Below are 113020 nucleotides of genomic sequence, written 5' to 3' on the forward strand. Positions count from 1 at the left end.
CGCGGCGGCGATGGCGGCTTCTTCGCTGATATCGTCACCGGCCAGGATGCAGCCGTTCTGGGCGCCCTTCTCACGCAGGATACGGGTAAGGCGACGGGTGTCGATGCCGGCGATGGCTACCACATTGTTGGCCTTGAGGTACTCCGGCAGCGACTGGGTGTTACGCCAGTTGCTGGCCAGCAGCGGCAGGTCACGGATGACCAGGCCGGCGGACCATACACGGTTCGACTCGGCGTCTTCCGGGGTGGTACCGGTGTTGCCGATGTGCGGGTAGGTCAGGGTGACGATTTGCTGCGCATAGGAAGGGTCTGTAAGGATTTCCTGGTAGCCGGTCATAGCGGTGTTGAAAACCACTTCACCAACGGTCTGACCGTCGGCACCGATTGCCTCACCGCGAAAAATACTGCCGTCGGCAAGGGCGAGTATGGCTGGCTTTGTCAAGAAGACCTCCCGTAAATCAAGCATGAAGGGGCGATCGCAGGTTGCAAAAAAGCGGAGTGACGTATGGACACGTCACCCCGCTTTCATGTGCTGAATTCAATTCGCTGCGCGCTTTTAGTGGACACACTAAAGCTGTAGCTTACAGAAAAGTGCGTTTTCGGTCTACCGCAGATGTGCCTCTAAAACACAAGAATGCGACAGGCCAGTAGCCGCAATGTGGGAGCGGGCTCACCACAAGGTGAACCCGACACCGCCTGCAACTCAATGCAGCTCAAGCACATCCTGCATGTCATACAGCCCGGCTTCACGCCCATCGAGCCAAAGGGCCGCACGCACGGCCCCCTTGGCAAAGGTCATGCGGCTTGAAGCCTTGTGGGTGATTTCAAGGCGCTCACCCTCGGCAGCGAACAGCACGGTGTGGTCACCCACCACATCACCGGCACGCACGGTGGCAAAACCGATGGTCTTGCGGTCGCGGGCGCCCGTCTGGCCCTCACGGCCGTACACCGCCACTTCCTGCAGATCACGGCCCAGCGCACTGGCAACCACTTCGCCCATGCGCAGCGCAGTGCCCGACGGCGCATCCACCTTGTGCCGGTGGTGCGCCTCGATGATCTCGATGTCCACGTCGTCACCCAGCACGCGCGCGGCGATGTCCAGCAGCTTGAGGCTGAGGTTTACGCCGACGCTGAAGTTGGCCGCGAAGACGATGGGGATGTCCTTGCCCGCCTCGGCCAGCAGGTGCTTTTCTTCCACCGTGAAGCCGGTGGTACCAATCACCATCGCCTTGCCGTGCTTGCGGCAGAACGCGAGGTTTTTCAGGGTCACCGAAGGGTGAGTGAAGTCGATCAGCACATCGAAGTCGTCGGCAACCTTGGCCAGGTCGTCAGACAGCAGCACGCCAATGCGGCCCAGGGCCGCCAGCTCGCCTGCATCGGCCCCGACCAGGGAGCTGTCAGGGCGGTCGATGGCTGCCGTCAGCCCGGCACCTGCGGTTTGCTGCACCGCTTCGACCAGGGTCTTGCCCATACGCCCTGCCGCGCCCATCACTGCAATACGTCGCATAGCCTTTTCCTTGTCAGAGATCGCCGAAGAAGCGCTTCACGCCATCGAACCAACCGCTGGCCTTGGGCGAATGGGAGCTGTCACCTTCCAGCGAGTCACGCAATTCTTCGAGCAGTTCGCGCTGACGGCGGCTGAGGTTGACCGGCGTTTCCACCGCCACACGGCACAGCAGGTCACCGGCACCACCCCCGCGCACGGGCGCCACGCCCTTGCCGCGCAGGCGGAACTGCTTGCCGGTCTGGGTGCCCTCGGGAATGCGCAACTTGACCCGGCCATCGAGCGTTGGCACTTCCAGCTCACCACCCAGGGAGGCATCGGTGAAGCTGATAGGCACTTCGCAGTACAGGTGCTTGCCGTCGCGCTGGAAGATTTCGTGCTCGCGCACGTTGATGACCACGTACAGGTCACCGGTTGGCCCGCCGTGGCTACCGGCCTCGCCTTCACCCGACAGGCGAATGCGGTCACCGGTATCGACACCCGCCGGCACCTTGACCGACAGCGTCTTGTATTCTTCGACCCGGCCTTCGCCATGGCAGGCGTTGCACGGGTCGGTGATGATCTTGCCCTGGCCGTGGCAGCGCGGGCACGTCTGCTGCACCGAGAAGAACCCCTGCTGCATGCGCACCTGGCCAATACCGCCACAGGTCGGGCAGGTGGACGGCGTAGAGCCCTTCTTGGCACCCGTGCCATCGCACGGCTGGCAGTTGACCAGGGTGGGTACACGGATGCTCACCGTGGTGCCACGCACGGCTTCTTCCAAGTTCAGCTCGAGGGTATAGCGCAGGTCGCTGCCGCGCTGGGCACCACCGCGGCCGCCGCCGCGGCCACCGCCGAAGAAGTCGCTGAACACGTCACCGAAGATATCGGAGAAGTTGGCGCCGCCGAACCCTGCACCGCCGCCACCCATGCTTGGGTCAACACCGGCGTGGCCATACTGGTCGAACGCCGCACGCTTGCTGGCATCGGACAGTACTTCGTAGGCCTCGTTGGCTTCCTTGAATTTGTCTTCCGATTCCTTGTCACCGGGGTTGCGGTCCGGGTGGTACTTCATCGCCAGACGGCGGTAAGCCTTCTTGAGGTCGCCATCGGTGGCGCCGCGCTCGACACCCAGCACCTCATAATAATCACGCTTGGACATAGGTCATTTGCACCTTGTTGGGCGTTCGGCATCTGCGCCGCGCCGTCAGCACCTGCACGGCCCCAAGGGCTGACAGATGCTGTAAAAATTCTCGAATTCCAGATACGCCAACGCGGGAGCAAGCCCCCGCGCGGCGACATCCTACCAGCTCACCACCAAGCGGCGGTGGGCTGGCCGACAACATGCAGGGTTTACTGCTTGTTGTTGTCTTTCACCTCTTCGAACTCGGCATCCACCACGTCATCGTGCTTGGCTTCCGGCTCGGCCTGCTGCGCGCCACCCTGAGGCTGTTCAGCCGACTGCTCGGCGTACATCTTCTGGGCAACCGGAGCAGAGACCTTGGACAGCTCTTCGACCTTGGCGTCGATCGCGGCCTTGTCGTCGCCTTTGACGGCGGCTTCCAGGGCAACGACAGCCGCTTCGATGGCCGTTTTCTCGTCGGCGGTAACCTTGTCACCGGCATCGGCGACCATCTTGCGGGTCGAGTGCACCAGCGCGTCACCCTGGTTACGGGCAGCGGCCAGCTCTTCGAACTTGCGGTCTTCCTCGGCGTTGGCCTCGGCGTCACGCACCATGCGCTCGATTTCTTCGTCCGACAGGCCCGAGTTGGCCTTGATGACGATGGACTGCGACTTGCCGGTAGCCTTGTCCTTCGCGCTGACGTGCAGGATGCCGTTGGCGTCGATGTCGAAGGTCACTTCGATTTGCGGCACACCACGTGGCGCTGGCGGAATGTCAGCCAAGTCGAACTTGCCCAGCGACTTGTTCTGCGTGGCTTGCTTGCGCTCACCCTGCAGCACGTGAATGGTCACAGCGCCCTGGTTGTCGTCGGCGGTGGAGAACACCTGCGACTTCTTGGTCGGGATGGTGGTGTTCTTCTCGATCAGCGAGGTCATCACGCCGCCCATGGTTTCGATACCCAGGGTCAGCGGGCTGACGTCCAGCAGCAGCACGTCCTTGACGTCACCGGCCAGTACCGCACCCTGGATGGCAGCCCCCATGGCCACGGCTTCGTCCGGGTTGACGTCCTTGCGCGCTTCCTTGCCGAAGAAGTCGGCAACGGCTTTTTGCACCATCGGCATACGGGTCTGGCCACCAACCAGGATCACGTCGTCGATCTTGCTGGCGTCGATGCCGGCGTCTTTCAGGGCGATGCGGCAAGGCTCGATGGTACGGTTGACCAGGTCTTCGACCAGCGACTCCAGCTTGGCGCGGGAGATCTTCACGTTCAGGTGCTTGGGACCGGTGGCATCTGCAGTGATGTACGGCAGGTTGACGTCGGTCGACTGGGCGGAAGACAGCTCGATCTTGGCTTTTTCAGCCGCCTCTTTCAGGCGCTGCAGGGCCAGCGGATCGTTCTTCAGGTCCATGCCGGACTCTTTCTTGAACTCGTCGACGAGGTAGTCGATCAGGCGCATGTCGAAGTCTTCGCCACCCAGGAAGGTGTCACCGTTGGTGGCCAGCACTTCGAACTGGTGCTCGCCGTCGACTTCGGCAATTTCGATGACCGATACGTCGAAGGTACCACCACCCAGGTCGTAGACGATCACGGTGTGGTCGCCCTTGGCCTTGTCCATGCCGTACGCCAGTGCAGCGGCAGTCGGTTCGTTGATGATGCGCTTAACATCCAGACCGGCGATGCGGCCGGCGTCTTTGGTGGCCTGACGCTGGCTGTCGTTGAAATAGGCCGGCACGGTGATGACCGCTTCGGTAACGGTCTCACCGAGGTAGTCTTCGGCGGTCTTCTTCATTTTTTTCAGCACTTCGGCGCTGATCTGCGGCGGCGCCATGTCCTTGCCGCTGGCCTGCACCCAGGCGTCACCGTTGCCGGCCTTGACGATCTTGTAAGGCACCAGCTTGATGTCTTTCTGCACGACGTCTTCTTCGAAGCGACGGCCGATCAGGCGCTTCACTGCGAACAGGGTGTTGTGCGGGTTGGTCACAGCCTGGCGCTTGGCCGACTGACCGACCAGGATTTCGCCGTCGTTGGCGTAGGCAACGATCGATGGGGTGGTACGTGCACCCTCGGCGTTCTCGATGACCTTGACGTTACCGTTTTCCAGTACGGAGACGCACGAGTTGGTGGTCCCCAGGTCGATACCGATGATTTTACCCATGTTGATTCTCCCGAAACTTGAATTTGGTAGCAGCGACTACTTTGGCCAACTGCGGTAATACTTGAAGGCTTGACACCTAGATGGGGATGCCCGGACGGATTTCAAGCCTTTTCGTCGATAGACGGTTGCGCCGCGCTCGGCGCCTTGCTGACCACCACCATGGCAGGGCGCAGCAGGCGGCCGTTCAGCAGGTAACCTTTCTGGAACACGTTCAGCACACTGTTGGGCTCGACATCGCCGCTTTCCTGCATGGCCATTGCCTGATGATGCTCAGGGTTGAATGGCTGGCCATGCGGGTCGACCGCTTCGAGGTTGTAGCGCTTGAGGGTGTCCTGGAACATCTTTAGCGTCAGCTCGACGCCCTCGCGGATCTGCTTGACGTGCTCGTCTTCGGCGCTGGAGTGAGCCAGGGCCAGCTCCAGGCTGTCGATGACCGGCAACAGGTCGCTGGAGAACTTTTCCAACGCGAACTTGTGGGCTTTTTCCACGTCCTGCTCGGCGCGCCGGCGGATATTCTGCAGTTCGGCAACCGAGCGCAGCGATTGGTCCTTGGCTGCAGCCAGCTGCTCCTCGAGCTCCAGAACACGGGCGTCGGCAGCGTTGCCTGCACCGGTTTCCTCGACGTTAAGGTCTTTCTCGTTCAGCTGCTCATCAGCCATGGGGTCTCTCCTGCGCAATTTTGGGGACTGCGAGCCAGGCTCGCCGGTGATGTCGCCTATATGGGGCCGGAAAAAACAGCTTCAAGGGCCAGGCGGCGTTTTTGCCTAACGGGCAAAATCTGCCGAAGGGCATTGGCAGACCCAAAAAAACTACTGTATAAATAACCAGACATGACTTTCGGGAGCTGCCCTCATGCTGGTGCACCTGTCCATTCACAACTACGCCATCGTCGAACACCTTGACCTGGAAATCGCCCGCGGCATGTCCGTGATCACGGGTGAAACCGGTGCGGGCAAGTCGATCATGCTCGATGCCCTGGGCCTGGCCCTGGGCGACCGCGCCGACAGTGGCGTGGTGCGCCCTGGCACCGACAAGGCAGACATCCTCGCCACCTTCGATTTGGTGGACATCCCCGAGGCCCACACCTGGCTGGCCGACCGCGACCTGGCCACCGACGGCCTCTGCATCCTGCGCCGGGTCATCACCGCCGAAGGCCGCAGCCGTGGCTACATCAACGGCACGCCCTGCCCGCTCGGCGACCTCAAGGCACTGGGCGAGCTGCTCATCGACATCCACAGCCAGCACGAGCACCAGTCGCTTTTGAAGGCCGACACCCATCGCCGGCTGCTGGACGAGTATGCCGGCGCCGTCGACCTGGCCCGTCAGGTTCAACTGGCCGCCAAACGCTGGAACCAGACGCGCCTGGAGCTGGAGCGGCTGTCCAACTCCGGCGACGAGCAGCGTGCCCGGCACCAGCTGCTCAGTTACCAGCTCGAAGAGCTGGACAACCTGGGCCTGGGCGAAAACGAGCTGGAGCACTTGGAGCAGGAGCACAAGAACCTGACCAGCGCCGAAGCCCTGTTCGGCATCTGCCGCCAGGTCATCGAGCAGTGCAGTGAGAGTGACTCGGGCAACGTACTCGGCGCCCTCACCTCCAGCCTCAACCGGCTGGGTGCTGCCAGCAATGCCCCCAAGGCGTTGACAGAGGCTGCCAACCTGATCGCCAGCGCGCAGATACAGGTAGAGGAAGCCGTAGGCGAGCTCAACCGCTTCCTGGACAACTTCGACGCCGACCCCATGCGCCTGCAGGCGCTGGAAGAGCGCCTGGACACCATCTACACCCTCGCGCGCAAGCACCGGGTTCACCCCACCGAATTGCCACACCTGCAACAGCAGTTGATGGAAGAGCTCGAGGGCCTGAATGCCAGCGATGAGTCGGTCGAGCGCCTGGGTGATGAGCTCGCTGCGTTTGCCCAGCACTATAAAGAGAAGGCGCATGAGCTGAGCGGGCTACGGCAGCATGCCGCCAAGCAGTTGGCGGTGGCGGTCGAGCAGGAAATTCAGCGCCTGGGCATGCCGGGTGGGCGTTTCTGCATCGAGCTCACGCCCAATGAGGGCAGCGAGCTGTCGCCACACGGGCTGGAGCAGATCGAACTGCTGGTCAGCGCCAACCCCGGGCAACCGCTCAAGGGCTTGGCCAAGGTTGCCTCTGGCGGTGAACTGTCCCGAATCAGCCTGGCGATACAGGTGATCACCGCCCAGACCTCGCGTATCCCCACGTTGGTGTTCGACGAAGTTGACGTCGGCATCGGCGGGCCTACCGCAGAAATCGTCGGCCAGTTGCTGCGTCGGCTGGGCGAACGCGGCCAGGTCCTCACCGTCACGCACCTGCCCCAGGTTGCGGCGCAAGGCCATCATCACCTGTTCGTGCACAAGGTGCGCCACAGCGACACTACCCATACCGCCGTGGCCAGCCTCGGCAAGCGCGAACGGGTCGAGGAAGTGGCGCGCATGCTGGGCGGCATCGACCTGACCAAAGAGTCCCTGGCCCATGCGCGCAAGATGGTGGTGAGCGGTAAGGCCTGATCCGCCGCTCCCTATCATGAGCGCAGCCATAAAGCACAAAGGCGACCCTAAGGCCGCCTTTGTCGTCTGCACGCTAAGAATCGTTACTTTTTCTTACGCACATACAGGACCAGATTGTGGTCCACCAGCTCGTAACCATGCTCGGCAACGATTTCACGCTGGCGCTTCTCGATTTCGGCATCCATGAACTCGATGACCTCGCTGGTCTCCACGTTGACCATATGGTCGTGGTGACCGCCATCTGCCAGTTCAAACACCGCATGACCGCCGTCGAAGTTGTGGCGAACCACCAGACCTGCTGCTTCGAACTGGGTCAGAACACGGTAGACAGTGGCAAGGCCTACGTCTTCGCCCGCTTCCATCAGGGCCTTGTATACGTCCTCGGCACTCATGTGGCGCTGCTCGGCAGAGTCGAGCATCTGGAGGATCTTGACTCGAGGCAGGGTCACCTTGAGACCGGCTTTGCGCAATTCGCTATTTTCAACCATGGTCAGCTTTCTCGCCGATGCTGCTTCGCAGCTTCTCTTAATACGGGTATGATCGGGGTTTACGTTGTCCAGCCAAGATAGTGGAAGTCGCCCACCGATGCAAAACACCAAGCTCTTGCTAACCAGCCTCACCTTCGTGGGACTGCTCGCACTCGCCGGTTGCTCGTTTCCCGGGGTTTACAAAATCGACATCCAGCAGGGCAATGTCGTCACGCAGGACATGATAGACCAATTGCGTCCGGGAATGACCCGACGGCAAGTGCGGTTTATCATGGGCAACCCCCTGATCCAGGATACCTTCCACACCAACCGGTGGGATTACCTCTACAGCCTTCAGCCCGGTGGCGGTCAACGCCAGCAGGAACGCATGAGCGTGTTCTTCAACGAGAACGACCAATTGGTCAACCTGTCCGGCGACTTCATGCCAGGTGTCAGCCGCGACCAGGAAATTCTCGGGGGCAGCAGCAACACCACTGTCAGCCCTGGCGAACAAGGTCAGCAGCCGGCCACCCAGCCTGCAGAAACCCCGGCCAAGCCAGGCTCGGTCGAAGAGTCCATCCAGCGCGAAATCGATACCATCGAAACCACGCCAGTGCCGACCCCGGCCCCGCTCGAAACCCGCTAAGGGCTCGCAGCCACAAAAAAGCCCGGACACTGTCCGGGCTTTTTAATGCCTGACGAACCGTCAGCCGTACAACTGCTTGGCCCGCTGGCAAAACGCGTCCACCAAGGTGTTGGCGGCCTGATTGAACAACGGGCCCAACGTGGCGCGCACGATCGGCCCTGCATAGTCGAACGACAGGTCCAGGCTGATCTTGCAGGCTTTTTCGCCCAAGGCCTTGAACACCCACACACCATGCAACTGGGTGAACGGCCCCTCCTCCAGGTTCATCTCGATGGACTGCCCAGGCACCAGCACATTGCGCGTGACAAAGTGCTGGCTGATACCACCCTTGGCCACTTCGAGCTTGGCACGCATGTGGGTTTCGCTGGCTTCGAGCACCGTCGAATCGGAACACCAAGGCAGGAATTCCGGGTAGCTGGCCACATCGTTTACCAGGTCGTACAGCGCCTGGGCGGGGTATGGCAGCAGGGCGGAGCGTTGAATATGGGTAGTCATCCAGGCGTCACTTCCAAGGCTGGGTGGCGGTGCTTGAGCAGCATGCCGAAAACAGGTTCTGTACCTATGACAGTGTTTGCATTGTCCGGTATTCATTCCAGTGGCTCAAGCACACTGAAATCCCATGGCGGATCACCCACGGACTTGCCTATAATGCGGCCCCTATGGCTAAGCAAAAAAAACATCCGACCGGGACCATCGCGCAAAACAAGAAAGCGCGACACGATTACTTCATCGAACACAAGTTCGAGGCCGGGCTGGTCCTGTCCGGCTGGGAAGTAAAAAGCCTGCGGGCCGGCAAGGCACACCTGACCGACAGCTACGTGCTGCTCAAGGACGGTGAAGCCTGGCTGTTCGGCAGCCACATCACCCCGCTGACCACCGCCAGCACCCACGTCATTGCCGACCCTATTCGCTCGCGCAAGCTGCTGCTCAACAAGCGAGAACTGGAGCGCGTCGAAGCCGCCGTGGCGCAAAAGGGTTACACCTGCGTGGCGCTGGCGCTGTACTGGAGCAAGCACCTGATCAAGTGCGAAATCGCACTGGGCAAGGGCAAGAAGGAATACGACAAGCGCGATACGGTGCGCGAACGTGATTCCAACCGCGAGCTGCAGCGCGCCGTGCGGAACAAGGGCAAGGAAGACTAGCCCTACCCGCCCATTCGCGGGTAACCGCGAATGCACGAGCCGCAGCGTGGCCTAGCGCCCACTGCGCCGCTCGGCCCTGGCCACCCGCTGGGCTTCCTGATGCGCCTCTTCCAGCACTTCCTGCACATACAGAATGTGCCGGCTGGACACCTCACGCGCATCGTCCGCCCTGCCTTCGACAATCGCCCGGTACAACTCGCGGTGCTGACTGATCAGCATGTCGCGGGTTTCGCTACGTTGCTGGTACATGCCGCCGATATTGGTGACCACATTGCGCTTGAGCAAATCGAACAGCCCACGGATGGTGTGCAGCAGCACCGCGTTATGGCTGGCCTCGGCAATGGCCAGGTGAAAGCGCGCATCGGCTGCGCCCTCCTCGGCGCGGGTGACTTCACCCACCCGCGTGTAGCAATCCTGCAGCACATCGAACGCCGCCTTCAGCCGCTCACGGTCAGGCTCGGTGGCGCGCTGGGCCGCATAGTAGGCGCATGACGCTTCCAGCGTATGCCGGAACTCCAGCAGGTCGCGCTGGGCTTCAGGGCTGTGTTCAAGCAACTGCAGCAGCGGGTCGCTGAAGGTAGACCCCAAGGTTTCGGCCACGTAGTTACCACCGCCCTGCCGGCTGATCAGCAGCCCTTTGGCCACCAGCTTCTGGATCGCTTCACGCAGTGACGGGCGCGATACACCGAACTGCTCGGCCAGGGCGCGCTCGGCTGGCAACCGCTGCCCCGAGGTCAGCGTACCTTCCAGAATCATCCCTTCCAACCGATCGACGATGTCGTCGGACAGGCGCCGCTGGCGGACCTGATCAAAAACCATCACATGCTCTCCACAAACCCCGGCAGAAATCCGGGGCCCCTATTCTCGCCGATCCACACCGGGCAAACACCCACCAACAGCGGTTTTCTGCGCCGGATCAACAGCCCGCTCATCGGCACTCGACCAAAGTTTTGCATCGGACAAATTGACACACCCCTGAGCACGCTTTTAACCTAGCGACCAGCCGTTGTAAATTGGTATTACCAATTAACCAAGGCCAGTGCAAAACCAACAACAATTAGGGGCCACCCCATATGCAAACCTGGCAACAAATCTACAGCCCGCTGGGCAGTCTTGGCTTGTCCGCACTGGCGGCGGTCATCCCGATCGTATTCTTCTTCCTTGCCCTGGCCGTTTTCCGCCTCAAAGGCCACGTGGCCGGCAGCATCACACTCGCACTGTCGATCCTGGTGGCGATCTTCGCCTTCCACATGCCCGTCGACATGGCCCTGGCTGCTGCGGGCTATGGCTTCCTCTACGGCCTCTGGCCGATTGCCTGGATCATCGTTGCCGCGGTGTTCCTGTACAAACTCACGGTCAAGAGCGGCCAGTTCGAAGTGATCCGCAGCTCGGTGCTGTCGATCACCGACGACCAGCGCCTGCAGGTGCTGCTGATCGGCTTCTGCTTCGGGGCCTTTCTCGAGGGCGCGGCGGGCTTCGGCGCACCGGTGGCCATCACGGCCGCCCTGCTGGTGGGCCTGGGTTTCAACCCGCTGTACGCCGCCGGCCTGTGCCTGATCGCCAACACCGCACCCGTAGCGTTCGGCGCCCTGGGTATCCCGATTATCGTGGCCGGGCAGGTCACCGGCATCGACGCCTTCCATATCGGCGCCATGACCGGCCGCCAACTGCCACTGCTGTCGCTGTTCGTACCGTTCTGGCTGGTGTTCATGATGGATGGCCTGCGCGGCGTCAAGGAAACCTGGCCTGCCGCCCTGGTGGCCGGCCTGAGCTTCGCCGTTACCCAGTACTTCACCTCCAACTTCATTGGCCCCGAACTGCCGGACATCACCTCGGCCCTGGCCAGCCTGATCGCCCTGACCCTGTTCCTGAAGGTATGGCAACCCAAACGCGCAATGGTCCAGGCAGATGGCAGCGTTGGCGCTGCCGTGGTGCAGTCCACCGGCAGCCAGCCAAGCCCTTACAGCCTGGGCGAAATCTTCAAGGCCTGGTCGCCGTTCCTGATCCTTACCGTGCTGGTCACGATCTGGACCCTGAAGCCGTTCAAGGCGGCGTTCGCACCGGGCGGCGCGATGTACAACTTCGTATTCAACTTCGCCATCCCGCACCTTGACCAGCTGGTGATCAAGACCGCGCCCATCGTGGCAGCCGCCACGCCCATGCCAGCGGTGTTCAAGCTCGACCCGATTTCGGCCACCGGCACGGCGATCTTCCTGTCTGCGCTGATCTCCATGGCGGTATTGAAGATCAACCTGAGAACTGGTCTTACCACTTTCAAGGAAACCTTGTGGGAGCTGCGCTGGCCGATCCTGTCCATCGGCATGGTGCTGGCCTTCGCCTTCGTCACCAACTATTCGGGCATGTCGTCGACCATGGCCCTGGTACTGGCCGGTACTGGCGCAGCGTTCCCGTTCTTCTCGCCGTTCCTGGGCTGGCTGGGCGTCTTCCTGACCGGCTCGGACACCTCGTCCAATGCCCTGTTCAGCTCGCTGCAGGCCACCACCGCGCACCAGATCGGGGTCAACGACACGCTGCTGGTGGCCGCCAACACCAGCGGCGGCGTGACCGGCAAGATGATCTCGCCACAGTCCATCGCCGTGGCCTGCGCCGCCACCGGCCTGGTAGGCAAGGAGTCCGACCTGTTCCGCTTCACCGTCAAGCACAGCCTGTTCTTCGCCACTATCGTCGGCCTGATCACCCTGGTGCAGGCCTACTGGCTGACCGGCATGCTGGTTCATCACTAAAGTGAAAGGGGCCGGGCGCCTGGTGCGCCCGGCAAACCTCACAAGCCACGCTGCGAGAGCCCATGATCATTTCTGCCTCTACCGACTACCGCGCCGCCGCGCAACGCAAGCTGCCGCCGTTTCTGTTCCACTATGCCGACGGCGGCGCCTACGCCGAGCACACCCTGCGCCACAACGTTTCGGACCTGGCCAGCATTGCTTTGCGTCAACGCGTGCTGAAGAACATGTCCGAACTCAGCCTGCAAACCGAGCTGTTCGGTGAAACCCTGAGCATGCCCGTGGCCTTGGCCCCGGTCGGGCTCACCGGCATGTACGCTCGCCGTGGCGAAGTGCAGGCTGCCCGCGCCGCAGCGGCCCACGGCATTCCGTTCACGATGTCCACGGTGTCGGTGTGCCCGATCGAAGAAGTGGCCCCGGCCATCGACCGGCCCATGTGGTTCCAGCTGTATGTACTCAAGGACCGTGGCTTCATGCGCAACGCCCTGGAGCGTGCCAAGGCCGCTGGCGTGCGCACCTTGGTGTTCACCGTCGACATGCCCACCCCCGGCGCCCGCTACCGCGATGCCCATTCGGGCATGAGCGGCAGAAACGGCCCGCTGCGCCGCGTGCTGCAAGCCATGACCCACCCCGAATGGGCATGGGACGTCGGCGTGATGGGCCGCCCGCACGACCTGGGCAACATCTCTGCCTACCGTGGCAACCCAACAGGTCTGGCCGACTACATCGGCTGGCTGGCCAACAACTTCGACCCGTCCATTTCCTGGCGTGACCTGGAATGGATCCGCGAATTCTGGGACGGCCCGATGATCATCAAGGGCATCCTGGACGCCGACGATGCGCGCGACGCAGTCAAGTTCGGTGCCGATGGCATCGTGGTCTCCAACCACGGCGGCCGCCAGCTTGATGGCGTGCTGTCCAGCGCCCGTGCGCTGCCGGCCATCGCCGACGCCGTGAAAGGTGACCTGAAGATCCTGGCCGATTCGGGCATCCGCAGTGGCCTGGACGTGGTGCGCATGATCGCCCTGGGCGCCGACACCGTGCTGATCGGCCGCGCCTTCCTTTATGCACTGGCCGTGCACGGCCAGGCCGGGGTGAAGAACCTGCTGGAGCTGTTCGAGAAGGAAATGCGCGTCGCCATGGTGCTGACCGGTACCAAGTCCATCAGCGAGATCACCCGCGACTCGCTGGTGCGCGAACTGGGCGCCTGAGCGCCTGCCGACACACCGCCTGAATACCGGGGCACGCGGCGCACCCGATGCCGCGGCCCCGCGAGGAGACTGCATGAGCCTGCCCGCTGCGTTTCTGCGAGATGCCGAGCGCCTGATACCGGCCGAGCGCCGTTTCGACGACCCCACCGCCACCCTGGCCTTCGGCACCGATGCCAGCTTCTACCGCCTGATCCCCAAACTGGTGGTACGGGTGGAGTCCGAGGACGAAGTGGTGGGCCTCATGCGGTTGGCCCAGCGCGACCGCGTGCCGGTCACCTTCCGCGCCGCCGGCACCAGCCTGTCGGGCCAGGCCATCAGCGACTCGGTGCTGATCGTGCTGGGCGACAACTGGAATGGCCGCGAAATCCGTGGCCACGGCGAGCAGATCCGCCTGCAGCCCGGTGTAATCGGTGCCCAGGCTAATGCCTGGCTGGCGCCGTTCGGCCGCAAGATCGGCCCCGACCCGGCTTCGATCAATGCCTGCAAGATCGGCGGCATCGTCGCCAACAACGCCAGTGGCATGTGCTGCGGCACGGCTCAGAACACCTACCACACCCTGGCCGGCCTGCGCCTGGTGCTGGCCGACGGCACGCGCCTGGACAGCGAAGACCCCGCCAGCATCGCTGCCTTCGAGCAAAGCCACGCACCGCTGCTGGAGGCACTCGCCCGCCTGGGCCGGGAAACCCGCGCCAACACAGCGCTGGCCGAGCGCATCCGCCACAAATACCGGCTGAAGAACACCACCGGCCTGTCACTCAATGCACTGGTGGATTACGACCAGCCGCTGGACATCCTGCAGCACCTGCTGGTGGGGTCTGAAGGCACCTTGGGCTTCATCAGTGCGGTCACCTACGACACCGTGCCCGACCACCCGCACAAAGCCAGCGCCCTGCTGGTGTTCCCCAGTGTCGAGAGCTGCTGCCGCGCTGTGCCTATTCTCAAGCGCCAGCCAGTATCGGCCGTGGAGTTGCTCGACCGCCGCAGCCTGCGCTCGGTGCAGGGCATGCCTGGCATGCCGCTGTGGGTAAAGGGCCTGTCAGCCAACGCCTGCGCCCTGCTGATCGAGTCCCGTGCCGCCAGCCAGAGCCTGCTGCATGAACAACTGCAGCAGGTGATGGCTTCGATCGCCGAGTTCCCCCTGGAGCAGCAGGTGAACTTCAGTGAAGACCCGGCGGTGTACAACCAGCTGTGGAAAATCCGCAAGGACACCTTCCCCGCCGTCGGCGCCGTGCGCCAGACCGGCACTACCGTGATCATCGAAGACGTGACGTTCCCCGTCGAGCAGCTCGCAGAAGGCGTTAACCGGCTGATCCAGCTGTTCGACAAGCACTGTTACGACGAAGCGATCATTTTTGGCCATGCCCTGGAAGGCAACCTGCACTTCGTCTTCACCCAGGGCTTCAACAGTGCCGAAGAAGTGGCCCGCTACCAGGCGTTCATGGACGACGTGGCGCAACTGGTGGCGGTGGAGTTTGGCGGCTCGCTCAAGGCCGAGCACGGCACTGGCCGCAACATGGCGCCCTTCGTCGAGCTGGAATGGGGCCAGGACGCCTACCAGCTGATGTGGCAGCTCAAGCGCCTGCTGGACCCAAACGGCATCCTCAACCCCGACGTGGTGCTGAGTGAAGACCCAAGCATCCACCTGAAAAACCTCAAGCCGCTACCTGCCGCCGACCCGATCGTCGACAAGTGCATCGAGTGTGGCTTCTGCGAGCCGGTGTGCCCCTCCAAAGGCCTGACCCTCAGCCCGCGCCAGCGCATCGTGATGTGGCGGGACATCCAGGCCAGGCAACGCGCAGGGCTGGATACCCGCCAACTGCGCGAAACCTTCCAGTACCAGGGCATCGACACCTGCGCGGCCACCGGCCTGTGCGCCCAGCGCTGCCCGGTGGGCATCAACACCGGTGAGCTGGTGAAGAAACTGCGCAGCCAGGCCGCAGACCACCGCAAGGCCGCCGACTGGCTGGCCGAGCATTTTCACACTGCCCTGAGCGGCGCCCGCCTTACCCTGCTTGCCGCCAACACTGCGCGCAAGCTGCTGGGCGCCCCCCGCCTGCGCCGCCTGAGCGCTTCGCTGAGCAAAGCCAGCCAGGGCCGTTTGCCGCAATGGACCCCGGCCATGCCGCAGCCCTTGCGCGCGTTCAGCCTGGGCCCGGCCAGCAACGACGCCCGCCCACGGGTGGTGTACCTGGCCGCGTGTGTTTCACGGGTGATGGGCCCGGCCTTCGCCGACCAGGAGCAAACCCCGCTGCTGGACAAGACCCGCGCCCTGCTGGAAAAGGCCGGCTACCAGGTGGTGTTCCCCGACAATGCCGACAGCCTGTGCTGCGGCCAGCCGTTTGCGTCCAAAGGCTACCCGGAACAGGCCGAACACAAGCGCCAGGAATTGATCAACGCCCTGCTGCACGCCAGCCGTGGCGGCCTGGACCCGATCTACTGCGACACCAGCCCCTGCACCTTGCGCCTGGTGCAGGACCTGGGGGAATCACGCCTGGACCTGTACGACCCGGTGCGCTTCATCCGCACGCACCTGGTAGACCGCCTGGCGTTCACCCCCCAGGACGCGCCCGTGGCCGTGCATGTCACCTGCAGTACCCAGCACTTGGGCGAGAGCCAGGCACTGATCGACCTGGCCCGGCTTTGCAGCAAACAGGTGGTGATACCAGAAGGCATTCATTGCTGTGGTTTTGCCGGCGACAAGGGCTTCACCACACCTGAACTCAATGCCCACTCCCTGCGCAGCCTCAAGGACGCCGTGCAGTATTGCGGTGAAGGCATTTCCACCAGCCGCACCTGCGAGATCGGGCTATCGACCCACAGCGGCATCGATTACCACAGCCTGGTTTATCTGGTGGACCGGGTGACTCAGGCGCGGTAGGGCCTGTGCAGAGCAGGGATTGTGGGGCCGCCTGGCGGCCCCTCGCCGGCAGCCGGTTCAGCCATACACCGGGTGACGACGGCACAAGGCAACCACCTGTTCACGCACATGGTGGCCCACCTCTTCACTGCGGCCGCTCTCCAAGGCATCCAGCACATCGCACAACCAGCCAGCCACCTGCTCGCAAGCCTCGACGTCGAAACCACGGGTAGTCACCGCCGGGGTGCCGATACGCAAACCGGAGGTCACGAACGGCGAGCGCGGGTCGTTGGGTACCGAGTTCTTGTTGGCAGTGATATAGGCACTGCTCAGGGCCGCATCGGCTTCCTTGCCGGTGTAGGGCTTGGCAGACAGGTCGATCAGCATCATGTGGTTATCGGTGCCGCCCGACACAATCTTGTACCCCCGCGCCTGCAGCACCTTGGCCATGGCGCGCGCATTGGTCACCACCTTGGCCTGGTAGGTGCTGAACTCAGGCGACAGTGCCTCTTTGAATGCCACCGCCTTGGCGGCGATCTGGTGCATCAGGGGGCCGCCCTGGACGCCCGGGAACACCGCAGAGTCGAGCTTTTTGTGGAAGGCTTCATCCTGGCCTTTGGACAGGATCAAGCCACCCCGTGGCCCGCGCAGGGTCTTGTGGGTGGTGCTGGTGACCACGTGGGCATGGGGCAGCGGGTCCGGGTATTCACCGGCAGCCACCAGGCCGGCAACGTGGGCCATGTCCACCCAGAAAATCGCCCCGACCTTGTCAGCGATGGTGCGCATGCGCGCCCAGTCCTTGTAACGCGAATAGGCCGAGAAACCGCCGATCAGCATCTTGGGGCGGGTGCGCAGTGCGATGCGCTCCATCTCGTCGTAGTCCAGCAGCCCGGTTTCAGGGTCCAGGCCGTAGGGCACGATGTTGTAGTGGCGGCCGGAAAAGTTGGCCGGGTTGCCGTGGGTAAGGTGGCCGCCCTGGGCCAGGTTCATGCCCATCACCGTGTCACCCGGGCTGATCAACGCCAGGAACACCGCCGCATTGGCCTGGGCGCCAGCGTGGGGTTGCACGTTGGCGTAATCACACTTGAACAGGGCCTTGACCCGGTCGATGGCCAGTTGCTCGGCCACATCGACGTATTCGCAACCGCTGTAGTAGCGCTTGCCGGGGTAGCCTTCGGCGTACTTGTTGGTCAGCACCGTGCTCTGGATCTGCATCACCAGGGGGCTGGCGTAGTTTTCCGAGGCGATCAGCTCGATATGGTCTTCCTGGCGATGCACTTCATTGTGAATGGCTTTGTTCAGTTCGGGGTCGAACGCGTTGAGGGTAAGCGAAGCGTCGTACATGTGCGTAGGTCCTTTACGGGTATTCAGGCTTGAGGGGACAACAAGCGCGCCATGCGCGCGGCGATATCGTCGATCTGTGCGTCGTCGCAGATCAGGGGCGGCAACAGGCGCACGGTGTTGCCCCGCGTCACGGTGATCAGCATGCGTTGCTCGTCACGGGCTTTGTTGACCAGGTCGGCACAGGGGTGGTCGAGTTCGATCCCGACCATCAGGCCCAACCCACGAATGGACACCACCTGGGGGTGGCTGCCCAGGGCCAGCTTCAACGCGGCCAGCAGGCGCCGGCCCGAAGCGGCGGCACGTTGCGGCAGGTGGTCGCGCTGCATGATGTCGAGCACGGTGCAGCCCACCCGGCATGCCAGCGGGTTGCCCCCGAAGGTGGAGGCGTGGTGGCCCGGCGAGAACAACTCCGCCGCCTTGCCACGTGCCAGGCAGGCGCCAATGGGGAAGCCGTTGCCCAAGGCCTTGGCCAGGGTGATGACGTCTGGCTCGATACCCGCGTGCTGGAAGCCAAACCAGGTGCCGGTGCGGCCCAGGCCGGTCTGCACTTCATCGATCATCATCAGCCAGTCGTGCTCGTCACACACCTGGCGCAGGGCCTGCAGGTAGCCCAAGGAGGCCGCGTGCACGCCCCCTTCACCCTGCACCGGCTCGACCAGTACCGCCACCACATTGGGCGACTGCGCCGCTACCTGGCGCACGGCGTCGATGTCGTCGTAAGGCACACGGATGAAGCCCGGCATCAAGGGCTCGAAGCCACGCTGCACAGCCGGGTTACCGGTGGCGGCCAGCGTGGCCAGGGTACGCCCGTGAAAACTGTTTTCCATCACCAGCACCTGGGGTTGCGCCACTTGGCGGGCGTTGCCGTGCAGGCGCGCCAGCTTCAGCGCCGCTTCGTTGGCTTCCGCGCCAGAGTTGCAGAAGAAGGCCCGCTGCATGCCCGAGAGCCGGCACAACCGCTCGCCCAGCTGTTCCTGCCACGGAATGCGGAACATGTTGGTGGTGTGCAGCAGCACGCCGGCCTGCTCGGCGATGGCCGCCGCGATTTCCGGGTTGGCATGCCCCAGGCTGGTCACCGCCACACCGGCGATGGCATCCAGGTATTCCACGCCCTCCGAGTCCCACAACAAGGCGCCCTGGCCACGGCTGAAGGCAACCGGCTGCCGGGCAGAGGTATTCATGAGGTAAGCAAGTGCAGCGGACATTGCGGGTTTTCCTTAACAGGGGGATCAATGGCTGGCGGTGGCCGCTACCGTGTCATCTACAAGCGGGCGTGCATCGGCGGTCGGCCAGTAATACGCATCGGGCATGGCGCGCGCGCCGAAGATCGCCTGGCCAACCCGGACCACCGTCGCGCCCTCCTCGATGGCGACTTCGAAGTCCCCTGACATGCCCATCGACAGCTCCTGCAGCGACACACCTGCCGGGGCGCTTGACAGCAGCCGGTCGCGCAACTCCCGCAGACGCACGAAGCAGGGCCGCACGCGGGTAACTTCGGCAGAAAACAGCGCCAGGGTCATCAGGCCGCGCACCCGCAAGGTGGGGAAGGCGGGCAGCGCCTGTAAAAACGCTGCCACGTCGCCCGGTACCAGGCCGTACTTGCTGGCCTCACCCGAGGTGTTCACCTGCACGAACACGTCCATTTCCCGGCCTTCGATACGCAGGCGACGGTCCAGCGCCTCGGCCACGCGCAGGCTGTCCAGAGCCTGGAACTCGCTGGCAAAACGCGCCACCTGCTTGGCCTTGTTGGTCTGCAGATGGCCAATCACCGACCATTGCAGGTCTTGCAGGTCGGCCATGGCTTCCCACTTGCGCTGCGCCTCCTGCACCTTGTTTTCGCCCAGCAGCCGGCAGCCAGCGGCATATGCCAGGCGCAGGTGGGCTTCATCGAAGGTCTTGCTGACCGGCAACAAGCGCACGCTGGCGGGGTCGCGGCCAACCCGCTGGCACGCTTGGGCAATGCGTTGCTGCACCGCTGCCAGGTTGCGGCGGAAGTCTTCCACGCTGTTGGCCTGTGGGTAACGGCCGTGGCGCCCATGCAGGGTCGTGAGGTCTTCGGCGTACGGGGTCATCAATGGGTTGCTCCTTTGCTGGGGACTGCAACGTGCTCTGGCTGGGCGACAGGGGTTTTGCCCCGCCGTGGCAGCTTGCCGTTGAGCACGGCGTAGGCCACCAGGCCGATCACCAGGCCCCAGAAGGCGCCGCCAATCCCGAGCAGGGTGATGTTGGCCGCGCAGGCCAGAAAGGTGATCAGGGACGCTTCGCGGGCTTTCACATCGGCCATGGCATTGGCCAGGCTCCCGCCGATGGTGCCCAGCAGTGCCAGCCCCGCCAGGGTGGTGATGAAGGTGGCCGGGAACGCCATGAACACCGCTGCCAGCGTGACACCGAAAATACCCACCAGAATGTAGAAGATGCCGGCGGCTACCCCTGCGATCCAACGCTTGGACGGGTCCTCGGAGGCTTCCTTGCCCGTGCAGATGGCCGCCGTGATGGCTGCGATATTGAACGCGTGCGAGCCGAACGGCGCCATCAGCAGCGAGCCCAGCCCCGTCACGCCAAGGATCGGGTTGGCACTGGTGTTGAACCCATCATTGCGCAACACCAGCATGCCCGGCATGTACTGCCCGGTGAGGGTGATCAGGAACAGCGGCAACGCCACGCTCAACAGCGCATTGAGCGAAAACTCGGGCCGGGTGAACACCGGCGTCGCAAACTCCAGTGCCAGGCCAGAAAAATCCACCCGCGCCTGCATCACCAGGAACACAAGCCCCAACACCAGGATGCCGACCACCGCATAGCGCGCACTGAAGCGTTTGAACACGATGTAGGCGCCGATCAGCACACCGACCAGTACCGGGTCGACGCTCATGCTGGCAAACGCACCGATACCGAACTGCAGCAGGATGCCACCCAGCAAGCCAGCCGCTACTCCCGGGGGGATCAACCGCACGGCCTTTTCGAAGTAACCCGATACACCCAGCACCACGAACGCGGCTGCCGAAATCATGTACGCCCCCACCGCCTGCGCATAAGGCGTGGTCGCCAGGGCAACGATCAGAAAGGCTGCTGCGGGGGTCGACCAGGCGGTGATGATCGGCTCACGGCTCACCCAGCTGAGGAACAGCCCGGTCACCCCCACCCCGATCGACACCGACCACACCCACGATGCCGTCAGCTCGGGGCTTAGCCCGGCTACCTTAGCGGCCTGGAAGACCAAGATGAAGGTGCCCCCATAATTGACGATCACCGAGATGAGCCCGGCGACGACCGGGTGCAGCAGGTCCCGCAGGCGCAGGGACGAGAGAGGTTGAGTAGATGACATAGGTCTTGGCTCCTTGCTAGACGATGTATCCGGCCACGCTGGGCGGTTATTTATAGCCATTGATTGGCAGGCTTTACCCCTACACTTCAAAGCGGCAGACCAGACCACTTTTTGCGTGCATCAACCCTGACGGCGTGCAAACGCCTGCATGAACGCGCACAAGGCAGCCACCGCGTCCACCGACACGGCGTTGTACAGGCTGGCGCGCAGGCCACCCACGCTGGCGTGGCCTTTGAGGCCATGCAGGCCGGCCTCCTCGGCCTGGCGCAGAAAGGCCGCCTCCAGCACCGGGTCGGCCAGGCGGAACGGCACGTTGTTGATGGAGCGATACGGCACCTGCACCGGGTTGCGGTAGAACCCTTCACTGGCATCGATCACGCTGTACAGCATGCTCGCCTTGGTCTGGTTGCGCTGATGCAGGGCGTGCAAGCCGCCGCTGCGCTTGATCCACTTGAGGGTCAGGCCGGTGAGGTACCACGGGTAGGTGGCCGGGGTATTGAGCATCGAGCGCGCATCGCTGATACGCGCATAGTTGAGAATGTCCGGGGTAAACGCATGGGCACGCTGCAGCAGCGCCGGGTCAACGATCACCACTGTCAGCCCGGCCACCCCCATGTTCTTCTGGGCTGCGGCATACACCAGCCCGTGCCTGGCGATGTCGATGGGCTTGGACAGCAGGCTGGAACAGGCATCGCACACCAGCGGCGCGGCGCTCGCCGGCGGGTCGCTGAACTGCACGCCATGCACGGTCTCGTTTTCGGTGTAGTGCAGGTAGGCGGCGTTGGCATTGAGCTGCCAGTGTGCGGGCTGGGGAATGTGGTCGAAGCCGCTGGCCTTGGCACTGGCAACCACGCGCACGTCGCAGTAGCGCTGCGCCGCCTCGATGGCCTTGCCCGACCACAGGCCGGTGTGCACGTAGTCTGCCGTGCCCCTTTCACCTGCCAGGTTCATCGGCACCTGCGCAAATTGCAGCGAGGCGCCGCCCTGCAGGAACAGCACGCGGTAGGCGGCCGGCACCTCGAGCAGTTCGCGCAGGTCCTGCTCGGCCTCTTCTGCCACGGCAGTGAACAGCGGCGAGCGGTGGCTGATTTCCATCACCGACATGCCGGTGCCGGCAAAGTCGAAAAACTCGTCGTGCGCCTGGGTGAGCACTTCCAGCGGCACGGCCGTGGGCCCTGCACTGAAGTTGTGTGATCGTGCCATGTCGAAGGGGCTCCTGTGCAAGCGGTGACCAGGCCGGGCCTGGAGTGGCGAGGGCCAGAGTCTACGGGTAGACTGGCCTGCCACTACCGGCCAGTTCAAGGATATAGAGCAGACCACATGGCAAAGACCTTCGAGCTGGAAACGCTGAAGATGCGGCTGAACGACGCCGAGTTTCAGCTGCTGGACCTGCATCAACGCATCCAGCGGGCCTTGCGTGCGCTGATTCTGGACGGGGCCCTCAGCCCAGGCTTGAAGCTGCCGTCTACACGCGTGCTGTCCAAATCCCTGGGCTGTGCCCGCGACACCGTCGAAAACGCCTACGTACAGCTGCACCGGGACGGCTTCGTGGTGCGCCGTGAAGGCGCTGGCAGCTACGTCTGCGACACCTTGGGCATGGAACTGCGCGGTGCCAACCCACGCCGCCTGAAGGCGCAGGAGGTTCGGCGCAGCGTCACCGACCACGGCGCAGGCCTCAGCCAGCGCGGGCGGATGATCCTCGACACCGGTGGCGTGCGTGACCAGCAAGTGATCAAGGCCTTTGCCACCGGCCTGCCAGAAACCCGCAGCTTTCCCACCGACGTGTGGGAGCGCTTGCAACGCCAGGTGGTCAAGGACTACCGCGCCAGCGTGCTGCTGCACGGCGACCCTCAAGGGGCCGAGCCCCTGCGCAAGGCCATTGCCACCTACCTGAACCTTGAGCGCGGCGCCAAGTGCTCGCCCGACCAGGTGCTGGTGCTCAGCAGCACCCGCCAGGCGTTGTACCTGTGCGCACAGTTGCTGGTGGACGCTGGCAAGCCGATCCTGCTGGAAAACCCCGGCTACTATGGCGCACGCAAGGCGTTCCAGATTGCCGAAACCAGGGTGCTGCCCATCGACGTGGACGAACGGGGTATCCGCACCGACCTGCTGCACGACGACCGCAGCGGTGCCAGTTGCGTGTACGTCACACCTTCGCACCAGTACCCCACCGGCGCGACGTTGCCGCTGGAGCGGCGCCTTGAGCTGATCAACTGGGCGGCGCAGAAAGGCAAGTGGATCATCGAAGATGACTACGACAGCGAGTTCCACTACGACGGGCAACCCACAGCCTGCGTGCAGGGCCTGGACAAGTACCAGCGCACGCTTTACATCGGCACCTTCAGCAAGACCCTCTACCCCGGCCTGCGCATGGGCTACATGGTGCTGCCCAACGAGCTGGTCAAACCCTTTGCCTACGCACGCAGCATGATGGACGGCCACACCCCGCAGACACTGCAGCTGACCTTGGCGCGCTTCATGGAGGACGGCCATTACAACGCCCATGTGCGGGCCATGCGCAAGCTGTATGCCGGGCGTCGGTCGATCATGTTCGACGCCATCGGCAAGTACCTCAGTGCAGTGGTCACAGCCGAGCTGCCGCCAGGCGGGCTGCAGATCCCCTGCCTGCTCAAGGCCGGCTGGTCCGAGGAAAAGACCATCCGCCAGGCCGCCACTGCCGGTGTTCAGCTGTCCGGCCTCAGCGGCCTGTACGTGGGCGAGCCGAAGCAGCAGGGCTGGCTGCTGGGCTATTCCTCACTGACCGCCTACGAGATCGAAGCCGCCATGTTGCGCCTGGCCAACGCCCTGAAAATCTGACTGGCGTGCTCAGTAGGGCAACCTGAAGCGCCGTGTCAGGTCGCCGATGCCTTCACGAATGGCGTGTTCGGTGCGGATGTCCAGCGAGCCACTGCGCACGCCGCCCAGCATGGCCAGGATCATGTCGCCGATTTCGCGAAACTCGTCAACGCCCATGCCGCGTGACGTGCACGCAGCGCTGCCCAGGCGAATGCCGGAGGTAACCCTGGGCGTGCCGGCATCGCCGGGCACCACGTTGCGGTTCACGGTAATGCCGATGGCCTCCAGCGCAGCCTCGGCCACGTTGCCCGCCAGGCCCCACGGCCGCAGGTCGACCACCCCCAGGTGGGTATCCGTGCCGCCTGACACCACCAAAAGCCCGCCCTCGGCCAGGCGCCCGCACAGGGCCTGGGCATTGGCCACCACGGCATGGGCATAGGGGCCGAAGCCCGGCTGCAACGCCTCGCCCAGCGCCACCGCCTTGGCCGCCACTGTATGCATCTGGGCCGCCCCCTGCAAACCCGGGAACACCGCTGCATCGATCTTGCGCGCCAGGGCCTGATCGCTGCACAGAATCATGCCGCCACGGGGCCCGCGCAAGGTGGCGTGGGTGCTCAGGGTGGTCACATGGGCATGGGGCACAGGCGACGGGTAGGCGCCACCGGCAACCAGCCCGGCCACGTGGGCGATGTCGGCCATCAGGTACGCCCCCACGTCGTCGGCAATGGCGCGAAACCGCGCAAAGTCCAGCGCCCGTGAATACGCCGCGGCGCCCGCGATGATCAGGCGCGGGCAGTGCTCCCGGGCAATCTGCTCCACTTCATCCATGTCGACCCTGTGGGTAACCGGGCTCACCCCGTAGCTGATGGCATTGAACCAGCGCCCGGAAACATTGAATGCGGCGCCGTGGGACAAATGGCCGCCGGCCTTGAGGTCCAGGCCCAGTATCTTGTCTTCCGGCGCCAGCAATGCCAGGAATACAGCCTGGTTGGCCTGGCTGCCCGAATGGGGTTGCAGGTTGGCGTGGGCGCAATCGAACAACAGCCTGGCCCGCTTGATGGCCAGGGTTTCAATGGCGTCGGCATTGCCGCAACTGGCGTAGTAGCGCCGCCCGGGGTAACCCTCGGCATACTTGTTGGTGAGCACCGAACCCTGGGCCTCCAGCACCGCGCGGCTGACCACGTTCTCGGCGGCGATCAGCTCGATGGAATGCAACTGGCGCTGACGCTCGGCATCAATGGCCTGCCAGACTTCACCGTCCACCTGGGGCAGCGCAGCACCACTGACGCCGGGCAGTGCCAAGCCCTCCCGATAAGCGAAACGCGGCATGCTCACTCCTTGTGTAAAACGCCCAAAAACTCGCCGCCCTACCCTAGCGGCTTAGGGTGCCTGCGCCCCTACCAGTTCGGGCCGGTGTTGCAGACCACCGCCGAGGGTACTGCTGCCACACGTCTAGCCAGGGGCTGGCGCGGGCGCCATGCGGCCAGCTCAAGTGGTCTGGTTTGGGTCGCAGTAATGGACTACCGCGCAAGACCGTTGCCTCTTTAAGCTCTGCGCCGATTTTGCCCTGCTTACCACACAGGTTTCGCCATGACGCTTCGTATCGGGTTATTACCTCAAGTCGCCGCTGCTCACTTCGTCACCCGCGAAGCCATCACTGGCAAAGGCCACTTCAGCGCAGGCCGCCCACAAGCCAACGACCTGAAGCGGCTGGGTAACCCAGACAGCGTGGTGATCTGTGGCAGCCATGGCTTTGCCCTGGGGATGCGTGAGCACCTGCAAGCCGAGCTGCCTGCCAGCCGGCTGCTGATCGAATCGTTCAGCGCACCGGTAGCACCCGTGGCGGCTACACCGGGTAGCGAGGCCAACGACACCCTGCGCCTTCACCTGAAGCACACCGGCCAGGTGCTGGAGCCGCCTGCCGGCAAAAGCTTGCTGGAGATGCTGGAGACCAGCGGCATCGAGGTGCGCAGCGTCTGCCGGGCGGGCATCTGCGGCCATTGCCGGCTGAAGGTGTCGGAAGGGGAATACACCCTGGAGCCCGATTTCTGCCTGACCGACAAGGACAAGGATGAAGGCTGGGCGCTGGCCTGCTGCACCTTCCCCACGTCCGGCACCCTCAAGGTCGACCTCAACGCCTCGGCCTAGACTGCAACCGCCGCTCCCTCAACCACAGGATTTTCCATGAAGACTGCAATTGCACTGCGCCACATCCATTTCGAAGACGTTGGCACCCTGGATACGGTGCTGGCCGACGCAGGCTACGCCCTCACCTATCTGGACCCAACCGTCGATACCCTCGACGGCGAGCAGATAGTGAAGGCCGACCTGCTGATCGTGCTCGGCGGCCCTATCGGGGCCTACGACGAACAGCTCTACCCGTTCCTGCATGACGAGCTGAGACTGGTACGCCAGCGCATCGAGTGCGGCAAGCCCATGCTCGGCATCTGCCTGGGTGCGCAGTTGATCGCCCGCGCCATGCACGCCAAGGTGTACCCCATGGGCGTCAAGGAAATCGGTTTCTCGCCGTTGACCCTGACTGCAGCCGGCCAGGATTCTCCCCTCGCCGCCCTGCAGGGCACCCCCGTGCTGCACTGGCATGGTGACCAGTTCGACGTGCCCGAAGGCGCGCAGTTGCTGGCCAGCACCCCGGTTGGCGCACACCAGGCGTTTGCCGTGGGCAATACCATTCTGGGCCTGCAGTTCCACCTGGAGGCCGATACCACCCGCATCGACCAGTGGCTGGTGGGGCACGCCAGTGAGCTGGGCCAGGCCGGCATCGACCCGGTTGCGCTGCGCGCGGCCGCGAAGGGCCTGGAAGGCCGCCTGAGCCTTGCTGCAGGCCGCGTGATGCAGGCGTGGCTGAGCAACCTGCCTACCCGCTGAAACCCATTACAAAAAACCGTCAAGGATGAGGCGCTGAAGATGATCGTCGTACTGTTCGAATTGCAGGCATTGCCAGGCCAGGGTGAAACCTACGTAGACCTGGTCAACAAGCTCACCCCGTTGCTGCAGCCTATGGAAGGTTTTATTTCGGTGGAGTGCTTCCAGAGCACACTGAACCCCAAGAAGGTGATGTCGGTGACCACCTGGCGCGATGAAGAAGCCGTGGTGCAATGGCGCAACGTCACCGCCCACCTGTCGGCCCAACGCGCCGGCCGCGACAAGATCTTCGACGACTACCGCGTGCGCGTCACGTCGGTGATCCGCGATTACGGCCTGCGCGATCGCGAGCAGGCACCCTACAACGTCGTCGTCGACGGCGAACGTGCCTCGGCCTGCCCGGTGGTTTGAATGGCTGGTGGGTAAGGAGCGTGCAGGTAGGACGGTCGCTTCCTTTGGCCACTCAAGCACCCCGCCAACAGGATTGAACTGTTGGCGAATGGCCACAGTCCACTTTTACAGGCCCACCTACCAGAGGCCACAGAGGAGACTCCCATGAAAGGTACCGCGCTTTCGGCCCTGTTCGCGGCCGCTACCCTGCTGGCCTCGCCAGTCTTCGCAGAAGACCTGTGCGCCATCAACCTGCAAAAGATCAATGACAGCATGGCAACCGCCGGCGCCACCTCTGAAGGCCTGGACAAGGCCGTCACCGAGCGTGTCGACGAAGCCAAGCAAGCCCAGGCTTCCGGTAATACCAAGAAATGCATCGAGATCACCAGTAAAGTGGTTGAACGCCTGAACAAAACCGACAAAGGCAGCGGCTCGAGCAGCGGCGGCGCCTGATGCACCGTGCGGGTGACCGGTCTGGTGGTCGACGGCGCCCGCGCAATGCCGTATACTCGATTCCACGTGCCGTAAGGTACGTTAGCTAGAGCTAGTGTGGGGCCGATTAGGATTCGACGCCGGTAGCGAAACTCTAGGTGCATGCCGAGTTGGTAACAGAACTCGTAAATCCACTGTTGCAACTTTCTATAGTTGCCAATGACGAAAACTACGAGGGCTACGCTCTCGCTGCGTAAGCAGCTGAGCCCGCTCTCCTGGTAGCTTCGGCTCCAGCAATCATCAGGGGATGCCTGTAAACCCGAAGTGATTGTCATACAGAACAGGATCGTCGTGTAGCACGTTGGGGGCAAAGCGACTAAAACTTACCCAACTCGTCCAAAGCACCCTGCCCGTCGGGCGGCTGCGGATTAACTCAATAGACACGGCTAAGCATGTAGTACCGACAGCGGAGTACTGGCGGACGGGGGTTCAAATCCCCCCGGCTCCACCAAATTCCAAAAAAAGAAGACGCCCTCGGGCGTCTTTTTTTGTGCCTGGCGATTGGGCTTGCCGAAGCAGAAAAATCAGATTTTGGCCCTTTCGTGTAGGCCGTTTCCCAAAGATACTCCGCCAAGCTGATCTGGGCAGCGCATTATCTCTGCGCGCTGGGCAAGGCGCTGCTGGATGATGCTGAATTGGGCATGATGCAGCGCGCTCCCGGTAATCCGTGATCGAACGCTGATAGCGTTGGGGCTGCGTTGCAGCCCATCGCGACCTGCGGTCGCTCCTACGGAGGCGGTTGCAGGGCTGCCACCGTAGGAGCTAGCGCAGCTCGCGATGGGGTGCGGAGCGCCCCCGGCGATCTATGACCAAACGCCGACGGTGCTATCGGTCGCTCCTGCCCATCAACCCCGCAAATGCCTTATCAAGCACCTGCCCGGCATCCGCCAGCTTCTGCCGCCGCTGCTGCATCCACGCTTGGTCATCCTGCAAGCGCTGCCTGGCCTCAGCCAGCATACGCCGCACTTCCTCCGGCTGCGGGCCGCCGGTGCCTTTACGGCTCTGCACCATCGCGCGGGGCGACAGGCTGGCGCGGAAATCCGCTTCGCTCAGGGGCAGTGTGTTGTCCTTCCACTGGTGTTTGTCCGCCGCCTGGGTATACAGCGCCTGCGCGTCCGCGTAGGCAAAGTTCTTGGGCAGCGTGCCGTCGGCACGGGCCTTCTCGACGATCAGCGAAGCAAAGCTGTGGCCGATGCGGAACGGCACATGGTGCTTGCGCTCCAGAGTGTCGGCCAACTCCATCGAGGTGGTCCAGTCAGCATCCAGCTCCTCTTCAGCCCGGGCTGCATTGATTTTCAGCGCATCCAGCACCTGGTCCAGGCGCTTGAACATTTCGCCGCTGGAGGTGAACAGCCCCAGGTCGTCAAACGCGGCCTTGTAATCGGTCATGCCGGTGGTGACGTTGTGCGCGCGCACGGTGGTGGCATTGGCCAGCCCGACCACATCGGACGCCGCCTCCCGGGTGCGCATCAGGAGGCCGGGGTTGCGCTTTTGCGGCATGGCACTGCTGGTGTAGGTCGAGGCCTCATCCAGCAAGATCCACGGCCGGGTCTGGTGATACTGGGTGTGGATATCGCCAATGAACGCGCCGATACGAATCGCCGAGGATGACACCAGACCAGAGGCTTCCAACGGAATGTCATAGGTGGACACCTGGCTGGCGTCCAGCGAGTTCTCCCGCACACCGTCAAAGCCCAGCAGCGCTGCCAGCCGCTCACGGTTGATCGGGTAACCGGAGTTGGCCAGCACCGCAGTGCCCAAGGGGCTCAGGTTCAGCCGTGCGTACAACTCATGCAGGCGCTGCGCATCGCGTTCGAACGACGCCTCGTAGGCCAGCAGGTAGTGGGCGTAGCTGATCGGCATGGCTTGCACGCCATTGGTATAAGCCGGCACCAGGGTATCGATGTGCTCAGCAGCGAGCTTGAGCAAACGCTGGCGCGTGGCGTTCAGGGCATCGCCGAAGGCGAGCATGTGGGTGCGCAGTAAGGCCAGGCGGTAGGTGGCATACATGTCCTGGCGGCTGCGGCCGGAATGAATCAGCGAAGCCTCAGGGCCCACCTTGTCGGTGAGGATCTGCTCCAGTTGCAGGACGTCGCTTGGGCGCTTGCCATCGGGCTGCTCGCCTTGCTCGATGGCATAACGCACGCCACCGGCTATGGAGGCAGCTTGCTCGGCGGTGACGATGCCGGCCTCTTTGAGCATTACCAGCGAGGCCTTGTTGATGCGGTTGAGGTAATCGAACTGGCTTTCGCCCTTGCGCCCCTTCGGGGGAGCCTTTTCTACAAAAGCCCCGATCTTGCGCGCCTGCTCGGCGCATTCGGCAGTGGTCTTGCACGGGGCGTCTGCCGTGTTGGCGGCGTAGACGGACGGGAAGGAGAGCCATGCACAGGCAATGGCGACGCTAAGCAGTGTTCTTGTTGTTTTCATGAGGGCTCTGCTGAAGGTGGAGATTGCCTGATGCTAACGGCCAACTCCGGTGCTTGAAAGCAATACTGCCGGCGCAAAGGGCATCGTGGCCTATGGAGATGAACCGTCACTGTTTGCACTTCAAGGGATTAAATCCTACTGTGGCGCGACGTTTAGGATATGGACAATATGGATATGGCCCACCTCTTCCCTTCATTCGGCGCATGCCGCTTCGATTCCCAAGGCGAAAAACGGCTTGCCGAGCGCCTCGAAAAAAAACTCTCTGATGACTGGCTATGCTGGTTCAACGTGCCCGTGGGGCCCAAAGGGCTGCAACCGGACTTCGTACTGTTGAACCCGAAACTGGGGCTGCTGGTGCTTGAGGTAAAAGACTGGAAATTGAGTTCACTGATCTCATTAACCGTCAACGACGTCAAAAAGCTTGATGACGGCCAGGAGAAAACCGTCATCAACCCTATGGCCCAAGCGCGCAAGAATGCCTTTGAAACGGTACAAGCGCTTGAAAAAGACCCTGCACTTACCCAAGGGCCCGACGCCTACAGACCCGGCAAACTGATGATGCCGTACAGTTGGGGCGTAGTGCTCACCGAGATCACACGCAAGGAATTCAACACCAAAGCCCTGGGCACAGCCATGGAGAGCGTGCGGGTCATCTGCAAGGACGAGATGTATGAAACTACAGACAGCGCAGAATTCCAGCAGCGTGTTTGCGCCATGTTCGTTCATCAGTTCCCCGTCCACCTGCACGACGAACAGATCGACCGGGTTCGCTATCACCTGTTTCCAGAAATACGCCTGAACCCGGCGCGCGCACAGTTCGGATTATTCAACGAGCAGGACGCGCCCCTGCCCAGCCTTATGAAAGTGATGGACCTGCAGCAGGAACAGCTGGCTCGGTCGATGGGGAATGGCCATCGGGTCATCCACGGTGTCGCAGGCAGTGGCAAGACCATGGTGCTGGTTTATCGCAGCCTGTATCTCGCGCGGTCATGCAGCAAGCCGGTGCTGGTGCTGTGCTACAACAAAACCCTGGCGGGGCGCCTGAATCAGGTACTGCAACAACACCGTGCAGACGATAAGGTGGTTGCCATCAGCTTCCACGCCTGGTGCCACAAACTGCTGACAACGGCACAACTTCCAATCCCCGACCTCAAAGGGTCGAAGTTCGTACAGGCACTGGAAGAAGACGTCTTGCGCCATATGCAAAACGGCACGCTTGCTGCTGAGCAATACGCCGCCATCCTGATTGACGAAGGGCATGACTTCAAACCCGAGTGGTTCCAGCTGGTCATCCATCAGCTTGAGCGCGAGCGCGAAGACCTGCTGGTGCTGTACGACGACGCACAGGCCATCTATCGCGGCAAGGCAAAGCTCACTTCAAAAATGGCCTTCAGCTTCGCCAGTGTGGGCATCAAGGCTTCTGGGCGCACCACCGTGCTACGCATTAACTATCGCAATACACTGGAAGTGCTGTCCGTGGCGCATGCTTTTTCCAAAGAGTTGCTGAACGCGCGCGATGCCGAAGACGATCAGGTCCCGGTGCTGGCACCTCAAAGCGCAGGGCGGCGAGGTGACATGCCACAGTTGCTCAACCAGCCAGGGCTAATGCAGGAAGCCCAATGCCTGGTCGGGCGGTTGCAGTCGGAGCATGAAAACGGCAGGGCCTGGGAAGACATGGCGATCATCTATCGACATAACGCACAGGCCACGTGGATTGAAGAGGCGCTCACATCCGCAGGCATTCCTTTTACCACTGCACGAAGCGTCTCAAAGCGCAAAACGCTCTATGCGCACGATTCGGTAAAGGTAGTCAGCATGCACTCCAGCAAGGGCCTGGAGTTTGGTTTTGTGATGATTCCTCGCCTACACGAGATGCCGGCGCAAGGTGAAGACGAAGTCGACGAGATGCGGCTGCTTTATGTGGCCATGACGCGGGCCGTGGACCGGCTGGTGATGAGCCATCAAACCCACTCCGGCTTTACTGAACGCCTTGAAGAGGCGATCAATCAGGTAAAAGCCAACCTCTGACACTCACCCGCCCTGGCGTAACAACCTGGGGCCGTAAGAAGGTTTTGAAATGGACGTCACTGCAATTCTCAGTCAGCACTGGGCCACCCTGGCCTGGCTGGCTTTGGTCTTTATTCTGTTGCTGATCGTGAAAACTCCAGCCGCCAAGGGTTATCTTGGGGAGTTATTTGTGCGCTACGTTACGTGGTTGCAACTGGATGAAAAAACCTACCGCCGTGTGCACAACGTCACGCTGAGTACTCCCGACGGCACCACGCAGATTGATCACGTCTTCGTCTCGGTTTACGGCATTTTTGTGCTTGAGACAAAGAACATGCGCGGCTGGATTTTCGGCACAGCGCAGCAACCGCAGTGGACGCAGAAAATCTACAAAAAAACCTTTAAATTTCAAAACCCATTGCGGCAGAACTACAAACACCTCAAGGCACTTGAAGCGATGCTGGCCATTCCTTTCCAGCATATTCACTCAGTCATCACGTTTGTCGGAGAAAGCACATTCAAGACTGAAATGCCGGCGAACGTCACCCGTGGCAGTGATTTCATCCGATATATCAAATCCTTTAAGGTGCCCGTTTTCAGTGGGGAAGAGGTTGATGCCTTGCTCCAGACGCTGCAGAGCGGTAGGCGTGCACCCACCCTCGCCACTCACCGTGAACATGTGCAACACCTCCAACGGCGAAACGATCCACCTCGCGCCAAGGACGTAACTTAATAGTCTGCAGCAGCGGCCTATTTCACGCCTTGCTAACCGCCTGCCGCACCTTGCCCAGCAACTCGCTCATCTTGAAGGGCTTGAGCAACATGTCCATGCCATCCCCCAGAAACGCCTGACGGTCCAGCGCGGCGTCGGCGTAACCGGTCATGAACAGCACGGGCAACTCAGGCCGGTAGCCTCGGGCAAGGTCTGCCAGTTCACGCCCGTTCAGGGTGGGCAGGCCGACATCCGTCAGCATCAGGTCCAGGTGGGCATCGGACTGCAAATGGGCCAAGGCCTCCTCGATGCTGGCGGCCAGCGTGCAACGGTAGCCCGCATCCCCCAGCGCCTCGGCCACCGACAGGCGCACGGCCGTCATATCTTCGACAATCAGCACATGTTCACCACTGCCCGGCTGGTCCTGGGCAGCCTCACGCTGCACATGCACGGCCGCCTGTACACTGGCGGGCAACATCAAGGTGACCTCGGTGCCCTGCCCCACCGCGCTGCTCAGCACCACGTGGCCACCGGATTGCCTGGCGAAGCCGTAAATGGTCGACAGCCCCAGGCCGGTGCCCTGGCCCAGCGGCTTGGTGGTGAAGAACGGGTCGAAGACCTTTTCCAGCAGTTCGGCGTCGATACCGGTGCCGTTGTCCCGCACACTAACCGCCACATACGGGCCGTCCACCAGGTTAGGGTTGCCCTGGGACCAGCGGGCACAGGTGTCGACCCAGATGTGCCCGCCCTTGGGCAGCGCGTCACGGGCGTTGATGACCAGATTGAGCACGGCGCTTTCCAGCTGCACCGGGTCAACCAGGGCAATTGCAGGCTGGTTGGAAAGGTTGAGCGTGAGGGTGATGCGCTCGCCGATCGTGCGGGTAATCAATTCTTCCAGCGAACGTACGTGGCGATTGACGTCTATTGGCCGCGTGTCGAGCGGCTGCTGACGGGCGAAAGCCAGCAGACGATGGGTGAGCGACGCAGCACTGGTAGCCGAACTCAGCGCTGCCTCGGCATAGCGGGTTACCCTTTCAGGCCGGTTCTCGGCCACGCGTTTGCAGATCAGTTCAAGGCTGGTGATGATGCCGGTCAGCAGGTTGTTGAAGTCGTGGGCGATACCGCCGGTAAGGCTGCCCAAGGCGTCCATCTTTTGCAGCTGCAGCAATTGCGCCTCGGTACGCTCGCGCACTGCCACCTCACGTGCGAGCTGGCTGGTGGCATCGTCCAGCTGGGCCAGGTGCGAACGCTCACGGTGGCGGTGTTCGGTGATGTCCTCGACGAACACCAGGCACAGCCCCGGCGCCTGGTAGGGCGACAGCTGCCATTCGGTCTCGCGCACATGGCCGTGCAACTGCATGCTCAAGGTGCCTTTCCAGCGTTCGCCGGCCAGCAGGTGTTCACGCAGGCTGGCCAGGGCCGCCTCCTGCCCGTCGGCAAAGCACTCGCGCAGTTGCACCGGGTCGTGGTTGTCCTGGGTGAGGTGAATGAACGCCTGGTTGCACTCGTGCACTTTCAGGTCGGCGTCCATTACCGCGATAGGCGCCGACACGCCGGTGAATATCTCGCGAAAGCGTGCCTCGCTCTGGCGCAGGGCACGTTCGGCATCGCGTACCCGCAGCAGGGTACGCAAGGTGGCCAGCAGCACGTCCGGGTCTACCGGATGGGTGAGGTAGGCATCGGCACCCGCATTCAGCCCGGTAATGATGTCGCCGCTCTGAATGGACGCCGCAGACACATGAATCACAGGCAACAAGGCGGTGCGCACGTCCTGGCGCAGCAGCCGGACAATGTCGAAGCCGCTCATGTCCGGCAGGTTCACATCCAGAATCAGCGCATCGATGTGGCGTTCGCGAATCAACGCCAGCCCTTGTACACCTGTGCCCGCCTCGAGTACCTCATAGCCGTGCACCGCCAGGCGCCTGCGCAGTGCGTAGCGGGTGGCAACGTTGTCATCGACGATCAGCAGGCGCACATCAGCACTCATCCAGGTTCTCCTGGGCCAAAGCCAGCGGGATAACCACAGAGAAGCACGAGCCTTTGCCCGGCTCACTGTGCACACTCACCTGACCGCCCAGCAGCATTGCAAAGCGTTTGCACAACGACAGGCCCAAGCCGGTGCCGCGCAGGCGTTTCTGCAGCGGCGAATCGAGCTGGGCGAAGTCTTCGAACAGCGTGTCCAGCAACTCCGGCGCGATACCAATGCCGGTATCGGTCACGGAAAAGCACACACTGCCTTCGCCGTGCAGGCTCGCTGAAACCCGTACCTCACCGCGGGAGGTAAATTTCAATGCGTTGGAAATGAAATTGCGCAAAATCTGGGCAAGTTTCTTGTCGTCGGTATACAGCTGCGGCAGGCCCGCCGGCTCTTCGAATATAAGGTCCACCGCCGACCCATCGACAATGGGCCGGAACATCCCACGCAGAGCGGCAAACAGGTCGAACATGTCGAACCACGCGGGCGAGATGGTGATGCGACCCGCCTCGATCTTGGCCAGGTCCAGCAAGTCGTCGACCATGTCGGACAGCTCACGCGTGGCGTTGCTGATGAAGGCCACCTGACGGTGCTGCTCTGCCGACAGCGGCCCGTCCAGTTCGTCGGTCAGCAGGCCGGTGATGCTCAGGATGGAACCCAGCGGCGTGCGAAACTCATGGCTCATGTAGGCCAGAAAGCGGCTTTTCAGGTCAGAGGCCTGGCGCAGTTGCTCGGCTTGGGTGTCTAGCTCGGCATACAGCGCCAGCACGCCCTGGTTGGTTTCATCCAGCTCGCTACGCAGCGCGTCGTTTTCGGCCTGCAGCCGGGCGACCAGGGTTGGGTCAGACATGCACAGCCTCCAGGTCGATCACCAGCACGGTCACATCATCCCGGCCACGGCAGAAGTCGCGGTGCAGCACAGCCGCGATCACCGCCGGGTGGCGATGCACCAGGCCAGGGTAATCCTGAAGGTTCCAACGGGACTGCAGGCCGTCGCTGTACATGATCAACACATTTCCGTTCAGATCAGCGTAGTCGAATACTTGGGTTTTTCTGAATTGCCCGCCCACGATCCCGGGCAGCGACGCCAGGCCGCGTTGCTGCGTACCGGCTACCAGGCATGCACCGATATTGCCGATACCCGTGAAGGCAAGGCGGTTGGACGCGCCGTTGTATTGAGCCACCGCCACGGCGCCACCCCGAGTACCGGACATGGCCTGGTGCAGGGCCTGCAGCTGTTGCAACGGCTCGGCAAAAGGCGCGCTGGCGAACACCGTAGCGCCGGTCAGGGCCGCCGCCTCGGCTTCACGGCCGTGGCCCAGGCCGTCGATCACCAGCGCACTGACCTGCTGGCCATCGACGGCCAGGTACCAGGTGTCGCCACAGGCCGGGTCGCCATGCAGCGCATGCTGGGTTGCCCCCCAGCGCTGGTCGGCAGCCACGTCGTGCTTGCCATACAGACGGGCAAGCACCACCGCCCCGCGTGTATCGGCATGCACATCGAACACTTGAGCCAGGCGCGCAACAGCGCCCATGCCGATACCTTGGGTGCCTGCAGACGAGTAGCCGTCGGCCAGGCACGCCTGGGCGTCGAAGCCCTGGGCGCGGTCCACGGTGAGCACTTCAATACCGTAGCGGCCACCTTCACGCGGCAACACCCGCAGGTGCAGCTCGCCGTGGCCTGCATGTTTGAGCACGTTGCTGCACAGCTCGGTGGTTACCAATGCAACGCGCCCGGCGTCCTGTTCATCGAAGCCGTGGTCCTCGCCCAGTTTCTGCGCAATGCGCCGGGCATGGCCGACATCACTCGGGTCGGCCAATGGCACCACCCGCGTCACAGTGGCAGCGATGCTCAAGCCCATCGAGTGATCGTCACGCGCGTGCCCTGGCCAGGGGCTGTGTCCAGCTCGAACTCGTCGACCAAACGCCTGGCGCCGGTCAGGCCAAGGCCCAGGCCGCCCCCGGATGTCCAGCCATCGGTCAACGCCAGGTTGATGTCGGGGATCCCCGGGCCTTCATCGCGGAACAGCAGACGCAGGCCGGTGCGCCCATAGTTGTCCAGAATCTGCCAGTCCATGTCGCCACCGCCGCCATACACCACGGTGTTGCGCGCCAGTTCGCTGACAGCAGTCACCAGCTTGGTCAGGTCGACCAGGCGCATGCCGCACTCCCCGGCCAGCTTGCGCGCCAGCTGGCGTGCGAGCACCACATCCTGTTCGATACGCACCGGCAGGCTGCCGCTGTCGCGCACGTTCATGTGCGCTCCAGACGTTGACGCAGCACCTGCATGCCGCGCTCCACGTTCAACGCCGTGCTGACGCCCGGTAGGGTCAGCCCCAGTTCCACCAGCGTGATGGCAACCGCCGGCTGCATGCCCACCACCATGGTTTCGGCATCCAGAATGCGCGAGAGCCCGGAGATGCTGGCAATCATGCGGCCGATGAAAGAGTCGACCATGTCCAGCGCCGAGATGTCGATCAATACGCCCCGCGCCGAGATACGGCTGATCCGCTCGGTAAGGTCTTCTTGCAGCGTCAGTGCCAGCTGGTCGTGCATGTCCACCTGGATGGTGACCAGCAGAAACTCGCCCATCTGCAGGATCGGTATACGTTCCATGGGCCTATACCCGCTGGCCGAGATCGCCGCCCACGCGGGTCAAGGCCAGTTTCAGGGCGTCGGACAGGTTGGCTTTGGTGGTCAGGGTGCCAAGGTCCAGGCCCAGGTGCACGATGGTCTGGGCGATTTGTGGGCGGATGCCACTGATGATGCAGTCAGCGCCCATCAGGCGGATGGCGGTCACGGTCTTGAGCAGGTGTTGCGCCACCAGCGTGTCGACGGTCGGCACACCCGTGATGTCGATGATGGCGATTTCCGAACCGGTGTCGACGATACGCTGCAGCAGCGACTCCATCACCGTCTGGCTGCGTTGTGAATCCAGCGTGCCGATCAGGGGCAGCGCCAGCACGCCATCCCACAGCTTTACCACCGGGGTGGACAGCTCAAGGAGTTCTTCCTGCTGGCGACGGATCACGGTTTCACGGGAAGCCTGATAGGTACGGATGGTGTGCATGCCCATGCTGTCGAGCAGCTCGGAGATCAGCCACAGCTGCTCGGCCAGGGTCGCCGGGTCGTCCCGGTAATGGGCCTGCAACAGGGCGAACAACGGCCCCTTCAGCGCAAAGATGAAATACACCGTCTGGTGTGAGTCATGGCCCAGTTGCGCGCGGGTGGACGAGAGCTTTTCCAGGAAGCGGCGTACGGCATCCCACCCTGCACCAGCCAGGCTGTTGCCGCTACCACTCTGCAGGCCTTCGCTGAGCAGTTGCAGGAACTCGCGGGTCTCCTGTTTCAGCACCTGCTCCTTGAGGTTGCGCGTGGCACCGTTGGCTTCCAGGCTCGCAATCCATTGCTCAAGCAACTGCTCCTGGTTGCTGTTGATCGCGTCCAACGTGCTGCCTTGCAGTGCTGCCATGTACCTGAGCTCCTGTAGCGAAAGCCGTCGCTTTCACGTGATGACCGGTGTTTTGTGAATGACATTTACCGGCCGAATTAGTTGTATTTGCGGCGCATTTAATTGCATTACGCCAGGCGTGGGTAGCCCCTGCCATTCACAAGCTGAAAAAAAACCTGCGCACCCCGCAACGCGGCGCATTGGCCAAGATGTACCTGCCCCGTTTACAACCCCCAGTAATGGCTAAATGCCTTAACCTTGAAGGTGTTTTTTTCTTATCAAAAAGTTGATACGCCAGTATTTTTGATACAGAATCAGAAACAGGATGCATTTTAGCGTATTTACATATGCTGCAAGCGAGTACAGGGAATGGACAAATTCGCCTTTTTCGGCCCGGTCGCGCCTACCATCGACCAGCTTGACCTCACCGCCAACGGCGTTTTGGGGCATTTTGCTAAGGGGCCTTTCAATACCTATTTGGTCGGTCTTCTGGCAAGCATGGATCAGCACGACGACTGGGCGGTTGACCATGGTGAAGATGCCAGCCCTGAGCGGTTCGACATTCAATTGTTGATGCAGGAAATACAAGCGCTCGTGGAACACCATGCGGGGGCGCTGCACCAGGCTCCGCGTTCATTCGCCGAGCTTCTGGCACACCTTACTTCTTCGCGCTGCGCCTACCTCTCGCGGTATGTGGCGCAACGCAATCAGGGATTCCCCCAAGCGCTGAGCGCTTTGCTCAATGGCGATTCGTCTCAGACCCCGGAATTGAACGTGTTTAGTCAGCGGCTGGAAACCTTCGGCAAAGCCCGCCTGCTCAGCGAGATTTTCTCAGATGAGCGACTGCGCGAGATTTCACAGATCATGGAGAGTTACGCAGATGTTTAACGGACAGCTGAAGCCAGTCGCGGCTGCGGTAGGCAACTCTGTGGCCAAACGCGCAGCACTAGGCGGCGTATTTGGCGCGTGGCTTATGGCTGCACCGGCTTTTGGTGCCACCAGCACCCTGGGGAGCACTTCCAGCGAACTGATTTCGCAACAGAACTCGGTGGTGGCCGAAGCCATCAAGGCCAACGCCGAGGACTGTGCCACGGGCAAGGAAGGTAGCATTGGCGCGGCCATCAACGACGCGCTGAAGATCCACACCGAACTGGCGGCAGCTACACCTAACGTGGAGTCGCTGTTCAGTGCAACAGCCGACTGCTTCGGCGGCCTGGGCAGCCTTTTTGACTTGTCCGGGTCAATCCCTAGCCTAGGGTCGATTCTGGCGGCCGCACAACAGGCTGTGCTGAAATACGCGCAGAAAAAGGTGTGTACGGCGGTACAGCAGGTAGCGTCCATGGTGACGACACCTATCAACCAGGCCATCGGCAAGGTCAGCAGCGGTACATCGCTTGGCGACCTGAACGGCATGACCAACGGCCTGGTCAGCAAGGGCATGAGCACGCTCGACCCTGAACTGGGCGCCGCCTACCACAGCCCACCGGCCGGGTACGAAGCCACCTATACCGTGGACGTGAACCCATTCAACTACGCACAGACCAACTTTGGCGGTGGCACCGGCACCGGCACAGGAGCTGCATCTGGCGGCACGAGTGGCAGCCCTGTGGCACCTAACACCTCCGCGCCGGTGCCCAGCACGCCGCCAGCCACCGCCCCCAGCAGTACCAACTCTTCTTCTGGCAGCAGCGGTTCGCCGAACTCCGCGGCAGGGTTGTTCAACTGAAGGGGGCAAGTATGAAGAGAATTGCAGCTGCCCTGACGTTGGGGCTGGGGCTGGGGGTTGTTGCACTGCCGGCCCAGGCACTGTCCTGGGCCTCGGTGCTGACTTTCATCAGCACCATGCAGACAGAAATGAGTGCCTGGTCGGTGTCGGTCAAGCAAACCGCCCTGTCGGCGAACGTGGTCTCGCAAATGGACGCCGACTCCAAAAAGCAGCTGGCCAACGCGGTGGGCGCCATTGAGATGTCGAACCGCACCATGAAGGCGGTTACCTCGTTCGACTCCGCCGTAGGGCAGCCGGTAACCATCAAGTGCGTGGCACAGGAGCAGGGCAAGCTGTTCGTTGAAGCCCAGTCGCAGCGTGACAGGGATGCAGCCCATCTAATGGCCACCTACGCGTCCCAGCGGGTCGGCTCCCGCGCGGCTGCAGACCAGGAAGCCCTGGCCATGCACTTTGACCACTACTGCACCGTATCTGAGGCCAGGCAGGGTATGTGCGCCTTGAACGCCAACGGCATGCAGGGTTGGGATAGCGACTACGCCGGGCCTTTCAGCGAAAGAACCCTCGCACCTGAGGGTGAAATTGCTGCCTACGCCTACGCCGCGATGATCACCGACCAGCGCGCAGAAGCGCACATCGACTGCAACACGGCTGCCTGCAACGCCGCACAGGCACAGCAACTCGCCACCTCGGCAACCAGCGCAATGGCGGCAAACTCTCTCGTCGGGCAAGTGACGGACCGTCGCGTGCCAATGCTCACAGGGCAGTGATATGAACTTCCGGCTCAAGATAGCGGGCATCGTCGCCGGCTCGACCATGCTCTCCAGTGTCTCCTACGGCGCCCTGTACGGGTTCGGCCCGGCAGAGGCGTGGACGACGGCGCAGTTGAGCATCCTCACGGCAACTGTAACCGGCAACATAGGGGCGTTCGGTACAAGCTTTGGTGCGCAGATGGCCTATAAGTTCGAGCAGATCATTTCTGCCGTGGCCATTGCCACCAAGCAGGAGGCGTTGTCGGCCAACGTGGTGGCGGATAACAACCGTCAAACCGCCGAACAACTGGTAAACGCCATCCGGGCACAGCAAGAAAATTCGGCGCTGGCCAAGACGTACCTGGACTTCAACGCCGGCACCGGCCAAGGTTTCGACCCCTGCGGTACCGTGGCGAAAAACAAGTCGATGGACCTGGCCTTTACAACGATGGCAGCCAGGGCCAAGGCGGCGGTTGGTACGCTGGACGCCTCGCCGGGCCGGCTGGTGGAGTCCACGCCTGCGGCCATGCAGCAACGCCTCAACGAACACCGCAACAAGTTTTGCACCGCGGCGGAAGCGGAGGCAAAGCTCTGCACGCTCAGCACGCTGCCCGGCGGCGACACCAACGCCGCACTGTTGTTCGAACCTGCCGATGCAGACTCGCTGACTGCGCAAGCCCGCACTGCCTATATTCAACACGTGATCGGCCCCCCCGACCAGGCACTGGACAAGAACGCGGGAGGGACACCTGCCGGCGAAACCTACCTGGCACAGAAAAACCGCAAGGATGCGTTGCTTTCAGTGCCGACCTACAGCTTGGCCATGATCGACGCGGCCAACACCCGCACAAAGGAGTTCGGCGGTAAATCCCCTAACGAAGTGCTGCGTTTGCGGGTAAACCAGTATTTCGGCGGTACCGAGTCGAAAGAGTGGTCAGGCAACCTTGCACGTCAGACCCAACGCGGGTTACTGGTAGAAGCGGCAAAGATGGGCGGCCTGGAAGTGTGGATTCACCAGCAGCAGTACGAGCAGAACCAGCGCTTGCTGGCGAACCTGGCAACGTTGGTGGTGGCGTCCTCGGACAACATGGCAGGGCCTCTGGAGTTACGTTACCAGAAAGTCCTTTCAGAAAACGCCAAGCAGCAGGTGAAGTGAGTTGGACATGAAAAAGGATTTCGACCCCGCACGCGAGTCGCGCAAGTGGAAGCTTTCACTCGGTGCGTCGCTGGCGCTCACCTCGACGCTCGCGTGGGCCTACTGCCCGCCACAGTACCAGGAAACCGTAGTATCGCCCGCCTTCACCGCGGCTACACAGGCCCTTAATGCAGCCGTCACGGCAGTCGATGCATCACTGTCAGCCTTGCTTGAAACCGAAAGCCAGCGTTTGACTTCTGCCATCGCCGTTCTGACAAAACAAAAGGCGCTGTCAGCCAACACGATGGCCGAAGCGGGTCGCAACTCTGCGCTGCAAACGGCCAACGCACTGAACGTGCTGGCGCAGACAGACCGCGTGAAACAGGCGCGCTTCGACTACGGCGGCGAGTTTGGCCAAGGGTATTCGCCGTGCTCGGTGTACGCCAGCCGCCAGGTGATCAGCAACCGTGATGCCGACATGGCCGGCGAAGTGCGTCAGCGGGTACGCTCCGAAGTTGCAGCCGCACCCGGCGCCTACGCCGACCCAATCATCACACAGGCGAAGCTGCTGGACGAGCGTAAGCCCTTCTGTACTCAGGACCAGGTCGACTCGGGCCTTTGCAAGACAGTTGGCAAATTGCCAGGGGCCGACCTCACCGTAGCCACGTTGTTTGAGCCTGCCGTAGAAGGTGAGGCGCTGTACAAGGCCAAGGTCAGCTTCGTGAACAACGTTGCCGGGCTGCCAGACGGCCCCGTACCGGCCTCCGCTGCCAGGTCATCTGCATCAGAGGACTACGCCTTGTCCAAAGCCCGCAAGGATGCGTTGGTATCACCTGCGCTGGCGAGCCTCAAGGCGATTCAGCTTGATTACTCCGGGGTAGAAGGCAAGGAGACTGGCACAGACCTGCCACTGGCCGAGCATTTCCGCACAGAAGTGAAACGCTATTCGGGCAATTCAGCCCAATACGAAAGCTGGGCACGGGTGATGGCTGCACAGAATGAACGTGGCGCGCTGGTCGAGTTGTTGAAAATCAAGGCGTTGGACCTGGCCATTCAGGAAAAACAGTACCGACAGTATGAAAGCATGGAAGCACAGCTGGCCTCGCTGGTCTCGATGCAAGTGACCACCAGTGGCGCCCAGGCTCGTACTACCGAAGCGGCTGCAGAAGCCGCCAGTCAGAATGCAAGACAAAGCGTGCAGTGATGGAGCGCCAGGCATGACAAGAACCCTTCTATGCGGTGTCGCGGCCATAAGCCTACTGACGCTTGCACAAGGCGCCGTGGCAGATACCTGCATGGTGTCGCCCACTGACAAGGAAGTCGTATCCGGGCGCTTCGGCAAGTTTCGTGGCGGCGGTTCGGGCAATTTTGGTTCTGCCAACCAGAAGGCGCACATGCACGATGGCCTGGACTTCTCCACGAGTGGCGCGTCCCAGCCGGTCTATGCCACGACCGAAGGCAAGATAACCTTCGCCGGGGCACGTGGCTCGGCGGGCAACGCAATCCTGATCGAGCGGGCTGGTGGGGACGTGGTGGCGTACTACCACCTTAGCGGTTTCGCCAATGGCGTAAAGCGCGGGGTCACCGTCAAGCCTGGGCAGCAGCTAGGCCTGTCGGGCAACACGCCAAGCACCTCGATGGTGAAGCACCTGCACTTCACCTACGGTACCAGTGCCAAGGATTCCGCCAGGGCGAAGGCGTTTGCCGAAAACGCCCAGCGAGGCCCCTTCAACCCAGGCCAACTGCCTCCGGTGTTCAACCGCCAGGCTGATATCGGCTGGAAAACTGACCCGGCTCCCTATTTCTGCCAAACTTACCCCATTCAGGATGGCCACCCGGAGCACTATCCCATTCTGGGCAAGGACACCAAGGCGCAACACGAGAAGCTGTTCGGCAACGTCCCCTCGGGAGGCGTGCAACCGGACTCCACAGCTGAGCCTGTGCAGGTAGCAGCTGCCAATGCCGATGCCGCACTTGCAGACGCTGCTGGCAAGACGCCTGCGATGTACTTGTCAGACTCCGATGGCTACGGTGCGTTGCCGACGCCCCCTATCGGGGGTTATGACACTATGTCAGTGGCCGAAATGCTGACGACAGAAGCTACCCGCCGCTTCAGCGACGCGGAGTGGAATACCAGCATCACGCATGTATCAAGCCGTGCGTTGTGGGTGGACTACAACCGTGCGATAGGTGTCAGCAACTACCTGTCAGAAGCGATTTATCGGAAGAAAGAAAAAGTTGAAGCACTGCTTGCCGTTTACGCGTCGCAGAAACTGGCAGGTCAACGGGCACAGACCGACTGGGCGCACAAACGCGCCCAGAAAGGAGCTGTTACCAGATCCATTAGATGATGCGGCGCACTTGAAAGGTAGAAACAGATGGAACCCAATGAAATCGTCAAGCCTGACCCAACCATCGCTGACTCGACCGCCGGCGAACCTGCCGTGGCGGGCCGTAGCTATGCAGGCATCTTGGTCCATCACGAAACAATGTCCTACCATGCTCATGACACCTATGGCGTCACCCTCCGTACCCCGGCAGGCCACCAGGTGTTGCATTCGGTCGGGCTGCAACAGGCCCTTCGCGATACGCCCATACAGCCGAGCAAGCCTGTATTGCTGATCAGCGAAGCCAACGGCGATGAACCGGTATGGCGGGCCATCGCCATCGATGAAGCCGCACTGGAGGCATTCAATGCCAATCGGTCCGCGCCCCAAGCGGCAGCAACGGGCACACCCGCCCCCAAAAGCCACCCCGCGCAGCCAAGCGGCGAAGCCAGCCAAAGCGCCTTGGACGCTATCATGGAGGTGGCAGCGCATGTCAGGCAGGCCAGCGCCAAGCTGAACCCTGAAGAAGTAAAGCGTATAAACGCCTCACTGCATGAGCAAGACCTCAGCGCACCCTCTAAGCCTGAGCGCGCACCCAATGCAGCCGAAAGCCTGGTGAAGGGCACGGCCGAACTGGCAGGCGGCGTGGCTTCGCTGACAGGCGCAGCAATGCAGGGCTTGGGTAAGGGCGCCAACGCCCTGGCCGGCGCCTTGCGTGGTGGCAATGCAGAAGCCAGCAAAACCGATCTGGCAGCTGAGGCGGGGGCAGGTGATGAGCTTTCTGGGCGGGTGCCAGTACTGCCGCGCCTCTCTGAATATCGTGTCGATCAGGTAGAAAAAGCAGCCAACAATTATCACAAGGCACACGAAGCATTCTGGGCCGCTGACAAGATGCCAGAGGTCCGTCAGGAAATCGAATCAAGGGCCACGGAGACCGGCCTGACGGTGCCAGAGGTCATCGAGAAAATGAAGCCAGACGGTGAGTTCAACGACCTCCACGAGTCATTTGTCAACGCGGTTGGCCAGTCAGCAGACGCACAGAACAACAAGAAGTCCATGGACAAGGCACTCACCGGCTGGGCGCGGCAATACGGGCGTGCGCAGGAAGAGCTGCTGAATCCGGAAACCGAAGGCAACCCCCATTACGAAAAACTCAAGGGGCGGCTGGAGGCCTCCAGCCAGAACATGCACAGCGACGCGGCCAAAACGCCCGCATTTGCCGGCGAGACACAATCGCACCTCGAACGCTTGAAAGAAGTCATGGCGCGCATTTCCGAGCGGCTCAAAGAGATGCTCAAGGGCATCGTTGACCTTGTGCGGGGCGTGGCTCCGGGCGGGTCGCGCGACAACGACTTTGCACCTTGATACCTACCGCTAGCCAGACGCGCAACCCGCCAGGCCGACGCCCAAAGCACTCATGAAGGCGCCGCCAGCCCATTTGCCAGGAGAAAGGAATGACAGAGTACAGCAGCTGGAACGAGGTTACTGCCACCCCCGAGGCTCATCGGGACTTCTTGCGGGTGATAGACAAGACCCTGCAGGAAGGCTTGGGCGGCAAGGACCTGTACCAGAAACTGAATCAGGAAATCACCGTGGCAGGCAAACCATTCAGCCAGGCATTTCACCTCACGAACCTGGAACGATACTCCGGCAACTGGGATACCGATGAAACGCCAGACCCGGTAAAGCTTGAGATTGTCGACCTGACTTCGCGGATCAAGCAGGCGGACCCAGGTTATGACCTGGCGCATTTCACGACGGGCTATGAATACATGATCACCGAAATGAAGGAGCGGGGTGTGGAGGTGAATGCCGGCCTGGACCACAGCGCACCAACGCAAGCGCGCAGAAGCGGCTCCGATTACGAGTCAGGCCTTTGAAAGTGGGCGGCTCCGAGGTGAGACCCTGCATGACAAGGTTGCTGGCACTGAGCCTGCTGGCCATTACCATGGCCGCGCAGGCCGCGACGCCACCTGGTTCGCCAGGGGAATCAACCGAGGAGCAGTGGCAGGAACTGCCGCGCAATACCACGGTGTATGTACCCGTACCGCGGCAGGTTATGCCGGTGGATGCCTACCGCTCATGCGCCAACCGATATGAAGGTGAACGTTGCGACTTTTCAACGCCGCGTGAGGGTGTGATTGAAGGCGTCTGCCAGGCGCCGCAAATGCGGCAACCCCCTGCTTATGGCTATGAGGTACAGCAGTATCCAGCCCAGGTTCGTACAGGGCTTGTCTGTGCCCCGGCAGATGGCCAATCGACCGGCGCCGGCGGCCAGCCTGCCAACCCAGGGCATGAAACACCCTACCCGCCGCCTACTCCGGAGCAGTGACTGCATCAGCGCCCGACGCTTAGGCTGTCGGGTCTACGCTGCCATCCTCGACAGGCGCATTCGGCTGCAGCATCTGCTGGATGAACTGCAAGGTTTCGGGCAGGTACTTGCAAAACACTTCGTCTTGTTCTGGTGGCCCCTGTATATCGCCCCGCTCCACGCTCATCGCCCACTGCTCCCGGTAATGTTCGGCAAATCTCGCCCGGGTGCGCAAAGCTTCGGGCGAGCCGTCGGCGACCAGTTCGTGCAACAGTGCCTGTGCAGTGTGGGTGAAGATCAGGCTACGTTTGTATTTAGCGGTCTTCAGGCGTGATTGCACGAGCATCGTCTGATACTGCCTCTCCACGGCCTGGACAATATCGCGCTGCAACTGGTTATCGCTGCGAAGGCTGGCCAGTTCATCAACCATGGCGCCCTGCCCCCCCTCGGCGGCCCTGGTCACTTGCCCCTGCGCGGCTTTGGTGAGTTGCTCCATCATCAAGTCTATGAGTTTCTGCTGCTGCGCCACCGTTTCGCGCAGTTGCACGGCCTCAGTGAAGTACTCACGAACATGGTCGCGCAAAGGGCGTAGCTTTTGATTGGCGCGCGCTACGCCAGCGTTCCAGCCTTCCGTATAGCCATGCTCACGCCCCTGCTCGAAACCCTCTCCCAACCCTTCTTGGCGGCCTTGATTACGACCGATCTCGAGATTGGCAATAGCTTGTTGAACCGAGCCATTATATCCCCCGTCAAGCTTCATGTTGCCCTTGGGGGCCTGCCAGTTATGGTCCATTGCTGCCTCCGATGCATCAGCAGACGCTGGGAAATTGCGCCGAAAAGCGCCAACCCCTTGCCTAGCGCGTGGTTTTTATATCAGCCCCGGCTGCCTGTTCAGCGGCCGCTTGGGGCAGGGCAAATTCACTTAGCCGGTGTAGCGCCACCGCAACCCAGTCCCCACCAAAGCGCTCATCTTCGAGCACAGATTTGAGCGCCAGAATGGGTACGCAGTGCCCGGCATTGCCTTTGACATAAAAAGCGGCAGTCCATTCGGGCAGCAAGTGGCGGATGTTGTCATGGGCCTGAACGCTGAACATCAGTGCCAGCACCCCAGACATCGCTTTTAGCTCCCGGCTGGGTAATGCATCTGCCAGCCAGAATGCCACCTCGCCGAATTGCCCGGCCTGAATCGGCAACAGAGCAATCACCTTCCCTGCGTCATGGCCGACCACGATACCAGGCTCCAGGGCGAGCGGATTGGCGCCGAAGGCCAGCATCTCATGCCGGATAGGCAAGGTCTTCAAATAATGCTCAAGGAGCGTATACATCTCGAACGCCGCCGGGATGTCTTTCTGGATGGCTGCCGTGCTCCCGGCCATGACGCTCAGGAACCCGCCGCCATCCTGCGCTAACACATTACCACCGATGGCGTGTGCCACCAGCGCCTCGAGTTCTTCGCGCGAATACATCTTCAACCTCGTATCTCGTCGGCTTCACAATTGAGTTGGCGTGGCGAGCTTGGCACAGCTGGCCCTCGGCCCGTCAAGGTTTACCGACAAACTCGAACTCCACCCTGCGGTTGGCTGCGCGCCCCGCTTCGGTGTCGTTGGGCGCTATATACTGGCCTGCCCTGCCCTGAGCGCTGATCTTCGCCGCCACTACACCGCGACGGACCAGATACCACTTGGCGGCCTCAGCCCTCATTTGCGCTACACGGCGGTTGCCTTCCAGGCTGCCGACACTGTCGGTGTAGCCATAGATACGCACTTGGCGTGCGGCTTGGGCAGCGTTTAATAATGCATCACCGTCTGCGGCGCTCGGCCCGAAACGAGAGTGACCGAAGGCAAAGTTCAGCGTCATGTTATTGATGGATGCCTGAACTTGCTCCTGCCCGGCTCGAATTGCCAGCAACTCCTGCCGGCTGCCCCTGGCATCGGCTTCAGAAGCCGCTAAGCGGGCTCGCAGGCTCTGGATTTCTTGTTGCAGCGCCCGGATGGTCTGCTGCATCTGCGCCGAGTCCTGGCCGGTGGCTGTTGGTGCGGTGTAGCGCATTTGCGGTCCAGCGCTGTCGATCAATTCGAAACCTGCAAGAACCTTGGGCGCCAGGCCTGCCGAAAGTGCAGCGAGCAACACGGGCAAAAGTCTGCGCGGGGTTTTGACCAGGGTGTTCATGCATTTCTCCAGAACCGCATAATCATGTAGACGACGACCGACCAGGCATAACCCAGCAAAAGGGTTAGGGCGCCGGCCAGCAGATAAGTACGTACCGGGTCGGCACTGGCCTGGCCCAACGGTTGCAACCCAGGAAAAAACGCAGCCGGAAACCAGGCGAACATCACGGCCACCAGAGGCGCCAGCCATAACCCACGCAGCAGACGCCCCTCATCCCCCGCCCGCGTCCACCAGGCGTACCACGCCAAGCCCGCCACGTATGCGGGTAGCAGCATCACGCAGAGCACCAACAGGGTGTAAGAAAGGGCAGCAATATAAAAGCGTGCAGAGCCTTGGGCCATTTCCCCCATCAGCGTGGTGATGACAGCCACGGCGAACGCAATCAGCGCCCCTAGCAACGGCAGCGAAATGAGACATAAGGCCCTTCGTCGCTCATTGGAGTGTGAAGGCCGCGAGTGCTGCGGCAAAGGTGGCAAAGGTGGCAAAGCGTAGGACACGGCGCATCACTCCTTGAAAGAGCCAGTCAGTGGTTGTTTCGTGAAGTGCAGGCCTGGCAGGCATCACGTGCAGTGCCATGGCCTCGAGAAACGATCAAACAGGCTTGTTAGAAAAATGTTGTATAGGATGTCGAGTATGAGTTTGAGGGTATGCCCCGTCAAGGTAAAAAGGCTCGGTTAAATCCCCGCTCACTTGACCAAATACAGGGGTTGACGCACACTCAGGCCATATGAAAAACATTTTTTTAATAGCCAATATTAACAAATCAATGATTACCAGAGGGATCTGAAGCATGAAAGTACAGCACCTCATCGTGTCGCTCCTGGCCTCGCTTGGCTGCGCGACTGCTTCTGCAGACAACATCGATCCGACTGAAGCCAATGCCAGAATCGCCCAGGTTCTGACCTGCAAGCGGCCAATTTCGCCAGAAGGGTTTGCTGCATTGGTCAAGGCAGCGCACGGCAAAGCCACCGTGCAGGCATCAGACCTGTCGGACGCCGAGTACACCGTACCCAACCCGATAGATGTATTTGGTCGCCCGGTTACTGAATTGTCTGTGCATTCAGCCAGTGACGGTGAAGGCGACTTCAATGAATATACCGGGGCGTTCAGTGGCGAAAGCATCCAGACCGTGGCGAAGCTTGGGGATATTCCCCAGGACGATATCGGCCATTACAAGAAGGCCGTCGGCAACCACGACCTGTCACTGCGGGCAGAGTCGGGCGGTACGTACATCTCCTGCGCCAATGATGTACGCACCGTAGTCAAAGCCATCAAGCGCACTGCACGTGATGCAGCCGATGCCGTGAAGCGGGTCGGCCAGTAATGCGCTCGAGGGACCGACGTGCGGGCTATTGCGAGTAGTACTGCCCTGCCAACTGATGGATACGTGCTACAGCCTGTTCCTGAACGTGGGCCTGCTCGCTGGCCCACCGCAGCACTTCGGTATCCGGAACATAGCCCGCACCGGTGGACTTGCGTGCGATGAACCACAGCGTTCGCATCACGAACAGCGGGTCGTTTTCCAGGCGCAACTCGCCTGCCGCTTGCAGGTGGCTGACTACCGTTTCAACTGCTTTCTCCAACCCCTGATCCCGTGCGTACTGAACCAGCGTGCCCAGTGTGGTTGGGTGCATTGATGGGTGAATGGTTAGTGGCGTGCAGCATGCTGTATCCAGCGAATCCCAGAATGTCACGCCATCCTTGCAGACCATTGCCACGCGGCGGCCACCTGCCATATCGTCCAGCTCGATAAAGGTACCCGGCTGGTACTTTTCGATTTTCATCTTGTAGCCCTTACGGATTGACTGACCGACATCGGCCGGCATGCCTCTATTGTATGCATGCCGGGCGGCGAAACGTAACGCCTCGGTGGCTGACCGTAGCCACAGTATCGGCCAGCCCGCCGGAGCTCAGGGTTGCGGTGCGTCCCAGGCGACGGTCAGCTGTGCCTCACGTTCAGGGCCACGCGCAATGTATGCCTGGCCAACCGGTTTACCGTCAGCGCCTGGTATCTGGAAGGCAGCGTCATCGCTAGCGGCTGGACGCTGGGCCACCCACGCTGATGCCTGGCGAAGCCCGTCGTGGAGGAAATCCGCCTGCGCACCCGGCGCGACCCGCTCCAGGTCCAGCGCGACCACTACCTCATCCCCGCCCTTCAGCACAGGCACCTCACGCGCGCCCTCAAGGCTGCCAACCACGTTGCCATTGGTGTCATGCAACAGGATCGGGTCATCGAGCCCAAGAGGCGCCCTGGCCTTGGCGCCAACTGCCGCCTCGTTCAGAATCCGGCTGACCTCGTATTCGAAGCCCAGGTCGGCGAATGCCGCAGACCCCTCAGGGTTGATCCTCACCACTGCGTAGCGAGAGGCGGCGGCGGGCACCGGAACCTCCACGAGTTCCAGTTGCTCAATGAATGCCGTTTCAGGCCTGGAGCGTGCCACCAGTGCTGACAATTGCTCCACTTGCGCCTTGTTCGCAGCACTCACCTTGGCCTGCTCGTCTTCAAAACCGGCTTCCCGGCGCGCTGCAGCCCCAGCCTGCTCACGCATCACCGGCACTACAAGCGCTTGGCCCTCACCCGCTCGGTTGCTCCGGGCGGCTATTTTCTGGGCCAGTTTTTCTTTCTGCTGTTGCCAGGGAGACTTGGACAGCGTGTCGTCATTTTCATAGATGACCTTGCGCCCGCTGACTTCATGATCGAACGGCCGGGTTTGACGACCTCGGCGCCACAGACTCCCACGCTCCAAAGCAAACGACGTATTGTCGAGCACCTGGAAGGAGCCGTCTGGCTGCTGCCTGAATGCCTCATTACCCTTGGACAGGCGCGAATCAATCAACGCCTGGCGCACTTGCTCCGGGTCCTTGATAAGCGCGTTGTACTGCTCAACCCGCAATGCATCTTCCGGCAGCAAGGGTTCGAGCTGCACGCCCGCGGCTTGCAGCCGCTGATACATGAGCGCCAGCGGGCCCGCAGCCAACACATCATTGCGGTAGCCGCCCCCCACCTGGGAATGCGCGCCAGCAAATCTGATTTCTTCGATGCGCGTGTTGTCATCGAGCCTCAGAGCACTGGTCAAAGGGAAGGTCGCACGGTATTCATTCATCGCCACCAAGTGAGTGGTGGATTTGACGTTAGGGTGGATCTCCAGATTCTTGTCGGTGTGGCCCGCGGTCAGCGGGTTGCCATAAGAGGCCACCGTATCGAAGATAGCAAGCTTGTTGACATTTGCCTCACCCGGCAATACCAGATGCTCGCCGGTGGCGCGCCCTTGGCTGTCCAGCCGCGGCACACCGCGCTCGATGAACACATTAGCTAACGCGCGCGCCTGGGCCGCGCCACGGCTAAATCCAACCAAGTTGACGTCCGGGGACGTGTCCGGGTATTTGTTATGGAATGACACCAGCGCCTGATAAGCCTGCTCGATGCGGCTTTGGCCACCCGCCCCTGTTGCGCACTCGAAGCCAATGGCAGGCAAATTGCGCCGCTGGCTTCCAACACCGTCAATGTAGACCTTCTCCGACAGCCCGCTGCGTTCACGCCCATCGTATTGCAGGGGCGGGTGCGAGGAGTTGCGCGAAAGGTTGGTGCCTTGAGCGGCATCAAGGTCGTACAACCGCGCGACATTGGTATGGCTGCCCAGCGGGGCATCGTTATCCTTGCTGTTTCGGGTACCGTCAAGGTAGACGGTGATATGCAGAGAATCGCTCATGTCATGTCCCTATGATCCGTGTGCCCGATCAGGTTCTGCGCAGCTCGAGAATATGTTCGCGCAAAGCGTCGCCTGCCTTGTTGATGAAACTGACGTAGAACGCCTTGCCCAGATGCAACAACGGAGACCCGCTCAGTGAATCTGCCGCTGCATCGACCCCCAAGGCACCAGCCTCTTGCGCCAGGTTCTCCAGGTTGCTGGCATGCAGCGCCTCGTCGCAGGGCTGCTGATGGCATGTGGAAATCAGATATTCCATTGCAGCCTCCTCAAGTGCTGCATAGAGGTGAGTATCCAGCGCAATCAGCGTCTCGCGAACAAGCCCTGGGTCGACTCCCTGCGCTTCCAGGAGCGGGCGGACTCGCGTTTCGGCAAGCGCCAGGAAATCTGCATGGGTATAGCCGGGCATAGGCGCAAATACACCCGCCGGCAACTCGTCGGCACTGCCTGGCTGTTGTTCTGGGTAATGGTCGTCTTGCATGGGCTACTCCCGGTGGCGAATTTGATGATAATGGGACAGCCCTGAGCTCAGAGGCTGCCTGTCATGCTCATAGCGCGTGCGATGGCCTAGCCAGCAGCGCCGCGTTCATTCTGCAGCGCTCTTTCGGCTGCCCGGTAAAGCAATGTCAGGTCTGTGCGAGCGTCCAGCACGTCGGCATGGAACACAGCGGCGACAAAGGGCGCTACCCGGAAGAAGTCTGGGGGCTCTTTGGGCGGCGTGCCATGGATTGGAAAGATCGGGTTCGCCGGGGCCGCCAGCTGGAACTCATAGCCAAAACCACCCAAGCCGGTGCTCACCGACAGCGCCTGGGCCAGGCAGAGTACTGACACCAGTCCAATGTCAGCGACATCATCGGCGTACAGCGCTCCGCCATCGTAGACGAACTGCTCGCCACGGACGATTGCTTGGTCAGCCAGACCAGTCAACAGCCGCCGGAGTTGGTCTTCAAGTGGGTCGTCAACCATGTGTAGCCTCCGCTAGCAGCGAAATGGGTTGCACATCACATTGCGCAGGCATCTGCGCGTCACCGTCCAAGACCCTCAGGCTTCTGAAAAATTCCTGAGTCTCGGTACTGCGCGTCTTGGTACGCACTCACTTATCGTCTTGATTGCCGACCGTCGAGCGGTCTGTCGCATAGGGCTCGCCGGTACGGGATGCGGCACTGCCCCTCCTCTCACCGCCATCGCCGCCCTGCGCGGCAGAAGACGACGCGGCGCCGGTGTCACCTGCCAGGGTTGCCCCGGCAGGCGTCGATGCCTCGCTAAATGCCTGGCCTTGCCCGCCTACGCCTGCCGACCCGCCCGTCGAGGCTGCAGGTTCACTGCCTGCGCTGCCGCCCGCGTCGCTACCAACTGGGGCCGAGCCGCCAGCCATCGACTCCTTGTAGGCCTTGATGCGGGCGTCAGCACCTTCGCTGAACGCCGCCTTGCCTTCGGCGCCGGCGGTTGAAAAGGCCTGCTTGTAATCGGCCCCCGCCTGGCTTGCCGCACCCGCCAGGCCGGCACCTGCCGAGAGGGCACCGGCTGTGAGACCGTCACGCAGACGTGCGCCAGATGAACCGCCCTCCGAGCTGCGAAATGACTGCACACCCGCCCGCCCTGCCGACAACGCCGCCCCGCCGACGTTGCGCGCAGCACGGCCTGTAGCTCCGACCGTGCCGGTAACGGCTCGCCCCAGCCCGACACCAGCCGCTTCTGACAGCTTTTCCCCGAAGGTACGCTTGTCCTTTTGGCCCTCCTGGCCACCTTCACCGCCACCACCCGAGGCCTTGGGAGCGCCGCCACTGACGCCCTGGCTGTTGGCATTGAGGAGCGCCTGCCGTCCACCGCCACCTCCACCGCCGCCTCGACCGCCTCGACCGCCTCCACCGCCACCGCCACCGCCTTGCGGACCATCGGGCGGGCTGCCGTCTGGTGGCGACAATTTGTTCTGCCCTTTGTCGCCACCCAGGCGCATACCTGTGCCTGCACCCTGAACCTTGGACCCTGCGCCCGCCATACCACCACGCATGTCATCCACAGCGCTGGTCTCGCCCATGCTTGGAAGCCCACCACCGATCCAGCTCAGCACCGTGTCTGGCAGCGTTTGCGGCAAACCGAACGTCATGTACAGCACCGGTAGCAATGTCAGGCCGAAGACCATGAACCACCAGGCAAATGTCAGGAATTCCGAGATGGCCCCCACATTGCCGGACGATGTAACGACCGCGCCGCGCATGGCGAAAAAGCCTGTGGCGATATAGTCGATCACCGGGTCCGACACCAATACAGCTGCAAACAGGCCAAGCACCGCCAGGGCAGGACGAGCGAACAGTGACAACAGCAACAGGTAACCTTGCGTCTGCGAGCCCACAAAGGTGCGATCCGGTGTCATGTGCATCACGGCCCACAGGGGTGCGGCGATGATCGACTGCAGAACCGCCAGCACCCAACCAACGAACACGATCATGAACAAGGTATAAGGGAGGCTGGGCAGGAATACCGCGAAGTAGAAAGCCAGCGGCTCCATATAGCTGGCCATAAGCGCCAGCTGCTTGACCGGCACCTCGAGCACCCAATCCCACAGAGGGGTTACTACCTTGTCCAGATCAAGGCCGTTACCCAGCCCCTTGACCGAGGAAAGCGTACCCGCCAGCACCCGGATGGCAGTGCCTGCCGTCTTGATCGCAACGTCCGCGACCAGGATGCCTGCCCGCGCAACGGTGAGGTAGTCACCCACGCATTTCATGCGGTTGAGCGAACCGCCCATTTGCCCCGCCGTACCGCAAAGGGGAGTCTGCCCGTTACCGCCTGCGCCTGTAGCGATTTCCACCACATTCAACATCACGCCGTTGACAAACGAGGACATCTTGGCGTCCATGTCGGAACGCAAGGAGCTCAGGTTGATATCGCTTTTGGGGTCCTTGGGGATCAGGCTGGCGATGTCGTCTGCCCTGGCTTTTCTCACCTGGCCACTGCCGGTTTCGGCCTCGGCCTTGGTATTGATTGCTTCGGCAATCGTGGTAACGCTATTGCTTAGCAGCGCGGCGCGTGCGTCCGCAGGCAACCCCCCCAGAGACGGTGGCCCCACAGTGCCCACTGGCTCCGCCAGCACGCCCATGATCTGCCCACGGACCATACCCACGCGCTGGAACCAGCCGCCGGCAGCGGCCCAGCCATCAACAGTCAACGTATCAATGAACCCCTTCAGCCCGCTGTCAACACCACCTTGGCCGTTGGTAACTTCAGCAGCGAGCTCAATCGTAAGCTGCTTTTCCCACTTTTGGACGATGTTATTGAGCCTATTGGAGTTCACCTCGTCCCATCCAGGGTCATTGATGGTGTACGGCCACTTCTCTACCCATGCATCCAGATCCTGCATCAGTGCAACGGCTGAATTCAGTTTTTTGTTCTGAACGCTCATCCTCAACTGCTCCAACGCCTGCGGAATGGCGCCCTCTACAGGTCGCGCTTCAAACTTGAAAAGTTTCATCGTGCCGCACACCGGTGAACCGCCGGCCAGGTTGCTCACATCGTTACGGTCTTTGAACTCATAGGTGGACTCCGTGCGCCCGTCGATGACAGCCACCTTGTCGGCAGGCGCGCCCTGTCCTGGCTTCGCCTGGAACAGGAAACTAGGTCCACTGGGGCCTTTGTAGATCTCAGTGGCGGCCCTCATGCAATAGGAGGCACTGACATACTGCCGGGCGAAATCGCGCAACCCATAAAAGGCACCCGGTGCATTCACGCCCGCGACGATGCCGTTTGGCGACAACACGCCCATTGCCATGCCGGCCTTGTAGGTGCCATTGGCAAAACCCACGCCCCAGAGCGAAAACATCAGCACGATGAGCTGGATGAAGGAAAACCCGCTGGTCGTCGGCAATAGCACAGCACCACCGGCGACAATTCGAACGGGCGTCCACAGGGATGACCAGCTCTTGCCCATCGCCTCACCGTCGTTCGCCGTATTGGTCACGCCCATCACAGCGACATAGGAAACGATCAGCGAGCCAATGATCAGGATACCGCTGTTGAAGAAGCTGAACATGGTAGCGAGGATGTTGGCGCTGGCCTCTGCATTGCTGGGATCAATCCCCTTGACCAACGACATCACGACCGGCCCGAAGATCTTTTCAAGCATTAGAACCGACTGGTCGGTGCAATTGCTTGCATCGCTGCACGGAGAAAACGGCATCTGGGCCATTGTGAATACCTACCTGAATCGATTTGCGCGCGGTTGATCGAAAACGTTCGCGACGAATTTCCCTTGGATGCTCCGTCGTCCCTGAGCAGCCGACCGCCTTCCTGACCAGCCCAGAATGCGACTGCAGGTGACGATCAACGTGAGCCATGGCGCCCAATGGAGAGCCATGTCCAGCAGATAGCTAAGACGAGGCCATGGTAAACCAAAAATAACTTAATTATCAAAATATTGTTGTCAGAGAAAACTAACAAACCTGTTTTGTGAACTGTTCGGCATTTTTCGGCTGAACAGATGAGATTTTCTATTTTTCATGAATTTCAATAAAATATTGATTACAGCAATATAAAATCAAATATCATTAAAATGTTACTTTTTTCTCCGCAAAATCAGAGGAAATAGAGTTTTTTTTGCCAACAACCTCAATGGCAAACGCGGCAGAGAACGTTACCTACCTGCGCCTGCTGCCCGCCCATCGGAGGCACCCATCCAGTCCACCACAAACACCAAACGCCAAAATCAGAAGCCTCCTCACACCCCTTTAAACCGGGGACTTGGCAGCAATCTTGTAGATACCGGGACATCCTTCGATCACACTATTTCTCACGCCAAGGAGGGATATCGAAAATTACAAAAAAAACCTGAATGACACGCTTGGATCAGAAGAAATAACAAAGAAGAAATGCTATGGTCTTTCGAGATGGGTAATCCCAGCCTGCCAAGGGCTCCCCACAGTACCTACCTGGGCATGAAAGCCCTGCAAGAAACGACGGACACAGATGCAGCTATCAATACGTGATGCGAGCCGATTTGTGATTGGCGCCGGGCTAATGCAACAGCAAGCTATCGAGGCATCGGGCAACCCGGCGATAACTTTTGAACATGTGGCGCTGGCCGCCCTGCGCGACGGGCCTGATGGCGAAAAGGTCCGATACACCATCGACGTGCTAGCCGAGCAGGAAGCTGGCTGGCTGCGCAATACACCGCCACATACCTTGCGCTCGGACCGGGTGATGCAAAGCCGTGCCGCCGAAACCCGAGCGTTTACAGCCATCCACCGCGCCGTCGTGAGCGTGGTGCAATTCGAAGCAGCGGGGCCCACCGAGAAACGCGCGGCAGAGGGATCGCTTAGGCAATCACTGCTTGGCGTGCTTGAGGCCATCGATAATGCACCCGGCTCCCGCGCAGATCGCGAAGGCCTGCTGGAGAACCTGCGTATTCAGATAGATGCGGTCGCATCCGACACCGAATTCATGAAGCGGGCATTGCGCGACAGCGAGCAGGCCTACCTGGCCGCCGATCTGGACAAGACCTTTGCCCGGTACAACCACCCAACGCTGCCGCGCAGCGATGGGCTCGACGAATACAGCATGTAATAGGCCCCGCCATGCCCACAGCACAGGATTTCCAAAGCTGCACCGCCTCGGTGTTTCCCTCTCAGGCATCCGAAATCGTGATTGCCAAGCAGCCGGTACTGGTTGATTACGGCCACGACCTTCGCGCGGTTATCAACCAGCTACCCCCTGAAGCTTCGCGCATGCTCATGGGGGAATATGGCTCTGCAGGGCCATCACTGGTTAGCGAAATCGAGCAAGGGATTCTGACGCGGGAGTTCGCGTTCGAGCACGCCGCCCAGCAAGCCAATCTCAGTCAGGATTGGCTGAATGCTGCAGAGGGCCACCATCACGGCATTGATGAGTCCGTCGCCGCGGCGGACGATGCGTGGAACAACTCACCTTGAGCCACCCTGCCCCTAACAGGGCTGCCAGGCAGCCCCACAGCAAGCCGGCTTAATACGCTTTAAACAAACAAGCGTGTTACCGAGCAGCGTTCGTGAACTTGTAGGCGCTGTTTTTGCAGCTTAACGACGCTACCGTGAAACGTACTTCGTGTTGCGCGTAATCGGCAGAAGAAATGTTTGCCGGCTTGCGCCCTTTATCCACAGCGCCCTTAGGTATCAGCACGGCATCACACAACGTCATGTCTCCGACACGCGTATTCAGGGCGGCAGCTTTTGAGCGCATCTTCGCTTCGAAATCGCCGTCGTTGATAACCACTGGGGTGCGAGCGGGCGTCGTTACCAAAGCATAGTCCTGGCCCTTCGCCTCACCCAGAAAACCCACAGTGATGTACAGGTTGCGGCCGTTATCGAACCTCGGCATGCCAGTGAAGCGGGTCGTGAATTGATTTTGAGCAGCCAGCTGGCTGATGGTGCGAGCCGTCAACGACTGCCAATAGGCGCGCGGCGGGTTGACTGCATCGTAGGCGGGCGCAGCCCTATCATAAGGCTTGCCGGCGCTTTTCAAGTCATCCTGCCTGATCAGGTAATACTGCTGGCAGTCATCACTGACTTTTGCATCCAGGGGCTTGCCTGACTTGGCGCTGTAGAGCATCGCAGCAGCACACTTGTATTCGTACCTGCCACCCAGATAAAGATACTGCCCATTACCCAGCGGGTTAAGCACGGGAATCAGATCCAGCTCGCCGCCAGCCGCACCACCTGCAAGCCCGTTGACTACCCCGTTCGGCATCATTGAGGTCAGGGAACTGACGGTCTCATCGGAAAAACGAATCTTGGTGGTGCCGTCTGGCATCTGCTCGGTGGTGACACAACCTGCCATGGCAACGGTGGCCACCACGGGCAGGATGAGTTTGCACTTGATCATGCGCGCATCCTTACATTAGAAATCGGCTGGAACTCGCTCAGAAAAAGCGGCCCATGTCTTGCTGTTTGGCTGTTGCCTGACGGGTTTCGCGTAGCCTGCTGACCACATTACCCGGCTGCATCGGTACTGGATCGCCACACGGCTCACCCACGTCGATCACAAAGCCATCACCTACGCTCACGTTGACGAACTGCACCTGCCTGGCAGCCGCCATCAGTTCACGCTTGCCCGCCTGATCGACGAAAATGCCCAGCGACAGCGGCGGCATGTGCGAATCCATGAGTGCTATGCCGTCCACCGACAGGTAAAGCCGGTCGGACACACTCGCTGCCTGAAACGGCATGACCGAGGCCCATGCCGCCTCGAAAGGCTGCACCCCCACATAAAGGGTGTCGCCTTCCAGCGCAAAACTGAAGCGCCCACTTTGCATGGGTGACAGCAGCATGACCTGATGATGCTCAGGGTGACGCTGCATTTCTTCACGCGGAAAATTGGCTGCCCAGCGCAGCAGGTTCGTGTAACCCACTACTTGCCTGGCTGCACGGGCTATGCGGGCCCTCTCATGGGGCGCAACGGCCGGTCCCACATCCCTATGGCCCTGATTCGACATCAGCATCAGCCCTCGTGTTTTTTACGTTTTTCCAGCATCCCGAAGAAGTCATCGAGAATCTTGTTCAGCATTTTTTGCGGCGTGTGACCAAAGTGTTTGGCATGCTGCGATACACGCTCGTGGTTATCATTGCGCAACGTATAGGCATTGGAAGGATCCTTTTTCCGATTGCGGAACGAAATAAGCCCCGAGCGCCGCGCCATCGACATCATGCGCTCGTAGTCGGTGTGCGATATGTGGAACTTCTTGCGGATATCCACCTTGGTCAAGCGCTCATCCGCCTTCATCAGCCTGACTGACTCAAGCATCAGGTTGTGCAACTGGTTGAGCCTGACCAGATGGTTGAAACCACTGTCTATCTGGCCGCGCTCGACAGCGCCACGGTCGGTATCCGGGCGCGCCAGCCCGCTGGAAAGGTTTTTCAGCACCACCTCATCGGATAAGTCGAGCGGGTTGCGGTTCTTCTTTGTTTCCTTGAAATCCGGGGACTCGCCACTCAGGTAATACACTGAACCCTGTTTGGCAATCTCGACCTCCAGGAAGGAGCAGGCCACCATGAAAATGTCCTCGGTGCACAGCTTGCGCGACACACCTTGCTGGACAACCTCACGGCTCTGGGCTTCACCGGGCGCACGCAGGGCGGCGTGGGTGTGCTTGGTTCTCTGGATATCCTGAACCATGTTGAAGTAAGACTTCAGGGGCAGCACTTTGTCAGACAGGTTGACCAGCGGGTACAACTCTTTGACTGTGTCTGCCAGCACATCTGGCGAGGGGACCAGCAGCGACCTCAGGCCCTGGGCGAGGGACAACAATTGTGCCCCATCTTTCACATCATTCGCGGGTCGCATATACGTACCTAAGGTTTTCCAATCCACAATAATCTACAGGTGCTGAGCAGCCGGCAACCCTTGCTCGCAGAGAGCATGAGTGCGACCTCAGGCAGAGTCAGCCTGCCCGTTGTCTCCAGCCCTGAAAGCATCTCCTGCAGCAACCGCCAGGCGAATGTGGCACGACGAATGCGGGCGGCGACCAGACCTACGCCCGCACAACAGCCAAAAGCATAATCTGCCCCTGAAAAGGGCCGGTACTCCCTTCACTGCGGTGCCAAGCAACCGAGATCACCACCCTGGCCAGGGTCAAGCCCCATGGACTGCAGCGTCTGCTTGGTCAACTCAACCTGCGCCTTGATCGATTCCGGGTCATTCGCCAACTGCTTCGCAACTGCATTTTCAATCGGCGACTGGGTGGACGCAAGCTGTGAAAGCGTCGCCAACACTGCAACCACCAGCACGGGCGGTACAACCCACGCCAACACTGTCTTGCGCCTACGCGACTTTTCGTGTCTGGCAGCGTCGGCGGCTGCCTGTTCGCGCAAAGCCCTGCGTGATGGTGCAGGTGCCACGCCACTCGCATATGGCGCACCGGCGATGGCCTCTAACGCAAGTGCCTGCGGTGGCGCTGCCGATGCAGAAGCCGCCTCGCGCTGGTAAAAGTCTACAAGTGCATCGTTCAAGCGCTCGGACAAAGCCTGGCGCACGGTGTAAGCCACAAGCACCGGATCAACATGGCTCAACGAACCCTTGCGATCGGTTTCCGCGTGGAACACCAGCTGCATCTGCGCCAGTTCATGGGAGTGAATCGCACCCGCCGCATCGCGTACGGCGAGGCTTGCTGTACCGCTCAATTCACGCTGATGACCATTGTCTGCAGCGACTTCAAAGCCATCTACCACCAATGACAACTGATCAAACACCCTCGGCACACGTACGGTACGCGTCGCGCGCATTACATCGTTCGGGCTCTGGCTATCGAACACTACCCAAAGATGATCGGCGGCGCCAAAAATGCGCAAGCCTGGGTCAAAATCAATAGTCGGGGCTTTGGTTTTCATCCGCTCTACTCCTTAAAGTTTCCCAAAGATGTCTTCAAGCACGACGGCTTGTGAAAGCCCCGTCATCATCCTTGGCTTCCCTGTACGATGATCAATGAAGAACGCAGCAGGTACACCCGCCTGGTCCTTGCCGTTGTTGTCGAAGGCCGCGAACAGGAAGGCAAGGTTGGTGCTCAATTGCTCCACGGTTTCAGGCGACGGCTCGGAGCGGATCGGCTCGTGCTTGCCGAGTACCCGCGCCAGCGTCTGCTTGTCGTTGGCTTGCAGGATCGTGGCAGCCAGCGGCACGCCTTCTGCGGGGTTACCCAGCGCTGCTGATGGAATCCACTTGATGGTATGGCCCTTGGCCGCATATGCCCGGGTCAGGTTGTATGCCTCACGGCAGAACGGGCAGCGCGGGTCGATGATGATGTACACGGTGTCGCCGATACCGCCCTTGCCTTCCTTGACACCTGCAAGCGAGTCAACAGTCTTCATGGACTCGGGAATATCGCCCTTGTAGGTGCCATCCATTGCTGCCGCTTCGTGGACATTGGCGCTCTCCACCGGCGACATCAGAGGGGCGACAGGAACTGCCGGCACAGCTGCGGCTACCGGCGCAGGCGCCGGGCCTGGCATGTGGGCGACACCCGGCAAGAACGCATCAGAAATGTTCGCACCGGTCTGCGCGTTCCAAGCAACGCCCGTGAACAGCACAGCAGAGTCAGGGGTGCTGAACAACACGACCTGGTGACCATTCTTCTCTACGGTCCAGGCAGTAAGGCCACCCAAGCCAACAGGGCGGGCTTCTACAATGCGCCCATAGCGCGAAACCCGCTGTGCAGTAACGTCGCTGAGTGCTTGCTGGGCCGCCGGCGCAGCGCCCTGAGCGGTAATGAAAGCAGATAGGTCTTCCGATTGTTGGGGTGCCGCTTGAGCCGTGCCAACAAACGCCGCAAGCGTCAGCACTGCGCTCACAGTTCTGGCAATCACACCGATCATCTTGCAATGTCCTTATTAATAATCCAATACGACCATATTCTAACAAAAACAAATAAAAAGACACTAAATTAATAAAAAAGGCCATCTTGAGTGATGGCCTTTTGAAACCTTTTCTGCTCCGTTCAGTAAACGCTAACCCTCGTGAACATCCCCGCTGTCCTGCCTCTCGATCACCAGCGCCTCATAGCGTTTCTTGTCCGCATCCGTGTAACGATAAGCACCCATTGCCTGATCAAGCCCGTTGACCGCCTTGTCCAGTTGCGGTTCAGACAGCGACACCCCCGCTTTGCACTCATAAAGAAAGTGAGAAAGAATGCCTGGAGCTTCAGGGAAGCTCGCCTGCCGCCCGATCGTTTGCAAGGCATACCACATGTCCCTGTCAAAAAAACGAAGCCACCGCAGCTCCGCCGGGGGCAAAACCCCAAGGCGACGAGCCTGGAAGAACATGGCAAACACTATGGTCCTGACAAATGCATGAGCATGCAGAATTGCACTGGCATTGGGATGCTTTATGTACTTCTGGATGACTGCCCGTGGCTCGTCGAGCACCAGGTCAGGTTTCAACCAGGCGTAAGGCTCGGTTGCGCCATTGCCTTTGCCAGCCTTGGTCGCAGGCGGCGTGAACTGGGCCCAGCACCACGCGATCATGCGCTCACTGTCTGCCATCGCTGCCTTGAATGCCTTGTCGTCCAGCGATGTGTCCGTCGCTACCACGCGCGGTAGCGCAATGGCGACCAACAGCGTCTCGGCCGGGTTCAGGTTAGCGACCCTTGTCCAGTGCTGCCCCAACTGCCGACGCATCACCTCATACGCCTTGGCACGATCCAGGGTTGGCGACCAACTGCGGTCAGCCTGTTGCTGCCAGCCACAGATCAACAGGTGCTTGTAGGCAAATTGCCGCGACGTCTGCGACATGCCGAACACCGGATGGTCAAGCGGCTGCGAAATCAGATCAAGCTCTGCGAACATGCGCAAGTGCGGGTAGTGCGCCTTGCTCTCCTGCACAAAACTCTTGATGTTGTGTGTACGGGTAAACTTGAGCTTGGGATGCGTTTTGTTGATACGCATGAACATCCGTACTGACAGTACCGCGATGATCAGCAGCCAGAACGCATTGATGTACAGCGAGGATGAAGTGATTTCGCTCCAGGCCACAGTCGAAAAATCACGCTGGCACGCCCCTGCCAGCCCATCGGGCGCACACATACGTCCCACCCATGCGCTGATTGCCGAAAAACCCGGAAGCGAAGCCAGGTCGCCCAGGGCACTCGGCAGCCAGAGTTCCACGTAACGGATATAGGCATACGCGGCAGAAATCTTGTCATGGGCGAAATACCAGGCGCCCCAGCCACCGCCATAAAGCACCACCATGATGCCCAGCAATATGGCGGGGTCATCCCAGGTGAAGCTTCTCTGCCCCCCTCCCTGCTGTTTCATTCCGACCTCCTGCGGTAGCGGCCTGGTAACGTGCCGGTCATCCCTGCTTCCTTACCTGATTAGTTCTCTGAGAAGACTGTGGGTCGTGCGCACACGCCCAACCATAAACACACCCGCCTGCCGGAAGACCGCGCCCACTGTCATCTTCTTGACCACTTCGATGTACACCAGGACGACCGTCATGCACAGCGCCAGTGGCAGCAGAAACTTCCAGAACGCAGGTACCAGCAGCAGCAGCAACCAAGGCAATGCTGCACTCGCATTGATCACGAAAAAACGCGCAGGGGGAGCGCTTCTGCTCCAGTGGTAGCGACCTGTAGCCATAATTTCTCCAAGATTCGTATGGGTTCAAATGCCAATGGCTTACCCGTGGCGAAGGTCAGCCGCAGTCTGTTCGCTGATAAGCCCTGCGGCGAGCAGCCGGTCTGCCTCGGCAGCGAAAGTGTGGCCCTCTTCGCGAACGAATTCAGCCACTCGCTGGGTTACCCGCCCCATGTCGGTCAAGTCCATCAAGCTATCGCGGACCTGCTCGGTAAACCTCAGCCACGAACGTGCCGCCGTACGCTTGCCGTCCACCGTAGGCACCAGCTTCTGGGCCATCATGAAACGACTGGTATCGACCAGGTCATAGATCGCAGTTGCCCGCTCCTGCTCAGGGAATCGGGAAATCATCCGGCGCATGATAGCCGCCACATCCTTGGCGTGTACGGTGCCAAATACAGGGTGCCCGGTGAGCGACAATTCCACCGCTGCACGGATCGTTTCCTGATCGCGCAACTCACCGATCACGCATAACCCAGGCGCACGCCGCATGGCTTCGCGGTTAGCGCGGTAGAAGTCCTTGAAGTGCGTCGGGATCTGCGACTGCACGAAGATCGAGTGCGTGCTCTGGATCCTTTCATAGGTGAACTCAATCGGCTCTTCATGGCTGATCAGGTTGCCCTTGATTGGGGTATCGTTCTCAAGGATGAAGCGGTTGATTGCGGCGAACGTGGTGGTCTTGCCATGCCCGGTCGCGCCGGCAATGTAAACGATGCCGTCCCGAGGCGTGGCCATACGTACGATGTCTTCGCTAAGGCCAACGTCTTCGATTCTGGGGGGGTCGTCCGGGATGGCCCGAATGACGATCTGACACGATGTGTCACCATGACAGGCAACGGGCGAAGCATTCACCCGGTAGGCGTAGCGCAAGCGTGCGCCCCGGGCATCCTTGCGTTGTGGATCGAACAGCTCGTAGCGCTCGTTGACGGCCGTGCCAGAGACAATATCGGTGGTCGCGGTGTCACGGTTGGCTGCCATCTTCAGCAACTCATTGACCTCACCGACATCAAGGGGGCGTCGGGTCACGGCGTATAGCTTTCCGTACTTCTTCACAACCACAGGCAGCGCAGGCTGGATGAAGACGTCGCTGACGCCATGGCTAAGGGTTTCGAGCATCATCGCCTTGAACTGGTCCGCTCGGTCAAAGCGGAACGGGTCTTCGTACGTTGTCCGCCGCTCCAGCCGCTCGATAAGAGCGCCTGGCTCAAGCGCCATCGCGTCTTCGTGGAAGTGCTGTTTCATCGAGCCGGGGCCTGCAGTGCGCCATTGGCAGGCACCGCAAACGCCTTGGCCGGCGCCTGCGCACCAGGCGCGGGCGCAGTTGCAGCCTTGACGGCAGTGCCAGGCGCCTTGCTGCGCCGCACGGGGTCAGCCGTGCCGGAAGATGCGATCGAACTGCGCCACACATTCATGTTGTCGTTGAACTCAGGCAGGGCGGTAATGCGCAGCAAAGTCTCGTCGACCGCCATGCTCCGCCCGTCCTTGGTCACCGGTATCGCCGCCCCGGAGATGATCGGCAGTGTCACTTGCCCATGACGGGCGAATTCGCTGAAGCGGCGCATGCCGTCGATGTCTCGGTTCATCCGGTCAAGGCCATAGGTGAGCATAAGATTGGCCTGCTCTACGCCCTGAGTCCAGCCATCACGCACGGCCAGCTTCCACACCCGCTCCTCCTCGTCATTGCGTGGCACAAGGGCAGAAACCAATGAAGTACGATCGAAGCTTGGCAGAGGGAAGCTGAGATATTCCCGCCAGTTGGGTGGCACGGAGGAGAACCTTGCCTGTGACTCGATTTTGTACGCAGCACCCGAAAGGCGCAGGGTATAGTCGCCATCCTGGTTGTACAGGTGACGTGCCTCGGTGATCACCGGCGGTACCACACGGTCCTGGATCATCAGGGTGCTGAAGTCGTACACCGTATCGAATTCGCGCTCGCGCAGTTTCAACGCCTTGTTGATGTTGGTCAGCTGCCAGGCCAAGCCAGCCTTCACACCCACCTGCAGCGCAGCATCCAGTATTGCCTCGCCGCGCGCCGCGGACGCCTGGTTTTTCTCATCCCGCATGGCCTCTACGGCCGACCTGGCGTCATCGGGCTCGCCTTGCTTTTGCACATATGCAGGCTTGTCGTAAAGGCGCTCGGCATCCTCGAGCGTCATCGGTGGCATGTCCATTGCCATGATCAGCTCCTTCCCATCGCCAGGGGCACGGGTTTGTAGATCAGGCGCAAGGTATTGGTACTCTTGTCCAGCACAACATCGGCGCCGGTATCAATCTGCTTGCCTACATCGCGCAGCACGTTGATAGGTGTGGCTTTGCGTACCCAGACGTTGACCGGTTTGAGGTCTACGCGTTTGCCGCTTTCCACGTAGGCGTAACCGTAGCGGCGTGCGAACGTCTGCAACAGTTCCTGGGGCTGGCCGATAAAATCGATGTCGACCTGATCGGTGTCGACCGCCGCCTGCCTGGACGCAGCCTGAACGCGGTCGGCGTTCAAGCGCGAGACATAGTCATGCTGAGAGTTGACCGCCACTGCAACCTTGTCCGCGATGATGCGGCTGGCAAAAGCCTCGGTATCCTCAGTGGTTGGCTTGGCCGAGCTTGCACACCCAGCCAGCGCCGCCAACGCAAGCAACAAGCCACCGGCCTTGTAGCCGCGGGCACCCATGAGCATTCCTTTCATGTAGAACTCCTGAAGTTGTGATTCTGGCCAAGCTGGCGAAGCGCAGCCACACAATGTGCTTGCAGCCTCGCGACAATGGGCATTACTGGTAGCTCACCGCCAACTGGCGATGTTGCTGCCGTTCAAGGTACTTGCCCCACTTCACCGCGAGGGGGATAAGGTCTTTCTTGTAGATATCGTTGAATTTGCGCGTTTTGGAATGGTAATTGGCAGCACGCGTCCAGAAATCCTGGCCGTTGTTCTCTTCCAGCTTCTGGCGCAGCAACCAGGCCGCCAGCTCGGCGTTGTAACAACCCCGCCAGGCGACATCGGATTTCGTGATGCTCGGGTAGGAGGCGAATACACCTCTGGGGCCCCAGTGCGTTGTATTGATCTGGAAATGCCCCAGGTCGAAGGTACCGTTTTGATTGGAAACACTCTGGCCGTTCCTGCCACTTTCCTTGCTGGAAATCGCCAGCAGCACGTTGGCCGGCACGCCCTGGCGCTGAGCGGCCTGGATCACGCAGTCTATATCTGCCGGACGCACAGCGTAGAAGCCATCGGCCAATGCGCACGCCGGCCATGAAACGCACAGCAAAATCAGGTACCACCCGGATCGTGTCATGTCAGATGATCCACTTCTGATGTTGGAACCAGAACCAGAATGCGCCTTCGACAAACAGTTGACCGCTCGACACCTGCCAGCTGCGGTAGGACTTCTTCATGCCGAAAACCCACAATGCAAAGCCGATCGACAGCCAGTTCAACGCGATCATGACACCCGCACCAGTGGCCAGCATGTAAACGAAACCCAGGGTCGCTGCCAAGCTGGCAATGAAAAAGGCCCTCGAGTGCAAACGGTGACTGCCGGCAATGCGGTCGAGCTCCTCCCGCTCCAGGGTGGTCAGTTGGCCCCTGACCCTTTCGTTCCGGTAACGCGCTGCATGCTCACGGACTTTTCTGCTATCGGCTTCCTCGAGCAGAGCGAATTGGCAGTTGTTGCATTGCCAGCTATGCAGAACACGCACGCGGCCGCTGGGGTGCTGCTCGATATCCTGATAGTCACCGTCCTGCTGAAGCAGGACTCCACGCTCGCACTCCGGGCAGGCGGGGCTGAAGTTCGAACGCCACAGCGCCTTGATGTGCTGGTTGCCCATGCGCAGTTGGTTCACACCCAGCGCCGCCATAGGCATGGTGATGAACGCGAACTTTGCTGCCCTCTTCCCTGTGCTGAACAACCCCATTTACGTCACCATACATGCTTTAATTACGTTTTTTGATTATCTGTTAGATATCTATCGTCGTCAATTTATAACACAGCTATTCCGATGATTGCCCCTTGGACAGGCGTCTGCACTCATTCTCCAGCTGGCTAAGTTGCTCACGTACACTGCCCAAGGACTGGGGTTCGAGGTCCGCAGGCAAGGTGTAGGTTGTTTCGCGAGCGATGGCCGCACAGGTTTGACTTGCTCGTTCTTGAGCAGCCCATTTCTCGGCCAGCGAGGTGAAAGCCTTGCCTGACGCCAGTACCTGCATGTCGAGCAGGGCTTCTGGTCCGCCCGCAACCAGTGGCACCAAAGGTAGCTCAGGGGTCGGCTCCACTGCCGGAGTTACCGGCGCTGGAAGGGCCGTGTCGGCATACTTCTGCGCAACAGCCAGAATGCTTGTCTCGATAGATGGCAGGGTTGGTTCGCTGGGCGCTGGCTTTGCCCGCGGGGCAGCGTCATGCAAAGCTCCAGTCAGATAAGCCCCCACAATTGCCAGTGAGGTATCGAGGCGGCCCAGCACAGGCCTTTCAGGGTTTGCATAATTGTGCTGGAAGGCCCCATGCATGCGGGCCAGCGTAGGGTCGCCTTTGACCACGCCCCGCACCCGCTTGGCAAACGAACCGTCCTTGAGGCTATCGACCAACGCCTGTCGCGACTGACGGTTCTGCGGCAAGTCCGAAGGTTCGGGGGGCTCCACAGGGATAAAATCGTTGATGCGCATCTCTTTGGGTGCTGGGCCTGCCGTATAGAAGCCAAGCCCGCGAATAAGCGCGACGCCACCCGTCTTCCCGCCCTGCGACTTTTTGCCGATGAGGAACGTAAACTCGCCGTTTTCCTGCATCGCGACGTCGTCGTAGTTGAGCCGGCTGCGCTGTTCGATGGCAATGTTGTCCGACTGCCTGAACGTGTCGTTGACCGCCCCGGAGGAACGCTCGAAATTGCCGAGCATCGCCTGCGAAGACTCGGCTGCCGCCCCTTGAACGCGGCGCCAGGTTTCCGACTCGGTACCGGAGGTCAAACGCCCGACCGCGCGGATGTTGGTGTTTTCCCAGGTAGCGTCGGCCTCTTCGGCACTCGATTTCTTCAAAGATGAAAAATCCTGCGCTGCAAAGGTCACGCTGAAGCCAAGGCTCCGGGCCTGCGCAGGTGCTACAGCAAAGCCAACCACTGCGTAATAGCCGTACTCGTCGAGGATGGTGTAGAACGGGAACTGCGAGCCAGTCGGCCGGCTGTCGATGATCTCGCGCACCACACCTTCCACACGATTGCCCAGGCAGCCAGCCATCATCTGTTTGATGCTGCCGACAATCATCTTGCCGAGCATGCGCATGCTGTCGGGCGCTCGCTCCAGCGCTGGCAGCAACACCACCAGCAACCGCCGGTTGATGACCACATCGTAAAAATCGACATCGCCCACCCGCGTCTTGAAGATATGGCCGTAGTTAAACGTCAGGTCGTTGAAGATCCGCCCAAGCTGCATGACGATATAGCCGTGCTGCTCCAGGGTCTTGGTTTCCTGATTCTTGAACTTGGTTTTCTGGTAACCCGGCAGGGTAAGCAGGTAAGAGCGCAGGGGGGCCACGATCACATCAAACATGTCGCCATATTTGCCACCGTGCTCCCACACCAAGTCTTCGATGACGTTGAGCTCGAAGTACTCCAGGTATTTCTCGGGTGAAAGGTTTATGTGGCCCTTGTCACGCAGGTAAGTCAACGGGCGGGTAAGCGCGGCCACGAACATGATGGCGCGCCCTTTCCACATGTCGCCACCACCACCGGAATCATCCATCAGCGAGACGATGAGTTCGATCAACATGCCCGACGATGTGTTGCCCATCATGTTCATGTTGTTCGTCACCTTGTCGACCTGTTTCTCGACAAAGTCACGGCCGGAGGTGATGAAGTTGATGATCAGCAGGTCGTCTTCGCGCCCAAGGTAACGGGACAGCCTGAAGATTTCCTTTTGCAGCTTGGGGTCACCCTTGCCGTCGACGTAGATGAAGCCGGTGTTCTGTACCAGTGCGTTGAAGACAATACCCAACAGCAGTTCGGTATTGTGGGTGACGAGGCTGTCATCGGTGATGTAAAGATGGTGCGGGTGATCGATCTCGATACACTGACAGGGCGCCTGGCCTGCAGCAGTCACCTTCCACACCGGCGCCCAGCCATCGAACCGGGCGCTGCCACGCCTCTTGCGCACCTTAGGCAGCATCACCGAGACACCGCGGGCAAGCAGCGCCGCGATAGCATCGGTGGTCACGGTGTGGGCCTGCTCGACGCCGTCACGCGCTTTGCTGAGTACACGCCAGAGATGATCGCCCGTTGCCTGGGCACGCCGGCCGTCGCGAGTCGCAACCGTAAAGATCGGCTGCATCCCCTGTTCGATCACCCTCAGCACTGCGGCGTGCTTGCCATCGGGTGTGCAAACGCTGTCACCGACCCTGATCTGGCCCATGCTTACCCAACCGCCAGGGGTTAACACCTTGGCATGCTTGGGCTGCGGCTTACCCGAGCCGGTGGTGCCCAAAACCAGTTGGTGGGTACGCAGGTCGCTATCAGCAGCGTAGATCTGCTCTTTGGTTTCCAGGTCATTACCAAACAAGGTAACGCCTTCGCCCTTCTTGTTGCCTTTGTAAGAGCCGTCGTTGACGTCAGCCAGCTTGGGCACGCGGTACGGAAAATCGAAGGCGCGCTTGTCCACAGAAACGAACTTGCGCGCAAAGGCCCACAACACCAGCAGCAACAACTCGCCCGAAAACGGCACCTTGATCAGGATCAAAGCGAGCACCGGCAAGGCGAAGGTACCGAATACGGCCCCTTCCGCTGACTGGAAGAAGTCGCTGAACCGCTGCCCCGCCAGGCGCGTATCTTTACGCCTACGGTTATTGCTGACCTCATGCTGACGGGATGCGCCCTTGTACTGAGCCATCTGTCACTCCCTCAAACGACGTCTTCGAATGCACTGGCGCCGATGTAGTCGGCAACCAGGTCTTTGGCGATGCGTGCGATCACAGATTGCTCCATGTCGTCATCGACAAACTCCACGTCTTTGAACGTTTCGCGCTTGAGCCGCTCGACCATGTCCTTGCAGCCACCGGATGGGAAACGCCGAGCAAGCAACGCCAGTGCATCCGGGCGGGGCATGTGCTCATACAACATGGTTCTCAGCTTGCGGTCTTCGGCAGTGGTGGTCAGCGCCCAAAGGCGCATCGGCCCGGCAGACATGGTGAACAGCTGGCTGTAGGTAGCGTTCTTGGTTTCAAAGCGAGCCAGGAACGTACAGCCGTGCTTGTTGGCACCGTGTACGAAGTTGACCAGGGCATGCTCCTCGGTATCGGACAGGCCGATGTTCTTGCGTAGCCAGTCACGGGTTTCCTTGGTCCCCGAATCGAGAATGAAGGTCGCCGTGGCGATCTTGGTAAGCGAGCCGAAGTCTTCCATCAGCTGGGAAGCCAGGATGATCTCCATGTTCCACTTACGCGCCTCGCGCCCGTCAGTCTGCATCTGCTCCTGCAAGCCCACATGGCCGCCGGTCTTGTGAAATTCGTCCATGCACATGACCTTGTATTCGTCCACCAGGTCGGCGACGAGGCGTTCATAGAACGGCAGATATTTTTCGGTAAAGAACGGAAAATCTTCCTTGGAGAACGCCACTTTCTTCATAAAGCACTGGCGCGCGATCATGTACATCAGCGCCGTCTGTTTCTTGGCCGAGGCAGACCCCTGCAGCGCCACGTCCTGCAGGTCCAAGGCCACTATACGTGCACTGCCGACGTCGAACCGGGTGTGGTCTGCGAACACCGGGAAGTCACCCACTGCTTCGCGAATACCCAGGATGAAGGCGTCTACCAAGCTGCGGCCAACCTCGCCTGAGCCTTCGTACTCCGCGCGAACTTCTTCCGTCGAGGCCACCGCCACCAGGTCGTTGAGGGTCGGGACGGCATAGCGCTGCGTCACCTCCGCCTCGTAAACCATGCCGGCGTCAAACATCGCATCCACCAGCTCCCAGTAGGTGGTGGCGGGCAGGATGCGGAACCCAAGCTGAGCAACCGCCGTATCTACGACATCATTGTGACCAGGCTTGTAGGTCTCTGGGCTGGCCCGCTCGATCTTGTCATCCTTGCGGCGGTAGGCCAGGTCTACCATGCGGCCAACAAAGTTGCTCATCCCCTCATAGGGTTTTTCCCGTTCAGGCGGCGTCACCAGGATGGTCAGAAAGTTCTTATTGAATTCCCGGTCCTTGGGCAGGGGATAACGCTGGCCCAAGGGGGTATCGAGTGGGTTGATGCAGTCTTTTCGGGCATTCTGCAAACGTTTGTACACCACAAGGTGGTGCAACCTCGGGGGCAGGTTGTCACGCACCAGGTCGCAGAAACCGGAAGACGATATGCCGATATCGGTGATCCCAATGTAGGGCAGGCCCGTCAAGCCAGGCATCAGGCACGACTCGAAATGGTTGTTGTTCATCAATACCGACTTGCCCGAACCAGGCTTGCCGGCGATCAATGTGATCCAGGTAGTCTGCTGGGACGAGAATCGCTGATACTTCAGAATCTTGCCGTCCAGGCTACGGTAGATGGTAGATCCCTCTTGGAACGGTGAAGCCGGGCGGGTCAGCGGCAACATGGCAACGGCATCGCCCAATGGCGCGGCCGCAGGCGTGCCAAGGTGTTTTGTGGTGAGGCCAAGGCAATTTGACTGGAATGCCTGCATCGGGTTGCCCGTACGCTCGATAAACACGGGTTGCCCCCACGCCTCCAGCGTGCGCCATAGTTTGGATTTGCGAAGGGCCAGCTCTTTTATCCCTCGCTCGTCCGGGCTGGACCACGTCATTGCGGCAACCTGCAGCTTGACCATGCACTCGCCGTCACGCACCCGCTCGCGCAACTCCTTGGTGGCCAAGTTGATGTTGCGGTTCTGCTCGGAGGTGATCGACAACAACTGGGCGAACAGGCTCTTCCACGCCAGGACGCTCATCCCGTCCGAAGACAACATGACCGAAACCGAATAGGGCAAGGCCCGCGATACACCGTTTTCCTGGGTCTCGGCCCGGTTCAGGCTATTGAACAAGGTATTGAAGTACTGGGGCTCGGCCGGCGGGATCGACATGATCAGCGGCGCATACACCCGGGCGCCAACGCGGACACTGGTAGGGTCGGGAAGCAGCCCCGTGCGCTGACCATTTCCGATCTCACCCGAAGTGACCATGATCTGGCTGGGCAGTGTGGGGTACATGAATTCCGACACGTCGTCTTCGCGCGTGCTGGTCTTCCACCGCATGGGGATTGCACTGCCCGGAATGTACGGCTTCCATGTTCTCGGTGTGATGTCCGGGTTGACCTTCGCGCGGATCGCGCGAATGGCCTCACTGACGTCTAGCACATCCGCCGAGCAGCCAAACTCTGGCGACGTCAGGTCTTCGGTGATCTTGGTCACGAATGACAGATGACGATCCTTCAGGTACGAAATGGGCCGCAACAAGTTCTGCGCATCGGCGGTAGCGGGCCATTGTGATTGCGCACGAAACTCGTTCAGCGCCTCACGTGCCATGGTCCTTTCGGTCTGATCGAGCAGCGCTGGCCGCGACCAGAACACCAGGTAGCACTCTTCGTCATAGACATACTGGGCATACTTGCTCACGCCCTCGTTGATCAAGTGCCGTACGTTGAGGTTCAGTCGCTCGGCGGTGGCCGCCTGCTGCAAGGCGTTCTGCTCAAGGGGCGCTGTGGCGTCCAGGTCACGGCTGAACACGATCTGCAAGTGATGACCACGTACCTTGAAGTAAACGGAGAGGGAAGCCTCAAGCAGGCTGACCAGCCGCTCGAACTGCTCACGCCCGAGCACACTCTTGGTGCCATTGAACCGCACAATGGACGCGAGCGAGCCGTCGTTGGCGACAATGGCCTGCCCCCCATCAACCGTTTCCAGGTCGCAATAGTCTTGTACGTCGGCTTTCAGTTGGCTCAGAACCGTCAGGATCACCGCCTCGAGTTTGTTAAACATGTCCTTGTTCTCCCTGGATGACTTTCTCAACGGCGAGGCTGGTGAGTGCTGCGTAAAGGTGGATCAAGCGAAATTCTTCATGAGCTGGGCCGCGAGGGCCGTCCAGTTATCCGGCTGAAACAGCGAGCGGTTGTTGGCCGCGTAGTACTCAAGCTGGCCACTGGAAAATGCCTGCCGAGTGGGGAACAGGCGCAACGGTGCCAGCCATTCAGCCCGGTTTGCGTACTCTTCGTCGCTGACAAGGGTCTTGCTGGCCAAGGTTTCCGCCACCGCCAGAACCGTTATGACGTCGCCGTCGAATACCTGCTTGAGTGTGTCACTGCCGCGAAACCTGAATGCCGCCAGAAGGCTGGCCAATTGTCCGTTGGTTTCACCATCATCCAGCAGCTCGGCAACATAAATTGCCCGGGCAACATTGTTGATCTCGGTTTGTGTCATTTCCTGCACGGCGACGAAAAAGCCCGTGCCATTCATGGCACATGCACCGAGATGATGAACCTGACGACAGAGATTGCAGGCTGTGATCAGGTTTTCTTTGATGCAGTTGTCAGGGTTGCTGTCCAGTGCATGGATCTGCTGGAACCTGGCGGATTTGAACCCGCAAAAGCGGCAGGTGTAGTTATCCCGCTGTAACACCGACGTGCGCAGCTTGTCATGCACAGGGCTCATCAATGTGCGCTGGTCATCATCGGAACGCCACAGCGGCCGACGCACCCCGAACACCGGCTGGTTGGCCTCGCGGTTCACATAGCCGGCCGCCTGGGTTGGGGCTTCGACTGCCCTGTGCTCGGAAGAGGGTTTTGCGCTCACGCCTGATTGCCCCGAGGTTGTCCTTTGATCGCGGGGCCTTGCGCCCCGCCTTTACAGCCAGTGGTGCGTCGGCTTAGCCGACGGTGGTGTTGCGCATGATCCACATCACCGTACCCACGCCGGCCATCAACCCGCCAATGAACAGGCCGACGATTGCGGACATCGGCTTTTCACGCTCGTCCTTGGAGGCTTTCCACAAGGTGTACAGCGACATGGCAACCACCACGAAACCACCGATCGAAACCAGGGAAATCAGCAGTGTGGCACCGCCCTGCGCCGTGTCATCGATATTGGACATCACGTCACTGGCAGTCTTGCCGCCCGAGGTGTCCTGGGTCAGATCGGTCTTGGTAATGGCGAACGCCGAAGGCGCCGCCAGAGCACTGATCATGGCAGTGGTAGTGCGGACTTTGGCCGAATCGTAAGCAGCTTTCAGGGTTTTGAGTGCTTTCATGAGTGACGCTCCTTGAGTTTCCTTTATTGAGAAGCCGTTACGACCACGGCGTGAAAAGCCCAACCAGATTGAATCCGATTGTGTTGTTGAGAACATCGCTGAACCATTTGAAATTCCACGCCAGGATGCCGCCGATGATCCAACCGAAGGCGGTACCCAGGCCTGCCTGGGACTGGTTATTGAAGTAACCGTTCACGGTTAACCAGCCCTTGACCATGGCGATGAACCCCACGATCTGCATGATGCCGAGTAGCGCCAACGTCGCCAGCTGAGCCTGTTCCTGCAGGGTGGTGCCAGAGGCGGAATACGACAGCATCCGCGAGTTCGCATAATCACCGGTCAGTGTCCGCGACATGATGCCCATCCACTCGAGGGTACCGATCGCCAGCAGAATCGAGCCGATGAGCAATTGCACGCAGGCCGAACCGACGGAAAAACGCTGCCGCCCGGCTACATACTTCAGCGCGTTGTCATGGGTGACGCCCCATATTTCCACTAGTGCTGCAGAGGTCAGGTAGAGACCGATCAATGCGGCAATGCCCTGGCACATCATGATGGCCGTCGGGACCACTTTCCCGATGTTCACCATCACTTCTACGAGATCGGCATATCCGGCTGCCATGTGAACTTCCCTGGTTAAAGAGCGGGCGAGGTGACCACGATGCCGCTGTTGCTATCAATGGCCAGCACTTTCAGTTCGCGTTGCGCCGGGGGCAATTTATCACCCGCCTTCACACTGTCTTCAGCGTCGCCGTTCTGCACCCAGGCGCGATGCCCAACCACCGCCTGGACCTTGTAACCGCTGGACTGCGGCAAGGCGTGAACGGCCCCGCTTGAGCGCTGCACTTGAGCGGCTGTCGACGTGGAAGCCGAAGCCTTGCGCGGCGGTTTGACGATCTCGACGCGCTGACGACTTGCCTCGAAATCGTTCATGCGCTTGCCCAACGCTTCGAGGCTGCTGTCTAGCTGCCTGATGCGCTCAAGCAACAACTGGGTGTTGCGCTGGGCTTCCTGACGCACGATGTTCAGCTGTTTCTCGCTGTTCTGCTGCGCCACCAGCGCGGCCTGCGCCTGCTCCTTGGATTTGGCCAGCTCAATGCTCAGCACATCCATACGTGCAGGTTGCATCTGCTGGGTCTGTACCTGAGCCATGCGTTGGGCCTTGGCAGTTGGCGACGACGTGGACTTGAGCACTATCACGGCGATCAGGATGAGCGCCACGAAGCTGCCGGCGAACACGCCTATGAGTTTTCCGAACGACCAGTTCTTCATGTCGAACTCCTTATCGAGATTGATCGTGTACGTCTTGCAGGAAGAACAGACCGAAGCCTTTGTTCGCGGGCGTCGCGTAGGTGGCCGGGCGGTTGAAGCCGCGGCGCACCTCTGAAGCGATTGAGGTACCAAGTTCACCTACGGACGTGCCGATTACCTGCTTGGTCGAAGGCTCGGTTGTGGTCTGGGCCACCACACCGCTTGGGCTGATGATGGTGGTACCGGCAGTTTGCTGATAGGCACGCCCGTAACCCGACAACAGCGACGCTGCGCCAAGTGCGAAGTAGCGCTCCATGGTGTGGTGATCCTTCGTTTCCGCGATGCCCTGCTTCGCGTCATCCTCACGCAGGGCAACCGCGCTGATACGCATGGTTGGCCTCGAGTCATTTACGGGCGGCGCAAGGATGGTGAACTTCACACGAATGTTGTCCGGCGCCTGCTCGATCTTGCCGATGAGCTTCGAGCCATTCCATTTACCGCCACGCACGGTCGCCAGTACGTCACCCCCGTCGTCTGTATTGACCTCCGCATCAAGCGTGGCGTACATGATGGTGCCGGTCTTGATCAACAGTTCCTTGTCAGTATCACCTACCGCCTCGATGGCGTTCGGGTCCTTTTCTTCCTTCACGGTGCGTTGCACTGCACCGGTCTGGGCGCCGCCGTTACGGCTCACCGGGTAATAGCTGACCGTGCTGAAGCTGGTCGTGTCGGCAAAGCCTTTGGCTTTTTCCGTTTCCCCCATCATTTGCTTGATGGACTTGAGGGTTTCGGAACGCAGCTCGTTGACATAGGCGTCACGCTCCTGCTCGGCCTTCTTCAGCTCCTGCTCGATACGCCGACGCTCTTGCTCGGCGTTCTGCTCGCTCGCAGCCTGATAGGCTTGCCGCTGCGTATTGCCAGCTGGCATTGAATCAGCCGCCTGTCCACCGAAGCTGATCGCCGGTACCTCCGGCTGATCTTGTTGATAAGGCTGCCCGGGCACATTGAACTGGGCGCCCTGGCCACGATAGCGCTGTTTATCACCCTCCACTATGTTCGGGTCGAAGCCTGGCTGGTAGGAGGCGCCTCGCTCCGCAGCCTGCTCGGCTTCCAGCGTGCTGCGTTGAGCCCGGCGCTGGGCCTCGGCAGCCGAGATCGGCTCTACCGATACCTCAGGTTGCGGCGCACGCGGTACATCCACAGATGACGCCTTGCCAGCAGGGCCCTCTTTAGACTTCATGCCGTTGTAGGCCAGCGCAGCCAGCGCGACGATTACCAGTGCTGCCGCGATCAGCGACACCTTGCCTACCCCCGAGCCGAAGACCGCCTGCAGGTTGCGCTGCATCTCATCGGACTTGCGGGCTTTGGCACCGTTTCTACCGCCAGATTCGTCACGGTCGGCCACCAGTGGCTCGTGCTCTTCATCGAAACCTGCGTCACTGGGCGGGGTTTTGTTATCGCTCATTGCATATTCCCTTGCTCGATGAAGACAGTCACGGCTTGCCCGCCGGTGGTGAACGTAACGCTGTTCTGCAGCCCGGCGTAGCGATAGACAGCTACGCCAGTGGTGCTTCGCGCAGCATTGGTGTAAGCCGGGTACTGCGCGTCAGCCTTGGCTTTCACATACATGTTCGGGCCGTAGCGCCAGGCCTCTACACCATCCAGGCCAGTGACTTTCAGGCGCTGTGCCTCCTTGGGCGGAACGCCATCGAGGAAATACGCCAACGCGTCGTCAATGCTAGGCATCTGCAACAGAGAAATTCTGGCCACGGCGTCCGGGTTGCGCCCTGGAACCTTGGCGTCCACCCGCATGTCCACCTCTTCCTGGCCTGCTGCCAGAATGAGAATGATGGGGGTAGCCAGCCCACGCAGCGTGACGGTCACGTTGCCGTAAGCGGCTGCGGTGGCCGGGTCGAGTGTCAGAATGTTGGTAGGCACCGCTGTGCCGTCCTGGCCATTCTGGCTGCCCCGCTCCCGGCCATCGCGGAACAGTTCGCGATTGATCGACACGTTCTGGATCATCCAGGGTTGCCCTGCGTAGTCCGAGAACACGATCGAAGACTGCTGGCCCTTGCTTAGACGTACGATGGGCGGCGCCACACCCGGGTCCAGGTTGAGCGCAAGTGTGCGGGTAACGGGCTTGGCAGGGCTGACATAAGCATTGGCCTTCTGCTTTTCTCGCTCAAGCCAAAGCGTCTTGATGAGCTCCAGTTGCGCAGGCGTCAGTTGAGAATCCCGCACATCCTGAACGGTTTCGCCAATGACATCTTCCGGGCGGGGGTAGACCACCTGAGCCACACTCGAAACCTGCCGGCCCAGCCCATTGGCCGGGGGCTGGGGCGGTGCGTTGTAATCCTGCATCGGCTGGGCTTGCCGGGCCACATCCCCAACAGCGGCAGCACGTTGTGGCTCATCGGCAAACGCGGGGATGGCGATAGCGCTCGCAAGCAACGATGCGATCAGATGCTTCTTCATGGTCACTTCCTTGGGATGTACGGCGACAGCTGAACAGAATCGACGGCGATGCCTTTGGTATTGGTGGCCGAGGCAGGGATCTGAACAATGGTCACGGCGGCCAGGAAGTCCTGGCGAGACCGAGGCTGCTGGTCGCCCCCGACGTAGAATTCGATGGCAATGGGTACTTGCACCAGCCAGTAGTTCTGCCCGGTCGCCAGCACCCCACTCTCTTCAACCTGGGCAACCTGGGTGGCCATGGCCCGCAGGATCATGCGGCCCTTGAGCACCCTTTCCAGGTTGCCGGAGTCGTCCAGCGTCTTGAGAAACGCTTTGCGACCATCATCCGTGTACCACCGGGCGCCTGCTGCGTTGAGGTTGGAGCGGTAGTTCACGTAATCGTACGAGTAGGAATTGACCACTGCGTCCTTGGCGAACTCAGCCAGCGTTGCCGGCGTCACGCGAGGGTTGGCCTCGGTCGAGACCTCACAGATCGCGTGGTTGTCCGTGGTGGGGATCCAGCGGTACTTCGGGTACCAGAAAACCACCGCCGCGATAGTCACGCCAAATACGCAGGTCAGCGCCAGCAGTTGCCCCCATACGCGCTTATTGCGGCGCTTGAGGTCCAGGCACTCGAGCTGAAGGCGCTTGACTTCCCTGACAGTGGCAGCGGCCTCGCCAGGCGTTTCGTCGAGGGCCAACTCCAGGAGCTTTTTTTCATCGGTGGCTGGTTTGCCATCCGGGGCTCCACCTGCAGGGGCTCCGTGTTGGGTTTCCTTACTCGACATTACGGATTTCCCCTGTCGTTCCGTCATAAATGCAAATCGAGTCGGTTCCGTCATAGAACACGACATTTTCAAAATTGGTTTGTGTGACCAGCCAGATGGCGGCAATGGCCACGCAAGGCAGCAGTGCAAGGCATGCCCACTCCCCTATATCCAGCAACACGGCAAGGATGCGGTTGTAGCGGCGCAGTGCCCGCACATCCACATCATCACCAGCACCGGCGCCCCATGCCGTCGACGTTGATTCGAATCGATCCATATCTCGCTCCATGCGGCGGCATTTTCATGCAAAACTTAGAAATACGCAACACCGAAATTTTGACATCAACAAAAATATCAGAACTATCACAACTGATTTTCCAGCGCTGGAGCCAAGCAACGTGTACGGTCTGAGGGTTGAGCTAATGCCAGATCCCTCAAATCAATCTCAAAAAGGGTCGCTGGATTGGTTATAAATACTGAGATCACCACGATATTCCGCAATTTAGATTACAAAAAGCGAAAAACGCTACCCCTACCCATCCGTTGAAAAAATCATAAGCAAGCAGTTTTTTTTGATGGCCATAGCGATTCATCCCCACCGAGTTTTGGCTTTCCGTAGGCAACAGTGCAGCCCTCCGGGCCTTGTATACAAAGCACCAGGCTAATAAAAACAGCAGGCATTGAAAGCGGTGGTCGTCCTCCATGACTCGCCTGGTACGTGTGCCAGGCGGGTGTATTCCATTATTGCGAAAGATGGCTGAATGGGCCGTTAAGGCTTGATTTACAGGCTAAAAGGGCCGTTAAAGCTAGCTAAAGGCGATTGCGGCCGCATAGCCGGCGCAAAGAGGGCATGATTTTCCACTATATGGATAGCTGTTTGCGATACTGGCAATGTGACACTTAGGCCCTACTGATCGTTCCACGCTGGGTTGCCAAATGCATCAAACTCCACACCAGCACGAACATTTTTCTAACAAAAACAAAAGGGCACCCGTGTCGGGTGCCCTTTGGTCTTGCTTCAGGTGACAGCTGTTACCCCATTGATCGCGCGCCCACTGGTTGCGCCTGACCCCGTGTGGTCACAATACCCAGGAAGGAAATCACAATCGCCAACCCCAAGGTTGAACTCACTTCAACCCGGTGTTCAGGCGTGTACATCATCACCGCCAGCGCTGCAGCGATGAAGATGATCACCGCCCAGGTCAGCCACGGGAACAGCCACATGCGGAATTTCAGCTCGGTGTTCTCGCGCTCCAGCCGGCGGCGCATCCGCAGTTGGGAGATGGCGATCACCATGTACACCAGCAGCGCGATGGCGCCGGAACTGGCCAGCAGAAACTCGAACACGCCCTTGGGTGCGAAGTAGTTGAGCACCGCAATGGCGGCACCGATCAGCGTGCTGCCGAACACCGCAGCCCGTGGTACACCGACCCTGGAGGTATTTTTCAGCATGGCTGGTGCATCACCGCGCTTGGCCAGCGAGTACATCATGCGCGAGGCGATGTAGATGGAGGAGTTCATGCAACTGGTGACTGCCACCAGCACCACCAGGTCGACCATGAATGCCGCGTTGGGGATATTCATGATTTCCAGCGCACGCTGGTACGAACCCACTACCGCCAGTTGCGGGTCATTCCACGGCACTACCGAGATGATCACGAAGATCGACAGGATGTAGAAGGTGCTGATACGCCAGATCACCGAGCGGGTGGCCTTGGCGATGTTGCGCGAAGGGTCGCTGGACTCGGACGCCGCGATGGTCACCGCCTCGGTACCGATGAAGCTGAACATCACGGTGATGAAGGCACCGACCACAGCCGCCCAGCCTTTGGGGGCAAAGCCGCCGTGCTCATTGATCAGCCCGCTGAGGCCACTGACTTCACGGTTGGGCAACCAGCCCATCAGCGCTGCGAAACCGAGGCCGATAAAGCCCAGGATGGCCGTGACCTTGAGGATGGCGAACCAGAATTCGAACTCGCCGTACTTAGCCACGCTGAACAGGTTGGTGCCGGCCAGCAACAGCACCGAGGCCAGGGCGAAGATCCAGCTGTCTACCTGAGGGAACCAGGCATTGAGCACGTGCCCCGCAGCCAGGGCTTCAATGGGAATCACCAGTACCCAGAACCACCAGTACAGCCAACCGATGGTGTAGCCGGCCCAACGGCCAATGGCCTGTTCGGCATAGGTGGAGAAAGAGCCGGTGTCGGGGTGCGCTACGGCCATTTCACCGAGCATGCGCATGACCAGTACCACCAAGGTTCCGGCCACAAAATAGGAAACTATGGTGGCTGGCCCGGCCGCCGCGATGGCGTGACCCGAGCCGACGAAGAGTCCGGCGCCGATAATGCCCGCGATGGACAGCATCGTTACATGACGTGGCTTGAAACCTTGTGCAAGGTTGCCATCAGATCCCACGGTGTTCATTGATGTTGTTCTCTTTTTGCTGACACAAGGATGGACGGGCAGGCGTAGGCGAAAAAGGCTCCTTGGGATTCGGGGTGAAGGCAGGTTGCTAGCGCTCTGTTGTTGATGTGTGCAGCGCATCAAATGCAACGTGCCGTTGCGGTTCGGGCTTCATTTAAGCCCCGCAAGCATGTGGGAAATTACACGAGAACGCCTCGGAACTGTTCGATCACGACAGCGCTTTTCCAGCAACGCCAAATGTCGCGATTGGCATATCCGATCGCGCCACCGGGCCAGGCGAAGCTTTTGTTTTTCATTTGAGTGTGCAGCAGGGCGCCTCAGGCCAGCGCCCGGTCCACCAGTACCTGCAACCGCCCCTGGGAGCAGCGTTCCACGCGTGCCTGCACGCCATAGACGTCTGCCAGCAGGTCCGGCTTGAGTACGTCGGCCGGGGCGCCGCAGGCGATTACCCTGCCCTCGCGCAGCACCACCAGCCAGTCGGCGTGGCTCGCCGCCAGGTTGATGTCATGCAGTACTGCGACGGCCAGCAACCGGTGCGCCTGCACGCGCTCACGCACGGCGTCCATCACCCGCAACTGGTAATGCAGGTCCAGTGCACTGGTGGGCTCGTCCAGCAGCAGCACCTGGGGGTTGCGCGCCAGCAATTGGGCCAGGGCCACCAGCTGGCGCTGGCCGCCCGACAGGCTGTCCAGCGAGCGCTCGGCCAGCCCTTCGATACCCAACTGGCGCAAGGCTTCGAAAGCATGGCCCAACAGGTTGTCGCTACTGCCCACGCGCAGGGCGGCAACGATGCTTTCGAGCACGCCCAGGGCAATGCCGGGGGGCAGTTGCTGGGGCATGTAGGCCAGGCGCCGCGAGCGCTCGGCAAAGCCCAGCCGGGTGACGTCCTGGCCGTCCAGGCTAAGGCCCCCGCGCATGCGCTCCAACCCTGCCAACGCACGCAGCAGGGTGGACTTGCCTGCGCCGTTGGGCCCCACGAGTGCCACCAGGCTGCCGGCCGGGAACGCCGGCATGCTCACCTCGTGCAGAATCTGCCGTGCCCCGTAGGCTACCGATATACCTTCGATCAACAGGCTCACAGTTTTCTCCCCCGGCGGAACACCAACACCACGAAGATCGGCACCCCTACCAAAGCAGTGACGATACCCACCGGCACAATCACGCCGGGCATGATCGCCTTGCTGGCAATGGACGACAGCGACAGCATCAACGCCCCCACCAGCGCACTGGCGGGCAACAGGAAACGCTGGTCCTCGCCCACCAGCAAACGGGCGATATGCGGGCCCACCAGGCCGACGAAGCCGATGGTGCCAACGAAAGCCACCGCAGTTGCCGACAGCAGGCTGATGCGCAGCAGGGAGGCAAAACGCAGGCGGCGGGTGTCCACACCAAAGCTACGGGCGCGGTCCTCGCCCATGCGCAGCAGGGTCATGGCCGGCGCGGCGCGCAACGAGAACGGCAGCAGTACCGCCAGCACCAGTGCCAGAATGGCGAGCTTGTCCCAGTTGGCCCGGGCCAGGCTGCCCAAGGTCCAGAACACCAGTTGCTGCAGTACATCCTCGGTAGCCAGCAGTTGCAGCAGTGACACCAATGCGTTGCAGCTGAACACCAGGGCAATGCCAAACAGCACCAGGCTTTCTACGCCAGCGCCACGCAAGCGCGACATGGCCTGCAGCAGCACCACCGACAGGCAGGCGAACACGAACGCCATCACCGTGACCTGTACCCCCGGCGCAATCCAGGCGATGCCCAGCGGGTAGGCGATGGCAAGCGACGCGCCCAGCGCGGCAGACGATGACACCCCCAAGGTAAAGGGGCTGGCCAGCGGGTTGTCGAGGATCGCCTGCATTTCCGCGCCCGCCAGCGACAACGCTGCCCCGACCAGCACCGCCATCAGCGCGTACGGCAGCCGCACGTTCCAGATGATCACCCGCTCGGTGGCACTGAGGGTGGCCGGGTCGAACACCCCCTGCACCAGGCGCCCCAGGCTCATGCCCGACGCACCGCTGGCCAGGTCGCACAGCACCGAAACCAACAGCAGCAATGCCAGGGCGCCCACCAGCCAGGTGCGCCGCCACAGCACCCGGCGGTAGTGCCAGGCAGCCTGCTGGGCGCCGGGCAGAGCCTGCGCGGTCACTTGGCGTCGACCCAGTACTGGCCGTCCAGGCCTACCTTGAGCATGCGGTTGATTTCAGCCATGGTCGCCTGCGGGTCGAGGTCCTTGAAGCGCTCGGGGTGCACCCAGCGTGCCATGGCTTCGATAGCCAGAATATTGAACGGCGAATTGTAGAAGTCATGCCACAGGCCATGGGCCTGGCCCGCCTTGATCGGCCGCAGCGGCGCGAATTCGGGGCGAGCGGTGATCTTGGCCAGGCTCTGGCGCGCCGTCTCGGTAGATACGCCAGCGCCCAGCAGCACGCCGGGGGCGCGGTTACCGGTGGCGATGTACACATCCGGGTCGGCCTGCAGCACGTACTCCACGCTCACATCACCCAGCGCGCCGGGTACCACGTCAGCGCCAATGTTATGCCCGCCCACGGCCTGGACCACGCTGCCCAAGCCGCTTTTGCCGGTGGTGTGGCCAGGCGCCTGCCACACCCCTGCCAGCAGTTCCAGAAACACCTTGGGCCGTTCACTGTCCTTGAGCCCGGCCACCGCATCGGTCACCCGTTTCAGGTGGCGATCGTACAGGCTCAGGTACTCGGCAGCTTCCTGCTCGCGGCCCAGCACCGTGCCGAGTGCCTCCATGCTGACCCGCGTGTTCTTGATAGGGTGCACGCGGAAATCGATGAACAGCACCGGCACGCCAGCCTGCTCCAGCAGGTCGGCCACGGGGCTGTGCTGGGTGGGCCCTTCACCGGCGATGCTGAAGATGGCCAGGTCCGGCTTCAGGCCCAATATCTGCTCGGCGCTCACACTTTGCTCGGAAGCCTGGCCAATCAGCGGCAGCTTGGCGATTTGCGGGTACTTTTGCGCATACACCTGGTAGGTGTGCGGGTCCAGCAGGCGCATGTCGTTCTGCCAGCCGACCACCCGCTGGAATGGGTCGTCACGGTCCAGCAACGCCAGGGCGAAGAACAACCTGCCCTCGCCCAACACGATGCGTTGCGGTGTGTGGTCCAGCTTTACACTGCGCCCAAGCACGTCGGTGACTTGCAGGGCACTGGCCGGTTGAGTGAAGCCGAGGCAGGCTGCCAACAGCAGCAATGCAGGCAGCACGCGCTGCCAAAAACGGGGGAATACGCACATCGGGGTATCCTCTGGAAGAGAATCAGTCGCAACGGAGCCGGCCATTCTAGCCAGCCACCTGCGCTGTCGATGTGCGCGAATGTATTGGCCCGCAGGCGCGCCATTACATTCCATTACCCTAATCGCCTGCTACCAGGTCAGGCAGATCTTGCCGAAATGGCGATTGCTCTCCTGATAGCGGAACGCCTCGACGATCTGCTCCAGCTCAAAATGCTTGTCCACCACTGGGCGCAAGCCGTTGGCATCGATCGCCCGCACCATCGCCTGTTGCTGCGCGCGGCTGCCTACCAGCACCCCCTGCAGGCGAATCTGCCTCACCAGTGCCTGCACCAGCGGCAGTTGCCCGGCCACGCCGGTCAGAATCCCGATCAGCGATACGTGTCCGCCGATGCGTGCGGCAATCATGGACTGTTCCAAGGTGGCCGGCCCGCCCACCTCTATTACATGGTCAACACCGCGGTTGTCGGTCAATGCCCGCACCTTATCGCCCCAGGCCGGGGTCGAGGTGTAATTAATGAGGTGGTCGGCGCCCAGCGCCTTCAGGCGCTCGAGCTTGGCATCGCTGGACGAGGTGGCGATAACTGTAGCACCGGCCAGTTTGGCGAACTGCAGGGCGAAGATAGACACGCCCCCCGTGCCTTGCACCAGTACCGTGTCGCCTGGTTTGAGGCGGTCGTCGCTCATCAACGCCCGCCACGCCGTCAGGCCTGCGGTGGTGAGGGTGGCGGCCTCGGCATGGCTAAAGCCCTTCGGGGCCCGGGTGAACGCCGTGGCAGGCGCCGTTACCTGCCCGCGGGCATAGCCGTCCAGGCCATCGCCAGGCACCCTGGCAAAGCCTTCGACGTTGGCCTGGCCGTCCAGCCAGTCAGGGAAGAAGGTGCTGACCACGCTGTCGCCTGCCTGAAACTCGGTCACCCCACTGCCCACTGCCACCACTTCACCGGCACCATCGGCCATGGGGATGCGCCGCTCACTGGGGCCCCACATGCCGCTGACCACGGCAAAGTCATGGTAGTTGAGCGAGCTGGCGTGCAGGCGCACGGTAATCTCGCCTGCGCCAGGTGCCGCTGCCTCGCTGGTGCCGACTTCGACCTTGTCGTAGCCGCCGCCCGGCTGAACGTAGATGGCCTTGCTGATCATGGATGGTTGCTCCATTCAGGGGAAAGGGTGCGGGTGAGCATAGACGGGCTGGTCAACCCAGCATCGCCCTCAAGGCGTGGCAATCGGCAGCGTGGCGGTCGGCCAGCCCGGGCCAGGGGTTTTCCGGCAGGTTCACCAGCACCGTCCCGGCGCCGGCTGCTCGCCCACACGCCAGGTCGAAGCGGTGATCGCCCACCATCACCAGTTCGCTGGGGGCAACGCCCCAGGCACTGGCAATTTTCAGCAACCCGTCGGGGCTCGGCTTGGGGGCGGCTTCGTCACGCCCAAGAATCTGTGATACCGCAAAATAGTCTGCCAGGCCGATGGCCTCGAGGGTCACGTGCGCCAGCTCACGGGCATTACGGGTAAGAATACCCAGGCGGCAGCCGCGGCCCGCAAGTTCACGCACCAGGTCCACTGCGCCATCGGCAGCCGTCGAGGCATGGGCCAGCTCGCGTTCGTGCGCCAGCAGCCAGGCATGCTTGGCGGCTGCTTCGTCTTCGGGCAGGGCGGCCAAGTGGGTGAGGATGTCGGCTGCAGGCGGGATATCGAGCGCCACGCGGATGGCTGCAAAGTCATGCACCGCCACCGTCAGGGTGCCGTCCATGTCGAACACCCAGTGGCGAACCCCGCCCAGGTTCATGCCCAGTCCTTGCGGTGGCGGATCAACCCTTCCTGGCTGGAAGAAGCCACCAGTTGCCCGGCCTGGTTGAAGATGCTGCCGCGGCAGAAGCCACGGGCATTGCCCGCCCACGGGCTGTCAGTGGCATACAGCAGCCACTCGTCTGCACGCAGGTTGCCGTGGAACCACAGCGAATGGTCCAGGCTGGCGATCTGCATGTCACGCTGCCACACCGACTTGCCATGGGGCAGCAGCGAAGTGGTCAGCAGGCCGAAGTCCGAGGCGTAGGCCAGCAGGTATTTGTGCAGGGCGGGGATGTCTGGCAGTTTGCCGTCGGCGCGGAACCAGGCGTACTTCACCGGGTCGCCGGGCTTGGGGTTGAACGGGTCACGCTCGGTCACCGGGCGGATCTCGATGGGCTTGGCGCACAGCACCTTGTCACGGATGCGCTCAGGCAGCTGCTCGGCCATGGCACTGGCCAGCTCCACCTCGGTAGGCAGGTTTTCCGGGCCGACCACATCGGGCATTGGTGCCTGGTGGGTGAAACTCTCTTCGTCGTACTGGAACGAGGCGCTGCAGGTGAAAATGGTCTGGCCTTTCTGGATCGCCGTCACGCGCCGGGTGCTGAAACTGCCGCCATCGCGCACGCGGTCCACTGAATACACCACTGGCAAGCTGGCGTCGCCCGGGCGCAGGAAGTAACCATGCAACGAATGCACGTGGCGGGCGTCTTCCACAGTCTGGCTGGCGGCCGACAGCGACTGCCCCAGCACCTGGCCACCGTAGAGCTGGCGGAAGCCCAGGTCCTGGCTGCGCCCGCGGAACAGGTTTTCTTCGATGGGTTCGAGGCTCAACAGGTCGACCAGGTCGTCCAACACATGGCTCATCGGTGGGGTTCTCCTTCTTGGCGAGCCTGGCTCGCGGTGCGCCAGCTGGCGGCGCATGATTCAACGGCGCTGTACCGGCAACGGCCAGCGCCTTCCAATGCGGGAAATAATACAGGGTTTGACAGCACTGCCACCCCTGGCGGTTCAGTCGGTGCGCAGGGTCTGCTCCCAGCGGGCGCGGTCGATACGGTAAAGCACGTGCGGGCGCAAGGGGTGGCCGGCAGCAATGCGGGGGTGCTCGAAACTGCCTGCCTCGTCCTGCTGCATGCCGATGGCCTGCATGACCTTTTGCGACGGCAGGTTCAGCTGGCTGGTGAACGACACCACCTCGTTCAGCCGTAACTGGGCGAAGGCGCAACGCAGGCACGTCCAGGCCGCCTCACTGGCAAACCCCAGGCCCCAGTGGCGGCGGGCAAGCCGCCAGCCTATTTCCACCGCCGGGGCAAAGGGCGCGTCGAAGTTGACCTTGAGCAGGCCGGCCATGCCAATGAATGCCCCGCTGTCCTTGCGCTCCAGCGCCCACAGGCCGAAGCCGTACTCATTGAAGTGGCCCCGCAGGCGGCCAATCAGCCCGGCGGCCTCCAGCCGGGTCAGCGGCGCCGGAAAGTAACGCATCACCTGCGGGTCTGCGCACAACGCAGCAAACTCGCGCAGGTCATCGTCATGCCATTGACGCAATACCAGGCGGGCGCTTTCCAGTTGCAGGATGGGGGTCATTGCGGGTTGCTCCGGTCACGGCATGCTTGAGGCAAGTTTAGCGCTGGCAGCGATCAGGGGGTGCCACACGCCTGGCATGAGATGCCCGATTGCCCGAGAAAGTGCACCCTCGATAATGGCAAGATCACCACTGCCCCCGGAATGTGAGCGCCCCATGCCGTTGCCGCTGATCTATCACGAAGACTACAGCCCGGAGTTTCCGGCAGACCATCGCTTCCCGATGGACAAGTTCCGCCTGCTGCACGATCACCTGGTCGACACTGGCCTGACGACAGACCAGGCGCTGTTACGGCCAGAGATCTGCCCGGTCGACATTCTGGCCCTGGCCCACGACCGCCAGTACATCCAGCGCTACATGCAAGGTGAACTGCCCCGCGAAGACCAGCGGCGCCTTGGCCTGCCCTGGAGCGAGGCGCTGGCCAGGCGTACCGTGCGGGCAGTCGGCGGCTCGCTGCTCACCGCAGAAATGGCCTTGCAGCACGGCGTTGCCTGCCACCTGGCGGGCGGCACCCACCACGCCCATTACGACCACCCGGCAGGCTTCTGTATCTTCAACGACCTGGCCGTGATCAGCCGCTACCTGCTGGAAGCAGGCCGTGTGCACCGGGTGCTGATCTTCGACTGCGATGTGCACCAGGGCGACGGCACCGCACGTATCCTGCAGGACACCCCGGAAGCCATCACCGTGTCGCTGCACTGCGAGCAGAACTTCCCGGCACGCAAGGCCCACAGTGACTGGGATATCCCCCTGCCGCGAGGCATGGGCGATGAAGCCTACCTGAAGGTGGTGGACGATGCCTTGAACTACCTGCTGCCGCTCTATCAACCCGACCTGGTGCTGTATGACGCCGGCGTGGATGTGCACAAGGACGATGCACTGGGCTACCTGCAACTGACAGACGCAGGCGTTGCCGCACGTGATGAAGCGGTACTGCGGCATTGCATGGGGCGGGACATTCCGGTGGCAGGCGTTATAGGGGGTGGCTACAGCAAGGACCGGGCGGCCCTGGCCCGGCGCCACGGTATTCTGCACCGCAGTGCCGCGCAGGTTTTGAGTTGTTCACAATGACTGTGGAACCGCTTGTGGATAACCTGCGCGAAAGACGCTGCAGGCCTTACCAATCAAAGCCTGCAGAGACATGATCATTTTTTGATCAGTACGCTCAGGGGTGTGGTTGCGCTAGAATGCGCCACTTTTCCACAGCCTGTTGCCTACCATGCCTGACCCTACCTGCCCCCCATCCCCTCCCGCCGTCGTCATCGGCGCAGGCCCTGCCGGCCTGATGGCAGCCGAAGCCCTGGCCCAGGCGGGCTTGGCTGTGGAGGTGTTCGACGCCATGCCCTCGGTAGGGCGCAAGTTCCTGCTGGCGGGCGTGGGGGGCATGAACATCACCCATTCCGAGGCTTACCCGGCATTCGTGGGCCGTTATGCCGAGCGCCAGCGCGAGATCGACGCCCTGCTGCGTGGCTTCGATGCCGACGCATTGCGCCAGTGGATACATGGCTTGGGCATCGAAACGTTTGTGGGCACCTCAGGCCGGGTTTTCCCCAGCGACATGAAAGCCGCCCCTTTGCTGCGCGCCTGGCTCAAGCGCCTGCGCGACACCGGGGTAGTTATCCACACCCGCCATCGCTGGCTGGGCTGGAGCCCCGAGGGCGCGCTGCGGCTTGCTTATCCACAGGGCGAACGGCGCGTCGAAGCGGCTGTGGTAGTGCTGGCGCTGGGCGGTGGCAGCTGGGCGCGCCTGGGCTCTGATGGCAGTTGGCAGGCGTTGCTGGCGCAGCGGGCTGTGGATATCGCCCCGTTGCAGCCCAGCAATTGCGGCTTCGAGGTTGAGGGCTGGAGCGCACTGCTGCAGCAGAAGTTCGCCGGTGCGCCGCTGAAGAACATTGCCCTGAGCGTGCCGGGCAGCCCCCCACGCAAGGGCGAGTTCATTCTGACGGCGCAAGGAGTGGAAGGCAGCCTGGTGTATGCCTGGTCGGCAGCCGTACGCGAAGCCATCAACCGTACCGGCCAGGGGCAACTGTTGCTGGACCTGCTGCCGGACAAGCCTGTGGACAAAATTGCCCAGGCCCTGGCCAGGCCCCGCGGCTCGCGCTCCATGGCCAGGCATCTGCAAGGTCAGCTGGGTATCGATGGGGTCAAGGCAGCCTTGTTGCGCGAGCTGACCGATCAGGCTACGTTTGCCAACCCCGATGCATTGGCCCGGGCGATCAAGGCCTTGCCAATCACCCTGGTGCGCACACGCCCCCTGGATGAAGCCATCAGCAGCGCGGGCGGCGTACGGTTCGAGGGGCTGGACGATGGGTTGATGGTCAAAGGCATGCCGGGGGTGTTCTGTGCCGGCGAGATGCTCGACTGGGAGGCACCGACCGGCGGCTACCTGCTGACCGCGTGCTTTGCCAGCGGTCTGCGCGCAGGGCGCGCAGCGGCGCACTGGTTGGCCCTGCAAGCGTCAGGGAATTGTCCATAACTCATTGATGTAGCAGGGACCTGTGGGAGCGGCTTCAGCCGCGAACACCGGCGCAGCCGGTGCCATACACCGCGCTGCCTGTTTCGCGGGTAAACCCGCTCCTACAGGGTCAGGGCTTGCGCTTGCGGGGGCCGCCGTTGAAGCTGGGCACCTTGCGCACAGCCTTCACTGCCGGTTGCGCACTGCCCGCCTCGGCACTGTCCATCCAGCGGCCCAAACCGCGCTTGGCGCTGGTTTCCTTGGGCTTTTTGGGTTTTTTCGGCTTCTTGATCACCTGGCCACTGGCATCGGTCAACGGTACCCGGTGCTCGGGGATAAAATCCGGCTCCTCGTGACGCGGCAGGCTTTGCCGGGTCAGCACTTCAATGGCGCCCAGCAGTTGCACCTCGTCTGCACACACCAGCGAAATCGCCTCACCGGTGTTGCCGGCGCGCCCGGTACGGCCAATGCGGTGGACGTAATCCTCCGCAACGATGGGCAGGTCCAGGTTGACCACCAGCGGCAGGTCATCGATGTCCAGGCCACGGGCGGCTACATCAGTGGCCACCAGTACCTGCACCTCACGTGCCTTGAAACTGTCCAGCGCACGCTGGCGCGTCGCCTGTGGCCGGTCACCGTGGATGCCATCGGCATTCACGCCCTCGGCCAGCAGCCGCTCAACCAGCTGATCGACGCCGTTACGGGTCTTGGCGAAGACCAGCACCTGCTTCCAGCGCTGCTTGCGCAGCAGGTGGCAGAACAGGTCCGGCTTGCGCTTCTTGTCCACCGGCACCACCCACTGCTTGACGCTGGCAGCCGTGGCGTTGCGCGGGCTTACCTCGATGCTCAGCGGATCATTCAGGGCGAGCCCCGCCAGCATGCGGATCTGGTCCGAGAACGTGGCCGAAAACAGCAGGGTCTGGCGCTTGCGCGGCAGTGCGGCGTAGACCGATTGCAGTTCTTCGGCAAACCCCAGGTCAAGCATGCGGTCCGCTTCGTCCAGCACCAGCGTCTGTACCTGGTTGAACTTCACTGCATTCTGGCGGAACAGGTCGAGCAGCCGGCCAGGGGTGGCCACCAGCACGTCGACACCACGGCGCAGGCGCATCATCTGCGGGTTGATACTGACCCCGCCGTACACGGCATAGGTACTCAGGGGCAGGTTTTCGGCATATTCGCGCACGTTGTTGTGCACCTGCTCAGCCAGTTCGCGGGTGGGCACCAGCACCAGGGCGCGAATCGAGTTGGGCGCGACCTTGTCGCCTTCCAGCGCCAGGCGCTGCAGCACAGGCAGGGCAAAGCCTGCGGTCTTGCCGGTGCCGGTCTGGGCCGCGGCCATCAGGTCGCGACCGGCCAGCACGGCGGGGATGGCCTTGGCCTGCACCGGGGTGGGGGTGGTGTAGTCCAGTTGCTGCAGGGTGCGCAGCAGCGGTTCGATCAGGCCGAGTTTGGCGAAATTCATGGCAATACCATCAGGGGGTTCAGCGAAGGCGGCAAGTCTACCGCATCACCCCGGCCTACTTGCAGGTTTCACCGGTAGCCGGAGGCGCCTTGCGCCACTGCGGCAGGCCGATCAGCACCACCGCCCCGATGATCACGGCCATCGCCACGCACTCCTCGGCACCAATGTGCTCCCCGGCAAAGGCGATGCCCAACAGCACGGCGACCGCCGGGTTGACGTAGGCATAGCTGGTGGCGGCCGCCGGGCGTACATGCTTGAGCAGGTACAGGTAGGCGCTGAACGCCAGAATGGAGCCGAAAAACACCAGATACGCCAGCGCCCCCCAGCCAGCAACGGTAGGCATGTGCGTCATGCGCTCGCCCGACAGCAGGCTGCCCACCAGCAGCACAGCGCCGCCAACCAACATCTGCGCAGCACTGGCCATAGGCCCCTGGGGCATCGGCAGGCGCTTGCTCCACACCGAGCCAAACGCCCAGGACGCTGCCGCAAAAATCAGCAAAGCCGCGCCCATCGGGCTGGCCTGCAGGTTGGACCCCAGGTTCAACAGTGCGATACCCAGCAGCCCCAGCGCGATGCCTGCCCATTCCAGCGTGGAGTTGCGATAGCCGAACATCAGGCCGAACAGCAAGGTGAACAGCGGTACGGTTGCCACCGCCAGCGCGGCCACCCCGGACGCCACCCCGGCATGCTCGGCCACAGTCACCGCACCGTTGCCACAGCTGAGCAGCAGGAAGCCGACGGCGCCCGCTGCCCGCCACTGTACCCACGTTGGCGCGGGGGCTCCGCGCCAGCGCATGAAGCCATACAACAGGCTACCGGCGATCACAAAGCGCACACCCGCCATGAGCATCGGCGGCCAGCTTTCCACACCGATGCGGATGAACAGGTAAGTGGAACCCCACACCAGGTACAAGGCCAGGAAGGCGCCGATCAGCACCAGAGGAAAGCGACGGGGGGCAGGCATGGGCACACTCGAAATCCGTTTACGGGTGGTGCAGTGTAACGGAGCCCGCTGGGCGCGCTACGTTACAGAGCGGGGTGAAATCAGCAGCACACTTGGCTGTTTTCAGCAGTACCTGGCCAACGCCTCGCGAACCTTGGCAGCGGGCGTTTTCTGCAGGCGGCACAGCAGGTCGTGGGACAGCTGTTGCACACCATGGCTCTGGCGCAGCACACCCGCCAGGTGTTGCAGCAGGTTGGCGGCCATCTCGGCATCGGCCATGGCCCGGTGAGCGGTGCCGGTTTGCGGCAGCCCGGCCCAGCGGGTCAGGGTGCCCAGTTTGTGGTTGGGCGCCGCTGGCAACAAGCGCCGCGACAGCAACAGGGAGCAGGCGAACGACTGGCTGCGGCTACGGCCGATGCGGCCCAGCTCGTAGTCCCAGAACTTCTGGTCGAAGGAGGCATTGTGGGCCAGCAATGGCGTGGCCCCCACGAATTCGGCGACTTCGTTCATCACCAGGTCCACCGGTGGCGCCTGGCGCACCATGGCCGTGGTGATGCCCGTGAGGCCGGCAACGAAGGCAGGCACCGGCACGCCGGCATTCATCAGGCTTTGATAACGCGCCACGATGCGGCCGCGCTCCAGCATCACCACCGCCACTTCGGTGGCGCGGCAGCCAGTACCCGGGGATATGCCGGTGGTTTCAAAGTCGATGACAGCAATACGTTCCATGGAAAACCTAGTGTTTGAGCAACAGCGCGCCCTCGATGGGCACATAGCGGGTGGCGGCGCGGATCAGTGACAAGGCTGTCAGCCCGGGCACACCATACACCACAGCGTCGGCGCCGTGGCGCTGGATGACACGCTCCAGCAGCAGGTCGAAATCCCCATCGCCTGACGCCAGTACCACTTGGTCTACACGGCTGGCCGCATCGATCACATCCAGGGTGATCCCCACATCCCAGTCGCCCTTGGCCGAGCCGTCGCTGCGCTGAATGTAGGGCTTCAGACGTACCTCGAAGCCGAGGTTGCGCAAGATCTGCTGGAACTGTTGCTGCTTGCTGTCGCCACGGTCGATGGCGTAGGCGAACGCCTCGACGATCTGGCCTTCACGGCTGACCTGGTTCCACAAGGCGGTGTAGTTGAAATGGCAACCGTGGGCCTGGCGCACGGTGTAGTAGAGGTTCTGCACATCGGCGAACAGCGCGATCTTCTTCACCTCGGCACCTCTGGTCTGGCTCAATGACAGGAGGGCGCCATGCACCCCCCACACAAGCCAGCAGTATGCCAGACCTGTCAGACGTAGGAGTCGTCGTCGTCGAAGAACCCGCCCTCGTCGCTGCCGTAGTCGGCATCGGAGTAACCGCCCTGATCACTGCCCCAGCCGCCATTGTCGGCCACCTGCTGCTGACCACCCTGGTCGTTCCAGCCACCATTGTCGCTGGCCGGTGACGGTTCTTCCTTGATTACCTCGACCACCTCTTCAGGCTGCGAGTTGTGGTTGAACAGGCTGCTGATGCCTTGCGCCAGCAACACGCCGCCCGCTACACCCGCGGCGGTCTGCATGGCGCCGCCCAGGAAGCTGCTGGCACCACTGCGGGCAGGGGCAGGGGCCGCGCCAACACCAGGTTGCTGGGCCTGCGGCTGAGAAAAGCCTGGGGCCGACGGCTCGCGCCAGCCCCCAGCGGACGGTGCCACGGGGGCCGCAGCAGGCCGTTGCGGCTGCGCAGCCGGGGCTGCACTGCGCCCGCCCGTGCCAAAGATGCTCGACAGAAAACCGCCGCCACCCGAGCTAGGCGCGGCATTGCCTGCCTGCGCAGCCTCGGCCTGGGCGCGCGCTTGCTTGAGCTCGGCCTGCAGCTGCTTGTTCTGCTCGTCCAGCTGCTTGATGGCAGCCTCTTGTACCAGAATCGCCTGGGCCATGTAGTACGGCGCCGCCGGCTGCTGACGCAGGTGCGCTTCGATGCAGGCCATGGCCTGGGCATCGCGAGGCTGGTTCGGGTCCTCGGCTTGCTTGATGCGGCCAAACAGGCCATCGATCAGGGTTTGTTCTTCGGTATTCATGGGCGACCTCGTGGGTAGCAGGGCAACGGACAGCCTCAAAGATGGGGCGTGACGGCGCCTGATTCAATCACCTGCGCCGTGAAACTTTTTTCAGCAAGTGACAGCTCCAGGCGTGCTTTGGGCTAAAGTTACCGCCCTGTTTCAATTGCCATGCGATGTTGACCGATGAATCCGCTGAGCGTCCTGCGCGACTCCCTGAGTTTCTTTTACCGCCACCTCGGCGCCATCCTGCCACTGTGTTTGCCACTGGTGGTGCTGGAAGCCCTGATCACTCAACTGCTGTACCGCCAGCTGGGCGACCAGGCTTCACCGGCCTACGGCATGCTGATCAGCTTGCTGTGCTACCCGCTGTACAGCGCCGCACTGATCCTGTTTCTCGACACCCGCAGCAACGGCCAGGTGGTGGCCAACCGCGACCTGCTCGCCCGCGCCGTGCAACTGTGGCCGCCGCTGGCGCTGCTGATTCTGATCAGCTCGCTGTTGATCATGGCGGGCCTGGCCCTGTTCGTCATTCCGGGTGTGTGGATCATGGTGAACCTGGTGTTCGCCGAATACCTGCTGGTACTGCGCGGCCTGCCGACAGTGCAGGCCATGCGCGAGAGCGCCCGCATGACCACGGGCCATTTCATGCGCATTCTGGTGTGCATGGTCGGTGCACTGGCACCAATCTGGCTGATCGATGGGCTGATGCTGCTGGCCCTGCCCGACCCGTCCCCTGGCACAGAGCTGATCATGGACAGCCTCAGCGGCTTCCTGCAGTTGTACAGCACCGTGGTGCTGTACCGGCTGTTCATGCTGCTGGAGGGCCAGCAGGCAGCGTGAGGCGACAAGGGAAAGCCTTCGGCCTGCTGGGGTTTGGCACGCTGCATTAGCGTGCCTATCTCCAACAGGCTTTCGAGGAACCCCCTATGGATAGCGCCATTGAGGCACATTTCGCCCGTTCGTTTCGCGCCCGGCTCTACATGCGTGTAGCCAACAGCACTGTGCCACTGCGCCTCAGCCGCAGTTCAGACAAGTTCAGCTGGGGCGTGACCCCTGAGGATGACTGGCTGCAAGCCGGTGGGCGGCAAGACTCACCACTGATGGACTTCCATTACCTTTCAGCTACCGATGACCGCCTGCACTACAACATTACGGTTCCAGGGCGCCCACAAACCAAGAAACTGGGGGTGAGCCGTAATGGCTACCTGGGCTTCTACTGGCATGCCGAAGTAACGGATCCCTGGAAGATCGAACCGCTGCGCCAGACTGACGAAGGGCTTGTCTGCCACTTGCGCGACCACCGCGGGTACCGTGTGGGGGCTATCAAGGACACGCCGCACCACAGCGGTGACTGGGTGGCGTTGCTGAACGTGGAGGAAGGGGATGTGTACAACTTCTTGCTCAGGCAGGAGGGTTGAGGGGTCGGGGCCCCCTTGCGGCCCCTCCCGGTTCACGTTCCTCGCGGCTTGGCCCGCGCTGTCGCCTCGGCCACCAAAGGGTCGTCTGGCCAGTAATGCTTGGGGTACCGCCCCTTCAGGTCCTTTTTCACCTCGGCATAGGTTGTACGCCAGAAGTTGGCCAGGTCCTGCGTCACCTGCACGGGCCGCCGTGCAGGCGAAAGCAGGTGCAGCTTCACCTGCTGGCGGCCATTGGCAATGCGTGGGGTGTCCGCCAGGCCGAACAGCTCCTGCAGCCGTACGGCCAGAATCGGCGGGTGCTCGCTGTAGTCCAGGCGAATACTGGAACCTGACGGTACACGCAGGTGGGCCGGGGCCTGCTCTTCCAGCCGCTGTGGCAGCGGCCATGGCAACAGGTTGCGCAGCAGCGCTGGCAAGTCCAGGGCAGCAAAATGGCTCAAACGCGAGACTTTACCCAGATAGGGCTGTAGCCAGTCTTCAAGGCCGTCGAGCAAGGCCTGGTCGGTGAGGTCCGGCCATTCGCTGCTCGCGCTCTGGGCCATGTCCAGTTGGCGCAACAACGCCACCCGGGCTTGCCACTGGCGCAGGTCAGGGGTCCAGGGCAACAGGTTCAAGCCCTTGCGCCGCACCAGCCCAAGCAATGCCCGGGCGCGTGCGTCGTCGTCCAGGCCAGGCAGCGGTTCGCGGCTGAGTATGAGCTCCCCCACTTTCACTTGCCGCTCGGCACGCAACACCTGCTCGCGCTCATCCCAATCGAGAACGTCCACCCGCTGCACCTGGTCGGCCAGCACATCGTCCAGCAGGGCGGGGTCGAACTCGGCAGCCAGGTAGATCCGTTCCTCCCGCTGGCCCTGGCGGCTGCCCAGGTCCGCGACCACCAGCCACGGGCATTTCATCAGCGCGTCACTTTCGGCAAACAGGGCGGCACGGCCATTCGCCAGCCGGTACTCCGCACTGCCTTCGCGGCGCTGCTGAGCAATGCGGTCGGGGTAGGCGCATGCCAGCAGCGCGCCCAACCAGCGCGGATGATCGGGGTCAGCCACGGCGTGACGGGCATTACCTTGCAAGAGGTTACGGTACTGGCGCGACAGCTGCCGGGCACGTTGAACGCCGCCCTGGCCACTACGGCCGGCGTTGTGCTCACCGCTGACCAGCGCCAGCCGACTGTGCAGGTCTGCACCGCCGCCGCGCTGGATATCCCGCTCCCCCAGCAGCGCGGCCACGTCACAGGCCATGCGCGACAACCCCAGGGCTTGCCCGCGCAGCAGCAGGTGAGCGATGCGTGGGTGTGCGGGCAACTCGGCCATCGCCTGGCCGTGCTCACCAAGGTGGCCCTGGCTGCCCGGTTTGAACGCCCCCAGCCGCTGCAGCAGGTCCTGAGCCTGGGCGAACGCAGCGGTGGGCGGCTGGTCGAGCCAGCACAGTTGGCCAGGTGTCACGCCCCACCGGGCCAGTTGCAAGGCCAGGCCAGCCAGGTCGGCCTGCAGAATCTCCGCACTGCCATAGGCGGCCAGTTGGTCGTGCTGGGCCTCGGACCACAGGCGGTAGCACACCCCGGGCTCCAGGCGGCCGGCGCGGCCCGCACGCTGGGTAGCACTGGCGCGGGAAATGCGCTGGGTATCCAGGCGGGTCATGCCGCTGCCTGGGTCGAAGCGCGGCACCCGCGACAGCCCGGCATCAATGACCACGCGTACGCCTTCGATGGTCAGGCTGGTTTCGGCGATATTGGTTGCCAGCACCACTTTGCGTCGCCCGTCCGGGGCTGGGTTGATCGCTGCCCGCTGGGCACTGAGGTCCAGTTCACCGTGCAACGGGCACAGCAAAACCTCGGGGCGATCCGCCAAGGCCTCCTCCAGGCTCTGATGGACGCGGCGGATCTCCGCCTGCCCCGGCAGAAAGACCAGCAGGCTGCCGGCCTGGTCGGCCAGGGCATTGAGCACACTGTCGACGACCCGAGGCTCGATGAACTCACCCGGCTGAAACGGCCGCCCCCAGCGGATGTCCACGGGGTACATGCGCCCCTGGCTGCTGACCACCGGCGCATCGCCCAACAGCCGAGACAGGCGCTCCCCTTCAAGGGTGGCCGACATCAGCAGAATCTTCAGCGGCGGGTCGTCACGCAGTAGCTCCCGACCGTTCAGGCCAAGGGCCAGGGCCAGGTCGGCATCCAGGCTGCGCTCGTGGAATTCGTCGAAAATCAGCAACCCCACCCCCTCCAACGCGGGGTCGGCCTGCAAGCGGCGGGTCAGGATGCCCTCGGTCACCACTTCGATGCGCGTCGCAGGCCCTACCTTGCTGTCCAGCCGAATGCGGTAGCCCACCGTTTCGCCCACCTTTTCCCCCAGCTCGCTGGCCAACCGCTCGGCAGCAGCCCGAGCTGCCAGGCGGCGCGGTTCGAGCATCAAGATCTTCTGGGTGCCCAGCCAGGGTTCATTCAGCAATGCCAGCGGCACACGGGTGGTCTTGCCGGCGCCGGGCGGTGCTTCGAGCACCGCTTCATCACGGGCTTGCAAGGCCTGGCGCAGCGCAGGCAAAACGGCATCGATCGGTAAAGAAATCATGGTGGCCCTCGAACAGAGACGCGAGTATAACGGCGAACCGACCCTGCTCTATCATGGTCTTAGCTGTTGGTTGCGGGCGCCTTGCCTGCCCTGCTGAATGCCCTCCGGAGATCTACATGCGCATCCCATCCCGCGTAATCGGTGGCGCCCTCGTCGTCACCCTGCTGACCCAGCTGACAGCTTGCGGCACGATTTTCTACCCAGACCGTCGCGGCCAGATCGACGGCAAGGTCGACCCGGCCATTGCCGTGCTCGATGCCATCGGCATTCTGTTCTACGTAATCCCGGGGCTGGTCGCCTTTGGCGTCGACTTCGCCACCGGTGCCATCTACTACCCGCGCGGCCAAACCGCCCATGTAGACCCCGCCAAGCTGCGTAATGCCGTCACCCCGGATGGCAAGGTGGACAACCTGAAGCTGCAAGCCATTCTTGAAAGCGAACTGGGCCAGCGCCTGCCGCTGGACGACCCACGGCTTATCCAGCACCGCGGCAGCGCGGAGCAGCTGGCCAGCCTGGGCCTCGCACCTGCGGCCTGACCCCGCGAGGCCCTGCCATGACGACCCCGGCCGAACACCAGCGCCTGCTGCGCCTGGCTACCCGCGCCTCGTTGGCGGTAGCCAGCATTCTGGTGGTGAGCAAGGCGCTGGCCTGGTGGCTGAGCGGTTCGGTCAGCCTGCTGGCCGGGCTGACCGACTCGGCACTGGATGCAGTGGCTTCCTTCCTCAACCTGCTGGCCGTGCACTATGCGCTGCGGCCCGCCGATGACGACCACCGTTTCGGCCATGGCAAGGCCGAAGCCCTGGCCGGCATTGCACAGGCGCTGTTCATCGGCGGCAGTGCGGTGCTGATCGGCCTGCAGGCGGTCGAGCGCCTGCAGGCACCGCAACCCTTGGGTGACACGGCCGTGGGTATCGCCGTGATGCTGTTGTCGCTGGCACTCACGGTCGCGTTGCTCGCCTTGCAGCGCAAGGTCATACGGGTGACGGGCTCCACGGCAGTGCGCGCCGACTCGCTGCATTACCGCTCCGACCTGCTGCTCAACGGCAGCATCCTGCTGGCATTGCTGCTGGCCCGTTTCGGCTGGCCACAACTTGACGCCTTGTTCGGCCTGGGCATCGCTTTCTACATCTTGTGGAGCGCCTTGCAGATTGCCCGTGAAAGCACGGCCATCCTCATGGACCAGGAGCTGCCGGGTGATGTCAGCGATGACATGGCCCGCCGAGTGCTGGCTATCGACGGGGTACAGGGGGTGCACGACCTGCGCACGCGCATGTCAGGCAACCAGTGGTTCGTGCAGTTGCACATCGAACTGCCCGGCCAGTTGCCTCTGCACCAGGCCCACAGCTTGTGCGTGCAGGCCTCGGAGGTGATCCGCCAGCATTACCCGAAGGCGGATGTGATCGTGCACGCCGACCCTCTTTGACGGGCACGCCTCAGTTGATGCTGTAACCCCTGCCGCTGAAGCAGGCGCCCAGCGCCCGGCGGTAGTTATCCACAACCGGTGCCGGGGGCGCATAGGCTGCGGTGGCGGGGTCGAAGCCTGACTGGCTGACTGCCCAGCGATGGCACTGGTAACGGTCCTGCTCCTGCTGCTGCGGGCCCTGGCCGTACATCGGGTAGGCCACCACGTCGTACCCGCCTTGTTCTGCCGGCCCAGGCCCAGGCGGCGGCGCGACGGCAGGTGGGTTGACCACCACGTACTGGCGGCTGTCATCCAGGTATTGGTAGTAGGTATCGGCCACCAGGTAGAACAGTGCGCCGTCCCGTGTCACCTCCCGGGCATAGGGCGGCAGGTAGTCCACACGCACCCCGTGGGGCGGTGCCACCACGATGTATTCCCTGCCGTGTGGGCGGTACCAATACCCGCCTGAGTAGAAGTAGTCCCGGCCGCCGTAGGGCACCTTCCAGTACTGGTCAGGAAAGCGCTCCACGGTCTGCCCCGGCCGGTACCGCGGCCCAGGGCCCCAACCGCTGCCCTGCCCGTCGGGCCGGCCATGCCAGCCTTCACCAGGCCCACGGCCAGGGCCATCGCCACGCCACGGCCGGTCATCGCCGTGGCGCCGCGGAATATCCTGGTAATAGCCCGGGCGTGGCGGCTGGGTTTGCTGCACTTCATCGCGTGAATTCAGCGCCCGCCCTGGCGCAGGGGCAGGCGCAGCGCCGGGCCCAGCCTCACCAGGTGGCTGCGGGCCGGGTGCGCCCGGGCCCTCGCCCGGCCCGGCGGCCACAGCGCCCAGGCTGACGCCCAAGCCCAGCAAACCTACACTTGCCCACAGCCGAATACGCGACTTCATGGTATGCCTCTCGGTTGAAAAAACGGCTAGCGACGACAGTCTACCGCGCCAGCCGGGCAGGCCCATTAAATTTGCGACCATGAAAAAAGGGAGGCCACTGGGGCCTCCCTTCAGGAATTGTCGTCCGTGCTCGGCGCTTGTGGCCCCGGCTCACCTCACACCGTCTTCTGGAGGGTGCGTAGCCCGGGGACCTGGCACATCCTGTTGGATGGCTGGCCGCGACCGCCCGCCTAGGGCGCGTCGCCGTGGACTGATGTCCGGGCAGTGATTCTGTTGATAAAGATACCGGGGCAGAGGCGGCACAGGATTGCGAAGATTGCTCGGATAAATAGCACTTGCGCAATTTTTTACCCTGGATTGATAATTCGCCGCAATCTGAAAAGAAAAGGATCAACACGTGAGCAAACTCGACCGCTACGACCTGAGCATCCTCGCCGAATTGCAGCGCGATGCCCGCATCTCCAACCAGGAACTGGCCGAGCGCATCGGCCTATCGCCCTCGCCCTGCTCGCGTCGGGTCAAACAGCTGGAGGACGATGGCTACATCGCCCGGCAGGTGGCCTTGCTCGACCGCAAGAAGCTGGGCCTGAGCCTGACCGCCTACGTGCTGATCGGCATGGACCGGCACACGCCCGAACGTTTCGAAACCTTCGAGGCGGCCATCCGCAACCTGCCGCAAGTGCTCGAATGCAGCCTGGTGACCGGTATGGATGCCGACTACCAGCTCAAAGTGGTGGTGCCCGACATGGACCATTACCAGAAGCTGTTGCTGGGCAGCCTAACGCGGATCGAAGGCGTTACCAGCGTGCGCTCGAGCTTCGTGCTGAACCAGGTACTGGCCAGTACCGAGCTTCCATTGACCCACCTGCGGTAGATGCCGTTGAGCCTGGGCGTATAATCGCCCGCTCAGCCTGCCTGGAGAACCCTGATGGATCCTGCCGTATTCGAAGAATGGATGATGATCATCCTAGTCACCGTGTTGATCGGTTTCATGGGGTTCATCGTGTGGGACCTGGCCAAGAAATCCAAGGCCGGACGGTTCGGCACCTTCATCCTGTTCTTCGTGCTGGGGCTGGGCGTGCTGGCCTTCGTGATCAAAAGCGTGGTGGTGGGCTTTCTCGAGGGCGTCTGAGCGTTAAAGGGCCGGCGCCACTTCACGCCAGCAACCCTGCTCCAGGCCATCCAGTGTCCAGTCACCGATGCGTACCCGCACCAGGCGCAAGGTGGGTAGCCCTACAGCTGCCGTCATCCGCCGTACCTGGCGGTTACGGCCTTCGCGGATCACCAGCTCTAGCCAGTGGGTGGGCACGCTCTTGCGAAAGCGCACCGGCGGGTTGCGCGGCCACAGCGGTGGCTCTTCCAGGCGGCGCGCCTCGGCGGGCAGCGTGAGCCCATCATTCAACTGCACCCCCTCGCGCAAGCGCTGCAACTGCTCGTCGTTGGGCTCACCCTCTACCTGTACCCAGTAGGTCTTGGCCAGCTTGTGCCTGGGGTCGGCGATTCGCGCCTGCAGGCTGCCGTCGTTGGTCAGCAGCAGCAAGCCTTCGCTGTCCCGGTCCAGGCGCCCGGCCGGGTATACACCGGGTATGTCGATGAAGTCCTTGAGCGTGGCACGGCCTTCACCGTCGCTGAACTGCGTCAACACATCGAAGGGCTTGTTGAACAGGATCAGCCGCGGCTCGGCCGGTGGCGCCTTGGCCTGGCGACGGGGGCCGGGAGCAGGCCGCGCCTGGGGGCGGCGCGGCTTGGAACGGGGTGGCAGTGACATGGACCCTCAGCGGAACGGCGGCTCATCGAAGCTGCGCAGTTTACGCGAGTGCAGCGAGTTGAGCTCGGTGCGCAGCAGGTCCAGCGCAGCGATACCGATCTTCAGGTGCTGGCTGACGGCGCGGTTGTAGAACGCGTTGGCCGAACCCGGCAGCTTGATTTCGCTGTGCAGCGGCTTGTCCGACACGCACAGCAGCGTGCCGTAAGGCACCCGCAGGCGGTAACCCTGGGCGGCGATGGTGCCGCTTTCCATGTCCACGGCCACGGCCCGGGACAGGTTGATCAGCGGCCGCTCCTGGGCCCAGCGCAGCTCCCAGTTGCGGTCGTCGTAGGTCAGCACGGTGCCGGTACGCAGGCGCTTCTTCAACTGCTCGCCGCGTTCGCCGGTCACCTGCGCAGCCGCCTCCTGCAAGGCCATTTGCACCTCGGCCAGGGCAGGGATCGGAATATTCGGCGGTACTACCCGGTCCAGGATGCCGTCACGGCGCATGTAGGCATGGGCCAGTACGTAATCACCGATGGTCTGCGACTGGCGCAGGCCGCCACAGTGGCCGATCATCAGCCAGCAGTGCGGGCGCAGCACGGCCAGGTGGTCGGTGATGTTCTTGGCATTGGACGGGCCTACACCGATGTTGACCAGGGTGATGCCATCGCCGTCTTCGGCGATCAGGTGGTAAGCCGGCATCTGGTAGCGGTGCCACACCACGCCGGCCACCAGGGCCTGCGCCTCGCCATGGTCCATGGCCTTTTCGATCACCACGTTGCCGGGCAGCACCATGCGCACGAAGCGCGGGTCATCGCGCAGTTGGTCCAGACCGTGGCTGATGAACTGGTCCACATAGCGGTGGTAGTTGGTCAGCAGGATCCAGGGCTGCACATGGCGCCAGTCGCTGCCGGTGTAGTGCACCAGCCGGCGCAGCGAGAAATCGACGCGCGTCGCGTCGAACAGCGCCAGGGGCAAGGTATCGGTACTGTCCCAGTCGTACAGGCCGTCGGCGATGTTGTCAGTGGCAGCAGACAGGTCGGTGCTGGGGAACACCCGCGCCAGTTGCGCCGCGGTAATGCCGCTGCCCGCCAGTTCATCGCCCTGGTCGACCACGTAGGGGTACGGGATGCTCTGCTCGCTGACGCCCACCTCCACCGTGACGGTGTAGTCGTGCATCAATGGGCGCAGTTGCTCCAGCAGGTAACCGCGAAACGCAGCCGGCTGGGTGATGGTGACGCTGTAGGTACCGGCCACCTGCACCTTGGCGTAGGCACGCGTGGTGGCCGCGACTTCGCCGTGGCTGTAGTAGGTCAGGCGCAACGCCGGGTAGCGGAACAGGTCACGCGCCTGGGCATCGGGCTCGGTACGGTCCTTCAGGTAACGTTTCAGGGCCTGGCTGAGGGCACTGGTGGCCTGCTCGTGCAAGGCCGCCAGACGATCGACGGCCTGTTCGGGAGTATCAACGACTTCAAACGCTTGGCTCACACTGTGCTTCCTGTCTGGACATGCATGGGAATCATCTTGCCTGCCTTCTTGGGCAAATACACCCCCATTGATCGGTGTTGCACCCATTCGCCCCCCTTGAGCTCAGCACCGCACCTGTAAACCCGTGCCCACCCTCAGAACAGCCCGTTCATCCCACCCAGGCTGGCGTGGCCCTTGCCACCAACGCCTCCACATCGGCCCCCCGCGGCAGCGCCCCGTACGCCCGCCCACTGCCTGCCAGGCGGCTACCGATGAACGCATCGCTGACCACCGCGTTACCCGCCTGTAGTAACAGCTTGGCCTGCAGCGCCAGGGCAATGTCTTCAGTCAGCTGCCGCGCCCGGTACTGCAGGTCACCGGTGTCGGTAAACGCGGCCTTCAGGTTGCCGATATGCGCCGCCAGGCGAGGGTCGCCATGGCCATCGCCCAGTTCTGTAAACAGCGCATCCAGCACGCCCGGCTCCTTGGACAAGGCCCGCAGCACGTCCAGGCATTGCACGTTGCCCGAGCCTTCCCAGGTCGAGTTCACTGGCGCTTCGCGGTACAGCCGCGGCAGGATGCTGTCTTCCACATAACCGGCACCGCCCAGGCATTCGGCCGCTTCGTTGATCATGCCGGGGGCGCGTTTGCACAGCCAGTATTTGCCCACTGCCGTGACCAGCCGTGCAAAATGAGCCTGCTGCGGGTCATCCAGTTGCTCCAGTGCCTGCCCCATGCGCAGGCTCAAGGCCAGCGCGGCTTCGCTTTCCAGCGCCAGGTCGGCCAGCACGTTCTGCATCAATGGCTGGGCGTTCAGCAACCGCCCGCCCACCTTGCGATGCGCACAGTGGTGGGCAGCCTGGGTCAGTGCCTGGCGCATCAGGGCGCTGGAGCCAACCATGCAGTCGAAGCGCGTCATCGCCACCATTTCGATGATGGTCGGCACACCCCGCCCCTCTTCGCCGACCATCCACGCCAGCGCCCCCCGGAATTCGACCTCGCTGGAGGCATTGGCGCAATTGCCCAGCTTGTTCTTGAGCCGCTGGATATAGAACTGGTTGCGGTTGTCGTCCGGGCGATGGCGCGGCAACAGGAAGCAACTGAGGCCTTTCTCGGTTTGCGCCAAGGTGAGGAAGGCATCGCACATCGGCGCCGAACAAAACCATTTGTGGCCAACCAGCTCATAAGGCTGGCCCGGCCCCGGCGCCCCCACCGGGTAAGCCCGGGTGGTGTTGGCGCGCACATCGGTCCCCCCCTGCTTTTCGGTCATGGCCATGCCCAGGGTGACGCCTGCCTTGTGCCGGTCGCCGACATTGCGCGGGTCGTACTGGCAGGCCAGGATCTTCGGCAGCCAGTACTCGGCCAGCTCGGGTTGCAGCCGCAGCGCCGGAACGGCAGCGAAGGTCATGGTCAGCGGGCAACCGCTGCCCGCCTCGGCCTGGCTGTGCAGGTAGGTCATCGAGGCGCGCGCCACGTGGGCGCCGGGGCGGGGTTCGGCCCAAGGCAGCGAAGGCAGGCCATGCTCGACGGCGGTGCGCATCAGTTCATGGTAGGCCGGGTGGAATTCGACCAGGTCGATACGGTGGCCATAGCGGTCATGGCTGCTGAATTCGGGTTTGTGCGCGTTGGCCAGGAAACCTGCCTGCATCAATGGCCCACCGGCCAGCGCGCCGTAGGTATCGATCCGCGACTCGGCCCAGCCCGCCCCGTAACGCCTGGACCACTCCTGAAGCGGCAGGTCGAGGCGGTAGAGGTTGGCGCCATCCAGGGGTGGGGGCTGGTTGGTGACTTCGTGGGTTTCAGCGTACTGGTGCAGGTTCATGGAGGGCTCCTGGATCCGGGTAGGCTTGAGAGAACCAGTGAAGCACTGGTTGCGGGGGAATCAAAGCTCGCCGCACGTTTTGCAGCGTTCAGAGAAGCGCGCCGCCCAACCCCGTACCCTCAGGGCAAGCGCCGCGCCTGCCGGATATCCGGGCTCATCTGCACCTGCGAAATCGCCATGTTCACACTCAACTCAAACCGGCTCCCTAGCCCACGTGTGGACTCATGGGCCAACCGTGCGCCCAGCAACTCGCCCATCTGCCGGCAGATCGACAGCCCGATACCCAGCCCGCCATAGCGCCGGGTCATCGACCCATCCACCTGGAAGAAGCGCTGGTACAGGGTCGACTGCTCCAGATCATCGAAGCCAATGCCGCTGTCGCTCACGGTAAAGCTCAACGCCAGATCCCTCGGCCCCACACGGCGCCCACGCACCTGAACCGTCACACCGCCCTGGTGGGTGAACTTCAACCCGTTGTCCACCAGGCAACCCAGGCAACGGGCCAGCTTTTGCGCGTCACCCAGCAGCTCATCCGGGATGTCGGCGGGAATGTCCAGGCTCAGGTACAGCCCCTTGCTCAACGCCCGCCCCGCATACCCTGCACGCAAGCCCTGCAGCAGTGCGCGCAGGCTGAACGGCGCGGGGTGCGCGCGCAGGCAGCCTGCCTGCAGTTCAGACAGGGTGAGAATGGCATCCACCAGGTCCATCATGCCCTGCGCCGACCACACGGCAGTGCGGTGGTAATGGGCCATTTCGGCGTCCATCGGCAGGGTCTGCATCAACTCCAGCGAGCCGATCACACCATTCATGGGCGTGCGCAGTTCATGGGTAACGCTGGCCAGAAACTCATCCTTCAGCCGGTTACTGGTGGCTAACTGCTGGTTGACTTGCTCCAGCGTGCGGCCGGTGTCACGCAGGGCCTGCGCCTGCTGATTGCGCAGGCTGTTGATGCGGTCGGCCAACGCCAGCGACAGCAACGCCACCTCCAGCGCCGAACCCAGCTGGCTGGCGTACATGGTAATGAACAGGTTCGGCAGGTAACCCAGGACCATGAGCGTGTTGACCAGCCCACCCAGCAAAAACGCCGTCCAGGCGATGATGAACCACCGCGCCACCCGCAAACCACGCCACCAGGCATACAGCCCGGCGCTGAAAATGCTCACCGTGAACAGCAGTGCCAGCGCCGTTGCCATGCGCAACGCGATGCCGTAGCGCAGGGTCACGGCCAGCACCATCACCCCTGCGCCGCCCAGCATCAATGCCTGCAACAGCCGGTCAAACCGCGGACTGATGGTGCGCAGTTGCAAAAAGTGCCGGGCGAACTGGCAGCCAAACAGCCCGGCAGCGCCGATGAACAGCGGCGTACAGGCATTCGCCCACCAAGGGCTGTTTGGCCACAGGTAGGCAATGCCCGCACCGTTGACCGACACCTGGTACAACCCGAACGAAGCGATATACAGGATGTAGTACAGGTAACTGACATCGCGCACGCTCAGGTAAATGAACAGGTTGTACACCAGCATCACCAACAGCACGCCATAGATCATGCCCAGCACGTAGAAATGGCTGGGCTGCGCCTCCAGATAGGCCTCCGGCGCCCACAGGGCCAGCGGCGCCTGTACCGAACCCTGGCTGTGCAGGCGCAAGTAGACAGTGGTGGCCTGCCCAGGTGGCAACTGCAGGCTGAACAGGTAGTTGCTCTGGCGGATCTGGCGGCTGTCGTAAGGCAAGGCATCGCCCGTGCGCTGAGCCAGCTGAAAATGCCCGTCGGGGTTGGCAACGTACAGTTCAAGGTAATCGAGCGGCGGGTAGGCGAGTTCCAGCAACCACTGGCGTGGCGTGACAGCGCCCTGCGCGAGGGGCCGCAGCTCAAGCTTGAGCCAGAACACCGAAGTGGAATAGCCGGCGTTCATCACCGCTTGCTGGTGTGGGCGAAAGTGCTGGGCGAAGCCAGGTGCGCTGACCTGCGCGATGCTGGCACTGCCGTCCGGGTCTTCATACACCTGCATGACCTTGCCCAAAGGCAAGTGACGGGTGGTATCGGCGAAGTCCACCGCCCCGGCAAGCACCGGCAGCAAACCCAGCAACACAATCAGCAAATAGCGCATACAGCCCCAGCATGGCCTGGCCAGTCGCGTCGTGTTCGCCTCCTTTCCGTTTGAGACGACGTGAGCCGGCAGTACCCATTGATCGAATGATGCGCGCACTCTAGCACACCTGCGTCAGGCTGCCGCAGGCAACACTGAAGAAGCCTCTCTAGAACAGTGCTTACAGGCCATTATCAACTACAGTCCTTACCCTGACACAACTAAACCCGCGCCTGGGGCAGCCCCTCAAACCGCTTTGGTGGTAAGCTCGCCGACCATGAATACCTACGCCTCCCGCCCCGTTGTCCTCTGTCTCTCCGGCCACGACCCCAGTGGCGGCGCCGGCCTGCAGGCAGACATCGAAGCCCTGCTCGCCCAAGGCTGCCACGCCGCGCCCGCGGTGACCGCCCTGACTGTGCAGGATACCGTCAACGTTTCCGACTTCCGCGTGCTCGACCGCGCATGGGTGCTGGCCCAGGCCAATGCCGTGCTGGCCGACTCCCAGGTGGCCGCCGTGAAGCTGGGCATGCTCGGCTCTATCGAGATGGTCGACACCGTCGCCGAACTGCTGGCCGCGCACCCGCACCTGCCGCTGGTGTGCGACCCGGTACTGCGCGCGGGCGGCGGCGGGCGGCTGGGCAAGGACGAGGTGGGTTATGCCCTGCGCGAGCGCCTGTTGCCATTGGCAACCATCGCCACGCCCAACCTGCCAGAGGCGCGTATTCTTGCCGAACTGCCCGAGGGCAGCGCCGATGAGTGCGCAGACAAACTGCTGCAGTTCTGCAAGCACGTGCTGATTACCGGCGGCCACGGCGACGAAGCCGAAATCCACAACCGCCTGTACAGCCGTGACGGCCAGCACCACACCTGGACCTGCCAGCGTCTGCCGGGCAGCTACCATGGTTCGGGCTGCACCCTGGCCAGCGCCCTGACCGGCCGCCTGGCCTTGGGCGAACAGCTGGACAGCGCTGTGCGCAGCGCCCTGGACTACACCTGGCGCACGCTGCGCGATGCAGAACAGCTGGGCAAGGGCCAGTACGTGCCGCGCCGCCTGCCGCTGGACTTCTGCTCCTGACACGAGGTGTTCGATGAAACTACGGGGCCTGTACGCCATCACCGACAGCCAGCTGCTCGCCGGGCGTTTTCTCAGCCATGTGCAAGCCGCCCTCGAAGGCGGTGTGTGCCTGCTGCAGTACCGTGACAAGGGCGACGACGACGCACGCCGACTGCGGGAGGCCGAGGCCCTGAAAACCCTGTGCGAGCGTTACGGCACCCAACTGATCATCAATGACGATGCCGAACTGGCTGCACGCCTGGGTGTCGGTGTGCACCTGGGCCAGACCGATGGCCCACTGACGCCGGCCCGCGCCTTGCTGGGCCGCCAGGCAATCATCGGTTCTACCTGCCATGCCAGCCTGGACCTCGCTGCCCAGGCGGCCAGCGAAGGGGCCAGTTATGTCGCCTTTGGCCGCTTCTTCAACTCCACCACCAAACCGGGTGCACCCGCTGCCAGCCTCAGCCTGCTGGAACAGGCGCGCACCCAGGTGAAGCTGCCGATCACGGTGATCGGCGGCATCACCCTCGACAATGCCGCCCCGCTGGTTGCCCATGGCGCCGACCTGCTGGCGGTGATCCACGGCCTGTTCGGCGCCGATAGCGCGCAGGAAGTCACCCGCCGCGCCCGCGCCTTCAATGCCTTGTTCGCATCCTGATTCGAGAGAGCCTTCCATGTCCCGTTCCGAAGCCCTGTTCGCCCAAGCCCAGAAGCACATCCCCGGGGGCGTCAACTCGCCCGTGCGCGCCTTCAAAAGCGTTGGCGGTACGCCGCTGTTCTTCAAGCACGCCGAAGGTGCCTACGTCGTAGACGAGGATGACAAGCGCTACGTCGACTATGTAGGTTCCTGGGGCCCGATGATTCTTGGCCACGGCCACCCCGACGTGCTGGATGCCGTACGCCGCCAGCTGGAACATGGCTTGTCCTACGGCGCCCCTACCGCCATGGAAACCGAAATGGCCGACCTGGTCTGCGCCCTGGTACCGTCCATGGAAATGGTACGCATGGTCAGCTCGGGCACCGAAGCGACCATGAGCGCCATCCGCCTGGCCCGTGGCTACACCGGTCGCGATGCCATCATCAAGTTCGAAGGCTGCTACCACGGCCACTCCGACAGCCTGCTGGTCAAGGCCGGTTCCGGCCTGCTCACCCAGGGCGTGCCAAGCTCGGCGGGCGTGCCGGCCGATTTCGCCAAGCACACCCTGACCCTGCCGTTCAATGATATCGCTGCGGTCGAAAAAACCCTCGCCGAAGTCGGCCAGACCGTCGCCTGCATCATCGTCGAGCCGGTTGCCGGCAACATGAACTGTGTACCGCCGGCCTCGGGCTTCCTCGAAGGCCTGCGTGAGCAGTGCGACAAGCACGGTGTGGTACTGATCTTCGACGAAGTGATGACGGGCTTTCGTGTCTCGCTGGGCGGCGCCCAGGGCCACTACGGCATCACCCCCGACCTGTCCACCTTCGGCAAGATCGTCGGCGGCGGCATGCCCGTCGGCTGCTTTGGCGGCAAACGCGAAATCATGGGCTGCATCGCCCCCCTCGGCCCGGTTTACCAGGCAGGCACGCTGTCGGGCAACCCGCTGGCGATGGCCGCCGGCCTGACCACCCTCAACCTCATCAGCCGCCCGGGCTTCCACGCAGAGCTGACCGACTACACCACCCGCATGCTGGACGGCCTGCAGCAACGCGCCGATGCCGCAGGTGTGCCGTTCGTCACCACCCAGGCGGGTGCCATGTTCGGCCTGTACTTCAGCGGCGCCGACGACATCGTCACGTTCGAAGACGTGATGGCCAGCGATGCAGAGCGCTTCAAGCGCTTCTTCCACCTGATGCTCGACGGCGGCGTGTACCTGGCCCCGAGCGCGTTTGAGGCAGGCTTCACCTCCATCGCCCATGGCGACAAGGAGCTGCAAATTACCCTGGATGCGGCTGAGAAGGCCTTTGCCGCGCTGAAGTGATGCAGCGCCGGTAATGGCCCCGCACAGGTGCTGGAGGGGGCCATTACCGGCAATCAACACCGCGCACAATCAGCCGACTTCCCCAACCCGAGATAAATTCCAGTAAAACTTTGTAAGGTTGGCGCTGCTTATCCCATAATGTGCCACCAGAGACATTGGCCGCAGCTTTGCAGAGGTAAGTCGATCCCCATGAACCGCACCGGCCGCGCCCTCACCCTGGGCTGCCTGCTGCTTCTTCAGCCCCTGCTGGCCCTGGCGGAGGGCGGTAACTCGTTGCTTATCCCGGCAACGGGGCGCTGCACGTTGAATGTGCAGCCTGAAGACCTGGCAAATGCACTCAAGGCTTGTGAGCAGACCGCGACCGCAGGGGATGCCCAGGCGCAGTTCGAACTGGGCGAGCATTACTACACCCAGGCCCCCAAAGACCTGAACAAGGCACTGGACTGGTTCCAGAAAGCGTCGCTGCAGGGTCATGCCGAAGCCCAGTACCGCCTGGGTGCCATGTTCTTCCGTGGTGAAGGGGTCAAGGCCAACAACGTGCAGGCCTACATCCTGCTGAAGATGGCGGCGGTCAACGGCGCTGAAGATGCCCTGGACATGGCCGACGAGGTCACCGAGCAGATGCCCCGCGACGAGC

Annotated in this window: 108 protein-coding genes, 1 other RNA gene and 1 pseudogene (2 of these 110 only partly in view); 39 read left to right on the top strand and 71 right to left on the bottom strand. The window is 61.9% G+C overall.

Going from position 1 to position 113020, the window contains the following annotated elements; translation table 11 throughout:
- From carA to grpE, 5 genes are all read right to left on the bottom strand, one after another.
- Window positions 1–441, bottom strand: the start of a protein-coding gene (gene carA / locus PPA02S_RS11775) for a glutamine-hydrolyzing carbamoyl-phosphate synthase small subunit (RefSeq protein WP_028632633.1). 696 nt of this gene lie to the left of the window's left edge; only the first 441 of its 1137 coding nucleotides appear in the window; it begins with the start codon at window positions 439–441; its stop codon lies beyond the left edge, outside the window.
- Between the two features lie 261 nt (window positions 442–702).
- Entirely contained in the window at window positions 703–1506 is an 804-nt protein-coding gene (gene dapB / locus PPA02S_RS11780) for a 4-hydroxy-tetrahydrodipicolinate reductase (RefSeq protein WP_028632634.1), read from the bottom strand.
- Window positions 1507–1519: 13 nt separating this feature from the next.
- Complete coding sequence (gene dnaJ, locus PPA02S_RS11785; protein WP_028632635.1) at window positions 1520–2644, bottom strand: molecular chaperone DnaJ; 1125 nt, start codon at window positions 2642–2644, stop codon at window positions 1520–1522.
- A gap of 191 nt (window positions 2645–2835) precedes the next feature.
- Window positions 2836–4761 (bottom strand): molecular chaperone DnaK, encoded by a 1926-nt coding sequence (dnaK, locus tag PPA02S_RS11790; RefSeq protein WP_028632636.1) that lies wholly within the window; start codon window positions 4759–4761, stop codon window positions 2836–2838.
- A gap of 101 nt (window positions 4762–4862) precedes the next feature.
- On the bottom strand, window positions 4863–5420 hold the full coding sequence (gene grpE / locus PPA02S_RS11795; protein WP_028632637.1) for a nucleotide exchange factor GrpE: 558 nt from the start codon (window positions 5418–5420) through the stop codon (window positions 4863–4865).
- A gap of 193 nt (window positions 5421–5613) precedes the next feature.
- Between grpE and recN the strand changes: the two genes are divergently transcribed.
- Window positions 5614–7287, top strand: coding sequence for a DNA repair protein RecN (recN, locus tag PPA02S_RS11800; RefSeq protein WP_028632638.1), 1674 nt, complete (start codon window positions 5614–5616; stop codon window positions 7285–7287).
- Window positions 7288–7370: 83 nt separating this feature from the next.
- On the opposite strand, the gene fur is transcribed toward recN, so the two are convergent.
- Entirely contained in the window at window positions 7371–7775 is a 405-nt protein-coding gene (fur, locus tag PPA02S_RS11805; RefSeq protein ID WP_028632639.1) for a ferric iron uptake transcriptional regulator, read from the bottom strand.
- A gap of 97 nt (window positions 7776–7872) precedes the next feature.
- On the opposite strand from fur, the gene PPA02S_RS11810 reads away from it, so the two are divergent.
- Window positions 7873–8400, top strand: a complete 528-nt coding sequence (locus PPA02S_RS11810) for an outer membrane protein assembly factor BamE (protein WP_028632640.1) — start codon at window positions 7873–7875, stop codon at window positions 8398–8400.
- A 60-nt stretch (window positions 8401–8460) separates the two neighbouring features.
- On the opposite strand, the gene PPA02S_RS11815 is transcribed toward PPA02S_RS11810, so the two are convergent.
- On the bottom strand, window positions 8461–8895 hold the full coding sequence (locus tag PPA02S_RS11815; RefSeq protein WP_028632641.1) for a type II toxin-antitoxin system RatA family toxin: 435 nt from the start codon (window positions 8893–8895) through the stop codon (window positions 8461–8463).
- Window positions 8896–9059: 164 nt separating this feature from the next.
- Here PPA02S_RS11815 and smpB point away from each other — a divergent pair, with 164 nt between their 5' ends.
- Window positions 9060–9542, top strand: coding sequence for an SsrA-binding protein SmpB (smpB, locus tag PPA02S_RS11820; protein WP_028632642.1), 483 nt, complete (start codon window positions 9060–9062; stop codon window positions 9540–9542).
- A gap of 51 nt (window positions 9543–9593) precedes the next feature.
- Here the strand turns inward: smpB and PPA02S_RS11825 are convergent, their stop codons facing one another.
- The gene (locus PPA02S_RS11825) at window positions 9594–10361 is read right to left on the bottom strand and encodes an FCD domain-containing protein (RefSeq protein ID WP_028632643.1); all 768 of its coding nucleotides are present in this window, start codon (window positions 10359–10361) and stop codon (window positions 9594–9596) included.
- 254 nt (window positions 10362–10615) lie between these two features.
- On the opposite strand from PPA02S_RS11825, the gene PPA02S_RS11830 reads away from it, so the two are divergent.
- The 3 genes from PPA02S_RS11830 (at window position 10616) to PPA02S_RS11840 (ending at window position 16372) form a co-directional block, all read left to right on the top strand.
- Window positions 10616–12286, top strand: a complete 1671-nt coding sequence (locus PPA02S_RS11830; protein ID WP_028632644.1) for a lactate permease LctP family transporter — start codon at window positions 10616–10618, stop codon at window positions 12284–12286.
- Between the two features lie 62 nt (window positions 12287–12348).
- Window positions 12349–13494 carry an FMN-dependent L-lactate dehydrogenase LldD gene (gene lldD / locus PPA02S_RS11835; protein WP_028632645.1) on the top strand — a complete coding sequence of 382 codons (1146 nt, stop codon included), beginning with the start codon at window positions 12349–12351 and terminating at the stop codon, window positions 13492–13494.
- Between the two features lie 73 nt (window positions 13495–13567).
- Complete coding sequence (locus PPA02S_RS11840) at window positions 13568–16372, top strand: FAD-binding and (Fe-S)-binding domain-containing protein (RefSeq protein ID WP_028632646.1); 2805 nt, start codon at window positions 13568–13570, stop codon at window positions 16370–16372.
- A 57-nt stretch (window positions 16373–16429) separates the two neighbouring features.
- Here PPA02S_RS11840 and glyA read toward each other — a convergent pair whose 3' ends face one another.
- From glyA to serC, 5 genes are all read right to left on the bottom strand, one after another.
- A complete protein-coding gene (gene glyA, locus PPA02S_RS11845; protein ID WP_028632647.1) occupies window positions 16430–17695 on the bottom strand; it encodes a serine hydroxymethyltransferase in 1266 nt (421 codons plus the stop codon).
- 23 nt (window positions 17696–17718) lie between these two features.
- Window positions 17719–18900 (bottom strand): aspartate aminotransferase family protein, encoded by a 1182-nt coding sequence (locus tag PPA02S_RS11850; RefSeq protein ID WP_028632648.1) that lies wholly within the window; start codon window positions 18898–18900, stop codon window positions 17719–17721.
- Between the two features lie 24 nt (window positions 18901–18924).
- Window positions 18925–19767 (bottom strand): YggS family pyridoxal phosphate-dependent enzyme, encoded by an 843-nt coding sequence (locus tag PPA02S_RS11855; RefSeq protein WP_028632649.1) that lies wholly within the window; start codon window positions 19765–19767, stop codon window positions 18925–18927.
- Window positions 19767–21020: a benzoate/H(+) symporter BenE family transporter gene (locus tag PPA02S_RS11860; protein WP_028632650.1), complete on the bottom strand. Its 1254-nt coding sequence runs from the start codon at window positions 21018–21020 to the stop codon at window positions 19767–19769. The genes PPA02S_RS11855 and PPA02S_RS11860 overlap by 1 nt, the downstream gene beginning before the upstream one ends.
- Before the next feature lie 120 nt (window positions 21021–21140).
- A complete protein-coding gene (gene serC, locus PPA02S_RS11865) occupies window positions 21141–22223 on the bottom strand; it encodes a 3-phosphoserine/phosphohydroxythreonine transaminase (RefSeq protein WP_028632651.1) in 1083 nt (360 codons plus the stop codon).
- A gap of 117 nt (window positions 22224–22340) precedes the next feature.
- Here serC and pdxR point away from each other — a divergent pair, with 117 nt between their 5' ends.
- Entirely contained in the window at window positions 22341–23837 is a 1497-nt protein-coding gene (gene pdxR / locus PPA02S_RS11870; protein ID WP_028632652.1) for a MocR-like pyridoxine biosynthesis transcription factor PdxR, read from the top strand.
- A 9-nt stretch (window positions 23838–23846) separates the two neighbouring features.
- Here the strand turns inward: pdxR and PPA02S_RS11875 are convergent, their stop codons facing one another.
- A complete protein-coding gene (locus PPA02S_RS11875; RefSeq protein ID WP_028632653.1) occupies window positions 23847–25145 on the bottom strand; it encodes a serine hydroxymethyltransferase in 1299 nt (432 codons plus the stop codon).
- A gap of 261 nt (window positions 25146–25406) precedes the next feature.
- Here PPA02S_RS11875 and PPA02S_RS11880 point away from each other — a divergent pair, with 261 nt between their 5' ends.
- From PPA02S_RS11880 to PPA02S_RS23040, 6 genes and pseudogenes are all read left to right on the top strand, one after another.
- On the top strand, window positions 25407–25964 hold the full coding sequence (locus PPA02S_RS11880) for a 2Fe-2S iron-sulfur cluster-binding protein (RefSeq protein WP_080667826.1): 558 nt from the start codon (window positions 25407–25409) through the stop codon (window positions 25962–25964).
- 36 nt (window positions 25965–26000) lie between these two features.
- The gene (locus PPA02S_RS11885; protein WP_028632654.1) at window positions 26001–26702 is read left to right on the top strand and encodes a glutamine amidotransferase; all 702 of its coding nucleotides are present in this window, start codon (window positions 26001–26003) and stop codon (window positions 26700–26702) included.
- A 39-nt stretch (window positions 26703–26741) separates the two neighbouring features.
- Window positions 26742–27110: an antibiotic biosynthesis monooxygenase family protein gene (locus PPA02S_RS11890; RefSeq protein WP_028632655.1), complete on the top strand. Its 369-nt coding sequence runs from the start codon at window positions 26742–26744 to the stop codon at window positions 27108–27110.
- A gap of 144 nt (window positions 27111–27254) precedes the next feature.
- Window positions 27255–27542, top strand: a complete 288-nt coding sequence (locus PPA02S_RS11895; protein WP_028632656.1) for a PA2433 domain-containing protein — start codon at window positions 27255–27257, stop codon at window positions 27540–27542.
- 98 nt (window positions 27543–27640) lie between these two features.
- Window positions 27641–28032: a transfer-messenger RNA gene (gene ssrA / locus PPA02S_RS22660) on the top strand.
- A gap of 121 nt (window positions 28033–28153) precedes the next feature.
- Window positions 28154–28252: pseudogene (locus PPA02S_RS23040) on the top strand (hypothetical protein); the annotation flags it as partial.
- 154 nt (window positions 28253–28406) lie between these two features.
- On the opposite strand, the gene PPA02S_RS11900 reads toward PPA02S_RS23040, so the two are convergent.
- On the bottom strand, window positions 28407–30008 hold the full coding sequence (locus tag PPA02S_RS11900; protein WP_028632657.1) for an argininosuccinate lyase: 1602 nt from the start codon (window positions 30006–30008) through the stop codon (window positions 28407–28409).
- Between the two features lie 174 nt (window positions 30009–30182).
- On the opposite strand from PPA02S_RS11900, the gene PPA02S_RS11905 reads away from it, so the two are divergent.
- Window positions 30183–32036: a 3'-5' exonuclease gene (locus tag PPA02S_RS11905; protein ID WP_028632658.1), complete on the top strand. Its 1854-nt coding sequence runs from the start codon at window positions 30183–30185 to the stop codon at window positions 32034–32036.
- Window positions 32037–32085: 49 nt separating this feature from the next.
- Window positions 32086–32748, top strand: coding sequence for a nuclease-related domain-containing protein (locus tag PPA02S_RS11910; protein ID WP_080667827.1), 663 nt, complete (start codon window positions 32086–32088; stop codon window positions 32746–32748).
- A gap of 22 nt (window positions 32749–32770) precedes the next feature.
- Here PPA02S_RS11910 and PPA02S_RS11915 read toward each other — a convergent pair whose 3' ends face one another.
- Genes PPA02S_RS11915 through PPA02S_RS11940 form a run of 6 tightly spaced genes read right to left on the bottom strand, consistent with a single transcriptional unit; the run spans window position 32771 to window position 38174 of the window.
- The gene (locus tag PPA02S_RS11915) at window positions 32771–34714 is read right to left on the bottom strand and encodes a PAS domain-containing hybrid sensor histidine kinase/response regulator (RefSeq protein WP_028632659.1); all 1944 of its coding nucleotides are present in this window, start codon (window positions 34712–34714) and stop codon (window positions 32771–32773) included.
- Window positions 34704–35552, bottom strand: coding sequence for a sensor histidine kinase (locus PPA02S_RS11920; protein WP_028632660.1), 849 nt, complete (start codon window positions 35550–35552; stop codon window positions 34704–34706). The genes PPA02S_RS11915 and PPA02S_RS11920 overlap by 11 nt, the downstream gene beginning before the upstream one ends.
- On the bottom strand, window positions 35545–36564 hold the full coding sequence (locus PPA02S_RS11925; protein ID WP_028632661.1) for an ATP-binding protein: 1020 nt from the start codon (window positions 36562–36564) through the stop codon (window positions 35545–35547). The genes PPA02S_RS11920 and PPA02S_RS11925 overlap by 8 nt, the downstream gene beginning before the upstream one ends.
- Window positions 36555–36959, bottom strand: coding sequence for an anti-sigma regulatory factor (locus PPA02S_RS11930; protein ID WP_028632662.1), 405 nt, complete (start codon window positions 36957–36959; stop codon window positions 36555–36557). Before PPA02S_RS11930 ends, PPA02S_RS11925 begins: the two co-directional genes overlap by 10 nt.
- Window positions 36956–37318, bottom strand: coding sequence for an STAS domain-containing protein (locus PPA02S_RS11935; protein WP_028632663.1), 363 nt, complete (start codon window positions 37316–37318; stop codon window positions 36956–36958). The genes PPA02S_RS11930 and PPA02S_RS11935 overlap by 4 nt, the downstream gene beginning before the upstream one ends.
- Before the next feature lie 4 nt (window positions 37319–37322).
- Window positions 37323–38174 (bottom strand): STAS domain-containing protein, encoded by an 852-nt coding sequence (locus tag PPA02S_RS11940; protein WP_028632664.1) that lies wholly within the window; start codon window positions 38172–38174, stop codon window positions 37323–37325.
- A 348-nt stretch (window positions 38175–38522) separates the two neighbouring features.
- On the opposite strand from PPA02S_RS11940, the gene PPA02S_RS11945 reads away from it, so the two are divergent.
- The 9 genes from PPA02S_RS11945 (at window position 38523) to PPA02S_RS11985 (ending at window position 46422) form a co-directional block, all read left to right on the top strand.
- Entirely contained in the window at window positions 38523–39041 is a 519-nt protein-coding gene (locus tag PPA02S_RS11945; protein WP_028632665.1) for a type IVB secretion system protein IcmW, read from the top strand.
- Between the two features lie 85 nt (window positions 39042–39126).
- Complete coding sequence (locus PPA02S_RS11950; protein ID WP_245614678.1) at window positions 39127–39879, top strand: hypothetical protein; 753 nt, start codon at window positions 39127–39129, stop codon at window positions 39877–39879.
- 11 nt (window positions 39880–39890) lie between these two features.
- The gene (locus tag PPA02S_RS11955) at window positions 39891–40646 is read left to right on the top strand and encodes a hypothetical protein (RefSeq protein ID WP_028632667.1); all 756 of its coding nucleotides are present in this window, start codon (window positions 39891–39893) and stop codon (window positions 40644–40646) included.
- Window position 40647: 1 nt separating this feature from the next.
- Complete coding sequence (locus tag PPA02S_RS11960) at window positions 40648–41784, top strand: hypothetical protein (protein WP_028632668.1); 1137 nt, start codon at window positions 40648–40650, stop codon at window positions 41782–41784.
- A gap of 7 nt (window positions 41785–41791) precedes the next feature.
- Window positions 41792–42967 carry a hypothetical protein gene (locus tag PPA02S_RS11965; RefSeq protein ID WP_028632669.1) on the top strand — a complete coding sequence of 392 codons (1176 nt, stop codon included), beginning with the start codon at window positions 41792–41794 and terminating at the stop codon, window positions 42965–42967.
- Window positions 42968–43043: 76 nt separating this feature from the next.
- Window positions 43044–44114 carry a M23 family metallopeptidase gene (locus PPA02S_RS11970; protein WP_245614680.1) on the top strand — a complete coding sequence of 357 codons (1071 nt, stop codon included), beginning with the start codon at window positions 43044–43046 and terminating at the stop codon, window positions 44112–44114.
- Window positions 44115–44141: 27 nt separating this feature from the next.
- Window positions 44142–45455, top strand: a complete 1314-nt coding sequence (locus PPA02S_RS11975) for a hypothetical protein (protein ID WP_028632671.1) — start codon at window positions 44142–44144, stop codon at window positions 45453–45455.
- Window positions 45456–45544: 89 nt separating this feature from the next.
- Window positions 45545–45970 (top strand): hypothetical protein, encoded by a 426-nt coding sequence (locus PPA02S_RS11980; RefSeq protein WP_028632672.1) that lies wholly within the window; start codon window positions 45545–45547, stop codon window positions 45968–45970.
- A 29-nt stretch (window positions 45971–45999) separates the two neighbouring features.
- Window positions 46000–46422 carry a hypothetical protein gene (locus tag PPA02S_RS11985; protein WP_028632673.1) on the top strand — a complete coding sequence of 141 codons (423 nt, stop codon included), beginning with the start codon at window positions 46000–46002 and terminating at the stop codon, window positions 46420–46422.
- Window positions 46423–46441: 19 nt separating this feature from the next.
- Here the strand turns inward: PPA02S_RS11985 and PPA02S_RS11990 are convergent, their stop codons facing one another.
- From PPA02S_RS11990 to PPA02S_RS12005, 4 genes are all read right to left on the bottom strand, one after another.
- On the bottom strand, window positions 46442–47194 hold the full coding sequence (locus tag PPA02S_RS11990; protein WP_028632674.1) for a FliH/SctL family protein: 753 nt from the start codon (window positions 47192–47194) through the stop codon (window positions 46442–46444).
- 61 nt (window positions 47195–47255) lie between these two features.
- Window positions 47256–47867, bottom strand: coding sequence for a hypothetical protein (locus PPA02S_RS11995; protein WP_028632675.1), 612 nt, complete (start codon window positions 47865–47867; stop codon window positions 47256–47258).
- A gap of 73 nt (window positions 47868–47940) precedes the next feature.
- Complete coding sequence (locus tag PPA02S_RS12000) at window positions 47941–48570, bottom strand: OmpA family protein (RefSeq protein ID WP_028632676.1); 630 nt, start codon at window positions 48568–48570, stop codon at window positions 47941–47943.
- Window positions 48567–49067, bottom strand: coding sequence for a hypothetical protein (locus PPA02S_RS12005; RefSeq protein ID WP_028632677.1), 501 nt, complete (start codon window positions 49065–49067; stop codon window positions 48567–48569). Before PPA02S_RS12005 ends, PPA02S_RS12000 begins: the two co-directional genes overlap by 4 nt.
- Before the next feature lie 293 nt (window positions 49068–49360).
- Here PPA02S_RS12005 and PPA02S_RS12010 point away from each other — a divergent pair, with 293 nt between their 5' ends.
- Window positions 49361–49894, top strand: coding sequence for a hypothetical protein (locus tag PPA02S_RS12010; RefSeq protein WP_028632678.1), 534 nt, complete (start codon window positions 49361–49363; stop codon window positions 49892–49894).
- A gap of 25 nt (window positions 49895–49919) precedes the next feature.
- On the opposite strand, the gene PPA02S_RS12015 is transcribed toward PPA02S_RS12010, so the two are convergent.
- The 5 genes from PPA02S_RS12015 to PPA02S_RS12035 all read right to left on the bottom strand — a co-directional run bounded on the left by PPA02S_RS12015 (window position 49920) and on the right by PPA02S_RS12035 (window position 56463).
- Window positions 49920–50354, bottom strand: coding sequence for a hypothetical protein (locus PPA02S_RS12015; RefSeq protein ID WP_028632679.1), 435 nt, complete (start codon window positions 50352–50354; stop codon window positions 49920–49922).
- A 126-nt stretch (window positions 50355–50480) separates the two neighbouring features.
- Window positions 50481–52280 (bottom strand): phospholipase effector Tle1 domain-containing protein, encoded by a 1800-nt coding sequence (locus PPA02S_RS12020; protein ID WP_028632680.1) that lies wholly within the window; start codon window positions 52278–52280, stop codon window positions 50481–50483.
- Window positions 52281–52308: 28 nt separating this feature from the next.
- Window positions 52309–52758 carry a hypothetical protein gene (locus tag PPA02S_RS12025; protein WP_028632681.1) on the bottom strand — a complete coding sequence of 150 codons (450 nt, stop codon included), beginning with the start codon at window positions 52756–52758 and terminating at the stop codon, window positions 52309–52311.
- A gap of 86 nt (window positions 52759–52844) precedes the next feature.
- Window positions 52845–53243: a hypothetical protein gene (locus tag PPA02S_RS12030; RefSeq protein WP_028632682.1), complete on the bottom strand. Its 399-nt coding sequence runs from the start codon at window positions 53241–53243 to the stop codon at window positions 52845–52847.
- A 127-nt stretch (window positions 53244–53370) separates the two neighbouring features.
- On the bottom strand, window positions 53371–56463 hold the full coding sequence (locus tag PPA02S_RS12035; RefSeq protein WP_080667828.1) for a DotA/TraY family protein: 3093 nt from the start codon (window positions 56461–56463) through the stop codon (window positions 53371–53373).
- 827 nt (window positions 56464–57290) lie between these two features.
- Here PPA02S_RS12035 and PPA02S_RS12040 point away from each other — a divergent pair.
- Window positions 57291–57836 carry a hypothetical protein gene (locus tag PPA02S_RS12040; RefSeq protein WP_236408492.1) on the top strand — a complete coding sequence of 182 codons (546 nt, stop codon included), beginning with the start codon at window positions 57291–57293 and terminating at the stop codon, window positions 57834–57836.
- Between the two features lie 11 nt (window positions 57837–57847).
- Window positions 57848–58201, top strand: a complete 354-nt coding sequence (locus PPA02S_RS12045; RefSeq protein WP_028632684.1) for a hypothetical protein — start codon at window positions 57848–57850, stop codon at window positions 58199–58201.
- Between the two features lie 76 nt (window positions 58202–58277).
- Here PPA02S_RS12045 and PPA02S_RS12050 read toward each other — a convergent pair whose 3' ends face one another.
- The 30 genes from PPA02S_RS12050 to PPA02S_RS12195 form a co-directional block, all read right to left on the bottom strand.
- Complete coding sequence (locus PPA02S_RS12050; RefSeq protein ID WP_028632685.1) at window positions 58278–59126, bottom strand: hypothetical protein; 849 nt, start codon at window positions 59124–59126, stop codon at window positions 58278–58280.
- 37 nt (window positions 59127–59163) lie between these two features.
- A complete protein-coding gene (locus PPA02S_RS12055; RefSeq protein WP_245614682.1) occupies window positions 59164–59652 on the bottom strand; it encodes a hypothetical protein in 489 nt (162 codons plus the stop codon).
- An 89-nt stretch (window positions 59653–59741) separates the two neighbouring features.
- Complete coding sequence (locus PPA02S_RS12060; protein WP_245614684.1) at window positions 59742–60611, bottom strand: hypothetical protein; 870 nt, start codon at window positions 60609–60611, stop codon at window positions 59742–59744.
- Window positions 60612–60829: 218 nt separating this feature from the next.
- Entirely contained in the window at window positions 60830–61627 is a 798-nt protein-coding gene (locus tag PPA02S_RS12065) for a hypothetical protein (RefSeq protein WP_028632688.1), read from the bottom strand.
- Between the two features lie 12 nt (window positions 61628–61639).
- Window positions 61640–62608 carry a thioredoxin domain-containing protein gene (locus tag PPA02S_RS12070; RefSeq protein ID WP_028632689.1) on the bottom strand — a complete coding sequence of 323 codons (969 nt, stop codon included), beginning with the start codon at window positions 62606–62608 and terminating at the stop codon, window positions 61640–61642.
- Window positions 62609–62740: 132 nt separating this feature from the next.
- On the bottom strand, window positions 62741–64045 hold the full coding sequence (locus tag PPA02S_RS12075) for a secretion/conjugation apparatus DotM-related subunit (RefSeq protein WP_028632690.1): 1305 nt from the start codon (window positions 64043–64045) through the stop codon (window positions 62741–62743).
- Between the two features lie 51 nt (window positions 64046–64096).
- Window positions 64097–64369, bottom strand: coding sequence for a hypothetical protein (locus PPA02S_RS12080; protein ID WP_169338808.1), 273 nt, complete (start codon window positions 64367–64369; stop codon window positions 64097–64099).
- 39 nt (window positions 64370–64408) lie between these two features.
- The gene (locus tag PPA02S_RS12085) at window positions 64409–65608 is read right to left on the bottom strand and encodes an ATPase, T2SS/T4P/T4SS family (protein ID WP_028632692.1); all 1200 of its coding nucleotides are present in this window, start codon (window positions 65606–65608) and stop codon (window positions 64409–64411) included.
- Window positions 65605–66543: a type IV secretory system conjugative DNA transfer family protein gene (locus PPA02S_RS12090; RefSeq protein ID WP_245614686.1), complete on the bottom strand. Its 939-nt coding sequence runs from the start codon at window positions 66541–66543 to the stop codon at window positions 65605–65607. The genes PPA02S_RS12085 and PPA02S_RS12090 overlap by 4 nt, the downstream gene beginning before the upstream one ends.
- 2 nt (window positions 66544–66545) lie before the next feature.
- Window positions 66546–67046: a DotD/TraH family lipoprotein gene (locus PPA02S_RS12095; protein ID WP_236408498.1), complete on the bottom strand. Its 501-nt coding sequence runs from the start codon at window positions 67044–67046 to the stop codon at window positions 66546–66548.
- A gap of 82 nt (window positions 67047–67128) precedes the next feature.
- Window positions 67129–67593 (bottom strand): transglycosylase SLT domain-containing protein, encoded by a 465-nt coding sequence (locus PPA02S_RS12100; RefSeq protein ID WP_236408500.1) that lies wholly within the window; start codon window positions 67591–67593, stop codon window positions 67129–67131.
- Between the two features lie 58 nt (window positions 67594–67651).
- Window positions 67652–68269 (bottom strand): hypothetical protein, encoded by a 618-nt coding sequence (locus PPA02S_RS12105; protein ID WP_028632696.1) that lies wholly within the window; start codon window positions 68267–68269, stop codon window positions 67652–67654.
- Window positions 68270–68345: 76 nt separating this feature from the next.
- A complete protein-coding gene (locus PPA02S_RS12110; RefSeq protein ID WP_028632697.1) occupies window positions 68346–71222 on the bottom strand; it encodes a TraM recognition domain-containing protein in 2877 nt (958 codons plus the stop codon).
- 11 nt (window positions 71223–71233) lie between these two features.
- Window positions 71234–74296, bottom strand: coding sequence for a putative type IV secretion/conjugal transfer ATPase (locus tag PPA02S_RS12115; protein WP_028632698.1), 3063 nt, complete (start codon window positions 74294–74296; stop codon window positions 71234–71236).
- Window positions 74297–74359: 63 nt separating this feature from the next.
- A complete protein-coding gene (locus PPA02S_RS12120; protein WP_245614688.1) occupies window positions 74360–75043 on the bottom strand; it encodes an HNH endonuclease in 684 nt (227 codons plus the stop codon).
- Between the two features lie 136 nt (window positions 75044–75179).
- Window positions 75180–75560: a hypothetical protein gene (locus PPA02S_RS12125; protein ID WP_028632700.1), complete on the bottom strand. Its 381-nt coding sequence runs from the start codon at window positions 75558–75560 to the stop codon at window positions 75180–75182.
- A 37-nt stretch (window positions 75561–75597) separates the two neighbouring features.
- Window positions 75598–76182, bottom strand: a complete 585-nt coding sequence (locus PPA02S_RS12130) for a hypothetical protein (RefSeq protein ID WP_028632701.1) — start codon at window positions 76180–76182, stop codon at window positions 75598–75600.
- Window positions 76183–76196: 14 nt separating this feature from the next.
- Entirely contained in the window at window positions 76197–76832 is a 636-nt protein-coding gene (locus PPA02S_RS12135) for a hypothetical protein (protein WP_028632702.1), read from the bottom strand.
- A gap of 10 nt (window positions 76833–76842) precedes the next feature.
- Window positions 76843–78276, bottom strand: coding sequence for a type IV secretion protein DotG (locus PPA02S_RS12140; RefSeq protein ID WP_028632703.1), 1434 nt, complete (start codon window positions 78274–78276; stop codon window positions 76843–76845).
- On the bottom strand, window positions 78273–79286 hold the full coding sequence (locus PPA02S_RS12145) for a DotH/IcmK family type IV secretion protein (protein ID WP_028632704.1): 1014 nt from the start codon (window positions 79284–79286) through the stop codon (window positions 78273–78275). Before PPA02S_RS12145 ends, PPA02S_RS12140 begins: the two co-directional genes overlap by 4 nt.
- 2 nt (window positions 79287–79288) lie before the next feature.
- Window positions 79289–80053: a DotI/IcmL family type IV secretion protein gene (locus tag PPA02S_RS12150; RefSeq protein ID WP_028632705.1), complete on the bottom strand. Its 765-nt coding sequence runs from the start codon at window positions 80051–80053 to the stop codon at window positions 79289–79291.
- Window positions 80043–80309, bottom strand: a complete 267-nt coding sequence (locus PPA02S_RS12155) for a hypothetical protein (protein WP_028632706.1) — start codon at window positions 80307–80309, stop codon at window positions 80043–80045. Before PPA02S_RS12155 ends, PPA02S_RS12150 begins: the two co-directional genes overlap by 11 nt.
- A 755-nt stretch (window positions 80310–81064) precedes the next feature.
- Complete coding sequence (locus tag PPA02S_RS12160; protein WP_028632707.1) at window positions 81065–82456, bottom strand: amino acid permease; 1392 nt, start codon at window positions 82454–82456, stop codon at window positions 81065–81067.
- Window positions 82457–82773: 317 nt separating this feature from the next.
- Window positions 82774–83535, bottom strand: coding sequence for an ABC transporter ATP-binding protein (locus tag PPA02S_RS12165; protein ID WP_028632708.1), 762 nt, complete (start codon window positions 83533–83535; stop codon window positions 82774–82776).
- Window positions 83532–84593: a FecCD family ABC transporter permease gene (locus tag PPA02S_RS12170; protein WP_028632709.1), complete on the bottom strand. Its 1062-nt coding sequence runs from the start codon at window positions 84591–84593 to the stop codon at window positions 83532–83534. The genes PPA02S_RS12165 and PPA02S_RS12170 overlap by 4 nt, the downstream gene beginning before the upstream one ends.
- Window positions 84590–85705: an ABC transporter substrate-binding protein gene (locus tag PPA02S_RS12175; RefSeq protein ID WP_028632710.1), complete on the bottom strand. Its 1116-nt coding sequence runs from the start codon at window positions 85703–85705 to the stop codon at window positions 84590–84592. Before PPA02S_RS12175 ends, PPA02S_RS12170 begins: the two co-directional genes overlap by 4 nt.
- A 129-nt stretch (window positions 85706–85834) precedes the next feature.
- Entirely contained in the window at window positions 85835–86845 is a 1011-nt protein-coding gene (locus PPA02S_RS12180; RefSeq protein WP_028632711.1) for a zinc-dependent alcohol dehydrogenase family protein, read from the bottom strand.
- A gap of 52 nt (window positions 86846–86897) precedes the next feature.
- Entirely contained in the window at window positions 86898–87488 is a 591-nt protein-coding gene (locus PPA02S_RS12185) for an HAD family hydrolase (RefSeq protein WP_028632712.1), read from the bottom strand.
- Window positions 87485–88354, bottom strand: coding sequence for an acyl-CoA thioesterase II (tesB, locus tag PPA02S_RS12190; protein WP_028632713.1), 870 nt, complete (start codon window positions 88352–88354; stop codon window positions 87485–87487). The genes PPA02S_RS12185 and tesB overlap by 4 nt, the downstream gene beginning before the upstream one ends.
- A 144-nt stretch (window positions 88355–88498) precedes the next feature.
- Window positions 88499–89071, bottom strand: coding sequence for a GNAT family N-acetyltransferase (locus tag PPA02S_RS12195; protein WP_028632714.1), 573 nt, complete (start codon window positions 89069–89071; stop codon window positions 88499–88501).
- Between the two features lie 154 nt (window positions 89072–89225).
- On the opposite strand from PPA02S_RS12195, the gene PPA02S_RS12200 reads away from it, so the two are divergent.
- Both PPA02S_RS12200 and PPA02S_RS12205 read left to right on the top strand, forming a co-directional pair.
- The gene (locus tag PPA02S_RS12200; RefSeq protein WP_028632715.1) at window positions 89226–90140 is read left to right on the top strand and encodes a histone deacetylase family protein; all 915 of its coding nucleotides are present in this window, start codon (window positions 89226–89228) and stop codon (window positions 90138–90140) included.
- A gap of 148 nt (window positions 90141–90288) precedes the next feature.
- Complete coding sequence (locus tag PPA02S_RS12205) at window positions 90289–91545, top strand: TIGR03862 family flavoprotein (RefSeq protein ID WP_028632716.1); 1257 nt, start codon at window positions 90289–90291, stop codon at window positions 91543–91545.
- A gap of 109 nt (window positions 91546–91654) precedes the next feature.
- On the opposite strand, the gene rhlE1 is transcribed toward PPA02S_RS12205, so the two are convergent.
- The 5 genes from rhlE1 to PPA02S_RS12230 all read right to left on the bottom strand — a co-directional run bounded on the left by rhlE1 (window position 91655) and on the right by PPA02S_RS12230 (window position 95990).
- The gene (gene rhlE1, locus PPA02S_RS12210; protein ID WP_028632717.1) at window positions 91655–92986 is read right to left on the bottom strand and encodes an RNA helicase RhlE1; all 1332 of its coding nucleotides are present in this window, start codon (window positions 92984–92986) and stop codon (window positions 91655–91657) included.
- A 55-nt stretch (window positions 92987–93041) separates the two neighbouring features.
- Window positions 93042–93950: a drug/metabolite exporter YedA gene (gene yedA / locus PPA02S_RS12215; RefSeq protein WP_028632718.1), complete on the bottom strand. Its 909-nt coding sequence runs from the start codon at window positions 93948–93950 to the stop codon at window positions 93042–93044.
- 102 nt (window positions 93951–94052) lie between these two features.
- Window positions 94053–94658, bottom strand: a complete 606-nt coding sequence (locus PPA02S_RS12220; protein WP_028632719.1) for a 3'-5' exonuclease — start codon at window positions 94656–94658, stop codon at window positions 94053–94055.
- A 7-nt stretch (window positions 94659–94665) separates the two neighbouring features.
- Window positions 94666–95145: a LabA-like NYN domain-containing protein gene (locus PPA02S_RS12225; protein ID WP_028632720.1), complete on the bottom strand. Its 480-nt coding sequence runs from the start codon at window positions 95143–95145 to the stop codon at window positions 94666–94668.
- A gap of 77 nt (window positions 95146–95222) precedes the next feature.
- Entirely contained in the window at window positions 95223–95990 is a 768-nt protein-coding gene (locus PPA02S_RS12230) for a DUF2076 domain-containing protein (protein ID WP_028632721.1), read from the bottom strand.
- Between the two features lie 165 nt (window positions 95991–96155).
- Here PPA02S_RS12230 and PPA02S_RS12235 point away from each other — a divergent pair, with 165 nt between their 5' ends.
- Together PPA02S_RS12235 and PPA02S_RS12240 are read left to right on the top strand one after the other, a co-directional pair.
- Window positions 96156–96812: a YciC family protein gene (locus tag PPA02S_RS12235; protein WP_028632722.1), complete on the top strand. Its 657-nt coding sequence runs from the start codon at window positions 96156–96158 to the stop codon at window positions 96810–96812.
- An 86-nt stretch (window positions 96813–96898) separates the two neighbouring features.
- A complete protein-coding gene (locus PPA02S_RS12240; protein WP_028632723.1) occupies window positions 96899–97390 on the top strand; it encodes a hypothetical protein in 492 nt (163 codons plus the stop codon).
- Window positions 97391–97422: 32 nt separating this feature from the next.
- On the opposite strand, the gene hrpB is transcribed toward PPA02S_RS12240, so the two are convergent.
- Window positions 97423–99951 carry an ATP-dependent helicase HrpB gene (hrpB, locus tag PPA02S_RS12245; protein ID WP_028632724.1) on the bottom strand — a complete coding sequence of 843 codons (2529 nt, stop codon included), beginning with the start codon at window positions 99949–99951 and terminating at the stop codon, window positions 97423–97425.
- A 116-nt stretch (window positions 99952–100067) separates the two neighbouring features.
- Here hrpB and pmcY point away from each other — a divergent pair, with 116 nt between their 5' ends.
- Together pmcY and PPA02S_RS12255 are read left to right on the top strand one after the other, a co-directional pair.
- Window positions 100068–100487 carry a periplasmic Zn2+ metallochaperone PmcY gene (gene pmcY / locus PPA02S_RS12250; RefSeq protein ID WP_028632725.1) on the top strand — a complete coding sequence of 140 codons (420 nt, stop codon included), beginning with the start codon at window positions 100068–100070 and terminating at the stop codon, window positions 100485–100487.
- Between the two features lie 17 nt (window positions 100488–100504).
- Window positions 100505–101374 (top strand): cation diffusion facilitator family transporter, encoded by an 870-nt coding sequence (locus PPA02S_RS12255; protein ID WP_028632726.1) that lies wholly within the window; start codon window positions 100505–100507, stop codon window positions 101372–101374.
- A gap of 10 nt (window positions 101375–101384) precedes the next feature.
- Here the strand turns inward: PPA02S_RS12255 and PPA02S_RS12260 are convergent, their stop codons facing one another.
- A complete protein-coding gene (locus PPA02S_RS12260; protein WP_028632727.1) occupies window positions 101385–102245 on the bottom strand; it encodes a DUF6515 family protein in 861 nt (286 codons plus the stop codon).
- 397 nt (window positions 102246–102642) lie between these two features.
- Between PPA02S_RS12260 and PPA02S_RS12265 the strand changes: the two genes are divergently transcribed.
- Together PPA02S_RS12265 and PPA02S_RS12270 are read left to right on the top strand one after the other, a co-directional pair.
- A complete protein-coding gene (locus PPA02S_RS12265) occupies window positions 102643–103119 on the top strand; it encodes an Lrp/AsnC family transcriptional regulator (RefSeq protein WP_028632728.1) in 477 nt (158 codons plus the stop codon).
- Between the two features lie 54 nt (window positions 103120–103173).
- The gene (locus PPA02S_RS12270; protein ID WP_028632729.1) at window positions 103174–103377 is read left to right on the top strand and encodes a DUF2788 domain-containing protein; all 204 of its coding nucleotides are present in this window, start codon (window positions 103174–103176) and stop codon (window positions 103375–103377) included.
- 3 nt (window positions 103378–103380) lie between these two features.
- Here PPA02S_RS12270 and PPA02S_RS12275 read toward each other — a convergent pair whose 3' ends face one another.
- The 4 genes from PPA02S_RS12275 to PPA02S_RS12290 form a co-directional block, all read right to left on the bottom strand.
- Window positions 103381–104013: a pseudouridine synthase gene (locus PPA02S_RS12275; protein WP_028632730.1), complete on the bottom strand. Its 633-nt coding sequence runs from the start codon at window positions 104011–104013 to the stop codon at window positions 103381–103383.
- Window positions 104014–104019: 6 nt separating this feature from the next.
- Window positions 104020–105483, bottom strand: a complete 1464-nt coding sequence (amn, locus tag PPA02S_RS12280; RefSeq protein WP_028632731.1) for an AMP nucleosidase — start codon at window positions 105481–105483, stop codon at window positions 104020–104022.
- 148 nt (window positions 105484–105631) lie between these two features.
- Window positions 105632–107284 carry an acyl-CoA dehydrogenase family protein gene (locus PPA02S_RS12285; protein WP_028632732.1) on the bottom strand — a complete coding sequence of 551 codons (1653 nt, stop codon included), beginning with the start codon at window positions 107282–107284 and terminating at the stop codon, window positions 105632–105634.
- Between the two features lie 119 nt (window positions 107285–107403).
- On the bottom strand, window positions 107404–109392 hold the full coding sequence (locus tag PPA02S_RS12290; RefSeq protein WP_028632733.1) for a sensor histidine kinase: 1989 nt from the start codon (window positions 109390–109392) through the stop codon (window positions 107404–107406).
- 256 nt (window positions 109393–109648) lie between these two features.
- Between PPA02S_RS12290 and PPA02S_RS12295 the strand changes: the two genes are divergently transcribed.
- The 4 genes from PPA02S_RS12295 to PPA02S_RS12310 form a co-directional block, all read left to right on the top strand.
- Window positions 109649–110446: a hydroxymethylpyrimidine/phosphomethylpyrimidine kinase gene (locus tag PPA02S_RS12295; protein WP_028632734.1), complete on the top strand. Its 798-nt coding sequence runs from the start codon at window positions 109649–109651 to the stop codon at window positions 110444–110446.
- A gap of 13 nt (window positions 110447–110459) precedes the next feature.
- Window positions 110460–111083 carry a thiamine phosphate synthase gene (gene thiE, locus PPA02S_RS12300; protein WP_028632735.1) on the top strand — a complete coding sequence of 208 codons (624 nt, stop codon included), beginning with the start codon at window positions 110460–110462 and terminating at the stop codon, window positions 111081–111083.
- Window positions 111084–111099: 16 nt separating this feature from the next.
- Window positions 111100–112383 (top strand): glutamate-1-semialdehyde 2,1-aminomutase, encoded by a 1284-nt coding sequence (hemL, locus tag PPA02S_RS12305; RefSeq protein WP_028632736.1) that lies wholly within the window; start codon window positions 111100–111102, stop codon window positions 112381–112383.
- Between the two features lie 189 nt (window positions 112384–112572).
- Window positions 112573–113020, top strand: partial view of a tetratricopeptide repeat protein gene (locus PPA02S_RS12310; protein WP_028632737.1) — the 5' portion only. 98 nt of this gene lie beyond the right edge of the window; the window shows 448 of its 546 coding nt (coding positions 1–448); it begins with the start codon at window positions 112573–112575; its stop codon lies off the right edge, out of view.

This window comes from Pseudomonas parafulva NBRC 16636 = DSM 17004 (assembly GCF_000730645.1).
Classification (GTDB): domain Bacteria; phylum Pseudomonadota; class Gammaproteobacteria; order Pseudomonadales; family Pseudomonadaceae; genus Aquipseudomonas; species Aquipseudomonas parafulva.

What these genes read in the sequence shown, in the direction of transcription:
- dapB (WP_028632634.1), bottom strand. Translation starts at nt 1,506, where the DNA reads ATGCGACGTATTGCAGTGATGGGCGCGGCAGGGCGTATGGGCAAGACC.
- dnaJ (WP_028632635.1), bottom strand. Translation starts at nt 2,644, where the DNA reads ATGTCCAAGCGTGATTATTATGAGGTGCTGGGTGTCGAGCGCGGCGCC.
- dnaK (WP_028632636.1), bottom strand. Translation starts at nt 4,761, where the DNA reads ATGGGTAAAATCATCGGTATCGACCTGGGGACCACCAACTCGTGCGTC.
- grpE (WP_028632637.1), bottom strand. Translation starts at nt 5,420, where the DNA reads ATGGCTGATGAGCAGCTGAACGAGAAAGACCTTAACGTCGAGGAAACC.
- recN (WP_028632638.1), top strand. Translation starts at nt 5,614, where the DNA reads ATGCTGGTGCACCTGTCCATTCACAACTACGCCATCGTCGAACACCTT.
- fur (WP_028632639.1), bottom strand. Translation starts at nt 7,775, where the DNA reads ATGGTTGAAAATAGCGAATTGCGCAAAGCCGGTCTCAAGGTGACCCTG.
- PPA02S_RS11810 (WP_028632640.1), top strand. Translation starts at nt 7,873, where the DNA reads ATGCAAAACACCAAGCTCTTGCTAACCAGCCTCACCTTCGTGGGACTG.
- PPA02S_RS11815 (WP_028632641.1), bottom strand. Translation starts at nt 8,895, where the DNA reads ATGACTACCCATATTCAACGCTCCGCCCTGCTGCCATACCCCGCCCAG.
- smpB (WP_028632642.1), top strand. Translation starts at nt 9,060, where the DNA reads ATGGCTAAGCAAAAAAAACATCCGACCGGGACCATCGCGCAAAACAAG.
- PPA02S_RS11825 (WP_028632643.1), bottom strand. Translation starts at nt 10,361, where the DNA reads ATGGTTTTTGATCAGGTCCGCCAGCGGCGCCTGTCCGACGACATCGTC.
- PPA02S_RS11830 (WP_028632644.1), top strand. Translation starts at nt 10,616, where the DNA reads ATGCAAACCTGGCAACAAATCTACAGCCCGCTGGGCAGTCTTGGCTTG.
- lldD (WP_028632645.1), top strand. Translation starts at nt 12,349, where the DNA reads ATGATCATTTCTGCCTCTACCGACTACCGCGCCGCCGCGCAACGCAAG.
- PPA02S_RS11840 (WP_028632646.1), top strand. Translation starts at nt 13,568, where the DNA reads ATGAGCCTGCCCGCTGCGTTTCTGCGAGATGCCGAGCGCCTGATACCG.
- glyA (WP_028632647.1), bottom strand. Translation starts at nt 17,695, where the DNA reads ATGTACGACGCTTCGCTTACCCTCAACGCGTTCGACCCCGAACTGAAC.
- PPA02S_RS11850 (WP_028632648.1), bottom strand. Translation starts at nt 18,900, where the DNA reads ATGTCCGCTGCACTTGCTTACCTCATGAATACCTCTGCCCGGCAGCCG.
- PPA02S_RS11855 (WP_028632649.1), bottom strand. Translation starts at nt 19,767, where the DNA reads ATGACCCCGTACGCCGAAGACCTCACGACCCTGCATGGGCGCCACGGC.
- PPA02S_RS11860 (WP_028632650.1), bottom strand. Translation starts at nt 21,020, where the DNA reads ATGTCATCTACTCAACCTCTCTCGTCCCTGCGCCTGCGGGACCTGCTG.
- serC (WP_028632651.1), bottom strand. Translation starts at nt 22,223, where the DNA reads ATGGCACGATCACACAACTTCAGTGCAGGGCCCACGGCCGTGCCGCTG.
- pdxR (WP_028632652.1), top strand. Translation starts at nt 22,341, where the DNA reads ATGGCAAAGACCTTCGAGCTGGAAACGCTGAAGATGCGGCTGAACGAC.
- PPA02S_RS11875 (WP_028632653.1), bottom strand. Translation starts at nt 25,145, where the DNA reads ATGCCGCGTTTCGCTTATCGGGAGGGCTTGGCACTGCCCGGCGTCAGT.
- PPA02S_RS11880 (WP_080667826.1), top strand. Translation starts at nt 25,407, where the DNA reads ATGACGCTTCGTATCGGGTTATTACCTCAAGTCGCCGCTGCTCACTTC.
- PPA02S_RS11885 (WP_028632654.1), top strand. Translation starts at nt 26,001, where the DNA reads ATGAAGACTGCAATTGCACTGCGCCACATCCATTTCGAAGACGTTGGC.
- PPA02S_RS11890 (WP_028632655.1), top strand. Translation starts at nt 26,742, where the DNA reads ATGATCGTCGTACTGTTCGAATTGCAGGCATTGCCAGGCCAGGGTGAA.
- PPA02S_RS11895 (WP_028632656.1), top strand. Translation starts at nt 27,255, where the DNA reads ATGAAAGGTACCGCGCTTTCGGCCCTGTTCGCGGCCGCTACCCTGCTG.
- PPA02S_RS11900 (WP_028632657.1), bottom strand. Translation starts at nt 30,008, where the DNA reads ATGAAAACAACAAGAACACTGCTTAGCGTCGCCATTGCCTGTGCATGG.
- PPA02S_RS11905 (WP_028632658.1), top strand. Translation starts at nt 30,183, where the DNA reads ATGGCCCACCTCTTCCCTTCATTCGGCGCATGCCGCTTCGATTCCCAA.
- PPA02S_RS11910 (WP_080667827.1), top strand. Translation starts at nt 32,086, where the DNA reads ATGGACGTCACTGCAATTCTCAGTCAGCACTGGGCCACCCTGGCCTGG.
- PPA02S_RS11915 (WP_028632659.1), bottom strand. Translation starts at nt 34,714, where the DNA reads ATGAGTGCTGATGTGCGCCTGCTGATCGTCGATGACAACGTTGCCACC.
- PPA02S_RS11920 (WP_028632660.1), bottom strand. Translation starts at nt 35,552, where the DNA reads ATGTCTGACCCAACCCTGGTCGCCCGGCTGCAGGCCGAAAACGACGCG.
- PPA02S_RS11925 (WP_028632661.1), bottom strand. Translation starts at nt 36,564, where the DNA reads ATGGGCTTGAGCATCGCTGCCACTGTGACGCGGGTGGTGCCATTGGCC.
- PPA02S_RS11930 (WP_028632662.1), bottom strand. Translation starts at nt 36,959, where the DNA reads ATGAACGTGCGCGACAGCGGCAGCCTGCCGGTGCGTATCGAACAGGAT.
- PPA02S_RS11935 (WP_028632663.1), bottom strand. Translation starts at nt 37,318, where the DNA reads ATGGAACGTATACCGATCCTGCAGATGGGCGAGTTTCTGCTGGTCACC.
- PPA02S_RS11940 (WP_028632664.1), bottom strand. Translation starts at nt 38,174, where the DNA reads ATGGCAGCACTGCAAGGCAGCACGTTGGACGCGATCAACAGCAACCAG.
- PPA02S_RS11945 (WP_028632665.1), top strand. Translation starts at nt 38,523, where the DNA reads ATGGACAAATTCGCCTTTTTCGGCCCGGTCGCGCCTACCATCGACCAG.
- PPA02S_RS11950 (WP_245614678.1), top strand. Translation starts at nt 39,127, where the DNA reads ATGGCTGCACCGGCTTTTGGTGCCACCAGCACCCTGGGGAGCACTTCC.
- PPA02S_RS11955 (WP_028632667.1), top strand. Translation starts at nt 39,891, where the DNA reads ATGAAGAGAATTGCAGCTGCCCTGACGTTGGGGCTGGGGCTGGGGGTT.
- PPA02S_RS11960 (WP_028632668.1), top strand. Translation starts at nt 40,648, where the DNA reads ATGAACTTCCGGCTCAAGATAGCGGGCATCGTCGCCGGCTCGACCATG.
- PPA02S_RS11965 (WP_028632669.1), top strand. Translation starts at nt 41,792, where the DNA reads ATGAAAAAGGATTTCGACCCCGCACGCGAGTCGCGCAAGTGGAAGCTT.
- PPA02S_RS11975 (WP_028632671.1), top strand. Translation starts at nt 44,142, where the DNA reads ATGGAACCCAATGAAATCGTCAAGCCTGACCCAACCATCGCTGACTCG.
- PPA02S_RS11980 (WP_028632672.1), top strand. Translation starts at nt 45,545, where the DNA reads ATGACAGAGTACAGCAGCTGGAACGAGGTTACTGCCACCCCCGAGGCT.
- PPA02S_RS11985 (WP_028632673.1), top strand. Translation starts at nt 46,000, where the DNA reads ATGACAAGGTTGCTGGCACTGAGCCTGCTGGCCATTACCATGGCCGCG.
- PPA02S_RS11990 (WP_028632674.1), bottom strand. Translation starts at nt 47,194, where the DNA reads ATGGACCATAACTGGCAGGCCCCCAAGGGCAACATGAAGCTTGACGGG.
- PPA02S_RS11995 (WP_028632675.1), bottom strand. Translation starts at nt 47,867, where the DNA reads ATGTATTCGCGCGAAGAACTCGAGGCGCTGGTGGCACACGCCATCGGT.
- PPA02S_RS12000 (WP_028632676.1), bottom strand. Translation starts at nt 48,570, where the DNA reads ATGAACACCCTGGTCAAAACCCCGCGCAGACTTTTGCCCGTGTTGCTC.
- PPA02S_RS12010 (WP_028632678.1), top strand. Translation starts at nt 49,361, where the DNA reads ATGAAAGTACAGCACCTCATCGTGTCGCTCCTGGCCTCGCTTGGCTGC.
- PPA02S_RS12015 (WP_028632679.1), bottom strand. Translation starts at nt 50,354, where the DNA reads ATGAAAATCGAAAAGTACCAGCCGGGTACCTTTATCGAGCTGGACGAT.
- PPA02S_RS12020 (WP_028632680.1), bottom strand. Translation starts at nt 52,280, where the DNA reads ATGAGCGATTCTCTGCATATCACCGTCTACCTTGACGGTACCCGAAAC.
- PPA02S_RS12025 (WP_028632681.1), bottom strand. Translation starts at nt 52,758, where the DNA reads ATGCAAGACGACCATTACCCAGAACAACAGCCAGGCAGTGCCGACGAG.
- PPA02S_RS12030 (WP_028632682.1), bottom strand. Translation starts at nt 53,243, where the DNA reads ATGGTTGACGACCCACTTGAAGACCAACTCCGGCGGCTGTTGACTGGT.
- PPA02S_RS12035 (WP_080667828.1), bottom strand. Translation starts at nt 56,463, where the DNA reads ATGGCCCAGATGCCGTTTTCTCCGTGCAGCGATGCAAGCAATTGCACC.
- PPA02S_RS12040 (WP_236408492.1), top strand. Translation starts at nt 57,291, where the DNA reads ATGCAACAGCAAGCTATCGAGGCATCGGGCAACCCGGCGATAACTTTT.
- PPA02S_RS12045 (WP_028632684.1), top strand. Translation starts at nt 57,848, where the DNA reads ATGCCCACAGCACAGGATTTCCAAAGCTGCACCGCCTCGGTGTTTCCC.
- PPA02S_RS12050 (WP_028632685.1), bottom strand. Translation starts at nt 59,126, where the DNA reads ATGATCAAGTGCAAACTCATCCTGCCCGTGGTGGCCACCGTTGCCATG.
- PPA02S_RS12065 (WP_028632688.1), bottom strand. Translation starts at nt 61,627, where the DNA reads ATGAAAACCAAAGCCCCGACTATTGATTTTGACCCAGGCTTGCGCATT.
- PPA02S_RS12070 (WP_028632689.1), bottom strand. Translation starts at nt 62,608, where the DNA reads ATGATCGGTGTGATTGCCAGAACTGTGAGCGCAGTGCTGACGCTTGCG.
- PPA02S_RS12075 (WP_028632690.1), bottom strand. Translation starts at nt 64,045, where the DNA reads ATGAAACAGCAGGGAGGGGGGCAGAGAAGCTTCACCTGGGATGACCCC.
- PPA02S_RS12080 (WP_169338808.1), bottom strand. Translation starts at nt 64,369, where the DNA reads ATGGCTACAGGTCGCTACCACTGGAGCAGAAGCGCTCCCCCTGCGCGT.
- PPA02S_RS12085 (WP_028632692.1), bottom strand. Translation starts at nt 65,608, where the DNA reads ATGAAACAGCACTTCCACGAAGACGCGATGGCGCTTGAGCCAGGCGCT.
- PPA02S_RS12090 (WP_245614686.1), bottom strand. Translation starts at nt 66,543, where the DNA reads ATGGCAATGGACATGCCACCGATGACGCTCGAGGATGCCGAGCGCCTT.
- PPA02S_RS12095 (WP_236408498.1), bottom strand. Translation starts at nt 67,046, where the DNA reads ATGAAAGGAATGCTCATGGGTGCCCGCGGCTACAAGGCCGGTGGCTTG.
- PPA02S_RS12105 (WP_028632696.1), bottom strand. Translation starts at nt 68,269, where the DNA reads ATGGGGTTGTTCAGCACAGGGAAGAGGGCAGCAAAGTTCGCGTTCATC.
- PPA02S_RS12110 (WP_028632697.1), bottom strand. Translation starts at nt 71,222, where the DNA reads ATGGCTCAGTACAAGGGCGCATCCCGTCAGCATGAGGTCAGCAATAAC.
- PPA02S_RS12115 (WP_028632698.1), bottom strand. Translation starts at nt 74,296, where the DNA reads ATGTTTAACAAACTCGAGGCGGTGATCCTGACGGTTCTGAGCCAACTG.
- PPA02S_RS12125 (WP_028632700.1), bottom strand. Translation starts at nt 75,560, where the DNA reads ATGAAAGCACTCAAAACCCTGAAAGCTGCTTACGATTCGGCCAAAGTC.
- PPA02S_RS12130 (WP_028632701.1), bottom strand. Translation starts at nt 76,182, where the DNA reads ATGGCAGCCGGATATGCCGATCTCGTAGAAGTGATGGTGAACATCGGG.
- PPA02S_RS12135 (WP_028632702.1), bottom strand. Translation starts at nt 76,832, where the DNA reads ATGAAGAACTGGTCGTTCGGAAAACTCATAGGCGTGTTCGCCGGCAGC.
- PPA02S_RS12140 (WP_028632703.1), bottom strand. Translation starts at nt 78,276, where the DNA reads ATGAGCGATAACAAAACCCCGCCCAGTGACGCAGGTTTCGATGAAGAG.
- PPA02S_RS12145 (WP_028632704.1), bottom strand. Translation starts at nt 79,286, where the DNA reads ATGAAGAAGCATCTGATCGCATCGTTGCTTGCGAGCGCTATCGCCATC.
- PPA02S_RS12150 (WP_028632705.1), bottom strand. Translation starts at nt 80,053, where the DNA reads ATGTCGAGTAAGGAAACCCAACACGGAGCCCCTGCAGGTGGAGCCCCG.
- PPA02S_RS12155 (WP_028632706.1), bottom strand. Translation starts at nt 80,309, where the DNA reads ATGGATCGATTCGAATCAACGTCGACGGCATGGGGCGCCGGTGCTGGT.
- PPA02S_RS12160 (WP_028632707.1), bottom strand. Translation starts at nt 82,456, where the DNA reads ATGAACACCGTGGGATCTGATGGCAACCTTGCACAAGGTTTCAAGCCA.
- PPA02S_RS12175 (WP_028632710.1), bottom strand. Translation starts at nt 85,705, where the DNA reads ATGTGCGTATTCCCCCGTTTTTGGCAGCGCGTGCTGCCTGCATTGCTG.
- PPA02S_RS12180 (WP_028632711.1), bottom strand. Translation starts at nt 86,845, where the DNA reads ATGATCAGCAAGGCCATCTACGTTCAGCCGGGCGGCGGCTACGACAAG.
- PPA02S_RS12185 (WP_028632712.1), bottom strand. Translation starts at nt 87,488, where the DNA reads ATGAACCTGGGCGGGGTTCGCCACTGGGTGTTCGACATGGACGGCACC.
- tesB (WP_028632713.1), bottom strand. Translation starts at nt 88,354, where the DNA reads ATGAGCCATGTGTTGGACGACCTGGTCGACCTGTTGAGCCTCGAACCC.
- PPA02S_RS12195 (WP_028632714.1), bottom strand. Translation starts at nt 89,071, where the DNA reads ATGACCCCCATCCTGCAACTGGAAAGCGCCCGCCTGGTATTGCGTCAA.
- PPA02S_RS12200 (WP_028632715.1), top strand. Translation starts at nt 89,226, where the DNA reads ATGCCGTTGCCGCTGATCTATCACGAAGACTACAGCCCGGAGTTTCCG.
- PPA02S_RS12205 (WP_028632716.1), top strand. Translation starts at nt 90,289, where the DNA reads ATGCCTGACCCTACCTGCCCCCCATCCCCTCCCGCCGTCGTCATCGGC.
- rhlE1 (WP_028632717.1), bottom strand. Translation starts at nt 92,986, where the DNA reads ATGAATTTCGCCAAACTCGGCCTGATCGAACCGCTGCTGCGCACCCTG.
- yedA (WP_028632718.1), bottom strand. Translation starts at nt 93,950, where the DNA reads ATGCCTGCCCCCCGTCGCTTTCCTCTGGTGCTGATCGGCGCCTTCCTG.
- PPA02S_RS12220 (WP_028632719.1), bottom strand. Translation starts at nt 94,658, where the DNA reads ATGGAACGTATTGCTGTCATCGACTTTGAAACCACCGGCATATCCCCG.
- PPA02S_RS12230 (WP_028632721.1), bottom strand. Translation starts at nt 95,990, where the DNA reads ATGAATACCGAAGAACAAACCCTGATCGATGGCCTGTTTGGCCGCATC.
- PPA02S_RS12235 (WP_028632722.1), top strand. Translation starts at nt 96,156, where the DNA reads ATGAATCCGCTGAGCGTCCTGCGCGACTCCCTGAGTTTCTTTTACCGC.
- PPA02S_RS12240 (WP_028632723.1), top strand. Translation starts at nt 96,899, where the DNA reads ATGGATAGCGCCATTGAGGCACATTTCGCCCGTTCGTTTCGCGCCCGG.
- hrpB (WP_028632724.1), bottom strand. Translation starts at nt 99,951, where the DNA reads ATGATTTCTTTACCGATCGATGCCGTTTTGCCTGCGCTGCGCCAGGCC.
- pmcY (WP_028632725.1), top strand. Translation starts at nt 100,068, where the DNA reads ATGCGCATCCCATCCCGCGTAATCGGTGGCGCCCTCGTCGTCACCCTG.
- PPA02S_RS12255 (WP_028632726.1), top strand. Translation starts at nt 100,505, where the DNA reads ATGACGACCCCGGCCGAACACCAGCGCCTGCTGCGCCTGGCTACCCGC.
- PPA02S_RS12260 (WP_028632727.1), bottom strand. Translation starts at nt 102,245, where the DNA reads ATGAAGTCGCGTATTCGGCTGTGGGCAAGTGTAGGTTTGCTGGGCTTG.
- PPA02S_RS12270 (WP_028632729.1), top strand. Translation starts at nt 103,174, where the DNA reads ATGGATCCTGCCGTATTCGAAGAATGGATGATGATCATCCTAGTCACC.
- PPA02S_RS12275 (WP_028632730.1), bottom strand. Translation starts at nt 104,013, where the DNA reads ATGTCACTGCCACCCCGTTCCAAGCCGCGCCGCCCCCAGGCGCGGCCT.
- PPA02S_RS12285 (WP_028632732.1), bottom strand. Translation starts at nt 107,284, where the DNA reads ATGAACCTGCACCAGTACGCTGAAACCCACGAAGTCACCAACCAGCCC.
- PPA02S_RS12290 (WP_028632733.1), bottom strand. Translation starts at nt 109,392, where the DNA reads ATGCGCTATTTGCTGATTGTGTTGCTGGGTTTGCTGCCGGTGCTTGCC.
- PPA02S_RS12295 (WP_028632734.1), top strand. Translation starts at nt 109,649, where the DNA reads ATGAATACCTACGCCTCCCGCCCCGTTGTCCTCTGTCTCTCCGGCCAC.
- thiE (WP_028632735.1), top strand. Translation starts at nt 110,460, where the DNA reads ATGAAACTACGGGGCCTGTACGCCATCACCGACAGCCAGCTGCTCGCC.
- hemL (WP_028632736.1), top strand. Translation starts at nt 111,100, where the DNA reads ATGTCCCGTTCCGAAGCCCTGTTCGCCCAAGCCCAGAAGCACATCCCC.